Origin of the sequence: Brevundimonas sp. (assembly GCF_046299595.1) — a bacterium.
GTDB lineage: Bacteria > Pseudomonadota > Alphaproteobacteria > Caulobacterales > Caulobacteraceae > Brevundimonas.
Window position 1 is genome coordinate 1,645,480 of the sequence record NZ_JBKBHQ010000001.1, and the last position, 113,935, is coordinate 1,759,414.

General features: G+C 68.9%; 99 protein-coding genes, 1 tRNA gene, 2 pseudogenes and 1 riboswitch (2 of these 103 running past the window's edge). Of the genes and pseudogenes, 54 read left to right on the plus strand and 48 right to left on the minus strand.

Going from position 1 to position 113,935, the window contains the following annotated elements:
• The 4 genes and pseudogenes from ACK4E3_RS08140 to ACK4E3_RS08155 form a co-directional block, all read right to left on the minus strand.
• Positions 1-290, minus strand: the 5' portion of a protein-coding gene (locus tag ACK4E3_RS08140; protein WP_409698963.1) for an autotransporter domain-containing protein. 1,519 nt of this gene lie to the left of the window's left edge; 290 of the gene's 1,809 nt are visible here — the first part of the coding sequence; its start codon is at positions 288-290; the stop codon falls past the left edge of the window.
• A 99-nt stretch (positions 291-389) separates the two neighbouring features.
• A complete protein-coding gene (serA, locus tag ACK4E3_RS08145; protein ID WP_409701181.1) occupies positions 390-1,616 on the minus strand; it encodes a phosphoglycerate dehydrogenase in 1,227 nt (408 codons plus the stop codon).
• Between the two features lie 135 nt (positions 1,617-1,751).
• Positions 1,752-2,279 (minus strand): annotated as a pseudogene (locus ACK4E3_RS08150) (HAD-IB family phosphatase); the annotation flags it as partial.
• A 48-nt stretch (positions 2,280-2,327) separates the two neighbouring features.
• Positions 2,328-3,866 (minus strand): SDR family oxidoreductase, encoded by a 1,539-nt coding sequence (locus ACK4E3_RS08155; protein WP_409698966.1) that lies wholly within the window; start codon positions 3,864-3,866, stop codon positions 2,328-2,330.
• A gap of 314 nt (positions 3,867-4,180) precedes the next feature.
• Between ACK4E3_RS08155 and ACK4E3_RS08160 the strand changes: the two genes are divergently transcribed.
• A complete protein-coding gene (locus tag ACK4E3_RS08160; RefSeq protein ID WP_409698969.1) occupies positions 4,181-5,119 on the plus strand; it encodes an Hsp33 family molecular chaperone in 939 nt (312 codons plus the stop codon).
• Here the strand turns inward: ACK4E3_RS08160 and ACK4E3_RS08165 are convergent.
• The 3 genes from ACK4E3_RS08165 to ACK4E3_RS08175 form a co-directional block, all read right to left on the minus strand.
• Entirely contained in the window at positions 5,116-6,252 is a 1,137-nt protein-coding gene (locus tag ACK4E3_RS08165) for an ABC transporter substrate-binding protein (RefSeq protein ID WP_409698972.1), read from the minus strand. The genes ACK4E3_RS08160 and ACK4E3_RS08165 overlap by 4 nt on opposite strands.
• Before the next feature lie 117 nt (positions 6,253-6,369).
• Positions 6,370-7,731 carry a bifunctional glutamate N-acetyltransferase/amino-acid acetyltransferase ArgJ gene (gene argJ / locus ACK4E3_RS08170; RefSeq protein WP_409698975.1) on the minus strand — a complete coding sequence of 454 codons (1,362 nt, stop codon included), beginning with the start codon at positions 7,729-7,731 and terminating at the stop codon, positions 6,370-6,372.
• Positions 7,728-8,654, minus strand: coding sequence for a peptidyl-prolyl cis-trans isomerase (locus ACK4E3_RS08175; RefSeq protein WP_409701184.1), 927 nt, complete (start codon positions 8,652-8,654; stop codon positions 7,728-7,730). The genes argJ and ACK4E3_RS08175 overlap by 4 nt, the downstream gene beginning before the upstream one ends.
• A gap of 487 nt (positions 8,655-9,141) precedes the next feature.
• Between ACK4E3_RS08175 and secA the strand changes: the two genes are divergently transcribed.
• Together secA and ACK4E3_RS08185 are read left to right on the plus strand one after the other, a co-directional pair.
• Positions 9,142-12,063: a preprotein translocase subunit SecA gene (gene secA, locus ACK4E3_RS08180; protein ID WP_409698978.1), complete on the plus strand. Its 2,922-nt coding sequence runs from the start codon at positions 9,142-9,144 to the stop codon at positions 12,061-12,063.
• Between the two features lie 17 nt (positions 12,064-12,080).
• Positions 12,081-13,253, plus strand: coding sequence for a class V aminotransferase (locus ACK4E3_RS08185; RefSeq protein ID WP_409698981.1), 1,173 nt, complete (start codon positions 12,081-12,083; stop codon positions 13,251-13,253).
• Positions 13,254-13,262: 9 nt separating this feature from the next.
• Here the strand turns inward: ACK4E3_RS08185 and ACK4E3_RS08190 are convergent, their stop codons facing one another.
• The 3 genes from ACK4E3_RS08190 to ACK4E3_RS08200 all read right to left on the minus strand — a co-directional run bounded on the left by ACK4E3_RS08190 (position 13,263) and on the right by ACK4E3_RS08200 (position 18,044).
• Positions 13,263-14,162: a hypothetical protein gene (locus ACK4E3_RS08190; protein WP_409698984.1), complete on the minus strand. Its 900-nt coding sequence runs from the start codon at positions 14,160-14,162 to the stop codon at positions 13,263-13,265.
• 106 nt (positions 14,163-14,268) lie between these two features.
• Positions 14,269-15,771 carry a CoA-acylating methylmalonate-semialdehyde dehydrogenase gene (locus ACK4E3_RS08195; protein ID WP_409698987.1) on the minus strand — a complete coding sequence of 501 codons (1,503 nt, stop codon included), beginning with the start codon at positions 15,769-15,771 and terminating at the stop codon, positions 14,269-14,271.
• Positions 15,772-15,905: 134 nt separating this feature from the next.
• On the minus strand, positions 15,906-18,044 hold the full coding sequence (locus ACK4E3_RS08200) for a prolyl oligopeptidase family serine peptidase (RefSeq protein WP_409698989.1): 2,139 nt from the start codon (positions 18,042-18,044) through the stop codon (positions 15,906-15,908).
• A 160-nt stretch (positions 18,045-18,204) separates the two neighbouring features.
• On the opposite strand from ACK4E3_RS08200, the gene ACK4E3_RS08205 reads away from it, so the two are divergent.
• The 7 genes from ACK4E3_RS08205 (at position 18,205) to trxA (ending at position 28,556) form a co-directional block, all read left to right on the plus strand.
• A complete protein-coding gene (locus tag ACK4E3_RS08205) occupies positions 18,205-19,107 on the plus strand; it encodes a 1-acyl-sn-glycerol-3-phosphate acyltransferase (protein WP_409698992.1) in 903 nt (300 codons plus the stop codon).
• 13 nt (positions 19,108-19,120) lie between these two features.
• The gene (tsaE, locus tag ACK4E3_RS08210) at positions 19,121-19,600 is read left to right on the plus strand and encodes a tRNA (adenosine(37)-N6)-threonylcarbamoyltransferase complex ATPase subunit type 1 TsaE (protein WP_409698995.1); all 480 of its coding nucleotides are present in this window, start codon (positions 19,121-19,123) and stop codon (positions 19,598-19,600) included.
• Positions 19,597-20,754, plus strand: a complete 1,158-nt coding sequence (locus ACK4E3_RS08215) for an aminoglycoside phosphotransferase family protein (protein ID WP_409698998.1) — start codon at positions 19,597-19,599, stop codon at positions 20,752-20,754. Before tsaE ends, ACK4E3_RS08215 begins: the two co-directional genes overlap by 4 nt.
• On the plus strand, positions 20,751-21,494 hold the full coding sequence (gene murU / locus ACK4E3_RS08220) for an N-acetylmuramate alpha-1-phosphate uridylyltransferase MurU (protein ID WP_409699000.1): 744 nt from the start codon (positions 20,751-20,753) through the stop codon (positions 21,492-21,494). Before ACK4E3_RS08215 ends, murU begins: the two co-directional genes overlap by 4 nt.
• Complete coding sequence (gene addB, locus ACK4E3_RS08225) at positions 21,491-24,592, plus strand: double-strand break repair protein AddB (RefSeq protein WP_409699003.1); 3,102 nt, start codon at positions 21,491-21,493, stop codon at positions 24,590-24,592. The genes murU and addB overlap by 4 nt, the downstream gene beginning before the upstream one ends.
• Positions 24,589-28,146, plus strand: a complete 3,558-nt coding sequence (addA, locus tag ACK4E3_RS08230; protein ID WP_409699006.1) for a double-strand break repair helicase AddA — start codon at positions 24,589-24,591, stop codon at positions 28,144-28,146. Before addB ends, addA begins: the two co-directional genes overlap by 4 nt.
• 74 nt (positions 28,147-28,220) lie before the next feature.
• Complete coding sequence (gene trxA / locus ACK4E3_RS08235) at positions 28,221-28,556, plus strand: thioredoxin (RefSeq protein ID WP_409699009.1); 336 nt, start codon at positions 28,221-28,223, stop codon at positions 28,554-28,556.
• 90 nt (positions 28,557-28,646) lie between these two features.
• Here trxA and ACK4E3_RS08240 read toward each other — a convergent pair whose 3' ends face one another.
• The 4 genes from ACK4E3_RS08240 to ACK4E3_RS08255 all read right to left on the minus strand — a co-directional run bounded on the left by ACK4E3_RS08240 (position 28,647) and on the right by ACK4E3_RS08255 (position 36,025).
• Complete coding sequence (locus ACK4E3_RS08240) at positions 28,647-30,827, minus strand: 3-hydroxyacyl-CoA dehydrogenase NAD-binding domain-containing protein (protein WP_409699012.1); 2,181 nt, start codon at positions 30,825-30,827, stop codon at positions 28,647-28,649.
• 17 nt (positions 30,828-30,844) lie between these two features.
• Positions 30,845-32,050 (minus strand): acetyl-CoA C-acetyltransferase, encoded by a 1,206-nt coding sequence (locus ACK4E3_RS08245; protein ID WP_409699015.1) that lies wholly within the window; start codon positions 32,048-32,050, stop codon positions 30,845-30,847.
• Between the two features lie 185 nt (positions 32,051-32,235).
• The gene (locus ACK4E3_RS08250) at positions 32,236-33,978 is read right to left on the minus strand and encodes an amidohydrolase (RefSeq protein ID WP_409699018.1); all 1,743 of its coding nucleotides are present in this window, start codon (positions 33,976-33,978) and stop codon (positions 32,236-32,238) included.
• 94 nt (positions 33,979-34,072) lie between these two features.
• A complete protein-coding gene (locus ACK4E3_RS08255) occupies positions 34,073-36,025 on the minus strand; it encodes a M1 family metallopeptidase (RefSeq protein ID WP_409699021.1) in 1,953 nt (650 codons plus the stop codon).
• Between the two features lie 174 nt (positions 36,026-36,199).
• On the opposite strand from ACK4E3_RS08255, the gene ACK4E3_RS08260 reads away from it, so the two are divergent.
• Both ACK4E3_RS08260 and ACK4E3_RS08265 read left to right on the plus strand, forming a co-directional pair.
• The gene (locus ACK4E3_RS08260; RefSeq protein WP_409699024.1) at positions 36,200-37,021 is read left to right on the plus strand and encodes a DUF1295 domain-containing protein; all 822 of its coding nucleotides are present in this window, start codon (positions 36,200-36,202) and stop codon (positions 37,019-37,021) included.
• A gap of 34 nt (positions 37,022-37,055) precedes the next feature.
• Positions 37,056-37,244, plus strand: a riboswitch (cobalamin riboswitch).
• 94 nt (positions 37,245-37,338) lie between these two features.
• On the plus strand, positions 37,339-39,291 hold the full coding sequence (locus ACK4E3_RS08265) for a TonB-dependent receptor plug domain-containing protein (RefSeq protein ID WP_409699027.1): 1,953 nt from the start codon (positions 37,339-37,341) through the stop codon (positions 39,289-39,291).
• A gap of 84 nt (positions 39,292-39,375) precedes the next feature.
• On the opposite strand, the gene ACK4E3_RS08270 is transcribed toward ACK4E3_RS08265, so the two are convergent.
• Complete coding sequence (locus tag ACK4E3_RS08270) at positions 39,376-39,792, minus strand: DUF6491 family protein (protein ID WP_409699030.1); 417 nt, start codon at positions 39,790-39,792, stop codon at positions 39,376-39,378.
• A gap of 137 nt (positions 39,793-39,929) precedes the next feature.
• On the minus strand, positions 39,930-41,771 hold the full coding sequence (gene mnmD, locus ACK4E3_RS08275; protein WP_409699033.1) for a tRNA (5-methylaminomethyl-2-thiouridine)(34)-methyltransferase MnmD: 1,842 nt from the start codon (positions 41,769-41,771) through the stop codon (positions 39,930-39,932).
• A gap of 147 nt (positions 41,772-41,918) precedes the next feature.
• On the opposite strand from mnmD, the gene ACK4E3_RS08280 reads away from it, so the two are divergent.
• Complete coding sequence (locus ACK4E3_RS08280) at positions 41,919-42,230, plus strand: hypothetical protein (RefSeq protein ID WP_409699036.1); 312 nt, start codon at positions 41,919-41,921, stop codon at positions 42,228-42,230.
• A 144-nt stretch (positions 42,231-42,374) separates the two neighbouring features.
• Here the strand turns inward: ACK4E3_RS08280 and motA are convergent, their stop codons facing one another.
• The 4 genes from motA to ACK4E3_RS08300 all read right to left on the minus strand — a co-directional run bounded on the left by motA (position 42,375) and on the right by ACK4E3_RS08300 (position 47,680).
• Positions 42,375-43,244, minus strand: coding sequence for a flagellar motor stator protein MotA (motA, locus tag ACK4E3_RS08285; RefSeq protein WP_409699039.1), 870 nt, complete (start codon positions 43,242-43,244; stop codon positions 42,375-42,377).
• 84 nt (positions 43,245-43,328) lie between these two features.
• Positions 43,329-44,126, minus strand: a complete 798-nt coding sequence (gene xth, locus ACK4E3_RS08290) for an exodeoxyribonuclease III (RefSeq protein ID WP_409699042.1) — start codon at positions 44,124-44,126, stop codon at positions 43,329-43,331.
• 351 nt (positions 44,127-44,477) lie between these two features.
• On the minus strand, positions 44,478-45,131 hold the full coding sequence (locus ACK4E3_RS08295; protein WP_409699045.1) for a LolA family protein: 654 nt from the start codon (positions 45,129-45,131) through the stop codon (positions 44,478-44,480).
• Between the two features lie 164 nt (positions 45,132-45,295).
• Positions 45,296-47,680, minus strand: coding sequence for a DNA translocase FtsK 4TM domain-containing protein (locus tag ACK4E3_RS08300; RefSeq protein WP_409699048.1), 2,385 nt, complete (start codon positions 47,678-47,680; stop codon positions 45,296-45,298).
• A gap of 159 nt (positions 47,681-47,839) precedes the next feature.
• On the opposite strand from ACK4E3_RS08300, the gene ACK4E3_RS08305 reads away from it, so the two are divergent.
• On the plus strand, positions 47,840-49,099 hold the full coding sequence (locus tag ACK4E3_RS08305; protein ID WP_409699051.1) for a UbiH/UbiF/VisC/COQ6 family ubiquinone biosynthesis hydroxylase: 1,260 nt from the start codon (positions 47,840-47,842) through the stop codon (positions 49,097-49,099).
• A 31-nt stretch (positions 49,100-49,130) separates the two neighbouring features.
• Here the strand turns inward: ACK4E3_RS08305 and gap are convergent, their stop codons facing one another.
• Positions 49,131-50,138 (minus strand): type I glyceraldehyde-3-phosphate dehydrogenase, encoded by a 1,008-nt coding sequence (gap, locus tag ACK4E3_RS08310; RefSeq protein ID WP_409699054.1) that lies wholly within the window; start codon positions 50,136-50,138, stop codon positions 49,131-49,133.
• A gap of 180 nt (positions 50,139-50,318) precedes the next feature.
• Between gap and ACK4E3_RS08315 the strand changes: the two genes are divergently transcribed.
• Positions 50,319-51,599 (plus strand): S41 family peptidase, encoded by a 1,281-nt coding sequence (locus ACK4E3_RS08315; RefSeq protein ID WP_409699057.1) that lies wholly within the window; start codon positions 50,319-50,321, stop codon positions 51,597-51,599.
• 6 nt (positions 51,600-51,605) lie between these two features.
• Here ACK4E3_RS08315 and lysA read toward each other — a convergent pair whose 3' ends face one another.
• The 3 genes from lysA to argH are packed head-to-tail and all read right to left on the minus strand — an operon-like array spanning position 51,606 to position 54,585.
• Positions 51,606-52,889, minus strand: coding sequence for a diaminopimelate decarboxylase (gene lysA, locus ACK4E3_RS08320; RefSeq protein WP_409699060.1), 1,284 nt, complete (start codon positions 52,887-52,889; stop codon positions 51,606-51,608).
• A gap of 17 nt (positions 52,890-52,906) precedes the next feature.
• Positions 52,907-53,167, minus strand: a complete 261-nt coding sequence (locus ACK4E3_RS08325) for a hypothetical protein (protein ID WP_409699063.1) — start codon at positions 53,165-53,167, stop codon at positions 52,907-52,909.
• Positions 53,164-54,585, minus strand: a complete 1,422-nt coding sequence (gene argH, locus ACK4E3_RS08330; RefSeq protein ID WP_409699066.1) for an argininosuccinate lyase — start codon at positions 54,583-54,585, stop codon at positions 53,164-53,166. The genes ACK4E3_RS08325 and argH overlap by 4 nt, the downstream gene beginning before the upstream one ends.
• Here argH and ACK4E3_RS08335 point away from each other — a divergent pair.
• Positions 54,584-55,258 (plus strand): TlpA family protein disulfide reductase, encoded by a 675-nt coding sequence (locus ACK4E3_RS08335; protein WP_409699069.1) that lies wholly within the window; start codon positions 54,584-54,586, stop codon positions 55,256-55,258. The genes argH and ACK4E3_RS08335 overlap by 2 nt on opposite strands.
• 15 nt (positions 55,259-55,273) lie before the next feature.
• On the opposite strand, the gene ACK4E3_RS08340 is transcribed toward ACK4E3_RS08335, so the two are convergent.
• The 6 genes from ACK4E3_RS08340 to ACK4E3_RS08365 all read right to left on the minus strand — a co-directional run bounded on the left by ACK4E3_RS08340 (position 55,274) and on the right by ACK4E3_RS08365 (position 60,040).
• On the minus strand, positions 55,274-56,452 hold the full coding sequence (locus ACK4E3_RS08340) for an aspartyl/asparaginyl beta-hydroxylase domain-containing protein (protein ID WP_409699072.1): 1,179 nt from the start codon (positions 56,450-56,452) through the stop codon (positions 55,274-55,276).
• A gap of 55 nt (positions 56,453-56,507) precedes the next feature.
• The gene (locus tag ACK4E3_RS08345) at positions 56,508-56,783 is read right to left on the minus strand and encodes an HPr family phosphocarrier protein (RefSeq protein ID WP_409699075.1); all 276 of its coding nucleotides are present in this window, start codon (positions 56,781-56,783) and stop codon (positions 56,508-56,510) included.
• Positions 56,784-56,786: 3 nt separating this feature from the next.
• Positions 56,787-57,212: a PTS sugar transporter subunit IIA gene (locus tag ACK4E3_RS08350; protein WP_409699078.1), complete on the minus strand. Its 426-nt coding sequence runs from the start codon at positions 57,210-57,212 to the stop codon at positions 56,787-56,789.
• Between the two features lie 90 nt (positions 57,213-57,302).
• Entirely contained in the window at positions 57,303-57,749 is a 447-nt protein-coding gene (locus ACK4E3_RS08355) for an HPr kinase/phosphorylase (RefSeq protein ID WP_409699080.1), read from the minus strand.
• Positions 57,736-59,364, minus strand: a complete 1,629-nt coding sequence (locus ACK4E3_RS08360) for an ATP-binding protein (RefSeq protein WP_409699083.1) — start codon at positions 59,362-59,364, stop codon at positions 57,736-57,738. Before ACK4E3_RS08360 ends, ACK4E3_RS08355 begins: the two co-directional genes overlap by 14 nt.
• Entirely contained in the window at positions 59,333-60,040 is a 708-nt protein-coding gene (locus tag ACK4E3_RS08365) for a response regulator transcription factor (protein ID WP_409699087.1), read from the minus strand. The genes ACK4E3_RS08360 and ACK4E3_RS08365 overlap by 32 nt, the downstream gene beginning before the upstream one ends.
• A gap of 344 nt (positions 60,041-60,384) precedes the next feature.
• Between ACK4E3_RS08365 and ACK4E3_RS08370 the strand changes: the two genes are divergently transcribed.
• Positions 60,385-62,136 (plus strand): hypothetical protein, encoded by a 1,752-nt coding sequence (locus ACK4E3_RS08370; protein WP_409699090.1) that lies wholly within the window; start codon positions 60,385-60,387, stop codon positions 62,134-62,136.
• 23 nt (positions 62,137-62,159) lie between these two features.
• Here ACK4E3_RS08370 and dapE read toward each other — a convergent pair whose 3' ends face one another.
• Positions 62,160-63,311 (minus strand): succinyl-diaminopimelate desuccinylase, encoded by a 1,152-nt coding sequence (gene dapE / locus ACK4E3_RS08375; RefSeq protein WP_409699093.1) that lies wholly within the window; start codon positions 63,309-63,311, stop codon positions 62,160-62,162.
• A 42-nt stretch (positions 63,312-63,353) separates the two neighbouring features.
• Between dapE and ACK4E3_RS08380 the strand changes: the two genes are divergently transcribed.
• Complete coding sequence (locus tag ACK4E3_RS08380) at positions 63,354-63,830, plus strand: cupin domain-containing protein (RefSeq protein WP_409699096.1); 477 nt, start codon at positions 63,354-63,356, stop codon at positions 63,828-63,830.
• Between the two features lie 35 nt (positions 63,831-63,865).
• Entirely contained in the window at positions 63,866-65,116 is a 1,251-nt protein-coding gene (locus ACK4E3_RS08385; RefSeq protein WP_409701187.1) for an MFS transporter, read from the plus strand.
• Positions 65,117-65,146: 30 nt separating this feature from the next.
• On the opposite strand, the gene dapD is transcribed toward ACK4E3_RS08385, so the two are convergent.
• The 7 genes from dapD to rpmH form a co-directional block, all read right to left on the minus strand.
• On the minus strand, positions 65,147-65,995 hold the full coding sequence (gene dapD / locus ACK4E3_RS08390; RefSeq protein WP_409699098.1) for a 2,3,4,5-tetrahydropyridine-2,6-dicarboxylate N-succinyltransferase: 849 nt from the start codon (positions 65,993-65,995) through the stop codon (positions 65,147-65,149).
• Entirely contained in the window at positions 65,992-66,702 is a 711-nt protein-coding gene (locus ACK4E3_RS08395) for a pyrimidine 5'-nucleotidase (RefSeq protein ID WP_409699101.1), read from the minus strand. Before ACK4E3_RS08395 ends, dapD begins: the two co-directional genes overlap by 4 nt.
• Positions 66,699-67,622, minus strand: coding sequence for an acetylglutamate kinase (gene argB, locus ACK4E3_RS08400; protein ID WP_409699104.1), 924 nt, complete (start codon positions 67,620-67,622; stop codon positions 66,699-66,701). Before argB ends, ACK4E3_RS08395 begins: the two co-directional genes overlap by 4 nt.
• Before the next feature lie 58 nt (positions 67,623-67,680).
• The gene (gene yihA / locus ACK4E3_RS08405; RefSeq protein ID WP_409699108.1) at positions 67,681-68,379 is read right to left on the minus strand and encodes a ribosome biogenesis GTP-binding protein YihA/YsxC; all 699 of its coding nucleotides are present in this window, start codon (positions 68,377-68,379) and stop codon (positions 67,681-67,683) included.
• A gap of 2 nt (positions 68,380-68,381) precedes the next feature.
• The gene (gene yidC, locus ACK4E3_RS08410) at positions 68,382-70,196 is read right to left on the minus strand and encodes a membrane protein insertase YidC (RefSeq protein WP_409699111.1); all 1,815 of its coding nucleotides are present in this window, start codon (positions 70,194-70,196) and stop codon (positions 68,382-68,384) included.
• A gap of 58 nt (positions 70,197-70,254) precedes the next feature.
• A complete protein-coding gene (gene rnpA / locus ACK4E3_RS08415) occupies positions 70,255-70,728 on the minus strand; it encodes a ribonuclease P protein component (RefSeq protein WP_409699114.1) in 474 nt (157 codons plus the stop codon).
• 65 nt (positions 70,729-70,793) lie between these two features.
• On the minus strand, positions 70,794-70,928 hold the full coding sequence (rpmH, locus tag ACK4E3_RS08420) for a 50S ribosomal protein L34 (RefSeq protein WP_125255230.1): 135 nt from the start codon (positions 70,926-70,928) through the stop codon (positions 70,794-70,796).
• Positions 70,929-71,326: 398 nt separating this feature from the next.
• On the opposite strand from rpmH, the gene ACK4E3_RS08425 reads away from it, so the two are divergent.
• Complete coding sequence (locus ACK4E3_RS08425; protein ID WP_409699119.1) at positions 71,327-72,928, plus strand: sensor histidine kinase; 1,602 nt, start codon at positions 71,327-71,329, stop codon at positions 72,926-72,928.
• Here ACK4E3_RS08425 and ACK4E3_RS08430 read toward each other — a convergent pair.
• Complete coding sequence (locus ACK4E3_RS08430) at positions 72,919-74,670, minus strand: gamma-glutamyltransferase family protein (RefSeq protein WP_409701190.1); 1,752 nt, start codon at positions 74,668-74,670, stop codon at positions 72,919-72,921. The genes ACK4E3_RS08425 and ACK4E3_RS08430 overlap by 10 nt on opposite strands.
• Before the next feature lie 304 nt (positions 74,671-74,974).
• Between ACK4E3_RS08430 and ACK4E3_RS08435 the strand changes: the two genes are divergently transcribed.
• The 7 genes from ACK4E3_RS08435 to ACK4E3_RS08465 all read left to right on the plus strand — a co-directional run bounded on the left by ACK4E3_RS08435 (position 74,975) and on the right by ACK4E3_RS08465 (position 81,685).
• Positions 74,975-75,051 (plus strand) — tRNA-Arg (locus ACK4E3_RS08435).
• A gap of 176 nt (positions 75,052-75,227) precedes the next feature.
• Positions 75,228-75,899 (plus strand): hypothetical protein, encoded by a 672-nt coding sequence (locus ACK4E3_RS08440; RefSeq protein ID WP_409699122.1) that lies wholly within the window; start codon positions 75,228-75,230, stop codon positions 75,897-75,899.
• The gene (locus ACK4E3_RS08445) at positions 75,899-76,861 is read left to right on the plus strand and encodes a cation diffusion facilitator family transporter (RefSeq protein WP_409699125.1); all 963 of its coding nucleotides are present in this window, start codon (positions 75,899-75,901) and stop codon (positions 76,859-76,861) included. The genes ACK4E3_RS08440 and ACK4E3_RS08445 overlap by 1 nt, the downstream gene beginning before the upstream one ends.
• Positions 76,862-76,951: 90 nt before the next feature.
• The gene (locus tag ACK4E3_RS08450) at positions 76,952-78,034 is read left to right on the plus strand and encodes a CobW family GTP-binding protein (RefSeq protein ID WP_409699128.1); all 1,083 of its coding nucleotides are present in this window, start codon (positions 76,952-76,954) and stop codon (positions 78,032-78,034) included.
• A complete protein-coding gene (locus tag ACK4E3_RS08455) occupies positions 78,031-79,014 on the plus strand; it encodes a WD40 repeat domain-containing protein (protein ID WP_409699131.1) in 984 nt (327 codons plus the stop codon). The genes ACK4E3_RS08450 and ACK4E3_RS08455 overlap by 4 nt, the downstream gene beginning before the upstream one ends.
• A gap of 3 nt (positions 79,015-79,017) precedes the next feature.
• On the plus strand, positions 79,018-79,722 hold the full coding sequence (gene mtgA / locus ACK4E3_RS08460; RefSeq protein WP_409699134.1) for a monofunctional biosynthetic peptidoglycan transglycosylase: 705 nt from the start codon (positions 79,018-79,020) through the stop codon (positions 79,720-79,722).
• Positions 79,723-79,840: 118 nt separating this feature from the next.
• Entirely contained in the window at positions 79,841-81,685 is a 1,845-nt protein-coding gene (locus tag ACK4E3_RS08465) for a ubiquitin-activating E1 FCCH domain-containing protein (RefSeq protein WP_409699137.1), read from the plus strand.
• A gap of 169 nt (positions 81,686-81,854) precedes the next feature.
• Here the strand turns inward: ACK4E3_RS08465 and ACK4E3_RS08470 are convergent, their stop codons facing one another.
• Positions 81,855-83,291: a sigma-54-dependent transcriptional regulator gene (locus tag ACK4E3_RS08470; protein ID WP_409699140.1), complete on the minus strand. Its 1,437-nt coding sequence runs from the start codon at positions 83,289-83,291 to the stop codon at positions 81,855-81,857.
• A gap of 174 nt (positions 83,292-83,465) precedes the next feature.
• On the opposite strand from ACK4E3_RS08470, the gene ACK4E3_RS08475 reads away from it, so the two are divergent.
• From ACK4E3_RS08475 to ACK4E3_RS08510, 8 genes are all read left to right on the plus strand, one after another.
• Positions 83,466-85,259 carry a M3 family oligoendopeptidase gene (locus ACK4E3_RS08475; protein WP_409699143.1) on the plus strand — a complete coding sequence of 598 codons (1,794 nt, stop codon included), beginning with the start codon at positions 83,466-83,468 and terminating at the stop codon, positions 85,257-85,259.
• Positions 85,260-85,365: 106 nt separating this feature from the next.
• Positions 85,366-85,605, plus strand: a complete 240-nt coding sequence (locus ACK4E3_RS08480; RefSeq protein ID WP_409699145.1) for an aa3-type cytochrome c oxidase subunit IV — start codon at positions 85,366-85,368, stop codon at positions 85,603-85,605.
• Between the two features lie 136 nt (positions 85,606-85,741).
• On the plus strand, positions 85,742-86,878 hold the full coding sequence (locus tag ACK4E3_RS08485) for a Re/Si-specific NAD(P)(+) transhydrogenase subunit alpha (protein ID WP_409699148.1): 1,137 nt from the start codon (positions 85,742-85,744) through the stop codon (positions 86,876-86,878).
• On the plus strand, positions 86,878-87,249 hold the full coding sequence (locus tag ACK4E3_RS08490; RefSeq protein WP_409699151.1) for a hypothetical protein: 372 nt from the start codon (positions 86,878-86,880) through the stop codon (positions 87,247-87,249). Before ACK4E3_RS08485 ends, ACK4E3_RS08490 begins: the two co-directional genes overlap by 1 nt.
• An 18-nt stretch (positions 87,250-87,267) precedes the next feature.
• Positions 87,268-87,585, plus strand: a complete 318-nt coding sequence (locus ACK4E3_RS08495) for an NAD(P) transhydrogenase subunit alpha (RefSeq protein WP_409699154.1) — start codon at positions 87,268-87,270, stop codon at positions 87,583-87,585.
• Positions 87,586-87,643: 58 nt separating this feature from the next.
• Positions 87,644-87,946, plus strand: coding sequence for a hypothetical protein (locus tag ACK4E3_RS08500; protein ID WP_409699157.1), 303 nt, complete (start codon positions 87,644-87,646; stop codon positions 87,944-87,946).
• A gap of 39 nt (positions 87,947-87,985) precedes the next feature.
• Positions 87,986-88,393 carry a hypothetical protein gene (locus tag ACK4E3_RS08505; protein WP_409699159.1) on the plus strand — a complete coding sequence of 136 codons (408 nt, stop codon included), beginning with the start codon at positions 87,986-87,988 and terminating at the stop codon, positions 88,391-88,393.
• 62 nt (positions 88,394-88,455) lie between these two features.
• Positions 88,456-89,868, plus strand: a complete 1,413-nt coding sequence (locus tag ACK4E3_RS08510) for an NAD(P)(+) transhydrogenase (Re/Si-specific) subunit beta (protein ID WP_409699162.1) — start codon at positions 88,456-88,458, stop codon at positions 89,866-89,868.
• Positions 89,869-89,904: 36 nt separating this feature from the next.
• Here the strand turns inward: ACK4E3_RS08510 and ACK4E3_RS08515 are convergent, their stop codons facing one another.
• Positions 89,905-90,147 carry a hypothetical protein gene (locus tag ACK4E3_RS08515; RefSeq protein WP_409699165.1) on the minus strand — a complete coding sequence of 81 codons (243 nt, stop codon included), beginning with the start codon at positions 90,145-90,147 and terminating at the stop codon, positions 89,905-89,907.
• Between the two features lie 108 nt (positions 90,148-90,255).
• On the opposite strand from ACK4E3_RS08515, the gene ACK4E3_RS08520 reads away from it, so the two are divergent.
• Complete coding sequence (locus ACK4E3_RS08520; RefSeq protein ID WP_409699168.1) at positions 90,256-91,245, plus strand: helix-turn-helix transcriptional regulator; 990 nt, start codon at positions 90,256-90,258, stop codon at positions 91,243-91,245.
• On the opposite strand, the gene ACK4E3_RS08525 is transcribed toward ACK4E3_RS08520, so the two are convergent.
• Positions 91,230-91,907 carry a COQ9 family protein gene (locus ACK4E3_RS08525; protein WP_409699171.1) on the minus strand — a complete coding sequence of 226 codons (678 nt, stop codon included), beginning with the start codon at positions 91,905-91,907 and terminating at the stop codon, positions 91,230-91,232. The genes ACK4E3_RS08520 and ACK4E3_RS08525 overlap by 16 nt on opposite strands.
• Before the next feature lie 273 nt (positions 91,908-92,180).
• On the opposite strand from ACK4E3_RS08525, the gene rpsU reads away from it, so the two are divergent.
• The 5 genes from rpsU (at position 92,181) to ACK4E3_RS08550 (ending at position 97,854) form a co-directional block, all read left to right on the plus strand.
• On the plus strand, positions 92,181-92,411 hold the full coding sequence (gene rpsU, locus ACK4E3_RS08530; protein ID WP_409701193.1) for a 30S ribosomal protein S21: 231 nt from the start codon (positions 92,181-92,183) through the stop codon (positions 92,409-92,411).
• 210 nt (positions 92,412-92,621) lie between these two features.
• Positions 92,622-94,499: an alginate lyase family protein gene (locus ACK4E3_RS08535; protein ID WP_409699174.1), complete on the plus strand. Its 1,878-nt coding sequence runs from the start codon at positions 92,622-92,624 to the stop codon at positions 94,497-94,499.
• A 48-nt stretch (positions 94,500-94,547) separates the two neighbouring features.
• Positions 94,548-96,191 carry an aldo/keto reductase gene (locus ACK4E3_RS08540; protein ID WP_409699176.1) on the plus strand — a complete coding sequence of 548 codons (1,644 nt, stop codon included), beginning with the start codon at positions 94,548-94,550 and terminating at the stop codon, positions 96,189-96,191.
• Positions 96,192-96,221: 30 nt separating this feature from the next.
• Complete coding sequence (locus tag ACK4E3_RS08545) at positions 96,222-97,025, plus strand: SDR family NAD(P)-dependent oxidoreductase (RefSeq protein ID WP_409699179.1); 804 nt, start codon at positions 96,222-96,224, stop codon at positions 97,023-97,025.
• Positions 97,026-97,056: 31 nt separating this feature from the next.
• Complete coding sequence (locus ACK4E3_RS08550) at positions 97,057-97,854, plus strand: SDR family oxidoreductase (protein WP_409699182.1); 798 nt, start codon at positions 97,057-97,059, stop codon at positions 97,852-97,854.
• A 28-nt stretch (positions 97,855-97,882) separates the two neighbouring features.
• Here ACK4E3_RS08550 and ACK4E3_RS08555 read toward each other — a convergent pair whose 3' ends face one another.
• Positions 97,883-98,308, minus strand: coding sequence for a Tat pathway signal protein (locus ACK4E3_RS08555; RefSeq protein ID WP_409699185.1), 426 nt, complete (start codon positions 98,306-98,308; stop codon positions 97,883-97,885).
• A gap of 44 nt (positions 98,309-98,352) precedes the next feature.
• Positions 98,353-99,378, minus strand: coding sequence for a biotin synthase BioB (gene bioB, locus ACK4E3_RS08560; protein ID WP_409699188.1), 1,026 nt, complete (start codon positions 99,376-99,378; stop codon positions 98,353-98,355).
• Between the two features lie 208 nt (positions 99,379-99,586).
• Here bioB and ahcY point away from each other — a divergent pair, with 208 nt between their 5' ends.
• Entirely contained in the window at positions 99,587-100,978 is a 1,392-nt protein-coding gene (gene ahcY, locus ACK4E3_RS08565) for an adenosylhomocysteinase (protein ID WP_409699191.1), read from the plus strand.
• A gap of 22 nt (positions 100,979-101,000) precedes the next feature.
• Positions 101,001-102,143: a serine hydrolase domain-containing protein gene (locus ACK4E3_RS08570; RefSeq protein ID WP_409699193.1), complete on the plus strand. Its 1,143-nt coding sequence runs from the start codon at positions 101,001-101,003 to the stop codon at positions 102,141-102,143.
• Here the strand turns inward: ACK4E3_RS08570 and rarD are convergent.
• Positions 102,128-103,045, minus strand: a complete 918-nt coding sequence (gene rarD / locus ACK4E3_RS08575; RefSeq protein ID WP_409699196.1) for an EamA family transporter RarD — start codon at positions 103,043-103,045, stop codon at positions 102,128-102,130. The genes ACK4E3_RS08570 and rarD overlap by 16 nt on opposite strands.
• A gap of 5 nt (positions 103,046-103,050) precedes the next feature.
• Complete coding sequence (locus ACK4E3_RS08580) at positions 103,051-104,103, minus strand: aspartate-semialdehyde dehydrogenase (protein WP_409699199.1); 1,053 nt, start codon at positions 104,101-104,103, stop codon at positions 103,051-103,053.
• Positions 104,104-104,239: 136 nt separating this feature from the next.
• Between ACK4E3_RS08580 and zapE the strand changes: the two genes are divergently transcribed.
• The 3 genes and pseudogenes from zapE to ACK4E3_RS08595 all read left to right on the plus strand — a co-directional run bounded on the left by zapE (position 104,240) and on the right by ACK4E3_RS08595 (position 106,861).
• The gene (gene zapE / locus ACK4E3_RS08585) at positions 104,240-105,337 is read left to right on the plus strand and encodes a cell division protein ZapE (protein ID WP_409699202.1); all 1,098 of its coding nucleotides are present in this window, start codon (positions 104,240-104,242) and stop codon (positions 105,335-105,337) included.
• Between the two features lie 205 nt (positions 105,338-105,542).
• Positions 105,543-106,196: pseudogene (locus ACK4E3_RS08590) on the plus strand (outer membrane protein); the annotation flags it as partial.
• 161 nt (positions 106,197-106,357) lie between these two features.
• Positions 106,358-106,861, plus strand: coding sequence for a YbjN domain-containing protein (locus ACK4E3_RS08595; RefSeq protein WP_409699206.1), 504 nt, complete (start codon positions 106,358-106,360; stop codon positions 106,859-106,861).
• Positions 106,862-106,949: 88 nt separating this feature from the next.
• On the opposite strand, the gene mdh is transcribed toward ACK4E3_RS08595, so the two are convergent.
• Complete coding sequence (mdh, locus tag ACK4E3_RS08600; protein WP_409699209.1) at positions 106,950-107,912, minus strand: malate dehydrogenase; 963 nt, start codon at positions 107,910-107,912, stop codon at positions 106,950-106,952.
• A 182-nt stretch (positions 107,913-108,094) separates the two neighbouring features.
• Between mdh and ACK4E3_RS08605 the strand changes: the two genes are divergently transcribed.
• Both ACK4E3_RS08605 and ACK4E3_RS08610 read left to right on the plus strand, forming a co-directional pair.
• A complete protein-coding gene (locus ACK4E3_RS08605; protein WP_409699212.1) occupies positions 108,095-108,493 on the plus strand; it encodes a VOC family protein in 399 nt (132 codons plus the stop codon).
• Entirely contained in the window at positions 108,490-108,921 is a 432-nt protein-coding gene (locus tag ACK4E3_RS08610; RefSeq protein ID WP_409699215.1) for an HIT domain-containing protein, read from the plus strand. Before ACK4E3_RS08605 ends, ACK4E3_RS08610 begins: the two co-directional genes overlap by 4 nt.
• Before the next feature lie 21 nt (positions 108,922-108,942).
• Here ACK4E3_RS08610 and ACK4E3_RS08615 read toward each other — a convergent pair whose 3' ends face one another.
• On the minus strand, positions 108,943-109,602 hold the full coding sequence (locus ACK4E3_RS08615; protein WP_409699218.1) for a hypothetical protein: 660 nt from the start codon (positions 109,600-109,602) through the stop codon (positions 108,943-108,945).
• Positions 109,603-109,933: 331 nt separating this feature from the next.
• Here ACK4E3_RS08615 and sdhC point away from each other — a divergent pair, with 331 nt between their 5' ends.
• The 6 genes from sdhC to ACK4E3_RS08645 all read left to right on the plus strand — a co-directional run.
• A complete protein-coding gene (gene sdhC, locus ACK4E3_RS08620; protein ID WP_409699221.1) occupies positions 109,934-110,359 on the plus strand; it encodes a succinate dehydrogenase, cytochrome b556 subunit in 426 nt (141 codons plus the stop codon).
• Positions 110,356-110,742, plus strand: a complete 387-nt coding sequence (gene sdhD / locus ACK4E3_RS08625; protein WP_409699224.1) for a succinate dehydrogenase, hydrophobic membrane anchor protein — start codon at positions 110,356-110,358, stop codon at positions 110,740-110,742. Before sdhC ends, sdhD begins: the two co-directional genes overlap by 4 nt.
• A gap of 7 nt (positions 110,743-110,749) precedes the next feature.
• Positions 110,750-112,534: a succinate dehydrogenase flavoprotein subunit gene (sdhA, locus tag ACK4E3_RS08630; RefSeq protein WP_409699227.1), complete on the plus strand. Its 1,785-nt coding sequence runs from the start codon at positions 110,750-110,752 to the stop codon at positions 112,532-112,534.
• Between the two features lie 37 nt (positions 112,535-112,571).
• Positions 112,572-113,369: a succinate dehydrogenase iron-sulfur subunit gene (locus ACK4E3_RS08635; protein ID WP_409699230.1), complete on the plus strand. Its 798-nt coding sequence runs from the start codon at positions 112,572-112,574 to the stop codon at positions 113,367-113,369.
• A gap of 164 nt (positions 113,370-113,533) precedes the next feature.
• A complete protein-coding gene (locus ACK4E3_RS08640) occupies positions 113,534-113,854 on the plus strand; it encodes a 2Fe-2S iron-sulfur cluster-binding protein (protein ID WP_409699233.1) in 321 nt (106 codons plus the stop codon).
• Positions 113,851-113,935: the beginning of a kinase gene (locus ACK4E3_RS08645; protein WP_409699236.1), read on the plus strand. Its footprint extends 755 nt past the window's final position; the window shows 85 of its 840 coding nt (coding positions 1-85); its start codon is at positions 113,851-113,853; its stop codon lies beyond the right edge, outside the window. The genes ACK4E3_RS08640 and ACK4E3_RS08645 overlap by 4 nt, the downstream gene beginning before the upstream one ends.

A 113,935-nucleotide genomic window follows, 5' to 3' on the forward strand; every position in this document is an offset into this window, starting at 1 on the left:
GCGCCACCATAGGCATAGCCGATGCTGCCCGTCACCGGCCCGCCGACCTGGGCGAGATTGAAGCCCAGCAGCTCGGCCCAGACCGGCCCGCTGGAAAAGCGGCCCTGGAAGAAGGGCGGCGAGGGCGGCTGCAGGCCCCCGGTCGCATTGAACAGATTGCCGTTGTCGCTGAGGCTGTCGCCAAAGACCACGAGGCGGCCATAGGTCTGGGCATCGGCGCTGCCTGCGGATGCGGCCAGAGCGGCAGCGGCCATCATGGCGGCGGCCGCGACGGTGTTGAGCTTACGCATGAATAAAACCTCCCTGCGCCGTCTCGATTGCGGCGTTCACGGACAGCTTTGCCCGCAGAGCACGGGTCTCGCAAGATGCCGTAGGGGAAAGCCGGGTGCTCAGTAGAGCAGGCGAAAGCGCAAGGTGGCCGGATTGTCCTTCAGGCGGCGCATGTGGGCCGGGTCGTAATCGGCATCGACATCGGTGATGACATAGCCGACGTCATCGAGGGTCTTGAGATGCTGTCCGAGGATGTTCAGGCCCGCCTCGCTGAGCGCGCGGTTCAGGTCGGCCAGCACGCCGGGGCGGTTCTCGTGGATGTGCAGGATGCGGTGCGCGCCCGAGACCTCGGCCAGCTGAACATTGGGCAGGTTCACGCAGAAGGTGGTGTCGCCGCGCCCCAGATAGGCCAGCAGGCGCTCGGCGGCAAAGTCGGCGATGGCGGCCTGGGCTTCCTCGGTCGAGCCGCCGATGTGCGGGGTCAGTATGACATTGGCAAGGCCCGCAAGCGGGCACTCGAAGCCCGGTCCGTTGGCGGCGGGCTCATGGGGATAGACATCAAGGGCAAGGCCCGAGAGCTGGCCCGAGCGCAGGGCCTCGGCGGCCGCATCCAGATCAAGCACATGGCCGCGCGACAGATTGATGAGGGCGGCGCCGCGCTTCATGGCGGTGATCTCGCGCGCGCCGATCAGGTGGGCGTTCGAGGCGCGGCCATCGACGTGCAGGCTGACGACATCGGAGACGCGCAACACCTCGTCCAGCGTGCGTGCGCGCCATGCATTGCCGAGCGCGAGGCGCTCGACCAGATCGTGGAACACGACGCTCATGCCCAGGGTCTCGGCCAGCACCGAGAGCTGGGTGCCGATGGCGCCATAACCGACGATACCCAGGGTCTTGCCGCGCACCTCGTGCGCCCCGCTGGCGCTTTTCTGCCACAGGCCGGATTTCATGCGCCGGTCGTGGTCGATCACGCCGCGCGACAGGGCGATGATGTGACCGATGGCCAGCTCGACCACCGAGCGGGTGTTGGAATGGGGGGCGTTGAACACGGCGATGCCCCGGCGGCGGCAGGCCTCCAGATCGATCTGGTTGACCCCGATGCAGAAGGCCCCCACGGCCAGCAGGCGGTCGGCCGCCTCGATCACGCGGGCGCTAACCTCCGACTTGGAGCGCACGCCCAGCACGTGAACCCCGCGCACCGCCTCGATCAGGGCCGCCTCGTCCAGAGCGCCGTCCCTCACCTCGACGCTGTAGCCCTCGTCGGTGAGGCGCCGGACGGCGAGGGGGTGCACGCCTTCGAGCAGCAGCACGCGGATGCGGCTGCGCGGATAGGACCAGCGCCCCAGCAGGCCCTCGCGGTGCAGCACCTCGTCGAGCGTGCGCGCCTCGTGATCGGCACGCGCGACCACGCGCTCGCGGCGCACCACCTCGGTGAAGGCATGAAAGCGTGCGGCCACGCCCGCCTCGCGCACCTGCCAGTCGCTGTGCCCGTCGCCGATCATCACAAGGGTGCCGGGCAGGGCCAGGCCCGCGATGGCCTCGACCTTGCCCCCCTCGCGCGAGAGAGGCCGCGTGTCGTCGAGCCCCGCATAGAGGCCCGCGTCATCGAAGATCAGGCGATTGGCCAGCACCCGCTCGCGCGCAATGCCCAGGTGATCGGCGACGGGCCAGATCGCCTCATCAAAACCGCCCGAGACGATGTGGATCTGCCCGGCCAGGCGGCGCAGGGCATCGAGATTGCGCGCCACCGAAGGGGTCAGGCGCGCAGGCAGCAGGGCCGCCACTTCGTCCAGATGCGCGCGGCCAGGCCGGATCAGATCGAGGCGCGCGCGCAGGGCCTCGCCGAAATCGAGGCGACCTTCCATGGCCGCATCGGTGATGCGCGCCACCTCGCGGCGCACGGCCTCGGCATCCTTGCGCCCGTGCAGGGCCACCTCGGCAAGCAGGTCGAGGGTCTCGACACCAACGAGGGTCGAATCGAAATCGAGGATCAGATGGATGTCGCTCACGAAGGGCAGCTTGGCGCGCCTTCGCAGTTGCAGCAATAGCCAAACGCCCTAGGAAAAGCGCGACAGCCCCTTGCGGCGGTGCGGGCGGCCCATGTCGGGATCGGGCAGTTTCTGGCTGGCGGCGACGGCGAGAACGCCCAGCAGGGAGGCCAGCGCCACCAGGGTCGCGCCCTCGCTGGCGTGATCGCGGGCAAAGCGTCCGGCCTTGCGGGCCTGATCGCGCATCTGCTCCACCGGCATGGCCTCGCGGGTGCGCTCCAGCCAGCGGCGCGCGCCCGAGCGCCCGCCGGACAGGCCGGGCACGGCCCCCAGATCGGGCAGATGACGGCGCAGGCGCTGGCCGCGCGCTTTCAGATCCATGCCGGACAGGTCGATGTCAGGCAGGCTGAAGGCGGGCAGGCGGACGGGGGGCAGGTGCCAGCGGCGCGGGTCCATGCGCCGACCGATCCGCTCCAGCCGCGTCGGCCCGGAGCGCTGGCTGAGCATGATGATGAGCGCCAGCGCCAGCGCCACGCCCGCCCCCACCAGCGTGCCTGCCGTGATGCCGGGATGCATCCGCGCCTGCGCCAGCCAGCTGACCTGGCGCACATGGCCATAGTCCGAGCTTTCGAACAGGTCGTCCTCGGTGGGATCGAACAGGCCGTCGTCGGTGATGCGCTGGCTGTTGCGCCGGTCGCGGTGCAGGGCCGGGACGAGGCGCGCCATCAGGGGCTCGGCAATGCCCGGCGCAAGGGCGTGGAACGAGGCCAGCAGGCGCCCGCCTCCGCCCACGGTGATCTCGCGCACCGGATGGTCGGCACAGTGCAGTATGGCCTCGGCCACCACATTGACCGAATAGACCGGCGGCGGATTGCGCATGGGATCGCCGGTCAGGTTGCGCGCATGGTCCTTGTAGGGCGTATCGACCGCCGCAGGCTTGATGAGTGACACGCGCACCGGCGCGCGCTCGCGGATCAGCTCCATGCGCAGCGCGTTGGTAAAGCCCTTCACCGCGTGCTTGGAGGCCGAATAGACACCCTGAACGGGGATGGCGGCATCCGACAGGATCGAGCCGACATTGATGAGCGTGCCCCCGCCCGGCTGCTCGCGCATGCGCTCGACGGCCACGAGCGAGCCGTTGACCGTGCCCCAGTAGTTGGTCTCGAACAGGCGGCGCTGGTCTTCCAGGGTGGTGTCGCGGATGGGGCCGTAGATGGTCACGCCGGCATTGTTGATCCAGGTGTCGATGCCCCCGAACAGGCGCACGCAGCGCTCGGCGGCCGCTTCGAGCAGGGCGCGCTCGGACACGTCGGCCACGGCATAGGCCGCGCGGCAGCCCTCGGCCTGCAGGCTGTCGCACAGATTGCGCAGGGCTTCCTCGCTGCGGGCGATCAGGAACACCCGAGCGCCTGCGCGCGCGGCCCGCCGTGCGGTAGCAAGGCCGATGCCTGAGGTCGCACCCGTGATGACGATGCTCTGCTCGCCCAGCGGCTTCTGGCGCGGCAGGCGCTGTGCGCGGCGCGGGCGCAGGGCGGACCCTTCGCCGTCCAGCGACCAGGGATCGCCGTCACGGGCGGGCGCGGCATCGGGGATGAGGGTCTGGGTCATGGCTTGTCCTTCCCGGTGCCTTGGCGGCACTCGATGATGAGGCCGTTCAAGCGTGGCTGTTGTGGCCCCGGCCTTGATGGCGTGCGCAGCGTTGCGGTGCAAGGCCCGGCCTGCCCGGCAAACAGTCCTCCAAGCAAACGGGCCGCGCGCGCCTGCGGTTCCGGGGGCTGTCGCACCTATGCGCCCGGTCCCGCACCCTGCCGCGCACCCAGCCCCGCACTCCGGCCGCAGCAGGCATCAGGGCGCATGATCTGGCGCAACGGCCCGCAAGGCCCTATCTCGTGCGGCTGTTTCCCATTGCCCGGACCGGTCCCTTGTCTCTTGAGCCCCGCCCCCTCGACGACTTTGTCAGCGCCTTCCAGATCGAGGGAGAGCCCGTGCGCGGTCGCATCGTGCGCCTGGGCGACGGCATCGACGAAATCCTGTCCGCCCACGACTATCCCGCACCGGTGGCCCGGCTGCTGGGCGAGGCCTGCGCGCTGGCGGCGCTGGTGGGCTCGAGCCTGAAGTTTCGCGGGCGCCTGATCGTTCAGGCCCAGGGCGACGGGCCGGTCTCGTTCGTGGTGGCCGACTATGACACCACGGGCACCTTGCGCGGCTATTGCCGCCACGATGCCGAGGCGGTGGCGGCGCTGATGCAGGCCACGCCCCGGCCCGGCGCGGGTGCCCTGCTGGGCAGGGGGGTGTTCGTCATGACCCTGGACCAGGGCCCGGACATGGAGCGCCATCAGGGCGTGACGGCCATCGAGGGCGACACCCTGGCCAGCTCTGCCGAACAGTATTTCGCCCAGTCCGAACAGGTGCCCACGCGTGTGCGCCTGGCCGTGGGCGAGGTCGAGGACGACCAGCGCCGCCGCTGGCGCGCGGGCGGGGCCATGATCCAGATGATCGCCGCCGACGACAGCCGCGGCGACACGCGCGAGGTGTGGGAGCGGGCCGAGGCGCTGTTCGCCACGCTGGGCGACGACGAACTGATCGATCCGCAGCTTTCGGCCGACCGGCTGCTCTATCGCCTGTTCCACGAGGACGGCGTGCGCCTGCACGAGCCGCTGATGCTGAAGGCGCAGTGTCGCTGCTCGCCCGAGCGGGTCGAGGGGATGCTGCGCACCTTCGCGCCAGAAGACCTGTCGGGCATGATCGAGGACGATGGCCTGATCCATGTGACGTGCGAATACTGCGCGCGCCGCTACGAGATCGCCCCGCCCGGCGTCGGGGCCGGTCAGGCGGATGGCGATAAAGGTGGGAACGCCTAGAACATCTCGCTGTCGACGGGTCTCTCGGCCAGGCCCCGCGACCAGTCCAGCCCCTCGTCCGAGAGCTGCAGCGATACCGCCAGCGCGTGGCTGGCACCAAGGCGTGCGGGGGTGATGGGGCCGGGATCCTCGGCGCCCGCACGGGCCAGCTCGAAGCGGTTGATGAGGTGGCGGACCGGCACCAGACTCTCGCCGGTCAGATCGGGATTGGCCTCGATGAGAAGCGCATGGGCAGCCTCGGGCGCGCGCTCCAGATATTCGCGCCAGGCACCGAGGGTGGTCTCCAGAAACAGCGCCAGCACCTCGGGATTGTCGCGCGAGAATGCCTCGGGACAGACGATCAGGTTCTCGTGGATGTTGTAGCCGTCCGCCGCCGCCGTGCGCCGCACCACGCCCTCGCCAAAGGCCTCCTCGACGATGGTGAAGCTGCTGATCAGGTCGCCGAACCAGATCACCGGGCGCTCGCGGCCCGCATCCTCCAGCAAGGCGTCGGCGGGGGGCTCCGGGGACCGGTCTGCGGCGGGGCCAGGGGCGGGGCCAGAGGCGGGGCCTGAGGCGGGCTCGGCAGGCGGGGCGGAGGCCTCGTCGGGCATCAGCATTTCGGGCCGGGCGCCGGTCTCCAGCGCGACGTTCTCGACGCCCTCCAGCACCGAGACCAGCCAGCGCCCCGCCGGGCTGTCCTCGCTCTGGTCGGTGAGCACGCGAAAGCCGCTGAGGTCCGAGGGGCTTCGCAGGCGCGTGTTGCGGCGTGCGGCAAAGCCCATGGACGAGCGCCGGAACAGGGCGGCATGGGCGCGCACGGGCGCCTGTTCGGCGATCATGTCGAACAGGTCGAAATCGCCCGGCAGTATGCCGACCTCGGCCTGACCGGCGGCGAGCCTGCGGCGCACGTCCGCCGCGCTTTCTCCGATCAGGATCTGCACATTGAGGCCCGCCGTGCCATAGCGGCCATCGGCCATGGCCTCATAGAGAGCGGCGTGGCGAACATCGGGGCGCGACGGCAGGGCCACGCGCAGGCGCACGCGGCCTTCCGCATCCACGCTGTCCTGACGGCGGCCGCACGCCCCCGCGCCCAGCGCCAGAGTGAGCGCCGCAAGGCTCTGGTTCAGAAATCGGCGGCGCGTGCTGGGCAAGAGGAGAGGGTCCGGGCCTGCGGAAACTGGGCGGTAGTCGGAAGGATCGTCGGGACACCGTAGAGCCACTTGCGCACCGGGAAAAGCGCCCTTGGCCGCAAACGGCATAGCTTGCGACTAGCTGCGATAGTCCCCGTTGATCTCGATGTAGCCCTTGGTCAGATCGCAGGTCCACACCGTGGCCGAGGCCCGGCCCTCGCCAACGAACACCCCGATCTCGATCTCGTCGCGCTTCATGTAGTCGTCCAGCGCCGCCACATCGATCCCGGCCACGGGCGCGCCGTCGCGGGCCAGGGCGTGGGGGCCGAAGCTGACACCGATGCGCTCGCGGTCGATGGGCTCGTCGGTCTTGCCCACGGCCATGACGATGCGGCCCCAGTTGGCGTCCTCGCCCGCAAGCGCGGTCTTGACCAGCGGGCTCTCGGCGATGGCCTTGGCCAGCCTGCGCGCCGAGGCCGGCGAGCGGGCGCCATCGACGGTAACGCGCACGAACTTGCGCGCGCCCTCGCCGTCACGCACCAGCATGTGCGCCAGCTTGAGCATCACCTCGTCGAGCGCGCGGGCGAAATCCTTGAGCCTGCGGTCGCCCACGCGCGCGATGCGCGGTGCGCCGGACGCACCGGTGGCAAACAGCAGGGCGGTGTCATTGGTCGAGGTGTCTCCGTCCACCGTCACCGAGTTGAAGGTGGTGCGAACGTGCAGCGACAGCAGGGTGTGCAGCACGCCCGGCGCGATGTCCGCATCGGTCACGATGAAGGCCAGCATGGTGGCCATGTCGGGCGCGATCATGCCCGAGCCCTTGGCCACGCCCGCCACCCGAACCCTGACTCCGTCGATGCGGCACTCGGCCACGGCGGCCTTGGGGAAGGTGTCGGTGGTCATGATGGCGCGCGCCGCGTCCGGCCAGCCCTCGGGGCTGAGGCCCTGTTCGATCGCGGGCAGGCGGGCGATGATCTTCTTTTCGTCCAGCACCACGCCGATGACGCCGGTGGAGGCGAGCATGACATCGCGCTGGCGACAGCCGAAGCGCTTGGCGATCTCGGCGGCGGTGCGCCGTGCGGCATCCGCGCCGAGCCGTCCTGTAAAGGCATTGGCACAGCCCGCATTGACGACCAGCGCGCGCGCCTCGCCATGGCCATCGGTCAGGTGGCGGCGGCACCAGTCCACGGGCGCGGAGCCGACCTGATGGCGGGTGAACACGCCCGCGCAGGACGTGCCCTTGCGAAAGCGCATCACCACCAGGTCGTGGCGGTCATGGGCATAGAAACCGGCGCGCGCCGTGGCGATCTCGACCCCTCCGATCACGCCGATCTCGGGCAGGGGCACGGCGAGAGGCGAGACGGCGAGCCCCGGCTTGCCCGGTGCCTCGGGTGCGGGCTTCGCAGCCACGCCCGCCGTGCGCTTGACCACCGAGGCGATGGGCTCCAGCGCCTTTTCCAGGGTCTGCTCGAAGGGATTGGGCGAGGACTTGCGGCTCATGAACCGGCCCCGTTCGCGGAGGGCTGTGAGGGCGTCGTTGCCGGCGCAGGCGCGGCGCGCGGTGCCGAGGCGGGCTCGCGCGGGGCACCGGGCACGGCGAGGGGATCGCCCTCCAGCATGATGCTGACGCGCGCGCGGCCGCGAAGCTGCTCCAGAAGCTGGCGCACACCGTCATAGGTCAGATAGCGCACGATCTGGGGCCGGGCCTGCTCAAGTGTGGGCGGGGTCTCGCGGCGGCGGTCCTCGATGCGCAGTATGCCAAAGCCGCCCTCAGTCTCGAACGGGCCGACCGTATCGCCCGCGCGCGCCGAGCCGATGGCGCGGGCATAGGCCTCAGGCATCACGTCGGTGGTGAAATAGCCCAGATCGCCGCCCTGAAAGCGGGTGGCCTCGTCGATGGAGCGCTCCATGGCCAGGGCCTCGAAGCTGGCCCCGGCATTGAGCAGGCTGATGATGGCGTCGGCCTGCTCGCGCGTGGCGGTCAGGATCAGGCGCGCGCGGATTTCCTCGGACTCGCGCGCCAGACGAAGCTGTTCCTCGTAGAGGGTGCGCACCGCCTGTTCGGAGATGGTGCCATCCACCACCGTCTCGACCAGCATGTCGCCCAGTATGCGCTCGCGCGTGGCCTGAAGGCGGCGGCGCGCCAGCGGGCTTTCGTGCAGGCCGCGTCGCTCGGCCTCGCGCGCCAGCAGCTTCTGGTCGATGACCTCATCTAGCACGCGGCGGAACAGGTCGGAGGTGATGTCGAGCGGCTCGCCCTCGCCGATCAGGCCCTGGGCCACCGCCTCGCGCTTGACGTCAGACGCCCAGATCACCTGATCCTGCACCCGTGCCACGGCGCGGTCGCCCGGCTCGGGCGGGCTGTCGGAGCCATCGCCCCTGCCGCACGCCGCCAGCAGCAGCGCCAGTGCCAGCACCAGCATCACCACGAGCGAACGCGCGCCCATCGCCTCTTGCAGCGGTCGGGGCGGAACCTTGGGCGCAAGCGGGGGGGCGAAGGCGGTCATGGAAGCGATCCTGATCCTGTGCGGCAGAGGGCGATAGGGCACCGGAAGCGCCTGCGACAAAGCCATGAGAACACGGGCTTTCGTTGACAGGCACCCGTGCGATGCTTAAGTCTCGCGCGCGCCCAAGTCGAGGGGTTTTGCAGGGTCTGTCAGGGCCGCAGCGCCCCGGCCCTTCCGGCGTCAGGACACCAAGAGCCAGACCTGAAACACGCCTGAACCGGTCACGCCAGAACCCAAGTCTTCAGACCCAACTCGCCACACCCGACTCGCCACACCCAACTCGCCAGACCCGAAACGTCCGACCTCACCACAACGTCCCACCTCACAGTACAGTGCGCCGCCCGCTCCCCCGACCGTAACGCCCACTGCCCGTCACTCTCACCTATTGCTCCTCGGAAACCTCATGCTCGGCTTTGCCAAGAAACTGTTCGGCTCCTCCAACGACCGCCAGGTCAAGGACTTCATGGCGCGGGTCCAGAAGATCAACGCGCTCGAGCCCCGGTTCGCGGCCCTGTCGGACGACGAGCTGCGCATGATGACCCAGACGTTCAAGGATCGTCTGGAAGGCGGCGAGAAGCTGGACGGCATACTGAACGAAGCCTTCGCCACGGTGCGCGAGGCGGCCAAGCGCACCCTGGGCCAGCGCCACTACGACGTGCAGCTGGTCGGGGGCATGATCCTGCACAAGGGCGGCATCGCCGAGATGCGCACCGGCGAGGGCAAGACGCTGGTGGCGACCGCGCCGGTCTATCTCAATGCCCTGACCGGCAAGGGCGTGCACGTGGTCACGGTCAACGACTATCTGGCGCGTCGCGATGCCGAGTGGATGGGCCGTGTCTATCGCTTCCTGGGCCTCGAGGTCGGTGTGATCGTGCACGGGCTGAGCCAGGGCCAGCGCCAGGCGGCATACGGCGCAGACATCACCTATGGCACCAACAACGAGTTCGGCTTCGACTATCTGCGTGACAATCTGGTCTACAACCGCATGGAGATGGCCCAGCGCGGCCACCACTTCGCCATCGTCGACGAGGTTGACTCGATCCTGATCGACGAGGCGCGCACGCCCCTGATCATCTCCGGTCCCACCGAGGACCGCTCGGAGTTCTATCGCACCATCGACCTGCTGGTGAAGGAACTGGTCAAGGACCCCGAGACCTTCGACCTCGACGAGAAGCACCGCCAGGCGCTGCTGACCGAAAAGGGCTCGGAGAAGATCGAGGACATCCTTGCCGAGGCCGGGCATCTGGCCCCCGATTCCACCGGCCTCTATGACCCGGTGAACATCAGCCTTGTTCACCACGTCAATCAGGCCCTGCGCGCCAACACCCTCTACACGCGCGACAAGGACTACATCGTCAAGGGCGGCGAGGTGATCCTGATCGACGAGTTCACCGGCCGCATGATGCAGGGCCGGCGCCTGTCGGAAGGTCTGCACCAGGCCATCGAGGCCAAGGAAGGCGCGGACATCCAGCCCGAGAACCAGACCCTCGCCTCGGTGACGATCCAGAACTACTTCCGCCTCTACGACAAGCTGTCGGGCATGACCGGCACGGCCGCAACCGAGGCGCAGGAGTTCATGGACATCTACAAGATGGACGTGCTCGAGGTGCCCACCAACCGGCCCATCCAGCGCATCGACGACGACGACGAGATCTATCGCACCAGTGCCGAGAAGAGCGCCGCCATCGTGCGCCTGATTGCCGACCGGCACGTCGCGGGCCAGCCCATTCTGGTGGGCACGGTCTCGATCGAGAAGTCCGAACAGCTCTCGACCCTGCTGGGGGCCTACGAGTGGAACGTCGAGGTGCTGCGCCTCAAGCCCGAGTTCGCCGACCAGGCCCGCGACCTGCTGGGCGAGCGGCGCTTCAAGAGCGTGTGGACGCGCCTTGAGGTCGAGACCGATTCCGTGGCCAACAAGCTGTTCGAGAAGCTGGGCGAGGACGCCTTCAGCATCGAGCCGCGCTCGGGCAGGGGCGTGCCGCACAATGTGCTCAATGCGCGCCACCACGAGCAGGAAGCCTTCATCGTCGCCGATGCGGGCCTGCCCGGCGCCGTGACCATCGCCACCAACATGGCCGGCAGGGGCACCGACATCCAGCTGGGCGGCAATCTGGAGATGCGGCTGGACCGCTGGCGCCAGGAACAGCGCGGCATGGGCATCGAGATCACCCCGGACAGCGAGGCGGCCGAGACCGAGCGCCTGCAAGCCGAGATCAACGAGAAGAAGGAAGAGGCGCTGGCCGCCGGCGGCCTGTTCGTGCTGGGCACCGAGCGCCACGAGAGCCGCCGCATCGACAACCAGCTGCGCGGACGCACCGGCCGCCAGGGCGATCCGGGCCGCTCGAAATTCTATCTGTCGTGCGAGGACGACCTGCTGCGCATCTTTGCCGGCGAGCGCCTCGAGACGATCATGCGCACCTTCGGCGTCAAGGACGGCGAGGCCATCACCCACCGCTGGCTGAACGGCGCCATCGAGACCTCGCAGAAGCGCGTCGAGCAGCGCAACTACGAGATCCGCAAGAACCTGCTCAAATACGACGACGTCGTGAACGAGCAGCGCAAGGCGGTGTTCGAGCAGCGCCAGGAGTTCCTCGATTCCGAAAGCCTGACTGAACTGGTGGACGAGTTCCGCCGCGACACCATCTCGGACATGGTCGAGCGGCACATGCCGCCCAAGGCCTATCACGAGCAGTGGGACATCGACGGGCTGGAGGAGCGGGTGCGCACCGTGCTCGGCCTCGATGTGCCGGTGCGCGACTGGGCCAATGAGGAAGGCGTGTCGAACGAGGAGGTCGAGGAGCGCCTTCAGGCCGCCGCCGAGATGCGTGCGCTGGAGCGCCGCGAGATCCTCGGCCCGGAACAGAACCGCTCGATCGAAAAGCAGTTCATGCTCCAGACGCTCGACCTGCAATGGCGCGAGCACCTGATGCATCTCGATCACCTGCGCGGGGTGATCGGCCTGCGCGGCTATGGACAGCGCGACCCGCTCAACGAGTACAAGACCGAGGCCTTCGCCCTGTTCGAGAACCTGCTGGTCAACCTGCGCCAGCACGTCACGCGCTGGCTGATGACGGTCGAGTTCCGCTTCGAGCCGCCGCCCCCGCCAATGGGCGAGATTCAGGAAATCCACCTCAACCCGCTGACGGGTGAGAACGAGATGACCAATCCCGCCGCCCAGAACCCCGAAGGGGGCCTGTCGGGCGAGGAGCGCGCGCGCATCCCGCACTCCATGCTGCCACCGGGCTGGGAGCGCACCTCGCGCAATGCGCCCTGCCCGTGCGGATCGGGACGCAAGTTCAAGCACTGTCACGGCGCACTGATGTAGATGAGGGGGCGCGCGAGATGAGCTACAAGTCCCTGTTCTCGCGCGCTCTGGCGTCCGACCCGCAGCGCCTGCATTTTGCGGCCCACAGCCATCACCTGTGGCCCGATGCCAGCTTCGAGGGCCATGTTCAGGCCTGGGCCGAGGCCGCCCACTTTGCCGATCGCAAATGGGACGTGATCTTTGCCGATGTGATCCCCGAGGCGCAGGGCCACATCGCGCGCGAGCTGAACCTGCCTGATACCTCGGGCCTGGTGTTCGCGCCCAACACCCACGATTTTCTGGTGCGCATCTTCTCGTCGGTGGAGCGCCGCCCGATCCGGGTGCTGAGCACGGACGGCGAGTTCCACTCGTTCCGCCGTCAGGCCGAGCGCTGGGCCGAGACGGGGCACATCGTGCTGGAGCGCGTGCCGGTCGCCCCCGTGGCCAGCCTCGGCGAGCGTCTGGTGGAGCGCGCGTCATCGGGCGCGTTTGACGTGGTGCTGGTCAGCCAGGTGTTCTTCCGCTCAGGGCTGGTGCTGGACGGGCTGGAGGCGCTGGCGGCGCTGTCACAGCCCGAAGGCCCTATGGTCGTGATCGACGGCTATCACGGCTTCATGGCCAGCCCGACCGATCTGTCGGGCGTGGCGGATCGCGTGTTCTATATGTCGGGCGGATACAAATACGCCATGGCTGGCGAGGGCGCGGCCTTTCTGCATGCGCCCGCAGGCTTTGGCCCGTGCCCCGAGGTGACGGGCTGGTTCGCCGAGTTCGGAAACCTTCAGGGACCGCCCGGCGGCGTCGGGCACCTTGCCGATGGCGGGCGCTTCTGGGGGGCGACCTTTGATGCCACGGGGCTCTATCGCTTCAATGCGGTGCGACGGATGCTGGACGAGCAGGGGCTGGATACCGCCCGCATCAGTGCCCACGCCCACACCCTGATGGGCCAGTTTCAGAGCGCGGTGCGCGAGGGGCGGGCCGGGGCGCTGGACCGGGCCGAACTGATCAATCCTCTGGATGCAGGGCAAGGCAGCGTGCGCGCGCGCTTTCTGGCGTTCCGCCATGCCGATGCCCAGGGCTGGAAGGCCGCCCTGATGGACGCCAATGTCATCACCGATGTGCGTGATGACGTGATCCGCTTCGGCTTTGGCCTCTATCAGGACGAGGACGATGTGGCGCGCCTGATAGAGGCGTGCGCGCGCATCATCCGCTAGGGTGGCGTTCTAGAAGAACACCGTCTCATCGTCCTGGCGCGGCTGGGGCGCGGTGCGCGGCGTGCGCGGGGCGCTGGGCGCAGGCGTTGCCGGAGGCGCGGGCCGCGCGCTGCTCTCGCCGGGCGTGACCTCGGGCAGGGCGCCGTCCTCGAAGCGCTGTTCGGGCAGGGTGCGGGCCGGGGCCTCGCCCTGACCGGGAGGCAGATCGAACTCGGGCGCAGGCAGGGGCGCGCTGCCGCCCTCGACGCCGGCCTCGCGCACGCGGTCGGGCGCATCGAGATCGTCGCGGATGAACACCCACGAGCGCGCATCGGTGCAGGCGCAGGCCTTCAGAAAGCCCTCGCGGTCGCGCCAGATCACCAGCGGATAGCCCGTGGGCACGCCCGCCCCGCGCAGCAGCTGCTCGAGCCGGGTCACGAAGTCGCGGCTGGCGTCCACCACGGCGGCGCGCGCGATGGTGTTGTCGGCGGAAGGGATGCCCGTGGCGGTCCAGTTGCGCGCGGGCGTGGCCGTCCAGCGCTGATAGAGTGCCCAGTCGCGCGAGATCCACAGCTCGGCCACGGTGGCGCGCTCGGCGGCGGTGGACTGGGCCAGACCCTCGCGGTCACGCCGGGCAAACACGATCACGCGCGGCTCGACCCCGGCGGCGCGCAGCTTGGGAAACTCCTCCAGCTCAAAGCGCTGGCCCGAGGCGCTGTCGCGATAGGTGATCATGTAGAGCGGCTCGCCGCCCCCGCCCGCGCTCAGCCATGAGGCCTCGTCGAGCAGGCGCTGGATCTCGGCCTGATTGCGCGTGATGGTCACGGGCTGGAAACGCGCGTGGAAATGCCAGTAGGCCCAGTAGCCCCCGCCGGCGACGAGCACACCGATCAGCAGCGCGAGCGCGCTCCAGATGAAAAATCGACGCATGACGCGGCGGCACTCCGCACTGTGAACCTTTCGCTTACCATAGCGCCTGTTTGCGCCTTGCGAAGGGGGCACGCATCTGGCGCGAATTCCGCCGCCGCGCGCAGCGTCAGCGCATGGTCGGGATCACGAAGGAGCTGTCGGTGTGCTCAAGCTCGGAGTCGGGCCAGCGGGCCGTGACCGTCTTGGTCCTGGTCCAGAAGCGCACGCCTTCCATGCCGTGCTGGTTGATGTCGCCGAAGGCCGAGCGCTTCCAGCCCCCGAAGGTGTGATAGGCGACCGGCACGGGGATGGGCACATTGATGCCGACCATGCCCACCTGGACGCGGGCGGCAAAGTCGCGCGCGGCGCGCCCGTTCTGGGTGAAGATGGCCACGCCGTTGCCGTACTGGTGGCGCGAGGGCAGGGAAAGCGCCTCCTCGAAGCTTGTGGCGCGCACGATCTGCAGCACGGGGCCGAAGATCTCTTCCCTGTAGGAGGCCATCTCGGGGCGGACGTGATCGAACAGGCTGGGGCCGATGAAATAGCCGTTCTCATAGCCCTGCAGCGAGAAGTCGCGCCCGTCGATGACCAGCTCGGCCCCCTCCTCGACGCCCTTGTCGATCCAGCCGGTGACGCGCGCGCGGTGCTGGGCGGTGACGACGGGGCCGTAGTGGGCATCCGCGTCGGTGGAGATGCCGACCTTGAGGCTAGGGATTTCGGCCACGAGGCGCTCGCGCAGGGTGTCGGCGGTCTTTTCGCCCACGGGCACCACCACGGGCAGGGCCATGCAGCGCTCGCCCGCCGAGCCGAAGGCCGCGCCGGTCAGGTCGCGCACCACCTGATCCATGTCCGCATCGGGCAGGACGATGCCGTGGTTCTTGGCCCCGCCCATGGCCTGCACGCGTTTTCCGTGGGCCGCGCCGGTGTGATAGACATAGTGGGCGATGTCGGACGAGCCGACGAAGCTGATCGCATGGACATCGGGGTGGGTCAGGATCGCGTCCACCGCCACCTTGTCGCCGTGGATCACATTGAGCACGCCTGCAGGCGCGCCCGCCTCCATCATCAGCTCGGCCAGACGCACCGGCACAGAGGGGTCACGCTCGGAGGGCTTGAGCACGAAGGTGTTGCCCACCGCGATCGCCACGCCGAACATCCACATCGGGATCATGGCCGGGAAGTTGAAGGGCGTGATGCCCGCCACCACGCCCAGCGGCTGGCGCATGGAATAGACGTCGATGCCGGGGCCTGCGCCCCAGGTGTATTCGCCCTTGAGCGCGTGGGGGATGCCGCAGGCGAACTCGATCACCTCAAGGCCGCGCTGGATGTCGCCTTTCGAGTCCGCGATCACCTTGCCGTGCTCGGAAGACAGAAGCTCGGCCAGAGAGTCCATATTGGCCTCGACCAGACGCTTGAACTCGAACAGCACGCGCGCGCGCCGCTGGGGATTGGTCGAGGACCAGCCCTCGAAGGCGCCCTGTGCCGCCGCGATCGCGCGGGCGACCTCGGCCTCGCTGGCCAGCTGCACGCGCGCCTGCACCTCGCCGGTGTTGGGGTTGAACACGTCACCGAAGCGGCCCGAGGCGCCGGTGAACGCGCTGCCATTGATGAAGTGCTGAATGTCGCGCATGAGCCCTGCCCTGTTGTTTCCGGTGGGTGTGTCGTTGAGCGCGCCGCGCGCGCTGCTGGCGGTTTAGCGTGGGCATGGCGGCGGTTCCAGTGCGCGCGCCCGCGCACACCGGAAAAACCGCCGTCTCGGCAGGTTCAGGGCTGTTGCAGGTAGCGATCCAGCCAGCCCATCACCTCGCCGTGCCACTGCAGCGAGTTCTGCGGGCGCAGCACCCAGTGGTTCTCGTCGGGGAAGTAGAGGAAGCGGCTCTCGATGCCCCGGCGTTGCAGAGCCGTGAAGGCGCCGATGGACTGGTCGGTGGGCACGCGGAAGTCGAGCCCGCCCTGGATCACCAGCATGGGCGTGTTCCAGTTGCCGACGTGATTGACCGGGTTGAAGCGCTCATAGCCCTCGGGGTTCTCCCAGGGCGTGCCGCCGAACTCCCACTCGGTGAACCACAGCTCCTCGGTGGAATAGCCCATGAAGCGCGTGTCGAAGACGCCATCGTGATTGACGAGGCAGCGCCACGGCTCGCCCCAGTTGCCCGCGATCCAGTTGATCATGTAGCCGCCGTAGGACGCGCCCAGAGCGCAGGCGCGATCCCCGTCGAGGAAGTCATAGGTGGAAAGCGCGTGGGCCCAGCCGCGTTGCAGGTCTTCCAGCGGACGATCCGCCCAGTGGCCCGAGATGGCGTCGGTGAAGGCCTGACCATAGCCGGTGGAGCCGTGGAAATCGATCATCACCACCGCATAGCCGCGCCCGGCATAGGTCTGGGCGTTCCAGCGATAGTGGAAGAAGTTGCCGAACGAGCCCTGCGGCCCGCCATGGATCAGGAAGGCGACGGGATAGCGCTGTCCCTCCACATAGTCGGCGGGACGCACGACATAGCCGTGGACCGTGCCGCCGTTCCAGCCGCTGAAGGTGAACTGCTCGTACTCGCCGAAGGTGACGCCCGCCAGTTCGGCGGCGTTGTGGCTGGTGATCTGGCGCGGCATTTCGCGGCCGCGATAGGTCTTGACGAACAGGTCCGCAGGCCGGTCGAGCTGATCGTGGGCAAAGACGAAGCCTGAGGGCGTCAGGTCAAAGCCGCTGACCTGACCGGGGCCGGTGATCGGCACCACCTGGCCATTGCGCACATCGATGGAGAACAGGCGCGTCTGGCCCACATCCTGGGCCGTGACGAAAAGCTGGCGACCGTCGCGCGACCAGCGCAGCGTGCCCGCCGAGCGGTCCCAGTCGGCAGCGACCTCGCGCACCGCGCCGGTTCGCATGTCGCGCACCATGATGCGATAGCGGTCGGACTCGAAGCCCGGACGGCTCATGGCGCGATAGGCCAGATAGCGGCCATCGGGCGAGAAGGCGGGACCGGCGTCGCGGGCCGGATTGTCGGCGGTCAGGTTCTGGCGCTCGCCACCTGACAGCGGCTGGAGGAACAGGTCGAAATTGGTCGACCACGGCTCGGTGCGCCCGGCCTCGCGGCCCGAGAACACGATGCCCTGGCTGTCGGGCGTGAAGATGAAGTCCTCCTCGCCGCCGAAGGGCCGCGAGGGCACATCGCCGTCGAAGCCGCGCGTGGCCCACTGGGGCTCGCCGGTGGCGCGGCCGTCCGCACCGATGCTCTGGACGAAGACGTGATTGCGCTTGCCGTCCTTCCAAACGTCCCAGTGGCGCACGAACAGCTGGTCATAGACCTGGCCCGAGGTCGGGCGCGCGGCCTCGGCGGCATCGCGCTCAGTCGTGCAGGCGAGGGTGTAGCAGTCGGGGAACACGGCGAGGCCGACCGCGATACGGCGGCCATCGGGGCTGATGCGGAAGGTCTGGACGCCGATGGGCAGGTCGGTGACCTGGACCGGATCGGTGCCCGCGGCGCTGCTGCGCCACACCTGGGCGCGGCCCGAGCGCGAGGAGATGAAATAGAGGTGCCCGTCAGAACTCCAGCGGGCATGGCTGGCCCCGCCGTCCGAGATGGCCAGGCGGCGCGGCTCGGCACTGCCGCTCAGGTCTGCCAGCCAGATGCTGACCACACCGCGATTGTTGGCCAGATCGGTGGCGCGCACCGCATAGGCCACATGGCGCCCGTCAGGCGAGACCTGCGGGTCGGAGACGCGGTTGAGGCCGATCAGGTCTTCATAGGTGAAAGGGCGCGCCTCGGCCGCCGTGCCCATGGCGCCGAAGCCGAGGCCTGCGGCCACGACAGCGGCGAGGACGGCGCGAATCACCGGTCCTGCGGGCTTCCTGCGTGCGGGCGACGGCTGGCGGGCGGCAACGTCGAGGGGCTCTGAGCGGACAGTCATGGGCGTCTCCCGGGCATTTTCTGACCTTGAAGCCAGACGGTTAGCACAGGGCGTGCGCGCCGGTCACGCACCGTGGTCGTGCAAAAGTCGTGGAGCCCTGCAAGCGGTGCCCGCCGGGCACTTGCCAAAGGCCCTGCCGCCGTCGAAAGCTGGCAGGGTGATGGTGATCCTCGATGACATCCGCGAGCGGGCAGACCCGGCCTCCGGCGCTGATGCCGGTGCCGGCTCCGGGGGGCGTCGTCACATCGTGGACGTGCTCATCGCCGAGCGCGCGCCGCGCCTGACGCGCAATCCCCTGTGGCCGCTGATCCGCCCGGCGCTCTATGCCATGCTCGACTATGGCAAGGCGCGGCGCATGGCCGATGCCATCGCGCCCCTGTCGGGCGAGGCGGCGCTGCTCTACTGCTCGGAGCTGCTGCAGCTCGAGGTCATGGCCCTTCTGCTCGATCGCGTGCCCGCCACGGGGCGCTGTGTGGTGGTGTGCAACCATCCCACGGGCATCGCCGATGGCCTGGCGGTGTTCGACGCCCTGCGCCGGGTGCGCGGTGATGCCATCTTCTTTGCCAATGCCGATGCCCTGCGCGTCTGTCCGCGCCTGTCGGAAACCGTGATCCCGGTCGAGTGGGTCGAGGCCAAGCGCACGCGCGAAAAGACCCGCGCCACGCTCGATGCCGCGCGCCGCGCCTTCGAGGACGAGCGGGCCGTGGTGCTGTTTCCCGCCGGGCGGCTGGCACGGGTGGCGGGCGATGGCCAGCTGACCGATCCGCCGTGGGCCGCCACCGCCGTGACACTGGCGCGCAAGTACAAGGCCCCCATCGTGCCGATCCATGTCTCGGGGCCCTATTCCAGGCTGTTCCACCTGTTCGACAGGGTTTCGGAGGAACTGCGCGACGTGACGCTGTTTCACGAGCTGCTCAACAAGCGCGGCCAGCGCTTCCGCCTGACGGTCGGCCCGCCGGTGGAGGCCAGCCGCCTCGACCCGGATGCGGCGCGCGCGACCTATGCGCTCAAGGCCTATGTGGAGCGCGTCCTGCCCGGCCAGCCTGATGCGGTCTGTTCATGAGGGCGGTCTGTTCATGAGCCCTGTGCGCGTGCGTCTTTCGGGCGAGGGGGAGACCATCGCTCTGGGCCGGGCGCTGGCGCCCCTGATGGACAGGGGCGTGGCCCTGTGCCTGTTTGGCGAGCTGGGGGCGGGCAAGTCGACCCTGGCGCGCGCCCTGATCCGCGCCCTGACGCGGCCCGACGAGGACGTGCCCTCGCCGACCTTCACCCTGGTGCAGACCTATGAAGGCGCGCTGGCGCTGGCCCATTTCGATCTCTACCGGCTGGGCGATGCGTCCGAAGTTGACGAACTGGGGCTGCATGAGGCGCTGGAGGACGGGGCGGTTATCATCGAATGGCCCGAGCGGCTGGACGGCGACCTGCCGCCCGATCGCATCGAGGTGCACCTGTCCCATGCGGGCGAGGGGCGCGAGGCGAGGCTCGAAGGCCATGGGCGCGTGCGCGCAGGTCTCGGGGATGCCTTCCTTTCGGCAGGGCTGGACGAGGTGACATGAGCGGGACGCGAGGCGAAATCATCGAGGCATTTCTGGATGCGGCAGGCGTGGCCGATGCCGCGCGCGAGGCCCTGCCCGGCGATGCCTCCACGCGCCGCTACGTGCGCCTGACCTTGCCGGGTTCTCTGGCAGACTCTCTGGCAGATTCTCTGGCGGGGGCGCGCAGGCTGATGCTGATGGACCAGCCGCCCGGCGCGGAAGCGGTGATCTGTCAGCCGCACTTCAGCGAGGCCGAGCGGCTGGCGGCGGGCTGGAACGCCACGGCACGGCTGTCGGGCGGTTCGGTCGCGGCCTTTGTTGCGGTGGCCGATCACCTGCGCGCGCTGGGGCTGTCCGCGCCCGAGGTGATCGCGTTCGATGCGGGCGCGGGCCTCGCGCTGATCGAAGACTTCGGCGACGGGCTCTATGCGCGCGCGCTGGAAGGGGGCGCCAACGAGGAGAGCCTCTATCGCGCGGCGGTCGAGGTGCTGGCCCACCTGCACGAGACGGCGCCGCCGCAACAGCTGCTCGCCGGGGCGACACCGTGGCCGGTGCTTGAATACGATGGGCTGGCGCTGAAGGCGGGGGCGGACCTGTTCGTGCAGTGGTGGCCGCAGTATCGCGGCGCAGGCATCATCCCGGACGGCTGGCCCGACGGCTGGCCCGATGGCTGGGATGAGGTGACCGCGCCGCTGGTGCGCGAGGGCGAGGGCGAGGGCGAGGGCGGTGGGCGGGTGCTGGTGCACCGGGACTATCACGCCGAGAACCTTCTGTGGCTGGCCGGGCGCGAGGGCCTGGCGCGCACCGGGCTGATCGACTTTCAGGACGCGGTGGCCGGTCACCCAAGCTGGGACCTGCACAGCCTGTTGCAGGATGCGCGCCGCGATGTGGACCCGCAGCTTCAGGAGCGCATGATCGCCCATTATCTGTCGCTGCGCCCGCAGGTGGACGAGGCGGCGTTCCGGCGGGCCTATCGCGCGCTGGCGACACTCAATGCCCTGAGGATCCTTGGCATCTTCGCCCGGCTGGTCGTGCGCGACGGCAAGACCCGCTATGCCGGTTTCATGGGCCGGATGTGGGGCCATCTGGACCGCAATCTGGCCGCGCCCGAACTGGAGCCGCTGCGCGCCTGGCTTGAGGTGCGCGGTCTGGGGCCACAGGGGGCACTGCGATGAGCGGCGGGATCGATACGGCCATGGTGCTGGCGGCGGGGCTGGGCACGCGCATGAGGCCCCTGACCGATGACCGGCCCAAGGCGCTGGTCGAGGTGGGCGGCAGGGCCCTGATCGATCATGTGCTGGACCGGCTGATCGCGGCGGGGGTGCGGCGGGCGGTGGTCAATGTGCACTGGTTCGCGGACCGGCTGGAAGCGCATCTTGGCGCGCGCCGCGACATCGAGATCGTGATCTCGGACGAGCGCGAGGCCCTGCTGGAGACCGGCGGCGGGCTCAAGAAGGCGCGCGATCTGCTGGGCGAGGCACCGGTGTTCGTGGCCAATATAGACAGCGTCTGGATCGACCGGGGCGATGCGCTGACCGCGCTGAAGGCGGCATGGCGGCCCGAGGCCATGGACGCATGCCTGCTGCTGGCCCCGCGCGAGGGCGCCATCGGCTTTCCCGGGGCGGGCGACTTCTTTCTGGAGGATGATGGAAGGCTGCGCTTTCGCGGCGAATCCGCGCGTGCGCCCCATGCCTATATGGGCGTGCACATTACCCGGCCCGACATCACCGAAGGCGTGGCCGAGGCACGCTTCTCGCTGACGCCCCTGTGGCGAGAGGCGGCGGCGCGCGGGCGGCTGCACGGCGTGCTGATGGACGGCATCTGGATGCACGTCGGCGATCCGCAGGCACGCGACGAGGCCGAGCAGCGGCTGGCTGAGTGCGGGACGGGCGGGCATGGGGCGAAAGGCGCGTGAGCCGCTTCGACCCGTTCGCCAGGCCTGCGCCGCGCTGGTTCTCCATTGCCAGCGAGCGCAGCTTTCTCGACGATCTGGCCGCAGGCCTGCTGGAGTGGACCGACGCTTCCGGCCCCGAGGCGCTGGGCGAGGCGCTGATCCTGCTGCCCAATCGCCGCGCCGCGCGCCTGATGACCGATGCCTTTGCGCGCCGCGCCACCGATCGCCCGCGCCTGCTGCCCATGGTGCGTGCGCTCGGCGATCTGGAGGGCGACGAGCCGCCGTTCGCGCCCGGCGGCATCGGGGACGACCTGCCCCCGGCCATCGGCGCGCTGGCGCGGCGCTTCGAGCTGGCGGGTCTGGTGGCGCGCGAGCAGCACCGGCTGGGGCGCGGAGAACTGTCGGTCAGCCAGCAGCTCGACATGGCCGATGCCGTGGGCCGCCTGCTCGATTCCTGCCAGATCGAGGAAGTCGCCGGGCTTGATCGGCTGCACGATCTTGCCGGGACGGACATGGCGGCGCATCTGGCCGAGCACTGGCGCGGCGCGGCCGGTTTTCTCGCGGCGGTGGCGCAGGCGTGGAGCGAGCGGCTGGACGCGCTGGGCCTGATGGACGTGAGCGCGCGGCGTGTGCGCCTGCTCAATGCCCTGGCCCGCCAGTGGCAGGAGATGCCGCCCGCCCATCCGGTCATCGCGGCAGGCTCCACCGGCACCGTGCCTGCGGCCGCAAGGGTGCTGGGCACGGTCGCGGGGTTTGATCGCGGGGCGGTTGTGCTGCCGGGTCTTGATCTGAGCCTCGACGAGAGCGCGTGGCAGGCGCTGGAGCCCGCCCATCCGCAATATGCCATGAAGCGCCTGCTGGAGCGCCACGAAATGCTGCGCGAGCAGGTCCGCGCCTGGCCGGGCTCCGACGGGGCGCTGGACGCACGCTCCAGCCGCCGGGCCCTGATCTCTGAAAGCCTCAAGCCGCCCGAAGCTACCCACGACTGGTACGAGGCCATCCAGCGGATGAAGGGCGAGCGCGTGCTGGAGCGGGGCCTTGAGGGACTGAAGCTGGTCGAGGGCGAGCACGAGGAACACGCCGCGTTGCTGGCCGCCACCTTGATGCGCGAGGCGGTGGAGCAGGACGGCCTGACCTGTGCCCTGGTGGCCCCCGATCCGGTGTTCGCGCGCCGGGTGCAGGCGCGCCTGTCGCGCTGGGGCCTGCAAGCCGACAGCTCGGCGGGCACGCCCCTGGCCATGAGCGCCATCGGTGCCCTGATCGACCAGCTTGTCGCCCTGGCCTGCGAGCGCTTTTCCGCAGCCACGGTGCTGGCGGTGCTGCGCGCCCCGGCCACGCGACTGGGCCTCGAAGACGAGACGCGCGCACGCGGTGTGGAGGCGCTGGAGCGTCTTGCCCTGACCGGTCCCCGGCCCGCCTCGCCCGATGTTGTCCGTGCACGGATCATGGCAGTGGCAGCCCATGAGGGCGAGGAAGCGCGAAGGGCGGAGGTGCGCGCGGACGCTCTGGCTGTCTGGGACGCCCTGTGCGAGGCCCTGGCCCCGGTGCTGGCCCTGCGCGGCGCGGATGCGATCCCCCTGGCAGACGGGGCACGGGCCGTGGCCGCCAGCATCGAGGCGCTGGCACGCCTTTCCGGCGCAGAGGCCGAGAGCAGCGGTGACGGGGCCTTTCGAGGGGCCTCGGGCGAGGCGGCGGCGCGGCTGCTGAGCGAACTGATGGGTGAGGGCGCGCGCCTGGCGCCCCTGTCGCGCCACTGCCTGCAAAGGCTGATGCGCCAGCTTCTGATCGAGGAGGTGGTGCGCACCGGCGGGCCGGTTCATCCGCGCCTGCGAATTCTGGGCAGCATCGAGGCGCGGCTCTATCGCGCCGACCGCATGATCCTGAGCGGTCTGGAGGAGGGGGTGTGGCCCCCCGCCGCCCCCGTCGATCCCTTCCTCTCGCGGCCCATGCGCGCGGCCATCGGCCTGCCCAGCCCCGAGCGGCGCATCGGCCTGTCGGCCCACGACTTTGCCCAGTCGGCCCATGCGCGCGAGGTGGTGCTGCTGCACACGCGCCGGGCTGCGGACAAGCCCTCGGTGCGCTCGCGCTGGCTGTGGCGGCTGCAGACCCTGATCCGCGGCGCAGGCGAGAAGCTGAGCACGCCTGACGGTCTGCAGGCCATGGCCGCCGCCCTCGATGCGCCCGCGCGCACCGTGCCGTCCTCGCTGCTGCCCGCCGAGCGCCCCTGTCCGAAGCCGCCGGTCCCTGCCCGGCCCATGAGGCTGTCGGTGACGCGCGTGGAGGAGTGGCTGCGCGATCCCTATTCGGCCTATGCGCGGCACATACTGAAGCTGTTTGCACGCCCGCTGCCCGACGAAGTGGCCGATGTGCGCCTGCGCGGCACGGCCATCCACCAGGCCATGGAGGCGTTTGCGCGCGCGTGGAGCGAGGCGGACAGCGCGCAGGGGCGCGAGCGTTTCGCGGCGCTCTATCTGGATGCCCTGCGCGAGCACGGGCTGGACGAGAGCGCCCTTCACGCCGAGAGCGTGTTCGCTTCCCGTCTGGGGAACTGGATTGTGGACTTCGAGATGCAGCGGCGCGCTGTGGCCAGGCGCATCGTGCTGGAGGAAAAGGGCGAGACGCGCATCAGCACACGTGCGGGCGCGTTCACCCTCACGGCCAAGAGCGACCGCATGGAACTGTCGGACGCTGGCCTCGCCATCATCGACTACAAGACCGGCACGCCGCCCGATGCGCGCCAGGTTCGCGAGGGCTGGGCTCCGCAGCTGCCGCTGAGCGCCGTGGTGGCCGAGCGCGGGGGCTTTGGCTCCATCGGTGAGGCTGCGGTGCACGCGCTCGAATATGTGCAGGTCACCGGCCGCGCGCCGCCCGCGCGCATCGTGCCTGCGATCCGGCCTGCGCGCGGTGAGGACGAGCCGCCCTTTCGCGAGGTGATCCATGATGCGCTGGCGGGCCTGATCGCGCGGGTGGAGGCCTTTGCGGACGAGAGCGTGGGCTATCTGTCGCGGGTGCGTCCGAACCGGCACGGCTCGGACTACGATCACTTGGCGCGCTTTCACGAGTGGTCCACCCAGGGCGAGGACGCCGAGGGCGATGACGAGAGCGGGGGCCAGTCATGAGCGACGCGCTGCGCATGCAGGCCATGGCCGCCGATCCGGCGCTCAACGCCTTCGTCACGGCCAATGCGGGCTCGGGGAAGACGCGCACCCTGGTCGACCGGGTGGGCCGTCTGCTGCTGGCGGGGGCGGCACCCGGTGCCGTGCTGTGCCTGACCTTCACCAAGGCGGCGGCGTCCGAGATGCAGCAGCGCCTGTTCGAGCGCCTCGGGGCCTGGGCCGTGGCCAGCAACGATGATCTGCGCACCGCCCTCGCCGCCCTCGAGGGGTGCGAGCCCGCGAGTCTGGAAGCGCGCCACCTGCGCCGTGCCCGCCAGCTTTTCGCCCGCGCCCTGGAGACGCCCGGCGGACTGAAGATCCAGACCATTCATGCCTTCTGCGAACAGCTCCTGCGCCGCTTTCCGCTGGAGGCGGGTGTCTCGCCCTCGTTCACGGCCATCGACGAGGCGGAAGCCGCGGCCCTGCGTGCCGAGGCGCGCGATCTGGTGCTGGAGCTGGGGCGCAGCGGCGGGCATCGCGCCCTTGCCGAGGCTTTCGAGCGGCTGTCCGTGCGGCTGGGACAGCCGGGGCTGGAGGCCCTGTTCGGCGAGATCGAAGCGGCCCGCGATGCTCTGCACGCCCAGCTGGAGGCCGCCGCCGGATCGGGCGGGATCGAGGCCCAGCTCATGGCCGATTTCGAGATCGACACCCTGAGCGAGGAGGCGTGCCTCGGAGCTGTCTTTGCGCCCGAAGCCTTTGACGCCGGGCGCTGGCAGGCGCTGGCAGAGGCCCTGCATGCTTGCGAGAAAAGCACCGACAGGCAGCAGGGACAGCGGATGCTGGATGTGCTCGCGCACCTGCCCGATGAGCCCGCTGCGGCGCTGGAAGCGGCCCTGTCGGTGTTCTTCACCCAGAAGAGAGAGGCCCGCAACAGGCTGATCACCAAGGACGCCGCCACGAGCCTGCCCTACGCGCTCGATTATCTGGGCTCCGAGACCGAGCGGTTTGCAGGTGCGCGCGAGCGGATGGGGCGGATCAGGACGGCGGCGGTGACGCGCGACGTGCTGGTGCTGGCCCAGGCCTATCTGGCGATATTCCGTGAACTGAAGGATGCGCGCGGCCTGATCGATTTCGGTGACCAGATCGCCCGAGCCCGCGATCTTCTGACCCGGCACGGGGGGGCGGCCTGGGTGCTCTACAAGCTCGACGGCGGTATCGAGCATATTCTCGTGGACGAGGCGCAGGATACCTCTCCGGCGCAGTGGGACATCATCCGTGCCCTGAGCGGAGAGTTCTTCGCGGGCGAAGGCGTGCGCGAGGATGACCGGCGTACCCTGTTCGTGGTGGGCGACGAAAAGCAGTCGATCTTCTCGTTCCAGGGTGCCGCGCCCGAACGCCTGTTGCAGGAGGCGCAGCACTATCAGAAGACGGTCGAGGGCAGCGGGCGCGCGTTCAAGGTGGTGAGCCTGCTCAGCTCGTGGCGCTCCACGCCCGAAATTCTCGCCCTTGTCGACCGGGTGTTCGGCGAGCCCGAGCGCGCGCTCGCCCTGTCACCGGGCTTGGTGCCGGGCGGGGATATGGAGTTCAGGAACGCACCGACCCATCAGGCGCGGCGCGTGGATGCGGGCACCATCGACATCTGGCCGCTGGAGCGCGAACAGGCCCCGGAGGTGCGCGATGCCTGGGCCGTGCCCGATCCGGTCCATGCCCGCGACAGTGCGGTGCGCACCCTGGCGCGCAAGCTGGCCTGCGAAATCAGGGCCATGGTGACGCGCGGCGAGCGGGTGTTCGACCGCGAGAGCGGCGAGGCAAGGGCGGCCACTTACGGCGATGTGATGGTGCTGGTCTCCAAGCGCGGGGCCATGTTCGAGACCCTGCTGCGCGAGATGAAGCGCGAAGGCGTGCCCGTGGCCGGAAGCGACCGGCTCAAGCTGGCGGCACACCCCTGCTATCTCGACCTGATCGCGCTGGGCCGCGCGGCCCTGTCGCCAACGGACGACCTGACCCTGGCGGGCGTGCTGCGCTCGCCCTTGTGCGATGTCAGCGAGGACTCCCTGTTCCGGCTCGCCTTTGATCGCGGCAACATGAGCCTGTGGGCGCGCATGGCGGCGCTGGAGCCCGGTGCCCACGGCCTCGGCCCCGAGGATGTCGCGGCGCTGGGCGAGGCGCGCGAGCTGATCACATGGTTTCAGGGCGAGGCCCGGCGCTGCCCCGCCTTCGAGCTTTACGCCCGCCTGCTTTCGCGCCGCGACGCCTGCGGCCTGACCTGGCGCCAGCGGTTCGTGACGCGCATCGGCATCGAGGCCGAGGACGCGCTGAACGCCTTTCTCGATCTGGTGCGCGCGCGCGAGAACCGCGCCGTCACCGATCTGGAGCGCACCCTGGCCGAGCTGTCGCGCATCGAACCTGAGCTGAAGCGCGAGATGGAGGAGAGCCACGGCCGCGTGCGGGTCATGACCGCCCATGCTTCCAAGGGACTGGAAGCGCCCATCGTGATCCTGCCCGACATGCTGGCGACGGGCCGCTCGGGCAGGAAGCTGCTGTTCGACGCGAACGGCCATGCGCTCTGGAAGCTGGGCGGTGACGAGGGGCGATGTGAGCGGGTGGATGCGGCGAGGGCACGCGACACGCTGCGTGCCGAACAGGAGAGCCTGCGCCTTCTCTATGTGGGGCTGACCCGCGCGCGCGACCGGCTGATCCTGGCTGCGCGTGCCAGCGTGAGGGATGACGGGACGCGCGGATGGTGGGGCGCGGTGCAGGCGGCGGCGGCCGGCGCGCGCGAGGCCACCTCGGCCAGCGGCATCGCGATCCGGCGCATCGGGGCCGAGCCGGAGCCCGTCGCCGCGCGCGCGAAGGAGCGCGTTGAGCCTGCGGCCCTGCCGCGCTGGCTGGAGATGCCCGCAAGGGCGGAGCAGGCGCGCAGCTACAGTGCGCCCTCGCGCCTCGATGGGAATGACGACGACCTGCCCGTGCCCTCGCCCATGGCGCGCACCATGGGCCTTGACCGCTTTCGGCGTGGCATACTGATCCACCGGCTGCTGGAGCGTCTGGCCGATGTGCCGGCCCGTGAGCGTCAGCGGCTGGGCGAGCGGATGCTGGCACGCGAGCCGGGCGTGAGCGAGGCGGCGCGCGCGGAAATGCTCGCAGCGGCGCTGCAGGTGATGGAGGATGCCCGCTTTGCCCATGTCTTCGGGCCGGGCTCGCGCGCGGAGGTGCCGCTGGTGGGCCGCAGCGGGGCCCTGCCAGAGCCGATGCTGGTTTCGGCGCGCATCGACCGGCTGGTGATCACGCCGGACAGGGTGCTGGCGGTGGACTTCAAGACCCAGCGCCCCGCCCCCGACAGCGAAGTCGGCGTCGATCAGGCCGCCATCACCCAGATGGCCGTCTATGGCGCGGTGCTGGCCGAGCTTTTTCCCCGCAGGCAGATCGCGACGGCGCTTCTGTTCACCGACGGCCCGCGCCTGATCGAGATCAAGGCGTCCACGCGGGACGCAGCGCTGGAGCGCCTGCGCCAGACTGGGCGCCAGATCGGGCGCCAGACTGGGCGCCAGATCGGGCGCGAGAGCGGCGAGGGCTGACGGGCGACTTGACCTGACCGCCCCTACGCCCCAAGTCTGGGGCGACAGAGCACGGCTCCAGACGAGGATCAGACATGCCGACAGTGAAAGTGACCGACGACAGCTTCGAGGCGGAGGTGCTGCGCGCGTCCAAGCCGGTGCTGGTGGACTTCTGGGCCGAGTGGTGCGCGCCGTGCAAGCAGATCGGCCCGGCGCTGGAACAGATCGCCGACGAGATGGCGGGCGAGCTGATCGTGGCCAAGGTGGACATCGAGGACAGCCCCATGACGCCTTCCAAGCTGGGCGTGCGCGGCGTGCCGACCCTGATGGTGTTCCGCGACGGCGACATGGTGGCCGTGCGCGCGGGCGCCATGCAGAAGGGCAAGATCATCGAGTGGCTGGCCGAGAACGGCGTCAGCACCTCGGGCTGACCTGCCGCCGTCAGGCCCGTCGCCTCAAGACACGAAAAAGGCCGGAAGGGGCGATCCCTCCCGGCCTTTTTGCTGTGCATCGCCGCGCTGTCAGGCCGCCTTGCGGCCCGAGAAGCGGCCGTAGAAGGTCTCGCCCTTGTCTGCCATGTCGCGCAGAAGCTGGGGCACGCGGAAGCGCTCGCCATAGCGTTCGGCATAGACGTCGGCCTGTTCGACAAAGGCCTTGAGCCCCGTCTGGTCGATCAGGGTCAGCGGCCCTCCGGTCCAGGGCGCAAAGCCCCAGGCGAGGATGGCGCCCACGTCCGCCTCGCGCGGATCGTCGATCACCCCTTCTTCCCAGCAGCGCGCCACCTCGACGGCCTGACGATAGAGCAGGCGGCGCTTCTGGTCCTCGACCATCTCGGGCGTGGACTCGCTGATACGCACGGGCGCGAGGTCTGCGAGGCCGGGCCAGAGCGACTTCCTGCCGCCCTCGGGATAGTCGTAGAAGCCCTTGGCGTTCTTGCGCCCGAAGCGGCCCAGTTCCTCGACCATCTTCTCGACGATCTCCATGCCCGGCTGGGGCGTGAAGGCATCGCCCAGATCGGCGCGGGTCTGTCTGGTGATCTTGACGCTGAGGTCGAGCGCCACGTCGTCGTGCATCTCCAGCGGGCCGCGCGGCATGCCTGTGGCGCGCCCGATGTTGTCGATCAGGGCGGGGGCATAGCCCTCTTCCAGCATGGCCAGCCCTTCGGCCACATAGGTGGCGAAGCAGCGCGACGTATAGAAGCCGCGGCTGTCGTTGACCACGATCGGCGTCTTCCTGATCTTCATCACATAGTCGAGGGCCTTGGCCAGTGCGCTCTGGCCGGTCTTTTCGCCCATGATGATCTCGACCAGCATCATCTTGTCGACGGGCGAGAAGAAGTGGATGCCGATGAAGTCCTCGGGCCGCTCGCTGGCCTCGGCCAGACCGGTGATCGGCAGGGTCGAGGTGTTGGAGCCGAACACGGCTCCGGGCTCAAGCTGGGCCTCGGCGCGTTTTGTGACCTCGGCCTTCAGCTCGCGGTTCTCGAACACCGCCTCGATCACCAGGTCCGAACCCTTGATCAGGTCATAGTCGGTGGTGGCGGTGATCAGGGCGAGGGTGGCGTCGGCCTTTTCGCGCGTCATCTGGCCGCGCTGCACGCGCTTGTCGAGGATGGACTCGGCATAGGCCTTGCCCTTGTCCGCGCCTTCCTGGCTGACGTCGATCAGCACCGTCTCGATGCCGGCCATGGCCTGAACATAGGCGATGCCCGCGCCCATCATGCCTGCGCCAAGCACGGCGACCTTTTTCGGGTCGGACCTCGGCACATCGGCGGGGCGCACCGCGCCCTTGTCCAGCTCCTGCTTGGAGAGGAACAGAGAGCGGATCATGCCCTGGGCCTGGGGCGTCATCAGGGTCTTGATGAAATAGCGCGTCTCGACCCGCAGGGCCGCGTCCATGGGAAGCTGCACGCCCTCATAGACCGCCTTCATCATGTTGGTGACGGCCGGATAGTTGCCCCAGGACTGCTTGCGCAGCATGGCGTTGCCCATGATGAACACCTGCGAGCCCGCCGGATGGTAGGGACCGCCGCCGGGCAGCTTGAAGCCCTTCTCGTCCCACGGCTGGGCGACCTTGGTGCCGGACTTGGAGCGTACCCAGGCCTTGGCGGCCTCGACTTCCTTGCCGGGCTCGACGACCTCGTGGATCACACCGGCGGCCAGCGCGTCCTTGGGCCGCCAGCTCTTGCCCTCGGAAATCTGCATCAGGGCGTTCTGGACGCCGATCAGGCGCGGCAGGCGCTGGGTGCCGCCGCCGCCGGGGAACAGGCCCACCTTGATCTCGGGCAGGCCGAGCTGGATCTTCGGATTGTCGCCGACCACGCGGTAGTGACAGGCCAGGGTGAGTTCCAGCCCGCCGCCCAGCGCCAGGCCGTTGATGGCCGCGGCGACCGGCTTGCCGCAGGTCTCAAGCTGGCGCAGCGCGCCGTTCAGCCGCCAGCCCGCGTCATAAGCCGCCTTGAGGTCCGAGCCGCCCAGCATGCCTGCGGCCATGTCGCCGAGGTCCGCGCCCGCGCAGAAGCCGGACGCCTTGCCCGAGGTGAGGACCGCGCCCTTGATGGCGTCATCGGTGCGGATGCGCTCGGCCCACTCGGGAATCTCCTTCATGACGCCCGCAGTGAGGGTGTTCATGGAGCGGTTCGGCACGTCGAAGGTGATGAGCGCAATGCCGTCGGCGTCGATCTCGATACGGAAGTTTTCCATCAGTGCTTCTCCTTCGATCAGACGCGTTCGATGACGGTGGCGGTGCCCATGCCGCCGCCGATGCACAAGGTGGCCAGAGCCGTGCTCTTGTCGGTGCGCTCCAGCTCGTCCAGCACCGTGCCCAGAATCATGGCCCCGGTGGCCCCCAGCGGGTGGCCCATGGCGATGGCGCCGCCGCAGACGTTGATCCGGTCGTGGGGGATGTCGAGGGCCTGCATATAGCGCAGCACCACGGCGGCGAAGGCCTCGTTGAGTTCATAAAGGTCGATGTCGCCGACCTCCATGCCCAGGCGCGAGAGCAGCTTGCGCGTGACGGGCTCGGGCCCGGTCAGCATGATGGACGGCTCCGAGCCGATGGAAGCCATGCCGCGAATCCTGGCGCGCGGCTTGAGGCCCAGCGCCTGACCGGCCTCAAGGGTGCCGACCAGAACACCCGCCGAGCCATCGACGATGCCGGACGAATTGCCGGGGGTATGCACATGGTTGACGCGCTCGACTTCCGGGTAGCGCTGGTTGATGACGGCATCGAAGGCCATCTCGCCCATCATCTGGAACGAGGGGTTGAGCCCGCCCAGAGTCTGCATGTCGGTGGCCGGGCGGATGGTCTCGTCGCGATCGAGCAGGGTCAGGCCAAGCTGATCCTTGACCGGGACGACGGACTTGCTGAAGCGCCCTTCCTCCCACGAGCGGTGCGCGCGCTTGTGGCTCTCGACCGAATAGGCGTCCACGTCATCGCGCGAGAAGCCGTACTTTGACGCGATCATGTCCGCCGACACGCCCTGAGGCACGAAATAGGCCGGGATGGCGATGTTCGGATCGATGGGCCAGGCCCCGCCGTCAGAGCCCATGGGCACGCGGCTCATGGACTCGACCCCGCCGCCGACGGCCATGCGCGCCTCGCCCGACATGACCTTGGCCGCCGCCATGTTGACCGCCTCGAGGCCCGAGGCACAGAAGCGGTTGATCTGCACGCCAGCGGTCAGCTGGGACCACTGGGCGTTCAGCACTGCGGTGCGCGCGATGTCGGCACCCTGCTCGCCCACCGGGGCAACGCAGCCCAGGATCACGTCGTCCACCTGCGAGGTGTCCAGATCGTTGCGATCGCGCAGGGCCTCAAGCACCTGGGTGGCCAGGGAAAGGGCGGTGATCTCGTGAAGGGTGCCGTCCTTCTTGCCCTTGCCGCGCGGGGTGCGAACGGCGTCGAAGATATAGGCTTCAGGCATGGGGTCTCCTTTACCTGGCAGGATTTGTGGCGTGCCCGACAAGAACGCTACGTTGACGTAAACGTCAAGAGAAGAATGGCCGAAATCACCCGCTCCATGACGCAAAAGGCCCGCCCGCAGGCCAACTGCGGACGGGCCTCAATCGTTGCGGCAGGCGGCCTGGCAAGCCGGACCGGGATGCCCCCTCAGCGGTGATCCAGAGTGACCGGGCTGTCGTCGGCGGCATAGACGACCTCGCCGTCGATGAGGGTGAGAAGGGCGCGCCCCTCGGGAATGGCGGCCTCAGGCACGCTCATCAGGTCGATGTCGAACACGCTGAGGTCCGCGATGTAGCCCTCGCGGATCATGCCCAGCTCGCCCTCGCGGAACGAGGCATAGGCCGGGCCGGTGGTGAACAGCGCCAGCGCCTGATCGCGCGACAGGGCCTCGTGGCCGCGCCAGTCCTCGCCCTGATGACCCGCCAGGTCGCGCCGCGCCACGGCGGCATAGAACTCGATCAGCGGATCGCCGCGCTCGACCGGGGCGTCCGAGCCGCCCGCCAGCCGCACGCCCGCTGCCGCCAGGCTGGCCCAGGCATAGGCACCGTCAAGGCGCTGGTCGCCCAGGCGCGCCGGTGCGAAGTGCAGGTCGCCGATGGCGTGGCTGGGCTGCATGGAGGCGATCACGGGAATGGCGGCAAAGCGCGCGAAGTCGGCGGGGCGCAGCACCTGGGCGTGCTCGATGCGCCAGCGCGGATCGGCCGAGGCCCACTGATCGCGCGGCGTGGTGTCGAACACCTCGCCATACCAGTCCAGCACGCTGGCATTGCCCCGGTCGCCGATGGCATGGGTGGTGATCTGGATGCCCGAGCGCAGGGCGGCGCGGTAAAGGCCCATGGCCTGCTCGGGGGTCATCAGCATCAGGCCCGAGGTCTCGGGCGCATCGGCATAGGGCTCGAACAGGGCGGCCCCGCGCGAGCCCAGCGCCCCGTCGGCATAGACCTTGATGGCGCGGGTGATGACCCGGTTGTCGCCCGCCGAGCGCGGTCCGTGAATCATCAGGGGCTGTGCGCCGCCCGGATCGATGCTGTTGTAGACCCGCAAGGACGCCTCGCCGCGCTCGGCCATGGCCTCGATCAGGGGCACGTCCTCCCAGGGCACGCTCATGTTGTGAATGCCGGTCCAGCCCATGCGCGAATAGATCGAAAAGCCCGCGCGATAGGCCTCCATGCGCGCCGCCTCGCTTTCCTGCGGGCGTAGGCCCGACACCAGCGCCATGGCGGTATCGACCAGCAGGCCCGTGGGCTCGCCCGCGCTGTCCTTGAGAATGTCGCCGCCGAAGGGGATGGGGGTCTGCCCGTCCACGCCCGCCGCCCGCAGAGCCGCGCTGGAGGCGACAAGGGCATGGCCGTCGGCGCGGATCAGCACCACGACGCGTCCCGGTGCCGCCGCATCGAGATCGCCGCGCTCAAGGAATCGGCCCTCGGGCCAGTGGGTCTCGATCCAGCCGCGCCCCACGATGACGCCGTCAGGGTGCTCAAGCGCCCAGTCGGCGAGGCGCTGCATGGCCTCGGTGATGGAGGCCGCCCCTTCGAGGTTCAGCGTCATCTCGCGCTCGCCAATGCCGCGCAGGTGGGCATGGCCGTCGGTGAAGCCCGGATAGAGCGCCGCCCCGTTCAGGTCGATGCGGCGGGTGGCGGCGCTGGCGTGGGCCTCGACCTCGGCGATGGTGCCCACACGCACGATGCGGCCCTCGGCGATGGCCACGGCCTCGGCGGCGGGGCGCTCGGGATCAGCCGTATGGATGGGGCCGCCCGAGATGATCAGCTCGGCGGTGGCGGGCGAATGGGCCAGAGCAGGCGACTGGGAGAGCGCGGTCGAGGGCGCGAGCAGCAGCATCGCGCCCAGGGTGCAGAGCCCGCTACGGGCTAGGGGAGTGTTGATCGCCATAGGGGCCTCCGACGGTGAAACGGGCCACAGCCAGAGGCCCCTCGCGCGCCGTATTAGCGGGCGCGCGCGCGAAGGGCGAGGTGCAAATGCCGTCCTAGTTGCCCAGCACCACCGGATCGGCCGAGCCTGTGGTGATGGGATGATAGCCGGGGCGGGCCTCGGCATAGATGCGCCGCGCCAGGCTCTGGCCCCAGTCGCCCTCGGCCATCAGCGCCACATAGAGCGGCTGGGTGAACTTGCGGCGGCCCATGCCGGTCAGGAAACCCTCCAGCGCGGGCACGGCGGGCTCGTACTGGTGGCGCACCGCGATCATCAGCCAGGCGAACAGCACCTCGGAGTTGCCCGCCGCGCTGAGGCCGAAGGCGGCATCGAGATCGGCAAGCTGGGCCGGTGTCATGCGCGCGGGCAGCTCGGACAGGAAGCGCTGCCACTGCTGGGTGACCCAGCCGTCCACGACAAGCTGGCCAGCCGGCGTGCCCGAGACGAAGGCGTTGACCTGGGTATCGACGCGATCGAAGGCCGCCGAGCGCGGGGCCTCGAAATTGGCGGGCACGCCGGGGCGATAGACCCATTCGTCCATCATCAGGCGCGCTTCCAGCGCCGCATCGCCGCGCACCAGATGGGTGCGGATGTCATCGAGGAACATGGCCGTGGTCATGGGCCGGTAGGCGTTGCGCTCGAAATAGCCGCGCAGCCAGCCGTCGAAGCGCTCGCGCCCGACGATGCGCTCGATGGTGCGCAGGAAGAAGGCGCCCTTCTGATAGGCGATGGCGGTCAGGCCGTCGTCGGGGTCGCGCCCTTCCAGATTGTCGAGGTGCAGGCGCTGATCCTCGGTCGGCAGGGATCTCAGCGCCGCCTGAAGGTCGCGCCAGCCGAGCGCCTGGAGCATCTGGGCGCGCTCCTCGCCATAGATGGCCTCCATGATCCGGTTCTCGAAATAGACCGTGAAACCCTCGTTGAGCCAGAAGTCCGCCCAGGTGGCATTGGTCACGAGGTTGCCCGACCACGAGTGCGCCAGCTCGTGCGCCACCAGCGAGACCAGCGACTTGTCACCGGCGATGATGGTGGGCGTGGCAAAGGTCAGGCGCGGGTTCTCCATGCCGCCGAACGGGAAGGACGGGGGCAGGACCAGCAGGTCGTAGCGGCCCCACAGATAGGGGCCGTAGAGCGCCTCGGCGGCGACCACCATGGCCTCGACATCCTCGAACTCGGCGGCGGCGCGCTGAAGCAGGGCGGGCTCGGTATAGACGCCGGTGCGCGCGCCCAGCGGCGCAAACTCGAGATCACCGATGGCAATGGCGATCAGATAGGGCGGGACCGGATTGTCGAGGCGGAAGCGATAGGTGCGGTTTCCGCCGCCGGCAGGCTCGCCCTCGGGGGTCAGCATCTCGGCGCTCATCACCACCCGCAGGTCGGCAGGGGCGGTGATGCGGGCGCTGTAGCTCTGGCGGATGCCGGGGCTGTCCTGGGTCGGCACCCAGGTGCGCGTCAGGATCGCCTGGCCCTGGCTGAACATGAAGGGCAGGCGCCCGCCCGCGGTCTGCTCGGGGGTCAGCCATTGCAGGGCGGCGGCATCGGCGCGCGTCGCATAGTCGATGACGATCTGGCCGCGCGGCGCATCGATGCGGATCGTCAGGGGCTGGCCCATGATGGGATCATCGCTGCCCAGCGACCATTGCAGGTCGCGCCCGCCGCTGGTGATGGAGCGGATGTCGAGGTTGCGCGCATCCAGCACGATCTCGCCCACGCCCGGCTCGGCGGTGTAGTCGAGGGTGGCGCGGCCGCTGAAGGTCTGGCGGGTGAAGTCGGCGGCCAGATCAAGATCGACGTGGTGCACGCGCGCCTGCTCGGGGCGCGCATAGGAGTGCACGTCGCGTACATACTGGACATTCTCGGGCAGGCGGATCTGGGCGGTGCCCGGCGCAGGGCGGCTGTCGGTGGCAGGCATGGCCGCACAGGCCGAAAGGGTGAGCGCGGCAAGGGCGGCGCTGATGGCCACGGCGGAGGCGCTGGTGCGGGCACGGGGTCGGTCGGACAGGGGGAACATCTGCGGCATCTCCTCGGGCGTGAATGTGCTGATGCGATTAGGCCAAAAGCGTTGATTGTCCAAACTTGGCGGGCAGGCGGGTGCATATCGGGGCACCCGACGCGCGTAATGACGTTATCAGACAACGCAGGCCGCGCAGGGGCGTTGCCGTGAACCCTTCGGAGACGAAACGCCGTGATCGAGCCCTACAGCGTGATTGATGTCGTGCAGATCCTCGCGATCAACATGATCGTGCTGCTGGTGCTGATGGTGCTGGCCTGGGCCGTGACCCTGCCCCTGAAAGACCCGACCCTGATCGATGCCATGTGGGCCTTCGGGCACATCGCGGTGGCCATAGCGACCTTCTTGCAGGCGGATATGGGCGCGCAGAGCCGCCAGTATCTGCTGCTGGTGCTTGTCGGGCTGTGGGGCGTGCGCCTTGGCGGCTACATGCTGATGCGCTGGGCCGTGCACGGGGTGGACAAGCGCTATGAGGGACTGGTCGAGCGGGCGCGCGAGCGCCACGGCTGGGGCTATGGGCGCGCGGCGCTGGTCTATGTGTTCCTGCTTCAGGCGCCGATCCTGTGGCTGGCCTCGCTGTCGCTGCAACTGGGCCAGCTATCGCCCACGCCCGCGCAGCTGGGCCTGATGGCCTGGGCCGGTGCCGCCATCGCCCTGTTCGGGCTTGGCTACGAGACCATCGCCGACTGGCAGATGTCGCGCTTTCGGGCCGACCCGGACAATCGCGGCAGGACCATGCGCTATGGCCTGTGGCGATATTCGCGCCACCCCAACTATTTCGGCGAGGCGCTGGTGTGGTGGGGCATCTTCCTGATCGCCGCCGAGAGCGGCTCGCTGGGCTGGCTGGCGCTGCCCGGCGTGCTGTTCGTCACCTTCACCCTGGTCAAGTGGTCGGGGGCGGGCATTCTGGAAAAGCGCATGCACGATACCCGCCCGGACTATGCGGAATATGTCGCCTCGACCAACCGGATCATTCCCGGCCCGCCGCGCGGCTGAGCCCCCTGATTGACTAAACCTGCGCCCAGCCCTAGCCATGGCGGGCGCATCAGGTTCCCCGCAAGGGGATGAATAGGGAACTCGGGTCCAAGTCCCGGGCTGCCCCCGCAACTGTAGGCGGCGAGCCTTGATCCATCATGCCACTGGACCCCTGCGGTCCGGGAAGGCGGATCGGGCGTTCGAGCCGCAAGCCAGGAGACCTGCCCGATGCGGTCGTCCTTCGCCCCGGACGGGGTGTGCCGAGCGAACGGGCCTTGCCCCGCGTGACGACAAGTCCTGAGGTGCCGCGCGCGCATTGCGTGCGGGGCCTCGTCGTCATGAGCGAGGAGACCCGAGACGTGTCTTTGAAACAGTCCTGCTGCGTGGCCGCCCTGGCCGCGTTGATACCCCATGCCGATGTGAGCGCCGCGTCCGCCGAGGAACGGCCCGTCAGCGTGGTCGATGAGGTGGTGGTCACGGCCACCCGGTCGCCCCGGCCCGCCGCGCGCATCGCCTCGAGCGTCAGCGTGATCGAGAGCGAGACGCTGGAGCGGCGCCAGAGCCCGGTCCTGACCGATGTGCTGAGCTTCGAGAGCGGCGTTCAGGTCACGCGCAATGGCGGCCCCGGTCAGGTGGCGGCCCTGCGCCTGCGCGGTGCCGAAAGCGATCAGACCCTGGTGGTGGTGGACGGCATCCGCCTGAACGATCCGTCCTCGGTCGGAGCAGGCTACAACTTCGGCCATCTGCTGCTGGCCGATGCGGGCCGCATCGAGGTGCTGCGCGGGCCGCACTCGACGCTGTGGGGCAGCCACGCCATCGGCGGCGTCGTCCATATCGAGAGCCGCGAGCCGCGCACAGCCTTTGAGGGCAGCCTTGATCTGGAGACGGGCTCTTACAGCACCCATGCCGGGCGTGCACGGCTGGCCGGGCGCACCGGCGCGCTGAGCTGGCGCTTGGGGCTCGGCCACTACCAGAGCGATTCGGTGTCGGCCTTCGATCAGGGCGTGGAGCGCGACCCGTTCCGCCAGACCAGCTATGGCGCCGGGCTCAGCTATGAGGTGAGCGAGGCCCTCATCGTGGACCTGCGCGCCATCGGCCACAGCGCGCGCACCGCCTATGACGGCTTTCCCGCGCCCGCCTTCGTGTTCGATGACACGCGCGAATATGCCGAGCAGGACGAGCGGGGGCTCTACGGGGCCGTTCGCATGAACACCGGCCCGGTCAGCCATCGCCTCGCCATCAGCCACGCGCGCACCGAGCGCATCAGCTTCGATCCCGATCAGGCGGTGACCGACAGAACCTTCGAGTCGCGCGGCACCTCGCGGCGCTTCGAGTATCAGGGCGTGGCCGATCTGGGCGGCGACTGGCGCGGCGTGTTCGGCCTGGAGCGCGACGAAGGCCGGGCGGTGACGGCGAGCCCGTCAGCCTTCGATCCCAGTCCCGTGCCTGCGCGCAACGCGGTGCGGCTGGACAGTGCCTATGGCCTGATCAACGGGCCGCTGGCCGAGGGGCTCTATCTGACGCTGGGCGTGCGCCGCGACGAGCACGAGACCTTTGGCGGACAGACGCTCGTTCAGGGTGGGCTCAGCTATGCCCTGACGCCCGGCACCGTGATCCGGGCCAGCTATGGCGAGGGCTTCAAGACACCCAGCCTGTTCCAGCTCTACAGCGATTTCGGCAATCCGGTCCTTCAGCCCGAGGAGGCCACCAGCCTCGAGGCCGGCATCAGTCACAGCGCATGGTCCGGCCGGGTGCGGCTCGATGCGGTGCTGTGGCAGAGGCGCACGGACAATCTGATCGACTTCGTGTTCTGTCCCGCCGCCGGGCCGATCTGCCCCATCGGGGCCTTTGGGGTCTATGACAATGTGCAGCGCGCCCGCGCCGAGGGACTGGAGCTGGCCGGGCGGATCGGGCTGGACGACGGCTGGTCGCTGCGCCTGTCCTATGACTGGACGCGCGCGCGCAACGACACGCCCGCCAGCGCCAACCGCGGCAATCTGCTGGCGCGCAGGCCGCAGCATCAGGCGGCGCTGGAGATCGAGCACCTGTTTGCCAGCGGCGGGGATGTGGGCCTTGGGGTGCGCTTTGTCGGTGCCAGCTTTGACGATGCCGCCAATACGGTGCGCCTCGCCAGCCATACCCTTGTCGACCTGCGTGCAAGCTGGCCGCTGGGCGAGACGCTCAGCCTTACCGCGCGGGCCGAGAACCTGTTCGATGCCGACTACCGGCAGGTGGCGGGCTATGGCACGCCGGGGCGCAGCGTGCACGCGGGCCTGCGCCTGAGGTTCTGAGCGCGTGAGCCGGGCAGCGGGGAGGGCGCGCAAGGGCCTCCCCGCCTTCAGGCGTTAGCGATCAGGGGTGCCTCAGGGGCGCGATCAGGGGCGCGAGCGCGCGGGCAGGGCCGCGACTTCCTCGGCGCTGAGGCGGCGCTGGGCGATGACCGGGCAGCGGTCCGGCTGACCGCCGAAGGACGGGATCAGCAGCTCGGCATCGAAGCCGGTGCAGATGCTGCTGGCGCCGGTGCGCGTGCGGATGCCGATCTGGTTGGTCCAGTTGACGTCGCGGCACACGCCGGTGGTGCGCAGCTCATAGACGTCGTTTACGCCCGCACGCAGATAGACGGTCTGGTCGTTGGGGCCGGGGGCAAAGCCGCTGACGGTCTCCACGAAGAAGCAGTCGCCGCGGGCGAACGCCTCCTGCTGTTCGGGGCTCCACTGGGCCGCGCAGGCACCAAGCGTGGCGGCGCCCGCGAAGGCGGCCAGAAGGGTCAGATTGCGAGAGAGAAGAGACATTGCGGGATCCTGATACAAAATGAGTTCACAACTCTAGTCCACCCAGCCCTGTCAGATACCGACGCTACCCCACCTTTGCCGTGGGCGCCAGCGTGCAGGCGCGTTCAGTGGCAATATGTGATCGTGCCCCTTTGCCGTCAGAAGCGATCAGGTCGCAGCAGGTCTGCCTGATCCACCGGCAGGGGCGAGGGCTCGCCGCAGAGGGTCGCTATCAGATGCTCGGCCAGCAGCGGCGCCAGGGTGAAGCCGCGCGAGCCCAGCCCGGTCAGCACCGAAACCTGATCGCCCATTGGTCCGCACAGGGGCAGATGGTCGGGCGTGGTGGCGCGCACGGCTGCGCGCGATGACAGCGGCTGGGCCAGCATCCGCCCGGCCAGTTCCGGGGCCACGCCGGCGAGGGATGCAAGATTACGCATCCGGTCGTGTTCGCGCGGCTCGCAGGTCCACTCGTCCCGGTCATGGGTGGCACCGAACAGCACGCCATCCGCCCCCGGCGCGACATAGCCGCCGTAGCTGAAGGCCGGCGCATCGATCCCGCCCACCCACTCGGCCTGACCGCGCACAGGCCGGATGGCGCGCAGTGCGCCAAGCCTCGCGCTCGAGGCTCCCGCTGCGATGATCACATGATCGGCTTGGGCGATCACACCGCCGTCTTCGTCCCGCAGGATCGCGCTGTCATCTTCGCAGCTGATGGACGCCGCGCGCGCGCCCGTCACGGGTATGGCGTCTTTCAGGCCTTTGATCACGGCGGGCGCATCGATGGCGAGCGCCGCGCCGATCAGCATGGCCCCGCCCGAGGCGGCGGCCTCGCCTTCGCGCCCCAGCCGGGCACCGGTCTCGGCAGCATCGAGCAGGGCAAGGGACGGGGGCTCGGACGGCGTGTTCCAGGCGCAGAGCAAGCGCTGCGCACGCGTCTCGTCGAAGCCCCGGCCAAACAGGCGCAGCACGCCCTCGGCGGTGATCGCGCCGGGTATCGCGGCATAGAGGTCGCGGGCGAAGGCCAGTGCGCTTTGGTGCAGGGCGGCGATGTCGGGATGGCCGAGATCGAAACGCGGCGTGACGAGGGCGGCGCGAAAGCCCGAGCCCGCAGGCGTGTCGTCTTCGATCAGATGCACCTCGATGCCGCGCGCGCGTGCGCCATGGGCCAGGCAGGCCCCTGCGATCCCTGCGCCGATGATGGCGATGGAGGCGGGGGCGACGATGGAGGACGGGGCGCTGGTGCCGGGGACAGGGCCGGTCAGGCGCGCCTCCAGCCGCTCGCGCTTGCGCCCGAAGCCGGGCTTCTTCTCTACCTGCCAGCCCAGGGCGGCGAGGTCGCGGCGCACCTGTCCGGCAACGGTGAAGGTGGCCAGGCGCGCGCCCGGCCGCGAGCGCTGCGTGACGGCCCGCAAGGTCGATTCGCTCCACATGGCGGGGTTTCGCGCGGGCGAGAAGCCGTCGAGCATCCAGCCGTCAGCGCCACCTTGCCATTGTTCCAGCGCCCAGCCGACATCGCCGATGGCCACGTCCACCGTGGTGCCCCATTGCGGCAGGCCGATGCGATGAAAGCCGGGGCGCGCGAGCGGCCAGCGCTCCAGCATGGCCTCTGCCTCCTCGGCGATGTCGGGCCAGTGGGCGAGGGCGCGGCGGGCCTCGTCGCGGCTCATGGGATGGGCCTCGATGCTGAAGACGTGCAGACGCTGGCCCGGCCCGCGCGCCTGTCTGAAGGCCCGGATCAGGGCACAGACGTTCAGGCCCGTGCCAAGGCCCAGCTCGCCGATCACCGTGCAGGGCCGATCGCTCGCGAGGGCGGGAAAATCGAGGCCGCCGAGGAACACCGCCCGGCTTTCGGCCAGGCCGTCCTGCACCGAGAAATAGACATCGCCATAGCGGCGCGAGCGCGGCGCGCCGTCCTCGCCCCACTCCAGATCGGCGCGCGCGGGCACGCCGTGGGGCGCATCCCGCGGGTCGGTGGGGTCGGTCGGATCGCCGGGGCTCATGGCGTCCTCATGGGACCAAAAGCACGCGCCGCGCAACGGGTGCGGCACCCGGACGGGGGCACCGCAAAGTGGGCGCACGAAAAAAGGGGCCGCCGGAGCGACCCCTTTTCACGTCTGACGCTCTCTGAGAGGAGAGCGAGAAACTTATTGAGCCGGTTGAGCCGGGGCCGCTTCGGTCGTGGCGGCTTCGGTGGCAGCGGCTTGCGCTTCGCCAGCGGCTTCAGCAGCTTCGGTCGCGGCTTCGGCAGCGGTGTCAGCGGCGTCCTGAGCGGTTTCGGCAGCGGCTTCGGCTTCTTCGGCCGGAGCTTCGGTGGCCGGCTGCTGGCAGGCGGCGACGGAGAGAGCGGCGACGCCGGCGGCGGCCACGAGCAGTTGACGGATGGTCATTTTCCCAAGTCCTTCAGAAGGAAATCACACGGGGTCATGAATCCCCGCAGCGCCGTGATAACGCGTTTGTGAGCGGACCTCAAGCGGTATTCTCACAAAGCCGTGAACAGCGGAACCGATGACGCGCAAGGCTTTGGCGGGCGTGCTGCGCTGCACGCTCACGAGAATTGTGAACACGGGCAGCAACGATGATCCGGCCAGCGGCGAATCGGGGGGTCAGGCGGCTGCGGTCGCCTCGTTCAGCACTTCCTCCAGCTCGGCAAACGAGGGCTGGACGCTGGAGGGCACGTCTCCGCGCCCGATCTCGACGGAAATCTGGGCCGCATTGCCGTGCAGGTGCGCCACCAGAACCGACTGGATGATCTTGTAGAAGGCCGCATCGCCCTCGATCAGGTCTTTCAGTCTCGCGGCCAGCGGGCCGACCAGACCATAGGCGAGGAACACGCCGAGGAAGGTGCCCACCAGCGCCCCGCCGATCATGCCGCCCAGAATCTCGGGCGGCTCGGTGATCGAGCCCATGGTCTTGATGACCCCCAGCACGGCGGCCACGATGCCGAGCGCAGGCAGGGCGTCGGCGGTGGTCTGCAGCGCATTGGCGGGGGCCAGCGCCTCGTGATGGTGCTTTTCGAGCTGCTTTTCCATGACGTCCTCGATCTGGTGCGGGTCTTCGAGGTTCATGGTCATCATGCGCAGGGTGTCGCAGATGAAGTCGGTGGCGAAGTGATCCTTGAGGATCTTGGGATACTTCTGGAAGATGGGGCTCTCGGCGGGCTTTTCTATGTGGCTTTCCAGCGCGATGACGCCCTTGGACTTCATGGTCTTGGCCAGCTGGAACAGCAGGCTGAGCAGGTCGCGATAGTCCTTCTTCTTCCACTTGGGCCCGGCGAACACCTTGGCCAGGCCGCCGCCCACGCCCTTGAGGGTCGAGGTCGAGTTGGCGATCAGCAGGGCCGCGATGGCCGCGCCGCCGATCATCATCATCTCGTAGGGCAGCGACTTGAGGATGACGTACATCTTGCCGCCGGCGATGGTGTAGCCACCGAACACCATGGCGAACAGGAAGATGATGCCAATGATCTGGAACATGGTGCGGCGCACTTCCCGGGCAGGCTGAAAACGGCGTTCACCATGGCAATTAATGCTTAAGGCGAGGTTGCCGCAGGTGCCGCCCTAGAGGTTCAGCATCATGCTGACCGGCGCGTGATCGGACGGGCGCTCCCAGCCACGCACATCGTCATGGACCCGGCCTGAGCCCCTGACGCGGGCGCTCTCCAGGCCGGGGCTGATCCACAGGTGATCGAGTCGCAGGCCCCGGTTGGAGGCGCGAAAGTCTGCCGCGCGATAGCTCCACCAGGAAAAGAGCTTCTGTTCGGGCGGGGTGTCGGCACGGATGGCGTCGATGAAGCCCAGCGAGCGCGCCATGGCGTCCAGCGCCTCGATCTCCTGGGGCGTGTGGCTGACGATCTTCGACATGTAGCGGTGGTTCCACACGTCGTTCTCGCCCGGCGCGATATTGAGATCGCCCGCGACCACAAGCGGCCGGCGCGGATCGCGCTGCTGAAATCCGCGCGTCAGGCGCTCGACGAAATCGAGCTTGTGATCGAACTTGGGGTTCAGGGCGCGGTCGGGGATGTCGCCGCCCGCAGGAATGTAGAAATTCTGCACCTCCACGCCCGCCACCATGGCCGAGACACAGCGCGCATGGCCCTCGCGACAGGCGGCCATGTCGGGCGCATCCGACAGCGGCAGGCGCGAGGCGATGGCCACGCCGTGCCAGCCCTTCTGGCCGGAGATGCGGATGTGCGGCAGGCCCATTTCGGCGAACGCGGCGCCGGGGAACTGGTCAGGCTGGCACTTGATCTCCTGCAGGCACAGCACGTCCGGCTGCTGCTCGGCCACGAAGCGGGCCACCTGATCGGCGCGCAGGCGCACAGAGTTGACGTTCCAGGTCACGATCTTGAGGGGCATGGCGGTGGCCTAGCGCATGACCGGCTCTACGAACAGGCCAGATCAGCGAAAGGGTCCAGATCAGCGAAAGGGTGAAGGCGCGCCGGGTCATGAAACCTTGCAGTCAGCCAGGCAACCTTGCAGGCAAAAAGACGCCCGGTGCGGGGGGCGCGCCGGGCGTCACAAGGCTTCGTCTCTCACGCCGTCGCCGGGAGGGGATGAGTGATCCGGCACGGATGGATAGCCGCCGCCATCCATGTAACCCAAAAAACACAGCGGGCGCGAAAAGTCAACATCGCAGCGGCGGACATATTGGCTGTGTCGCGCGCGCTACAGCCACGCTGGAGAGCCGGAAGGCTGGCGGCCAGGCCCTCAGCGGCCCGGACGGCGGGTCGGATCGCGCAGCACGAACAGGCTGGCGTTCAGATTGCGCGCGGGCTGGAGGTTGTTGAGCTGGGTGCGGGTGCGCTGGCCCTGGGCGTCGGTGACGGTCCACTCCAGCAGGCGCAGGGGCGAGCCTGAGAACACCAGTGTGACCGAGCCCTCGTTGGGATTGCGCGCCGAGCGGGCCACCATGGAGAAGCCGCCATTGGCCATGCGCGTCACGCGCTCGACCCGCACGGTCTGATCGAGGCGCACGTCGCGCGCCAGGAAGGCCGACAGCGGCGTGGCCGACAGGGGCGCCTGACGAAACACGTTCAGGCGCGGATCATAGCGGTTGAGGTTCGAGCCGTCGGCCACCACCAGCAGGCCCTGGGGTTGGGTGTACTCAAAACGCATCCGGCCGGGGCGCTGTAGCCAGAAGCGGCCGCGGAACTGCTGTCCGCCGGGGCCGGTCTCGATGAAGTCGCCCTGGGCGGCGTTCATGGACTGGAAATAGCCGACGGCCTGATCGACGAGGGCGCGGTCGGCCGCCGACAGGCCCGATCCGCTTTGGGCCATGGCCGGCAGGGCAGAAGCCCCGACGAGACCCGAGGCACTGAGGGCAAAGGCGCTGAGGGCAAAGGCGCGGCGTGAAACGGTCATGTTCGGTCCCTTCCTGTGGGAACAGTTGTCTTTCAGGCCGTCATGACGCGCCGGCATGGCACGGTGATGACGTCCGCCGGACCATAATCCGGCGCCGCGATGAAGCCCGGCGGTCCGAAACGTTTAGCTTCGGTTCAGGTGCGGGGCGAGAGGCGAAACGGGCCTCAGGCCGCAGGGGGTGGCCCGGCGAGCACGTCACGCTTTCCGGCATGGTTGGCCGGGCTGACAACGCCCTCGTTTTCCATGCGTTCCATGAGCGAGGCCGCACGGTTGTAGCCGATCTGGAGGCGGCGCTGGATATAGCTGGTCGAGGCCTTGCGATCGCGCGTGACGATGGCGACGGCGCGGTCATAGAGATCATCGCCCGAGCCGCCCTCTCCGCCGCCGCCGAACGGGTCGCTGCCGCCGTCCTCGTCGTCGCCCGAGGTGACTTCGTCCAGATAGTCCGGCGCGCCCTGAAGGCGCAGGTGCTGGGCCACGGCCTCGACCTCGGCATCGGAGACGAACGGGCCGTGCAGGCGCGTGATGCGCCCGCCGCCGGCCATGTAGAGCATGTCGCCCTGGCCCAGAAGCTGCTCGCCGCCCTGCTCGCCCAGGATGGTGCGCGAGTCGATCTTGGAGGTGACCTGGAAGCTGATGCGCGTGGGGAAGTTGGCCTTGATGGTGCCGGTGATGACATCGACCGAGGGGCGCTGGGTGGCCATGATCAGGTGGATGCCCGCCGCGCGGGCCATCTGGGCCAGGCGCTGGACCGCGCCTTCCACGTCCTTGCCCGCCACCAGCATCAGGTCGGCCATCTCGTCCATGACCACGACCAGATAGGGCATGGGCTCGGGCCGGATCTTCTCGGATTCATAGACCGGGCGGCCCTGATCGTCGAAGCCGGTCTGGACGGTGCGCTCGAAGTGCTCGCCCTTCTCCAGCGCCTCGCGGGCCCTCTGGTTGTAGGAGGCGATGTTGCGCACGCCCAGCTTCGACATGCGCCGGTAGCGGTCCTCCATCTCGCGCACGGTCCACTTCAGCGCGACCACGGCCTTCTTGGGATCGGTCACGACGGGGCTGAGCAGGTGCGGGATGCCGTCATAGACCGACAGCTCCAGCATCTTGGGGTCGATCATGATGAAGCGGCACTCGGCCGGGGTCAGGCGATAGAGGATCGACAGGATCATGGCATTGACCCCCACCGACTTGCCCGAGCCGGTGGTGCCCGCGATCAAAAGGTGCGGCATGCGCGCCAGGTCCGCCACATAGGGCTCGCCGCCGATGGTCTCGCCCAGCGCCAGCGGCAGCAGGTGCGCGGGCTTGTCATATTCGGACGAGGCCAGCAGGTCGCGCAGGTAGACGGTCTCGCGGCGCGCGTTGGGCAGCTCGATGCCGATGGCGTTGCGTCCCTGAACCACCGAGACACGGCACGCACGCGCGCTCATGGAGCGGGCGATGTCGTCGCTGAGCGCCACCACGCGGGCATGCTTGACGCCGGGGGCGGGGGCCAGCTCGTAGAGGGTCACGACCGGGCCGGGGCGGATCTGGTCGATGACCCCGCGCACGCCGAACTCGGCCAGCACGCTCTCGAGCATGCGCGCGTTCTGTTTCAGGGCCTGCTCGTCCACGCTGGCGGAGCGCCCTTTTGGCCGGGCGAGGATGCCCAGCGCAGGCAGGGAAAAGCCGCCGCGGTCCTCGCGGGCGAACTCGAACACGCCCTGACCTTCGGTCTCGGCCCGGCGCGAGGGCTTGGCGGCGCGGCTCTCGCGCACGCGCGGCTCGCTGTCCGGCGCAGGCGAGGGCTCTCGCGCAAGGTCTCTGGTGGGCTCCGGCATGAGCGAGGGCGCGCCCTGGGCACGGGGAGCTGCGGGGGAGGCAGGCTCGGTTACGCGCGCCTGGCGCACGCGCACGCGGCTGCCCTTGCGCACGGGCGCGGCGGGGCGGCTGCGGGCCGAGGCCCTGCCGATGTGGCGCAGCGCGCGCACGTCATCGCCCTTCAGTCCCAGCGCATGAGCGAGGCCCGCCAGGGCGCCCGCCGCCAGCAGCAGGCCCGCAATGATGCCCGCGCCGGGGATGCGCGCAAAACCGATCAGTCCGGCGATGAGCGCGTGCAGCCCGTCGCCCCACAGGCCGCCGAGGCCTGCCGACAGCGGCCAGGCGGCAGGGTCGGCCAGAGACGACAGCGCCCCCGACAGGGCCAGAATGCCCCCCAGCGCGGTCCAGCCGCGCCAGCGCCCGAGCCTGAGCCAGCGGGGCTGGCCATGGTCGATGGCCGCCGCGATGCCGAATGCACTCACCAGCAGCAGGGCGGGCCAGGCCGCCAGCCCCAGCGACTGCATGAACAGGTCTGCGGCCACGGCGCCGGAGCCGCCCAGCCAGTTGGTCGCCGCATCGGCGCTGGCGGCATTCCAGCTGGGATCCAGCGGATTCCACGACAGCAGGGCCGCCAGTCCCATCACGCCCGCGATGGCGACGACGCAGCCGCGAAAGCGCGCCACCAGCGGCATGTTCCACAGGATGCGAACGCCCTCGAAGGTGCGCTGGCTGATGGCCATGGCAGCGGACATGACGGCCTCCGGGACAGTGATGCGCCCTATTTGCCGGGTGTGTGGTTAAGGGCTCATTTACTGACCTGTCGCCCGCAGCGATCAGCCGCAGGTTCAGGGTAAGGTTCGGGGGCTGCGGGGTGTGGACGCACAGGCGCGCTTGCGCCCATAACAGCAGCCATGAGCCAGAACAGCGAACCCGTCTTCGACCTGATCATCGCAGGGGGCGGCCTGACCGGTGCCACGCTCGCCCTGGCGGCGCAGGAAGCGGGCCTTGATGTGTGCGTGCTGGAGGCGCGCGTGCCGGACCCGCAGGTCGATGCGGCCTTCGACGGCCGCGCCACGGCCCTGGCCTTCACCAGCTTTCGCATGCTCAGGGCGCTGGGTCTCGGTGAGGCGCTGGAGCCGCACGCCAGCCCCATGCGCCGCATTCTGGTGACCGACGGGCGCAGGCCCGGCGCGGCGCGCGGTGCGGCCATGAGCAGCTTCCTGCGCTTCGAGGCCGACGAGATCGACGCGCAGGCCGATGGCGAGCCGCTGGGTTATCTGGTCGAGAACCGCATCCTGCGCGCCGCCCTCAACCGCGCCCTGATCGAGCGCGGGATCAAGGTGGTGGCTCCGGTGAAGGTGGCCGATGTCACTGTCCATGATGCCCACGCCAGCGTCATTGCCGAGGATGGGCGCCAGTTGCGCGCGCGCGTCATCGCAGGCGCCGAGGGCCGCGCCTCGAAGGTGCGGGACTGTGCGGGCATACGCACCATCGGCTGGACCTACGGCCAGGCGGGGGTGGTGGCCACCGTGGGGCTGTCGCGGCCCCATGACGACATCGCCCACGAATATTTCCTGCCCGACGGTCCTTTCGCCATCCTGCCCCTGACCGGCCAGCGCGCCAGCCTGGTCTGGACCGAATCCGCACGCCGGGCGCAGAGTCTGATGGCCACGGGCGAGGATGGCTTCATGGCGCATCTGAACCGGCGCTTCGGCGAGTTTCTGGGGCCGGTCAGCCTTCAGGGCCCGCGCTTTTCCTATCCTTTGTCGCTGAGCTATGCCGAGCACAGGACGGGTGCGCGCACGGCGCTGGTGGGCGATGCGGCCCAGGCGGTTCACCCGGTGGCGGGACAGGGGCTCAACATCGGCCTGCGCGACGTGGCCTCGCTGGTCGAGGTGCTGGCCGAAGCGAAGCGCCTGGGCGAGGACATCGGCAGCGCCGCGGTGCTGGAGCGTTATGCGCGCTGGCGCCGGTTCGACTCGGTGGTGCTCGCGGCCAGCTTCGATGGCTTCGTGCGCCTGTTCTCCAACGACAACCCGCTGCTGCGCGTGGCGCGTGGAGTGGGCATGAGCGCGGTGAACAGGGTTCCGGCCCTGCGACGCGCCTTCATGATGCAGGCGGGCGGCGCGCTGGGCGATCTGCCGCGGCTGCTGCGCGGTGAGCGGGTGTAGGGACGGGCGCAAGACCCGCCCCTGCTCCGCGTCAGATGAGCTTTGCCATGGCGATGGCCGTGTCGCTCATGCGCGTGGCAAAGCCCCATTCGTTGTCATACCACGACAGCACGCGCGCCAGCTTGCCCTCGATCACCTGGGTCTGGGGCAGGGCAGCGGTAGAGCTGGCCGCGATGTGGTTCATGTCCATGGACACGACCGGATCGGTGGTGGTCGCCAGAACGCCCTTCATGGGGCCGTCGGCGGCGGCTTTCAGGGCGGCATTGATCTCCTCGACCGAGGTGTCGCGCCCGGTCACGACCTTGAGGTCGACCACCGAGACATTGGGCGTGGGCACGCGGATCGACGAGCCGTCCAGCTTGCCCTTCAGCTCGGGCAGGACGAGGCCCACGGCCTTGGCCGCGCCCGTCGAGGTCGGGATCATGGACAGGGCCGCACCGCGCGCGCGGTAGAGATCCTTGTGCATGGTGTCGAGGGTCGGCTGATCGCCCGTATAGGCGTGGATGGTGGTCATGTAGCCGCGCTCGATGCCGACCAGATCGTGCAGCACCTTGGCGATGGGCGCGAGGCAGTTGGTGGTGCACGACGCATTGGAGACCACCATGTCGTCAGAGGTGAGGGTGTCGTGATTGACGCCGTACACGATGGTCTTGTCGGCATTGTCGGCCGGGGCCGAGACCAGCACGCGCCGGGCACCGGCATCGAGGTGGGCGCTGGCCTTGTCCTTTGCGGTGAAGATGCCGGTGCACTCGAACGCGATGTCCACCCCCAGGTCGCCATGGGGCAGTTTGGCCGGATCGCGCTCGCTCGTGACGCGGATCCTGCCGAGGCCCACGTCGATCCAGTCCTCGCCCGCCTCGACCGTGCCGGGGAAGCGGCCGTGCACGCTGTCATAGCGCAGCAGGTGGGCGTTGGTGGCCACGGGGCCGAGATCGTTGATGGCCACGACCTCGATGTCGCGGCGGCCATGCTCGACGATGGAACGCAGAACCAGACGGCCGATGCGGCCAAAGCCGTTGATGGCGACGCGGACGGTCATGGGCTTGTCTCCTGAGGCGATGGGTTTCGTTGACGCGCTTGTGAAACCTGGGCGGCAAAGTTTCAACCCTTTGCGGGGCCTTGTGCGGTCCGCCGCCCGTCACAGCGTGCGAGCAAATGTGACAGGAGCAGGGGAAGCGCGGCCTTGAGCGTGCCGAAATCCTGACCTAGCCATGGGGACATGACGCAGGCGAAACGGTTGCTGATCCGCACGCGCGCGATGCTGCTGGCACTCCTCGCGGGGGTGCTGGGCGCAGGCGCGGCGCTGCCTGCCCTGGCACAGGGCGCGATGACGAACCCGGCCATCGAGGTCGAGAGCGTCTCGCTTCATCCGCCCGCCCCGCCGCGCGAGCGGGCGCGCATGAACCAGAGGGTGTTCGACGCGGTCTGGAACACGGTCAACCGCGAATACTACGACACCGCTTTCAACGGGGCGGACTGGCGCGGCGCGCGCGCGCGCTTCCGCCCGCAGGCCATGGCGGCGCGCAGCGATGCCGAGCTTTATGCGGTGCTGGATCAGATGATGGCCCTGTTGCGCGACGACCATGCCAGCGTCTCGCCGCCCACCCGCCTGCTGGCCGAGGCCCGCTCGCGCCAGACCCGTGCGGTGATCGGTGTCAGCCTGAGGCGCGAGAACGGCGTCTATCGCATCGACGAGGTGCGCGAGGACTCTCCGGCGTGGGACGCCCGGTTGCAGGCGGGCTGGTATATCATCAGCGCCGACGGAGCCCCCTTCGAGCCGGCCACGCCGCTGAGCGACAATGTGCCCGTGAGCCTCGCCCTGCGCGACGAGGCCGGAGAGGTGTTCGCGCGCACCGTGACGCCGCGCGTGATGGCGCCGCGCCCGGTGTTCGAGGCGGTATGGGCCTCGCCCGAGGTCATGCGCCTGCGGATCGACGGCTTCGAGCCGGGACTGGGGGCATGGGTCGGGGCCACGGTGAGCGCTCTGCCGCCGGGCACGCCGCTGATCCTCGATTTTCGCGGCAATGCGGGCGGCAGGCTGAACGAGGCGCAGAATCTGATCTCGTGTTTCGTGCCCGCAGGCGAGGTCTGGCTGACCCGCTATCACCGGCGCGGGCGGCCCCAGCCGATGACACTGGTGGAGGGCTGTGGCCCGGTGCGCGCTGCCCTGACCAACCCGCTGGTGGTGCTGGTGGACCAGAACAGCCGCAGCGCCTCGGAGCTGGTGCCCGCCGCCATGCAGATGATGGACCGGGCGCTGGTGATCGGGGTGCAGACCCCCGGCGCGGTGCTGGCCTCGCAGGACACCCGCCTGCCCGATGGCGGCCGCCTTACCTTGAGCCGCGCGGACCTGCGCCTGGCCGATGGCACGCGGCTGGAAGGGCGCGGCGTCATCCCCGACCGGGTGGTGGAGATCACGCCAGAGGACCGCGCGGCCCGCCGCGATCCGGTGCTGTCCGCGGCGCTGGAGGCGCTGGTGCCTGAAGCTGGGGCACGCTGAGCGCTCTCAGGCACCCAGCCAGTCGGGGATGGCATCAAGCGACAGCATCGCCTCATAGTCGGGGCGCGGGCGCACGACGGCAAAGCGTCCGCCATCCACCAGCACCTCGGGCACGAGCAGGCGCGAGTTGTAGCTGTGGCTCATGACAGCGCCATAGGCACCTGCGCTCATGAAGGCGACGGCCTCTCCTGCTGAGAGTGGCGCCAGAGGCCGGGCGCGCGCAAAGGTGTCGCCGCTCTCGCACACCGGCCCGACCACATCAAAGGGCGTCATTTCCGCTGAAGGAGCGCTCTGGCGCAGGGGGCGAAGGTCGTGCCACGCATCATAGAGCGCCGGGCGCATCAGATCGTTCATGGCCGCGTCCAGAACCAGAATGCGCGTGCCCCACGGCCGCTCGGTCACCTGAATGACCCGCGAGACCAGCACCCCGGCATTGGCCGCGATCATGCGTCCGGGCTCAAGCACCAGCGAGACATCGAGGCCGTCCAGCGTCTCGGCGACCATGGCGGCATAGGCCTCGGGGCCGGGCGGGGGCGGCTGATCAAAATAGGGCACGCCCAGCCCGCCGCCCAGATCGAGGCGGCTGACGCTGTGGCCATCGGCCCGCAGCTGCGAGGTGAGCGCGCGCAGGCTCTCGAAAGCGGCACGCAGGGGGGCAAGATCACGGATCTGGCTGCCGATGTGGCACGCGAGGCCTACGGGGTTGAGCGATGGATCGGCATGGGCGCGGGCATAGAGCGCGAGGGCTTCCTCGGGTGGCACCCCGAACTTGTCGTCGCGCCCGCCGGTGGTGATCTTGGCGTGAGCGCCCGCGCCGACCTGGGGATTGACGCGCACGGCAATCTCGCAGGTGCGCCCCATGGCGCGCGCGCGCGCGGACAGGCGCTCCATCTCGGGCGCGGACTCGACATTGATCTGGTACACGCCCTGCGCCAGAGCGAGGTCCAGCTCCTCGTTGCTCTTGCCGACGCCTGAAAAGACGATGGTGCCCGGCGCCATGCCCGCTTTCAGCGCCCGGCGGATCTCTCCGCCTGAGACGGTGTCCGCCCCGAGGCCCTCGCGCGCCAGCACGCGCAGCACGGCGAGGTTGGAGTTGGCCTTGACGGCAAAGGCGATCAGGGGCGGCGCCCCGCGCCAGTGGGCGGCGAAGGCGTCCTTCAGCACCCTGGCGTGGTGGCGCAAGGTGGCGGTGGAATAGACATAGACCGGCGTGCCGACCTCACGGGCGATCAGGTCAAGGGGCACATCCTCGCAATGAAGATGGCCGTGCACATAGCCGAAGTGGTCCACGAGGCCCCGCGATCAGGTCAGCGGTCGGGACGGTTGCCGGCACCGCCGCGAGGATTGCTCGGCCCCCCGTCGATGGGAAGCTGGCGCGGCGGCTGGTTGACCGTGCCGGGCTCGACGACATCGGGGCCGGTGGACGAGCGCTGGGCCCGCTCGGTCTCGCGCGGGGGCTCCAGATCGGCATAGCGGCCGCACGCGGCGACAGCGGCCATCATCAGGGCGGCGAGCGCCAGCGTGGCAAGGCGAGTGGGGCGAATCTCTGGGCTGATCTCTGGTCTCACAGCATTTCCTTCCATTGGCGGATGCGCGCACGCACCTGATCGGGGGCCGTACCGCCATGGGACTGGCGGCTGTTGACCGAGGCCTTCACGGACAGAACCTCATAGATGCCCGAATGGATGCGCGGTTCAAGGCTCTGGAGCTGGTCCAGCGACAGATCGTCCAGCCCGACGCCCGCCGTCTCCGCCATCATGACCGCGCGCCCGGTGATGTGGTGGGCCTGGCGGAAGGGCAGGTTCAGCTCGCGCACCAGCCAGTCGGCCAGATCGGTGGCGGTCGAATAGCCCGATCCCGCCGCCGCCAGCATACGGCCTTCGTCCGGGCGCAGGGCGCGCACCATGGCCAGGGTCGCATTGAGCGCCAGCATCAGGGCATCCATGGCCTCGAACACCGGCGGCTTGTCCTCCTGCATGTCCTTGGAATAGGCCAGCGGCAGGCCCTTCATGACCGTGGACAGCGCCACGAAAGCGCCCGTCAGCCGCCCGGTCTTGGCGCGCACCAGCTCGGCGGCATCGGGATTGCGCTTCTGGGGCATGATCGACGAGCCGGTGGTCAGGTCATCGGGCAGGCGCACGAAGCCGAACTGGGGCGTCATCCACACCACGATCTCTTCAGACAGGCGCGAGAGGTGACCGCCGAGGATCGAGGCTGCCGCCAGCACCTCAAGGGCGAAGTCGCGCGCCGAAACGGCATCGAGGGAGTTGCGCATGGGCCGCTCGAAGCCGAGGACGGCTGCCGTGCGGTGCCGGTCGATGGGAAAGGGCGATCCGGCCAGGGCGGCAGCGCCCAGCGGACATTCGTTCAGACGCGCGCGCGCATCCTGAAAGCGCCCCCGGTCGCGCGCCAGCATCTCGACATAGGCCATCAGGTGATGGCCGAAGGTGACGGGCTGGGCCGGTTGCAGGTGGGTGAAGCCGGGCATGATGACCTCGGCATGGCGCTCGGCCTGATCGAGCAGGGCGCGCTGCACCTCGGTGATAAGGGCCATGACCTGATCGGCCTGCTCGCGCACCCACAGGCGAAAGTCGGTGGCGACCTGATCGTTGCGCGAGCGCGCGGTGTGCAGCCGCCCGGCCGCCTCGCCGATCAGCTCGGCCAGACGCGCCTCGATGTTCATGTGGATGTCCTCGAAGGCCTCGCGGAAGGGAAAGCGCCCCTCGCTGATCTCGGCCTCGATCTGGTCCAGCCCCGACAAGATGGCGTCCGCGTCCTCGCGCCCGATGATGCCGCTGGCCGCCAGCATCTCGCAGTGGGCGCGCGAGCCCTCGATGTCCTGACGCCACAGGCGCTGGTCGGTGCCGATGGACACATTGATCGCCTGCATGACATCTGCGGGCTTGGCTGAGAAGCGTCCACCCCATAGGCTCTGTCCGGTGGGCTGTCCGGGCGTTTCCGGCGGCGATATGGGAGGCGGGGCCATGGCAGAGACCTCAGGTTCGGGTGGCGGGCCGCAGACGGACGAGCCAAAGGCGCGCTCGCCGCTGGGCTGGCTGGTGGTGTTGCTGGTGGCCGCGGGGCTGCTCGCCGTCACGACGCTGGGCGTCCTATACGCCATGAGGCTGGGCCCTTTCCAACAGCAAGTTGAGGCCACAGCCGGGCAAAGCGCGCTGTCACGCTATGCCACTGGCTCGATCGCCAGCCTGAACACCCCTGCCGAGCCTGAGCCCATCATCGCCTACACCTTTCAGGACCGCGCGGGAGAGCCCGTCGATTTCAGCGCCTTTCAGGGCCAGATCACGGTGGTGAACCTGTGGGCCATGTGGTGCGCGCCGTGCCGCATCGAGATGCCCACACTGGCCGCCCTGCAACGCCACTACGACCCGGCGGTGCTGAAGGTGGTGGCGATCAATGTCGACACGGGCGAGGACGCCATCAGCAATGCGCGCAGCTTTCTCGACGTGAACGAGCCGCTGGAGTTCTATTCCGATCCGACCTTCCGCCTGCCCTTCGAACTGCCGGGCGGGCAGCTCATGCCCCAGACCTATGTGCTGGATCGCCAGGGGCGCATCGTGGCGTGGAAGGCCGGCGAGGCGGACTGGTCGAGTCCCGAGGCGCGCGCGCTGTTCGATGCCCTGATCGCCGACGGGAGCTGACGGGCCTCGGGGGCCTCATGCATCCCAGGGCCGCGCGCCACCACCGAAGTCGTTGATGGTCTCGAACAGGGCGGTCAGCTCGGCGCGCTCCTGCTGGCCGATCTCTGGCTTCCAGACATCGAAGATCAGGATCACGCGATCATGAGTGCTGTCGTTCCACGCCTCGTGCTCGATGGTGTCGTCAAAGCCCCAGGCCACGCCCTCGCGCCACGGCCGCGTCTCGTGACCGACGCGAAAGGCGCAGCCCTCGGGCACGATCAGGGGCAGGTGACAGATCAGGCGCGTGTTCATCAGGCCCGTGTGCGGCGGGATGCGCGCACCGCCCTTCAGCCTTGAGAACAGCACCGAGGGCGTTCGGTCCTCGATGCGGGTGAGCGGCATCTCTTCGAGTGCAGCCATGGTGGCCGGGCAGGTGCGCGCGGTCTGCTCGATCTCGTGGCCGTCGCGGACCAGATAAAGCGCGCTCCAGTCATCGTTGCCCGCCATGCCTGCCTGACCGGTGTTGGGGCGATCGGCGCGCGTCTCGACGTAGGGGGCGAACGCCGCCTCGGCGCGCATCAGGGCGGACAGCTCCTCGCGGATGGCCGGAAAGGCCGCCTCGATGGCATCGAGACAGGGCAGGGTCTCGCGCGGATAGAAACCGATGTCGGCAAGGCCCGGATAGTAGAAATAGCGCGGCTGCTGGCGATAGGCGCGCGTCTCGCCCAGCAAGGTGCCCAGCGCATGGGCGAAGCGCGCCGAGGTCTGGCCGGGGGTGACGCCGCGCGCGGCCAGACCCTCGTTCAGATGGGCGGCGAAGCGCGCGCTGATGTCGAGGCACGCCTGCTCCACGCGGCGCAGGTCCGCGATCAGGGCTGCGGGCAGGTTGCTCGCTCCGTCCGCCAGCTTGAGCGCGCTCTGATAGAAGCTGGCCCCTGCACGCAGGTCGCCAAGGGCCACGAAGCCGTCGCCGCGAAAGATCAGGGCGGGAATGTTGCGCGGCTCGCGGCGCAGCACCTCGTCGATGGCCGCAAGCGCGCCGGGCCAGTCGTCGAGCCCGCGCCGGGCATAGGCCAGGCCGAAGAAGGCGCGTGCATCGGCTCCGGGATGGGCGCAGACGCGCGCGAATCCGGCGGCGGCCTCATCGAAACGGCCCTGTTGCAGGGCGATACCGGCGCTGTTGGCCTCGCGGGCGGGGTCGTAGGCGGTGCTCATTGCCCCACGCTGGCGCGCAGGCCTGATGGCGTCAATGGCCGAGGCACGGGTCCGCTCAGTGCTCTTCCTCGAAGCGGCAGCCGACCAGATCGGCAAGGGCGTCCAGCGCGGCCTCGGCATCGGGCCCCTCGGCGCTGATCTCGATGGTGGAGCCGATGCCAGCGCCCAGCATCAGCAGGCCCATGATCGAGCGCGCGTCCACGGTGCTGCCCTCGCGGCTGACGCGGATGTCGGCCTCGAAGCCCGACGCCAGCTTGACGAACTTGGCCGAGGCGCGCGCGTGCAGCCCGCGGCTGTTGCAGATCTCGATCACGCGCGAGAGGGCCGCCACCGCTCAGCCCGCGGCGCGGTCGGGCTTGAGCAGCCACGAGGCCGCCGCGATGTATTTGCGCCCCGCCTCGACCGCCTGGGCCACGCAGGCCTCGAAGGGCTCGCGCCCGCGAATCCCGGCCAGCTTGATGAGCATGGGCAGGTTGATGCCGCACAGCACCTCGGCGCGCGTCTCCTCCATGGTCGAGATGGCCAGATTGGACGGGGTGCCACCGAACATGTCGGTCAGCAGGATCACGCCCGCGCCCTCGTCGACGGCCGAGGCCGCCGTGAGGATGTCGCGGCGCCGCCGCTCCATGTCGTCGTCCGCCTCGATGCAGACGGCGGCCACGTTGCGCTGTGGCCCGACGACGTGCTCCATGGCGGCGAGAAACTCGCGCGCCAGCCCGCCGTGGGTGACGATGACAAGACCGATGACGCGCTCACTCATGCTTTCGGCGGACTTCATCCACGCCCCTGCGGGGGCACCTCAGGCTCAAGCCATAGGACGAGACGGGCGTTCAGGGAAGACGCCTTCGCGTCACACCGGGCCAGCACGCAGGTGATCGAGGGCGGCGATCAGGCGCTCGGGCGTGGCGGGCTCGCGCAGGCGCAGGTCGAGTGCGGGCACGCTCACGCCCTCAAGGGTGCGGACTCCGGGTTCGGGCAGGCGCTCAGGCAGCGTCTCGCCGCAGTCCGTGACCGCAAGGGCGATGCGGGCCAGATCGAGGCCGGTGCAGGCGATGATGCCCACATGGCGCACCTCGATCAGGCCCTTCAGGCGCTCAGGGGCCGCCCCATAGAGCCGCCCGCTGCTCGGCCAGACGCAGACGCGGTCGTCCGCGACCAGACGAAAGCCGCGCGCGCACATCCTGAGGGCCAGATCGCTCTTGCCCGAACCGCTCGGCCCGAAGATCAGCACGCCCTGCCAGCCGAAGGGGCGATGGCGCGCGACCAGGCTGGCGTGCAGGGTGTCAGACCCGCGCATGGGGCAGTTCGACCACGAAACGCGCACCCGCCACCGTTCCGTCCGCGCTCATGCGGTTCTCGGCGTGGATCAGGCCGTCATTCGAGGTGACGATCTGGCGGGCGATGGACAGGCCAAGGCCGGAGTTGTTGCCAAAGGCCGTGCCGCGCGGGCGCGAGGTGTAGAAACGCTCGAAGACGGTTTCGAGGTTCTCGGGCGGAATGCCGGGGCCGTCATCCTCGATGATGATGCGGATAGGCCTGAGCGGGTCGTCGCCCTCGTCGAGGCAGACTCGCACCTCGCCGCCCGGCGGGCTGAACGAGCGGGCGTTGTCGATCAGGTTGCGGAACACCTGACCCAGCGGGCCTTCGCGGCTGACCACCTCGACCGGCTCGTCCGGGGCGGTGAGGCTCACGCTCACGTTCTCGGCACCCACGGCGGGATCATAGGTGGCGATGATGTCGCCCAGCAGGCGCGTCAGGTCGATGGGCCGGGGCGCATCGCGCGACAGTTCCGCATCGAGGCGCGAGGCATTGGAGATGTCGGTTATCAGGCGGTCGAGGCGGCGCACGTCCTGTTGCAGCACCGCGATCATGCGCGCCTTGGCGCTGTCGTCCTTCACCAGCTCCAGCGTCTCGATGGCCGAGCGGATCGAGGTGAGGGGGTTCTTGATCTCGTGGGCCACATCGGCGGCGAAGCGCTCGATGGCATCCATGCGGTTGGACAAGGTGGCGGTCATGGTCTCGAGCGAGCGGGCCAGATCGCCGATCTCGTCCTCACGCCGCTCCAGATCGGGAAGCGAGATGGCGCGCGCGCGCTCCAGGCGCACCTGATCGGCCGCGGACGCCAGGCGCAGAACGGGTCGGGCGATGAACAGATGCAGCAGGAACGAGGTCAGCAGGCTGACGCCGAAGGCGACGATGGCAAAGGGCGTCAGGGCGCGCCGCTGGGCCGAGAGAATCTCCTCCACGTCGCCTGCCTCGAGCGTCAGGACCCCCAGCACGCTCTGCACATGGCGGATGGGGATGGAGACCGACACCACCTGATCGCCGCTCTCGGACAGGCGCAGGCCCCGCTGGGTCTCGCCATCCAGCGCCGCGTCGACCTCGTTGCCCAGCGCGATGCGCGCGCGCTCAAGCCGCGCCTGTTCCTGTTCGGGGTTGATGCGGCTGCGCTCGGCCGAGCCCGATGGCCGGGCCGGGGGCAGGGGCTCTCCGGCAATGATCTCGGTGACGTTGTAGCTGTCGGCCACCAGAAGGCCGTCGATGTCGAACAGGCGCGCGCGCTGACCCTGGGGCACGAAGTTGTCGCGCAGCAGCAGGGCGGCACCCAGCGCATCAAAGGCGGGGAAGGGCTCGCCGCGCGTCACCTGTGTCTCGCCCAGCAGATTGGACAGAAGCTCGGCCTGGGCCTCCAGCGAATCGAGGCGCGCATCCACCAGCCCGCGCCGCCACTCGTTCAGCGCCAGGGCGCCAACGAACAGGATCATCAGGCTGAGCAGGTTCAGGAAAAGGATCAGCCCGCCGAGCCGCGAGCCGGGAAAGCGCCAGCGCGAGAGCGTGTGGCGGGCCCTCAGGCGGCGCCTTGACGGGAGGGTCGGGCCCTCAGCTTTCCCGGTAACGGTATCCGACGCCATAAAGGGTTTCTATCGCGTCGAACTCGGGATCGACCACCCGGAACTTCTTGCGCATCCGCTTGACGTGGCTGTCGATGGTGCGGTCGTCCACATAGACCTGATCGTCATAGGCGGCGTCCATCAGGCTGTCGCGGCTTTTCACGAAGCCGGGGCGCTGGGCCAGCGCCTGCAAGAGCAGGAACTCGGTCACGGTCAGCTTCACGGGCTTGCCGTCCCAGGTGCACTCGTGGCGCGCCGGGTCCATGGACAGCTTGCCCCGGCGGATGGCGCGGGTGTTGGCGGCCTCGGCATCGCCGGCCGCATCGCCCGTCTCGGTGCCCGCACGGCGCAGAACGGCCTTGACGCGCTCCAGCAGCAGGCGCTGGCTGAAGGGCTTGTGCATGTAGTCGTCGGCCCCGAGGTTGAAGCCGAGCACCTCGTCGATCTCGTCGTCCTTGGAGGTCAGGATGATGACCGGCAGGCTGGAGTTCTGGCGCAGGCGACGCAGCACCTCCATGCCGTCCATGCGCGGCATCTTCACGTCGAGAATGGCCAGATCGGGCGGATCGCTCTCCAGTGCGGCAAGGCCCGCCGCGCCGTCATGATAGGCCTTCACGGTGTGGCCGTGGCTCTCGAGTGCCACCGAGACCGAGGCGACGATGTTCTCGTCGTCGTCCACCAGGGTGATCTTGGCCATGGAGTTTCACCTCAATCCTAAATGGTCCGCACGGGCCGAAATGGTCCGCACGGGCCGAGATGGTCCGCACGGGATGTAGGAGCGGGCGCGCGATTGCGCCGTGGCCCTTAAACGCACGCCCCCGCCAAATGTTCGCTTTCGCCCGCTGCGCGGCGGGCGGGGCGGGCAGACCGCGTCGCGGGCCATCACGACCAGCTAGGCGGTATTCGCGGCGAGACTACGGCAAGGCTTGTCGTGCTGCAACGCTGGGTGGGTGCATGCCCTAACCCGTGCTTAAGCCCTGTGTGTCATGGTGCCCGCTCACCACCGGCAATGAGGGCGAACAGGCTCCGCACCGGGGGATCATGGCTTCAGAGGGCGAGTATCGCGTGATGGCGGGTCCGGTTCACTTCGAGGTCTATACGCGCAAGACCGTGCAGTCGCCCTGGGCGCTTCTGCAGGCGACGGAGGTGCGCGCTCAGGCCTTCGAGGTCGCCGAGGAGATGCTGGCGGACAAGCGCGCGGTTGCGGTGCGCGTGACCAAGGAAACCCTCGACATCGACACCATGGAGTTCCAGAGCGTCACCGTGCTGCAACGCGGTGCGCCCGAGCCGCCCAAGCCGCGCTCGGTCAGGAACGAGGGCCATCAGTCCAACTGCAACGCGCCTGCCGATCTCTATACGCCCCATGCCCGCGAGCTGATCGCCCGTGTTCTCGAGGACTGGCTGGGACGTCACGGCGTGACGGCCTTTGAGCTGATGCATCGGCCCGATCTGGTCGAGAAGCTGGAAGCCTCGGGCGTCGAGTATCAGCACGCCATCCAGAAGATCGCCGTGCCCGAGGCCCAGGATACCGGCCAGCCGGTGCACGAGCTGGTGCGCCACTATCAGCGGCTGGGCGATGGCGCCATGGAGCGGGTGATCCGCACGGGCAAGAAGGGTCGCTTTGCCGATCTGGGCACCGAGACCATTGCCCGCGTGGCGGTGCGGCTGGCCGAGGATCCCGAGCGCGCGTTCCTGATGGGCGGGACGGTGGCGCGGTATCTGGCGCCCGCGCGCAACTGGCGTGACCGGCTGACCCGGCTGGTGGACCTGGCCGATGCGGCACCCAAGGACGGACAGCCGCGTGCCCTGTGCCTGGTGGCCATAGAGCAGGTGCTGATCGAGATGGTGGGCTCGGGCGCGGCCATGGCCGAGATCATCGGCCCCTCGCTCGATCTGGGCGAGACCCTGGCGGTCATGGCGCGCATGGCCGCCCCGCGCGAGGTCGAGGCCCTGATCGCCAGCGATGCGCGCCTCGGCGAGCTGATCCCGCCCATCGAGGGGCCGACGGCGCGGCTGGCGGATCAGCTTTCGTCCGGCTTCTATCCGCTCTTGTCCAATGCCATGGCGCGCCGGGTGCTGCGCGAACTGATGAGCCCCAGGCGCCTGCGCCGGCGCGATGCGGTCGGAGAGATCGAGATCCTGCGCGCCCTGGCCATGGCCCTGACCGCTTCGGCGGGGCGGCTGCTGTCGCTTGACGATGTGCAGAACGCCTTTGTCGAGCGCTCCAAGGCGCTGGTGACGGCGGATTTCGTGGGTGCCTACATCGGTCAGGGCCTCAGCGCGCCGGAGGAGGCCGAGGCCCTGCTGAAGCTGTGCGAGAACGTCACCGGGCTGGCCAACAAGCGCGCCGCCGGGCGCTGGCTGTCGGCCACGGTCTGCTCGCTGCGGCTGGAGAAGGCCGTGCGCGAATGGAACCGGCCCGCAGGCGCGCGGCTGCACTGGCTGGCGAGCGTGCAGCGCGGGGTGCGCCTCGCAGGCCTGCCCGAGAAGGAAAACGACGAGATCACCGAGGCGCTCGGGCGGCTGGGCTGCCTTGTCGAGGCCGATGCACGCCTGATCAGTGGCCTTGCCCGCACCGGCGCGCCCGTGCTTCAGAAGGTGACGGCCCTGCTGCGCATGGCCACGGGCGAGAGCGCGCCGCTTGGCCCCGCCAGCGAGCGGGCCAGGGCCGAGGCGCTGAAGCTGCTGCGCCAGCCCGGCACCCGCGCTGCCCTCGCAGAGACGCCCGATGCGCTCGGCCCGATCCGCACCCTGATGGCGAGCGCCGGGCTGGGCTCGGGCATGGCTGCCTAGAGAGGCCGCCCAGAGAGGGCCGTCTAGAGCGGCTGCTCGAAGAAGCGCCGGATCAGCGCGGCATAGACATCGCGCAGGGCCGCGATTTCATCTACGTGCACGCGCTCGTCGATCTGATGGATGGTCTGGCCCACCAGACCCAGCTCCACCACCGGGCACAGGGCACGGATGAAGCGCGCATCGGACGTGCCCCCCGAGGTCGAGGCGACCGGGCGCGTGCCGGTCACGGCCTCGACCGTATCCTGCACCAGGGTGACGAAGGGGCCGGGCTCGGTCAGGAAGGCATCGCCCGACCACAGGGTCTCGACACGGACGGGAAGGGCGCGCAGCCCGGCGATGTGGTCGGCGCTCTCGCGCAGCCAGCGCGTCAGGCTCTCGCCCGAGTGGTTGGGGTTAAAGCGGATGTTCAGCCGCGCCGTCGCCTTTTCTGGAATGACATTGGTGGCGGGATTGCCCACGTCCAGCGTGGTGATCTCCAGATTGGAGGGCGGAAACTCGGGAAAGCCGTCATCGAGGCGATGGGCGCGCAGCACCTCCAGCAGGTCGAGCAGCACGGGGATGGGATTGGCGCCGCGCTCGGGATAGGCGACATGGCCCTGACGGCCCTCGACGGTGATCCAGGCGTTGAGCGAGCCGCGCCGCCCGATCTTGATGGTGTCGCCCAGCGCCAGCACCGAGGACGGCTCGCCCACCACGCAGGCGTCGATGACCTCGCCTTCGTCCCGCAACACCTCGACGACCGCCCGGGTGCCATGAATGGCGCGCCCCTCCTCGTCGCCGGTGATCAGCAGCGACAGCGACCCGCGCACCGCGCCTTCGGCCAGCACATCGTCCAGCGCCGCGATCCAGGCGGCGATGCAGCCCTTCATGTCGGCCGCGCCGCGCCCATACAGCACACCGTCCTCGATCTCGGCGGCAAAGGGCGGATGGCGCCATGCATCGAGCGGGCCTGGGGGCACCACGTCCGTATGACCCGCAAAGCACAGGTTCGGCCCCTCGCTGCCGCGCCGGGCATAGAGGTTCTCTATGCCCTCGAAGGCCATGCGGCGGCAGGCAAAGCCCAGCCGCTCCAGCTGGGCCTGCACCAGATCCATGGCCCCCTCGTCGGCGGGGGTGATGGAGGGAATGCGGATCAGGTCTTGCGTCAGGCGCACGGGATCGACAGATGCGTTCATGGCCCAGCTTTATGACGGGCCGCCGCCCGCGAGAAGGCCGTCATGCCGAAGATTGATCCTGAAACCGCCCCGACCGGCCACGGGACCAGCTATCCCGACGAGCACGCCGGGCCCTGTCTGGGCCGCAGGCGCTGGCGCCTTGGCGATGCGGCCGGTCTGAGCCAGTTCGGAGTCAACCTGCTGCAACTGTCGCCGGGCGACTGGTCCAGCCAGCGCCACTGGCACGAAGGCGAGGACGAGTTCGTGTGGGTGATCGAGGGGCAGGTGGTGCTGGTCGAGGAAGACGGCGAGACCATTCTGAACGCGGGCGACTGCGCGGGTTTCAAAGCTGGCGTGGCCAACGGCCACAAGATCGAGAACCGCTCTGGCGACGTGGCCGTCCTGCTTGAGGTCGGAACCCGCACACCGGGCGGCGACGCCTGCGACTATCCTGACATCGACATGGTCCTGCCAAAGGGGGCGGATCGCTATTTCCACCGCGACGGTACGCCCTATCCGAAGTATCAGCGGCGCACGTGAGCCTAGACGCCCCCGAAAATCCCGAACCGGGCCGCCTGCCCCGGCCCGAGGAAAGCCTTGGGCCGGAAAGTCCGTGGCGCATCCGCGACTTCCGCCTGCTTTGGCTGGGGCGTCTGGCGGCGGTGCTGGGCATCCAGACCCAGTCCTCGGCCCTCCTGTGGCAGGTCTATGAGATCGCGCGCCAGGACCATCCCATCGAGCAGGCGAGCCTTTATCTGGGACTGGTGGGCCTGGTGCAGTTCGTGCCCCTGCTGGCCCTGACCCTGCCTGCGGGCGAGATGGCCGACCGGCGCGACCGCAAGCGCACCGTGGCCGTATCCATCCTTGTCGAGGGGCTGTGCGCGGCCGCCTTTCTGGCCATGGCCCTGCACGGCGATCCGCCCCTGTGGGGCCTGCTGGCCGTGGCGGCGCTGTTCGGGGCTTGCCGGGCCTTTCTCGCGCCGGCCAGCCAGGCCTTCCTGCCCATGGTGGTGGGCCGCCGCGCCCTGCCCGCGGCCATCGCCGCCCAGTCCATCGCCTTTCAGGCCGGGGCCATCGCCGGACCGGCACTGGGCGGGGTGATCGTGGGCATCGCCCTGCCACTGGCCTATGCGGTGGCGGCGGGCCTGTTCATGCTGGCGCTGGCATCCTTCCTGCTGATCCGCACCTCGGGCAGGCCGCCGCGGGTGGCCACGGCCCTGTCGCGCATGGCCGCGGTGCGCGAGGGCCTCGCCTATGTGTGGCGCACCAAGATCGTGCTGGGGGCCATCTCGCTGGATCTGGTGGTGGTGCTGCTGGCGGGCGTGGCGCTGCTGACGCCGATCTTTGCGCGCGACATCCTCGACGTCGGCCCGGAAGGCTTCGGCTTTCTGCGCGCGTCCTTCGGGGTGGGAGCCCTGATGATGGCGCTTTACCTGTCGCGCTTTCCCATTCGCAGGCGCGGGGGACTGTGGATGTTCAGCGCCGTGGCCGTTTTCGGTGTCTGCACCCTGATATTCGGGCTGTCGCAGATCGTGTGGCTGTCGGGACTGGTGCTGCTGATCGGCGGGGCGGCAGACATGATCAGCGTCAATATCCGCCATACCCTGATCCAGCTCTCCACGCCCGATCACATGAGGGGGCGCGTCAGCTCGGTCTCCATGCTGTTCATCGGGGCCAGCAACGAGCTGGGCGAAGCCTATTCGGGCGTGATGGTGCGCCTGCTCGGCCCTGTGGGTGCGGCGGTGTTCGGAGGCTGCGGCGCGCTGGTGGCCACGGGGGCGTGGGCGCGCATGTTCCCGGCCCTGCGGCGGGCCGACAGGCTCTGACCTGCGGGCGGGCGCTGCTCGCGTGCCGCCCTAGTCGCGCAGAAGCTCGTTCACGCCGGTCTTGGCGCGGGTCCGGGCATCGACGCGCTTGACGATGACCGCGCAATAGAGCGACGGCCCGCCAGCGGGGTCGGGCAGGGCGCCGGGCACCACCACGGCATAGGGCGGAACCTCGCCGCGCGTGATCTCGCCGGTGGCGCGGTCCACGATCCTGGTCGAGGCGGACAGATAGACGCCCATGGCCAGCACCGCACCTTCGCGCACGATCACGCCCTCGGCCACCTCGGCGCGCGCGCCGATGAAGCAGTTGTCCTCGATGATGGTCGGGGTGGCCTGCAAGGGCTCCAGCACCCCGCCGATGCCCGCACCGCCCGAGATGTGAACATTGCGCCCGATCTGGGCACAGGAGCCGACCGTGGCCCATGCATCGACCATGGAGCCCTCGTCCACGAAGGCGCCGATGTTCACGAAGCTGGGCATCAGCACCACATTGCGCCCGATGTGCGCGCCGCGGCGCACGAGGGCACCGGGCACGGCGCGAAAGCCCGCGTCCTCGAAGTGGCTGGCCTTCCAGCCTGCGAACTTGTTGGGCACCTTGTCCCACCACGGCCCCACGCCGAGCGGTTCGTGACGGCCATTGTGCATGATGGTGTTGGGCTCGAGCCGGAACGAGAGCAGTACGGCTTTCTTCAGCCACTCGTGGGTGATCCAGGTGCCGTCGCCCTGACGCTCGGCGACGCGGAAGCGGCCCTCGTCCAGCAGGCCGATGGCCTCCTCGACCGCGCGGCGGGCCGGGCCCTTGCTCTGGGGGTTGAGCGAGGCGCGCTCGGCCCAGGCAGCTTCGATGTCGGCCTTGGTGGCGGCAAGATCGGCGGTCATGACGTGCGGTCGGTCCCTGGGGCTGGAGGAGAGGCTGGCGCGCCCGGCTGACCCGCATCGGCCAGCGGATGCAGGAAGGGCGCCAGGTGTTCGGTGCGGTGATGCACGAAAGGCGCGGTCGATGAAAGCCCGTGCGGTCCGACCAGCACCGTGGCCATGCCCATGTCGGCGGCAGGGGCGAGGTTCTTTTCCGTGTCCTCGAAGAAGGCGGCGCGGCGCGCCTCGACGCCGTGGCGGCGGGCCATGGTGTCGAAGGTCCACGGGTCGGGCTTGGGGCGCAGTTCGGCGGCCTCGATGTGGAACACGTCCTCGAACAGGTCGGCCAGCTCCAGCCGCTCCAGCACGCGCTCGGCATGGCGCGCGGAGCCGTTGGTGAACACCAGACGCCGCCCCGGCAGCCGCGCCAGCGCCGCCTTGAGCGAGGCGTCGGGCTCGAGGATGTCGAGCGAGACATCGTGGACGACATCAAGGAAATGGGCGGGGTCGATCCGGTGCTCGATCATCAGGCCCGCAAGGGTGGTGCCGTGCTCGAGAAGGTATTTGCGCTGCAAGGCCCGCGCCTCGTCGGCGGGCAGGCCCGTCACATGGCGCACATAGTCGCTGATGCGCGCCTCGATCAGACCCATGAACTCGGTCTCGCGCGGGTAGAGGGTGTTGTCGAGGTCGAACAGCCAGTGGCGAACCTCGCTCAGCGATGGTGGGCTCACGCCTTCACCATGGTTCCGGCACCATGCTCGGTGAACAGCTCGACCAGCATGGCATGGGGACGGCGCCCGTCCAGAATGACCACGGCCTCGACGCCCGCCTCGACGGCATTGATGGCGGTCTCAAGCTTGGGGATCATGCCGCCGGTAGCGACCTTGTCGGCGATCAGGGCGCGCGCATCGGCCACGCTCATCTGGCGGATGAGCTGGCCGTCGGCATCGAGCACGCCGGGCACATCGGTCAGCAGCAGCATGCGCTTGGCCCGCAGCGCGCCGGCCACGGCCCCGGCCACGGTGTCGGCATTGACGTTGTAGGTCTCGCCCGCCTCGGACACGCCGATGGGCGCGATCACGGGCACCCAGTCGGCATCCGAGCTGATCAGGCGCTCGATCAGCTTGGCGTCCACGCGCGTCGGCTCGCCCACGAAGCCAAGGTCCACCTGCTGCTCGATCATGCTGTCGGGATCGCGGCGGGTGCGGGTGGTGCGGGCCACCGTGAGCAGCCCCGCGTCCTTGCCCGACAGGCCGATGCCGCGCACGTCGGCCTGTTGACCGGCCATGGTGATCCAGTGGGCGATCTCCTTGTTGACGGCGCCCGACAGCACCATCTCGGCGATTTCCATGGTGTTCTGGTCGGTGACGCGCAGGCCGTCGACGAAGTTCGACTTCACGCCCGCCCGGTCCAGCATGGCAGAGATCTGCGGCCCGCCGCCGTGCACCACCACCGGGTGAACGCCCAGCAGCTTGAGCAGCACGATGTCGGCGGCGAACTGGCGCGCGACCGAACTCTCGCCCATGGCGTGACCGCCGTACTTGACCACCACCGTCTGGCGGTCATAGCGCTGGATGTAGGGCAGGGCCTCGGCCAGGGTCCGTGCCGTGGCCCAGCCGCGCTCCTCGGATTGACGAAGGCTTTCTTCCATGATGGCGGCGCGATAGCGCGATCATGTGACGCTGTCACGGCAAAGATGAGCGCAGGCCTCAGCCGGCGGCGGGGTCGACCGCCTTGCGCAGGGCGTCCTCGGGATCAAGCAGGCCGCACGCCAGAGCCGCCTCGGCGCGCAGCTCGGCCATGCCGATGCCCTTTTCGGACGAGGTGACGGCCACGCGCGGAAAGGCGGCCGGTCGCCGGGAGATGGCCCTGAGGGTCTCCTCGCGCACCTTTTCGCGCGCGGGTGGCTTGATCTTGTCGGCCTTGGTCAGGACGATCTGATAGCTGACGGCAGCCACGTCGAGGGCCTCAAGCGCCTCCTCGTCGACCTTTTTCAGGCCATGGCGGCTGTCGATCAGCAGATAGACCCGCTTCAAGGTGACGCGCCCGCGCAGGTAGTCGCGCCCCAGGTTCTGAAAGCGCTTCACCTCGCCCTTGGACGCCTTGGCCCAGCCATAGCCGGGCAGGTCGACCAGACGCAGCCGCCCGTCCAGATCGAAGAAGTTCACCTCGCGCGTGCGCCCCGGCTCGTTGGAGGCGCGCGCCAGCTTGTTCATGCCCACCAGCGCGTTGATCAGGCTGGACTTGCCCACGTTCGAGCGCCCGGCAAAGGCGATCTCGGGCAGGTCGGGCGCGGGCAGCTGCTCGATCTTGGCGCAGCCCATGACGAAGGTGGCCGGGCGCGCGAACAGCACCCGCGCGCTCTCCAGCGCCTCGTCCGTGAACAGGCTTGGCGCCGCTTCGCTCACCCTCACGCCTTCCTGAAGCGGGCGAGGAAGGTGTCGATGGGGTTCTCGGCCTTGAAGCGGCGCATGATCACATACTGCTGCAGGATCGAGAGCACGTTGTTCCATGCCCAGTAGATCAGCAGGCCCGCCGCGAACGGCGCCATGATGAAGGTGAACACGAACGGCAGGAAGGCGAAGATCTGGCGCTGGACCGGATCGGGCGGCGGCGGATTCATGGCCTGCTGCAGCCACATGGTCAGACCATAGAAGATCGGCAGGATGCCGATGTGCAGCGGCCCGTTGAACATGCTGCCGATGAAGCCCGGCAGCAGGGCCGGATCGAAGGGCAGCAGGCCGAACACGTTCCACACCGTGGTCGGGTCGCGCGCGGACAGGTCGCGGATCCAGCCGAAGAAGGGCGCGTGGCGCATCTCGATGGTGACGAACAGCACCTTGTAGAGGGCATAGAAGACCGGAATCTGCACCAGGATCGGCAGACAGCCCGCCAGCGGATTGATCTTCTCGCGCTGATAGAGCGCCATCAGCTCCTGCTGCTGCTTCTGGGGATCGCTGCCGTGCTTCTTCTTGATCTCCTCCATCTTGGGCGCGAGGTTGCGCATCTTGGAGAGGCTCTCGTAGGCCTTGTTGGCCAGCGGGAACAGGATCAGCTTGACCACCACGGTCAGCAGCAGGATGGCCACGCCGAAATTGCCCACCAGCCCGTAGAACCACTCCACGATCAGGAAGATCGGGCGGGTCAGGAACCAGAACATCCCCCAGTCGATGGCCTGGTCGAAGTTGGGCACGTTCAGGGTGCTTTCGTAGCCGCGCAGGATCTCGGCGCGCTTGGCCCCGGCGAACAGGTGCTGGGTCTCGCTGATCTGGCGGCCCGGATTGATGATGCGCGCCTGGCCCAGCATGTTGGTCTGATAGACCTCGGTGCCGCCGACCTGGGTGACACGGAACTCCATCTCGACATTGCGCTGCTGGTTGGGGATCAGGGCGGCCAGCCAGTATTTGTCGGTGATGCCGATCCAGCCCCCGTCCGAGCGGCGGCGCTCGGGGCGGTTCTTGGCCCAGTCGCCGTACTTGGACTGCTGCGAGACGAAGCGGCCGTTCTCGCCGAACACGCCGATGGCCCCTTCGTGCAGGATGAACCAGTTGCCCAGCCCCTCGGGCAGGCCCTGGCGGCGCACGGTGCCGAAGGGGGCCAGCGTCACCGGCTGGGTGCCCAGGTTGGCGACGGTGTCGGTGACGGTGAACATATAGTTCTCGTCGATCTCGATGCGCCGGGTGAAGCGCAGGCCCGCTCCGTTGTCATAGGTAAGGGTGATGGGGCGGCCCACGGCCAGGGTGTCGCCCTCGGTCAGTCGCCACTCGGTGCTGTCGTCGGGCAGGCCGGGGATGTTCTGACCCAGCCAGCCGAACTGGGCAAAGTATGAGAACTCGGCCCCGCGCGGGCGGAACAGTTCGACGGGCTGTTCGGAATCGAGGGTCTCGTTGTAGCGGCGCAGGAACAGGTCGTCGAAGCGCGCGCCGGTGAGCGACAGCGAGCCTTGCAGGGCCTCGGTCTCGATCTGGACGCGCGAGCCGGTCGAGAGCGCCTCGCGCCGGTCGACATAGATGGCGCTGTCCGGGCGTCCGACGGTGGCGGGGGCATCCAGGGCGGCCTCGGCCTCGCTGACGCCGATCTGGCCCTCGGTGCGTTCGCTGGCCGCAGGCTGGGCCGCCTCGCGCTGGCGCGTGACCGGGTCGAGCACGAAAATCTGATACAGGATCAGGATCGCGACGGTGCACACGACGAAAAGGATCGTGTTGCGCGCGTTGTCAGACTTCATGGAAGGTTCCTGTCGGCGTTCCGGGGTGCGCGCCTTTCGGGCGGGCGCCGGATCGTGCTCATGAATGCGTGTCGGGCTCCGGCGCGCTTGCGGCGGAAGAAGACTTGGCGGCGAGCCTTATCAGCGCGCTTTTCACATCGTCAAGCAAGCGTTCCCACGGGCGCGCCGGTGTTCCGGGCCGGGCGATGAACACATAGTCGCTGCCGGGCACGCCGTGAACGGGCACAAGCGCGCGCACCGCTTCGCGCAGGCGGCGCTTGGCCCGGTTGCGAAGCACCGCCCCGCCAACCCTTTTCGATGCCGTAAAGCCCACGCGGATCACCGCGCTGTCGTCGCCGCGCGCGCGCATCTGGACCACCACGGCCCCGCGCGGTTGGCTCGCCGCGCCTGCGGCCAGCAGGAAGTCGGCGCGCCGCGTCAGGCGATGGATCACGGGGGTGGGAGGGCTTTCGGATACGACAAAAGCCCCTTGCGGGGCTTTCGAGGTCTTGCAGGGGCCGGTATCTGACTTGCCGGGGTCTGGCTCGCTCATGGAAAAGACCTGAGAGAGAACCGGCCGTGATCGCGGGGCTGAAGCGCGAGGCTCCGGCCGGGTGATCAGGCGGTCAGGCGCTTGCGGCCCTTGGCGCGGCGACGGGCGACGATCTTCTGACCGTTCTTGGTGGCCATGCGCGCGCGGAAGCCGTGACGGCGCTTGCGCACAAGTCGGGACGGCTGATAGGTCCGCTTCACGAGACTGGCTCCGGGTAAGAGTGAACAAGGTGGCAGTAGGCAGAAAACCGCGCGACCGGGGCCACCTGGGGCCTCGCCGCAGCGGAAGGCGGGCGTATAGGACGGAACACGCGCGCCTGTCAACGCCTCTGCGCCTCTCAGCCTCGCTGAATGCCAATGAAATTGACAGTATCGTTTTCGCTGACGAAGCCGGTGCGGTCAGGGCCGGGCCGGATTGGGGTGGCCGGATTGGGGTGGCCGGATTGGGGTGGCCGGATTGGGGTGGCATGAGCCGTGCAGCTCTCCGGCTTAACTGCTAGGATGGGTGCGACCTTGAGGCGGATCTGTCAGTTGGCATGACAACAGCATGAGCCAAAGCGCTTTCCAGCAATCCTGAACCCGAGACTTCACGGCTTTTCATGTCCTCTGCGCCCCCATCCCTTTCGGCCCGGACAAGGGCCCGCCCCGCGGGCGGGCGCGAGGGCGAGGTGCGCGTCATGACGCGGCTGGCGGGCGCGCTGGGCGCCAGCCGGGTGGGCACCAGCGTGCTGCGCTCGAGCCTCTCGATCCGGCTTCTGGCGCTGACCAGCGCCTTTGCCGTGGCCGTGGCGGCGATCACGCTGGTGCAGTCGGCCACAGCCTTTCATGAGCGCTGGCTTCTGGATCGCATCCGCGCAGCCGAGATGGCCTCGGTCGGCGTCGAGGCCCTGCCCTACAACCTCGTCGAGGAAGACACCGCCCAGCAGCTGCTGGAGATCGGCGGGGTTTCGGCGGTGGTGGTCGGCGAGGAGGGGGTGCGGCGCCTGCTGCTGCGCGCGCCCGCCATGGCTCAGGCGCCGGACCTGATCGACTTTCAGACCACGGGCCTGGCCTCGCGGATGATCGACCCGTGGCGCACCCTGCTGGGCCCCGAGGGCCGGGTCTTGCGCGTCAAGGCCAGCCCGACCTATCGCTCTGGCGACTACATCGAGATTCTGGTGCCGGCCGCGCCGCTACGCGAGGATCTGGGCGCGCATCTGACCCGGATGCTGCTGATCTCGGCCCTGATCGCGCTGGGGGCCGGTGGCCTGCTCTATTTCGCCCTCAGCATCATGGTGCTGCGCCCGGTGCGCCGCCTCACCCAGTCCATCGCCCGCTTCCGCGCCGATCCCGAGGCAGAGCCCCATGCGGGCGAGGACGATGCCGTCAGGCTGCGCGAGGACGAAATCGGCCAGGTCGAGCGCGAGCTGTCGCGCATGCAGGCCGAGGTGCGCCGCGCCCTGCGCTCGCGCGCGCGTCTGGCGGCGCTGGGCGAGGCGGTGGCCAAGATCAATCACGACCTGCGCAACATGCTGACCTCGGCCCAGATGGCGTCAGAGCGCCTCGCCATGTCGGGCGATCCCGAGGTGATGCGGGCCCTGCCGCGTCTGGAGCGCGCGCTGGACCGGGCGCTGTCGCTGGCGCGCAACGTGCTCGAATACGGCAAGGCGGCAGAGCCGGAACCGGCCAAGCGCAAGCTCAGCCTCAACCACGCGGTCACGGCCGCCGCAGAGGACGCCGGGCTGATGGAGGGGGGCGTGCGCCTGATCCGCAAGATCGCGCCGCGCTATCGCGTCCATGCCGATCCCGAACAGCTGCACCGCATGCTGGTCAACCTGATGCGCAACGCCCGCGAGGCCATCGAGGCCGACGAGGCGCGCGAGGGGCGCGGCATCATCCGGCTGGAGGCGACCTGCATCAATGGTCAGGATCTGATCCGGGTGGCCGATGACGGGCCGGGCGTGCCCGAGCGCCTGCGCGAGCGCCTGTTCCAGCCCTTTTCCAGCACGCGGCGCGGAGGCACGGGGCTGGGGCTGGCCATTTCCTCGGAGCTGGCCAGCAATCATGGCGGCGAGCTGAGCCTGGTCGATACCGGCCCGCTGGGCACCATCTTCGAGCTGCGCCTGCCCAGCATTCCCCCCAGTCTTCCGGCCAGTCTTCCGACCAGTCTTCCCGAGAGCCCCGCACCGAAGGCGCCGCAGCCCGGCTCCGATCAGCGATAGAGCGCCACGCCCTCGCGCCTGCGGTCGGCCCCGCCGTCCCAGCGACCGTCGCGCCAGAGCCCCCCGTGCAGCCCCGAGTTCTCGGCCGTGTTGTCCCGCAGCGCCATGCCCGCCTGCGCCAGTGCCGCCCGCCGTGCAGGGGGAAACTGGCCGGTGTCCGCACCGACGCTGGCGCCGCGCACCACCAGATTGGGCAGGTCGATGGCCTCCTGCATGGACAGCCCCCACATCAAGGTGCCGATCAGGGCCTTGGCGTTGTAGGCGAGTATGGCATTGCCGCCGGGCGAGCCCATCAGGCCCACGAGACGGCCCTCGGCATCCAGCACGATCACGGGGCTCATGGACGATCGCGGACGTTTGCCCGGCGCAGGCGCATTGGCCAGCGGGCGGCCTTGCGCATCCGTGGGCGTGAAGGCGAAATCGGTGAGCTGGTTGTTCAGGAAGAACCCGCCCGCCATGCGGCCCGAGCCGAAGATGCTCTCGACCGTGGTGGTCATGCTGACCGCATTGCCCGCCGCATCGACCACGACGAAATGCGAGGTGCCGCGCGCCTCCACGGTGGTGTCGCGGCCCCGGCTGGCATGGGCCTCGCTGTGATGATCGGGGGGCGGATCGCCCGCTTCGGGCAGGGCGGCGTCGCGCCACAGGAGGCTGCGTTCCCGCACATAGTCGCGCGACAGAAGGCCCGTGACCGGCACGCGCACAAAGGCCGGATCGCCCACGAAGGCGTCACGGTCGGCATACATCAGGCGCTGCAAACGCCCGAACGCGATCCACGCCATATCGGAGTCGGGGCCATCGCGCAGTGCCTCGACCTGCTCGGCCATCAGCAGCAGCTGCAGCAGGGCCACGCCGCTGGAAGGCGGCGGCGGCACGCACACCACATAGACCCTCCAGGGGCGGCACACCGCCTCGCCCACGCGCGGCTCATAGGCGGCCAGATCGGCCATGGTGAGGGCGCCGGGGCGCGGCGCGCGTGCGGCACTGGCCACGATCGCTTCGGCCAGCGGTCCACGCAGCAGGCCGTCCGCCCCATGGCGGGCGATCAGGCGCAGGCTGTGGGCATAGGCTTCGTTGCGCAGCAGGTCTCCGGCCTGAAGGCGCGCGCCGTCGGCCCGCGAGAAATAGGCGCGCGCATCGTCTGTTCCGGCCTGGGGAGCCTGTCCGTTGATCATCCCGGCAAGGCGCGGGCTGACGATGAATCCTTCCGTGGCCAGACGCTCTGCATCCCCGAACAGGCTGGCCCACTCAAGGGTGCCGTGATCGTCATGGGCGCGTGCCAGCATGGCCACGGCACCGGGCACGCCCGTGGAGCGCCCGCTGAGCACCGCCTCGCGAAAGCCCAGCGGCTGGCCGTTCTCGATGAAGATGTCGGGGCGGGTGGCCGCAGGCGCGCTCTCTCGCCCGTCATAGGCCCGCACCAGCCGCGTGCGCGCATCATAATGCAGCAGAAAGGCTCCGCCGCCGAGGCCCGAGCTTTGCGGCTCCACCAGGCCCAGCACCGCCTGGATGGCCACCGCCGCATCCACCGCCGAGCCGCCCCGGCGCAGCACCGCCATGCCCGCCTCGGCCGCCAGCGGATTGGCGGCAGACACGAAGGGACCGGCGCGCCGGTCCTGCCTGGCAGGCACTGCGGCGCCGGGCTGAACAATGTCGGGCTGGGCAATGGCGATGTCCTGCGCGGGCCGTGGCTGGCACGCGGCGATGGCCAGACCCGCAACCACGGCAGCGGCCAGGGGCATGACCGGCCACGAGACCGGCCACGAGACCCGGGGCGCGATCGCGGCGCTCCTGACGGCTCTGGCAGCGCGGGCGAGGGCAGCGAGTGTCAGGGGGGTGGGCTTGGGCTTGGGCTTGGGGTCGGGCATGGCGGCGCGGGCTCGTGTGGCGGCGTGAGGCTCCCAGCCATTAGGGTGTCACAGGCCCCGGCGCAAAGGGGCACCCGCCCTGCGGTCACGAAAAGGGGGCAGGGTGCGAAAAACTGGGCTTGCATCGCGGCGCGTCCGGGGCTAGGTGTCCGGCCCTTCGCGGATCAAGACCGCGTGCGCGCCCGTAGCTCAGCTGGATAGAGCACCAGACTACGAATCTGGGGGTCAGAGGTTCGAATCCTTTCGGGCGCGCCATTTTCTTCCCCGATTATCTCCATGACATCCCGTGCGGCACGCCGTGGCCTATCCATGCCTGCCCATGCGTGCCTGCCCATGCTTGCCTGCTCGTGTGCGCTTGCGCTGAGCCATTTGCGCGGTGCGGGGCACACAATCTGATCGACGCGGGCGGGCGCGCCCGCTAAGGGCTCGCCATGGCGGGCATCGAGGCCTCGACACTGTTGATGGGCGGAGGCCTCGCAGGCGCATTTGCGGCTGCGCTGCTGCACGCGGGCCTGCCGACGCACTGGCTGCCCTTCGTGCTGGTCGGGCGCGGGCAGGGCTGGAGCGCGGCGCGCATTCTGGGCGTCACCGCCGTGGCCGCCACGGCCCATATCGCCTCCACAGCACTGATCGGCAGCCTGATCGCCCTGATCGGCGTGGCGCTCGATCACCTGATTGATGGTCTGCTGCCGATGCTGACCGCCGCCCTGCTGGCCGGTTTCGGGCTGGTCTATCTGTGGCGGGGCCTTGGCGCGCGCCGCAAGAGGCGGGTCGAGGCAGACGCGGGCGCAGGAGACAGGCCGGGGCCACGGCGCGTTTCGGATCTGGCCGCCATGGCCGGGCTGATCGGCATGATGGTGCTGTCGCCGGGCGAGGTGCTGCTGCCGCTCTATCTTCAGGCCGGGGCCGCCGGGGCGCAGGCCATCGTGCTGCTTACTGTGGCCCTGTGGCTGGGCACGCTGGCGGGCATGGTGGCTTTCACGGCCCTGGCACTGGGCGGGGTGTCGGCGCTGAGGCTGGAGCGGCTGGCTCGCCACGAAGCCCTGGTGCTGGGCGTGGCCCTGATTGCGCTGGCGGCATTTGTGCTGCTTCATCATCCGTGATGCACGCGCACTCCCACCATCATGGACACGGTCATGGGCATGGTCATGGACACCACGGGCATCACCATCATGGTGCGGGCGAGGTCGAGGGCTGGCGCTACGGCCTCGCGCTGATCGTCAATCTGGCCTTTGTGGCGATCGAGTTCACCTTCGGCTTCCTGACCGGATCGGCGGCGCTGCTGGCCGATGCGGGGCACAATCTGGCCGATGTGATGGGCCTAGCGCTGGCGGGTGGCGCGGCCTGGATGGCGCGCCTGTCGTCGAGCACGACCCGCACCTACGGCTTTGGCAAGGCGACCATTCTGGCGGCCCTGGCCAACGGCGTGCTGCTGGTGTTCGCCTGCGGCCTGATCGCCTCGGAGGCCGTGCACAGGCTGATGGAGCCGGTCCAGCCCGCCTCCGTCACCATCATGGTGGTCGCCGGCATCGGCTTCTTCATCAATCTGGGAACGGCGCTGCTGTTCCTCAAAGGCCGCCATGCGGACCTGAATGCGCGCGGTGCCTATCTGCACATGCTGGCCGACGCGGCCGTCTCGCTGGGCGTGGTGGTGGTGGGCGCGCTGATGCTGGTGACGGACTGGCGCTTCATCGACCCGGCGGTGGCGCTGGTGATCGTGGCGATCATTCTTGCGGGCACGTGGGGGCTGCTCAGGGACTCGTTCAATCTGGCGCTGGACGGAGTGCCTGCGGGGGTGGACGTGGTCCGGCTGCGCGCTGCGCTGAAGGCCGAGCGGGGCGTCAGCGAAGTGCACGACCTGCACGTCTGGGCGCTGTCCACGACACGCAACGCCATGAGCGTGCACATCCGAACGCATCCCGACAACCCGGAGGCCGATCAGGGCGCGGACCTGCTGGCACGGCTTCGATCGGTGGCGCAGTCGGGCTTTGGCATCCACCACGTCACCATCCAGATCGAGCCGGACGGGGCGCCGGGCGCACACGACTGCGCCCAGGACTGCTGAAGGCCACAACTGCTGAGGGCTTCGCCTTGCTCTTGCCGCCGATCGGGACCATCTAGCCAGCCCGACCCCTCACGGCCCGCCGAGACACCCATGACCTCCTCCGACACCCGCATCCCCGTCACCGTGCTGACCGGCTATCTGGGCGCAGGCAAGACGACCTTGCTCAATCGCATCCTCACCGGCGATCACGGCATGCGCTATGCGGTGATCGTCAACGAATTCGGCGAGATCGGCATCGACAACGACCTGGTCGTCGGCGCGGACGAGGACCTGTTCGAGATGAACAACGGCTGTGTCTGCTGCACGGTGCGCGGCGACCTGATCCGGGTGGTGGGTGGCCTGATGCGCAGGCAGAAGCTCGGCGAGCGCGCCTTTGACGGCATCATCGTCGAGACCACGGGCCTGGCCGATCCCGGCCCCGTCGCCCAGACCTTTCTGGTGGACGAGGAGGTGCGCGCCAAGACACGCCTCGATGGCGTGACCACCCTGGTCGATGCGCGTCATGTCATGGCGCGGCTGGATGATTCCGAACAGGCCCGCGCCCAGGTGGCCTTTGGCGATCTGCTGGTGGTCAACAAGACCGATCTGGTCAGCGAGGCCGAGCTTGAGGCGGTGGAGGCGCGCCTGCGTGGCCTCAACCCGCTGGCGCCGCTGATCCGCGCCGAGCGCGCGCAGGTGCCTCTGGATCAGGTGCTGGGGCGCGGGGGCTTTGATCTGACGCGCATGGGCGAGAGCGGCGACCGGCTGGCCAATCCGCCCCACGGTCATGCGGGCCATGTGCACGACGCGCTCTGTGAGCACGAGCACGGGCACGGGCATCATGAGCACGGGCATGAGCATGGCCATGGGACGGGTCCGCGCGGCCACGACCACGGCGATGACATCGCGGGCGTATCGGTGCAATCGGATCGCCCGCTGGACGGCACGCGCCTGACGCGCTGGCTCGATGCGCTGCTGGCCGAGCACGGGGCGGACATCCTGCGCGCCAAGGGCATCATCGACGTGGCGGGCGAAGAGCGCAGGCTGGTGTTTCAGGCCGTGCACATGATCCTGGAGGGCGACCTTCAGCGCCCGTGGCGTGACGGCGAGCCGCGCTACAGCCGCGCGGTCTTCATCGGGCGCAACCTCGACGAGGCCATGCTGCGCGACGGCTTTGCGGCCTGCGTCGCATGAGGCGTCATCATTTCCATTCCCCGGTGGTCGAGGCGATCTACGACAGCAAGGGTGCGATCTTCGCGCTGGGCTCGGGCGAGGTGGTGTTCGACAGCGGCGAGCGGGTTCTGGCCCACGGCGGCGCGGTGCTGTGCGCCTGTGCACACCCGTCGGGCGAGGGCATCGTCACGGGCGGGGATGACGGCGAGGTGATCTGGTCGCGCCGCGACGGGGCGCACAGCCTGCTGAGCCAGAGCGGGGCATGGTTCGATCAGATCGCCGCCGGTACCTCGGGGCTGATCGCGGTGGCGAGCGGGCGCAAGGTGAGCGTGCTCGATGCGCGCGATCCGCATTTCCGGCGCATTCTGGACCACGAGCGGCCCGTGCTGGCCCTGGCCTTCGATGCGTCCGGGCGCAGGCTGTTCACCGCTGCCAGCGGAGGGGTCAGCATCTGGTTCGCGCGCATCGAGAGCCAGACGCCGAAGCGTCTCGTTCATGCGGGCGCGCACCGCAGCATCAGCGTCTCGCCCGATGATCGCTTCGTCTTCACCGCCATGCACGACCAGCAGCTTCACGGCTGGCGATTGCAGGATGGGCGCGAGATGCGCATGGGCGGCTATCCGGGGCGCACGCGTACCATGAGCTATATGGAGCGGGGCCGCCGGCTGGCCACCTCGGGCGCGCGCGGGGTGGTGATCTGGCCGCTGGACGGCAAGAACGGGCCGATGGGCCGCGAGGCCAGCGAGATCGGCCACGAGATCGGCGAGCAGTCCGGTGCGCTGGTCGCCCTGGTGGACAGCGCCACCGATCACGGGCGCATCGTGGCGGGCCTGTCGAACGGTCTGGTGTGGTGGTCCGAGCCGCTGGCGGGCAAGATGGCCTTTGTCAGCGACGAGATGGATGCGGGCGTCACGGCCCTGGCCATGCGCGCGGACGGCTGCGAGGTCGCCGTGGGGCGCGAGGACGGTGTGGCCATGATCGAAGACATCGGGCAGGACTGAGCCATGGACACCCCCGCGTCAGGACCGGCCTCGCGCAGGCGGCTGCGCGCGGCCCTGATCGCAGCCGCCGTGCTGATGATGCTGCCCGTGGGCGGGGTGCTGGCGCACGGCGTCTTTCCGGTGCCGGTGACCTTGCTGATGGTGCAGAGAAGCTTGGAGGGCGAGGGCCTGGACTATCGCTGGCGCCCGCTGCGCGAGATCTCTCCGCGGCTGATCGAGGCGGTGATCGCCGCCGAGGACGCCAACTTCTGTGCGCACATGGGCTTCGACTTCGAGGCCATCGAGCAGGCCATGGCCGCCAATGCGCGCGGGCGCAGGCTGCGCGGGGCCTCCACCCTGAGCCAGCAGACGGCCAAGAACGTCTATCTGTGGCCGGGGCGCGGCTGGCTGCGCAAGGGGCTGGAGGCGGGCTACACAGGCCTGATCGAGGCGGTCTGGACCAAGGGGCGCGTCATGGAAGTCTATCTGAACGTCGCTGAATGGGGGCCGGGCGTCTATGGCGCCGAGGCGGCCGCGCGCCACTGGTTCGGCAAGTCGGCGAGCGACTTGAGCGCCAGCGAGGCCGCAAGGCTGGCGGCGATCCTGCCCAGCCCGCGCCGCTATCAGGCCGCATCGCCGGGGCCTTATGTCAGGCGCCGCGCCGCCCAGATTCAGGGCGCCATGGCCACGGTGCGCGAGCAGGGAATGAGCGCCTGCATCCGCCGCTGAGCGCTTTATTTCCGCATTAACCGCGCGCGCTGGCAGATCATTTACCGCGATCTGCCACGCTTCCTCACGCAGAGGTGGGCCGTGCGCCCGCCCGGACGATTTGCGCTGGGGATGAAGCATGAGGATCATTGAGCGTCTGGAGGCCGTGGCCGCAGGCTTGCGCCGGTTTGCCGGTGCCTTCCGCCTGTCGCGGGACGGCGGCGTGGCCATGATGTTCGCCATTGCCCTGCCGCCCCTGACCCTGATGGCCGTGGCGGGCGTGGACATCCACCGTGCCACAACGGTGCGCATGAACCTTCAGGATGCGCTCGATGCCGCCACCCTGGCGGCGGCGCGCTCGGGCGCGACCACCGATGACGAGATCGCGCGCATCGGCATGGCCACCTTGCGCGCCAACATGCAGGCCTTTCAGGGCGCAAGCCTGCTGGAGGGCCAGACCCAGTTCCGCCTGCTCGACGACGGCGTGGTCGTGGCGTCGAGCAAGGCGCGCGTGGACACGCTGGTGTCCAACATGTTCCTCGGCGATCTCATCAATGTGGGCGTGAACTCCGAGGTCATCCGCTCGTCCAAGAACCTCGAGGTGGCGCTGGTGCTCGACATCACCGGTTCCATGGCGGGCCAGCCCATCATCGACCTGCGCAACGCCGCCAGCGAGCTGGTGGACCTGGTCGTGCAGGACGTGCAGACGCCCTATTATTCGCGCATGTCCGTGGTGCCCTATTCCATGGGCGTCAATGTCGGAAACCTCGCCAACACGGCCCGCGGCACGCCCCCGCCCGCGCGCGGCATCACCAATGCCGTCTGGCACACCGGCAATGCGCGCAACATCAGCGCCATCACCCGCGCCTCGACCGTGACCATCACATCGAACGGTCACGGCTTCCAGAACGGCAACGTCGTGCACATCAGCGGCGTCAGCGGCATGACCCAGATCAACGGCCGCTATGGCGTGGTGACCAACCGCACCAACAACACCTTCCAGATTCAGGGCCTGAGCAGCTCGTCGTTCAGCAATTATTCCTCGGGCGGCACCATCCGCCAGTGCCTGCGCAGCGACTGCGCGGTCACCGTCACCTCGAACAGCCACGGCTTCCAGAACGGCAGCCCGGTGCACATCACCGCCCTGGCGGGGATGCCGGCGATCAACAACCAGACCTTCACCGTGCGCGAGCGGGCGGCCAACACCTTCGTGCTCGAAGGCTCCGATCCGGGCAATGGCGCGCTTTACAGCTCGGGCGGTCAGGCGTGGTGCGCGTCCTATGGCTGTCAGTATTTCGCCTTCACCACGGGCACGGGCAATCCCATGACCCTGCAGATCAGCTCGTGCGTGGCCGAGCGCACGGGTACCCATGCCTATCGCGACAGCCATCCGTCCACGGCTCTGGTCAGCGCCAACTATCCGACTTCGCCCAACCCATGTCCCACCCAGCAGCTCATGCCGCTGACCAGCAACCGCACCCAGCTTCGCAATCTGGTCACCAGCCTTCAGGCGGGCGGCTCGACCGCCGGTCAGATCGGTCTGGCGTGGGGCTGGTACACCGTCTCGCCGGTGTTCGGCACGATATTCTCGGGCGAGGGGCGTCCCGCCCCGCACGATCCGCTGGAGACCATGAAGGTGGTCATCCTGATGACCGACGGGGAGTTCAACACCGCCTATTGCAACGGCGTGGTCTCGCGCAGCTCGACCACCGGCAGCGGTGCTCTGGCGAACCAGATCAACTGCAATGCCACCAACGGCGGGGCCTTCACCCAGGCGAGAGCCCTTTGCAACGCCATGAAGCAGGACGGCATCATCCTCTACACCGTGGGCTTCAATGTGCTCGATATGCCGGAGGTGGGCGAGCTGATGCGCGACTGCGCCTCTTCGCCGGGCAACGTCTATATGCCCGAAGGTGGCACCAGCCTGCGCGAGGCCTTCCGCGCCATCGGCCGCGACATCTCCTCGCTGCGCATCGCGCGCTGAACCCTTTCTCCCGCGTGGCTGATCCCTGATCTCGGGCACGCACCTTGAGGCGTCGGTGTCGCAGCCGACGCCCTTTCTTTTGGCGGCCCCTTATCTTTTTACAGCCATGCGAAAACGGCCCGGAGGCGGGTCCGGGCCGTCTGGTTACAGTGCGTGGTGTCGGCGGCTTTTAGCCCGCTTCGCGCAGCGATCCCTCAAGGCCCTGCTCGCGCACCTTGCGATAGAGCGTCGAGCGGCCGATGCCGAGCCTGCGGGCGATCTCGGACATGTGCCCGGCATAGACCTCGATGGCGTGCTGGATCAGGTCGCGCTCGATGTCCTCAAGGGTGCGCAGGTGCCCGCGCGCGTCGAGAATCTGGACCGGAGCGGCGGGCATCTCGATGGCCGGTGCCGATGCGGGCGCGGGCAGGGCCTCTGCCGGCACCGGCATGGCCACGCCCGATATGGCCGGGAAGTCGTGCAGTTGCAGATAGGGCCCGTCGCTGAGCACGATGGCGCGATAGATGGCGTTCTCCAGCTGGCGCACATTGCCCGGCCAGTCGTGGGCCACCAGCATCTCCATGGTCTCCGGGGCCGCTCCGGCGACGCGCTTGCCTTCCTCGACGTTGAAGCGGCTGATGAAGTGCTGGACCAGGGCCGGAATGTCCTCGCGCCGCTCTCGAAGGGGCGGGGCCTCCAGCGGAAAGACGTTGAGGCGATAGAACAGATCCTCGCGGAAGCTGCCGTCCTTCACCCCCAGCGCCAGATCGCGGTTGGTGGCCGACACGATGCGCACGTCGATCTTCACGCTGCGGCGCGCACCCACGGGGTCGATCTCGCCTTCCTGAAGCACGCGCAGCAGCTTGACCTGCATCTCAAGGGGCAGCTCGCCCACCTCGTCGAGGAACAAGGTGCCCCCGTCCGCCTCGCGGAACTTGCCGGGGTGCTTGTCGGTGGCGCCGGTAAAGCTGCCCTTCTCGTGGCCGAACAGGATCGATTCCACCAGATTGGCGGGCAGGGCGCCGCAGTTGACGGCCACGAACGGCTTGCCGCGCCGGTCCGATGCGCCATGCAGGGCGCGCGCGATGACTTCCTTGCCCACGCCGCTCTCGCCCGTGATCAGCACCGGAATGTTCGATCCCGCCGCGCGCGTGCCCAAGGCCTTGAGCTGCATCATGGCGGGCGATGCGCCGACCAGATCATCGAAGCTGGTGCGCCCCGAGACGTGCTTTTTCAGGCGGTCGACCTCGCCGGCCAGATCGCCCATCTCGAGGGCGTTGCGGATCGAGACCAGAATGCGCTCGGCGCTGGCGGGCTTGATGAAGAAGTCGCGTGCCCCGGCCTGCATGGCCCGCACCACGGTGTCGATGCCGCCGGTCGCCGTCAGCACGATCACGGGCGTGCGCAGGCCGCGCGCGCGCATCTGGCCAAGGGTTTCCATGCCCGACAGGCCGGGCATGTTGAGATCGAGCAGCACCACGTCGATGGCCGCACCGCCCGAAAGCTGGTCGAGCGCGCTCTGGCCGTTTTCGGCATGGATGACGCCGAAGCCCTCGCGCTCGAGCACGGACTGCACCAGTCGGTGGATCGTGGGGTCGTCGTCGACCACCAGCACGTTTCTGGCCATGAAAGCCGGTCTCCATCACCATCTGGCCGGCCTCGCCGCCGGGCAGGGACCGGGTGCGGGCAGGCTCGTTTCGGCACAAACCTAGCCGCAAGGGCGTGAAGATCGGGTTTAAGGGGTGCACCGATCAGATGCGCAACTTGCGCCGCGCGCCATCCGACCCCACACCTTGAGACCATGAACGCACCCTTTCGCACCAAAGCCGCCCTGCCGCAGTGGGATCTTTCCGAGCTTTATGCCTCACTGGACGATCCGCGCATCGAGGCGGATCTGGCCCGCGCGGGCGAGCAGGCGCAGGCCTTTTCGGCCAGGGCGGGCACCCTGGTGCCACTGGCGGGCGAGCCGGCAAGGCTTGGCGAGACGCTCGATGCCCTGATCGGGGACTATGAGGCCCTGACCGACGCGCTGGGGCGCGTGGCGGCCTATGCGGGACTGATGGCGGCTGCGAACCGGCTGGATGGGCGCCGCGTCGCCTTCGAGGCCGATGTGCGCGCACGCATCGGCCAGATGGCGGCCCTGACGGTCTGGCTGGGGCCAGAGATCAACCGCCTCAGCGACGGGGCGCTGGAGGCGGCGGCGCGGGCTCACGCACCGCTCTTGCGCTGGCGGCCCTGGCTCGATCAGGTGCGCGCTCGCCGCGCTCACGAGCTGTCGGACGAGATGGAGCGCTTCCTTGCCGAGCGCAGCGCCATTGCCGCCCAGTGGCCGCGACTGTTCGACGAGACGCTCGCCGCCCTCAAGGTCGGCCCCGAAGGCCGCTCGCTCAGCGAGGCGCTGAACGACCTGAGCGATCTGCGCAGCTCGGTGCGCAAGGCCAGTGCGGGACATCTGTCGAAGGTGCTGGCGGACAAGGCACCCGTGCTGGCGCTGTGTCTGAACACGGTCATTCAGGAAAAGGCGCTGGAGGATCGCTGGCGCGGCTTTTCCGATCCGGCCGCCTCGCGCCATCTGGACAACCGGGTCGATCCCGAAGCGGTCGAGGCCATGGTCGAGGCCGTGCGCGCGTCCGCCCCGGCGATCTCGCACCGCTATTACCGGCTCAAGGCGCGCGCCATGGGCCGCAGCCAGCTCGATCACTGGGACCGCAACGCGCCTCTGACGGCCAAGGCCCCGCGCAGCTATGACTGGGACGAGGGCCGCGAGATCGTGCTGCACAGCTTCGCGCGCCTCGGCCAGCCCTTCGAGGCCATCGCGCGCAGCTTCTTCGAGAACGGCTGGATCGATGCCGCGCCCAGACCCGGCAAGCAGGCCGGGGCCTTTGCGCACCCCGTGGTGGCCAGCAGCCATCCCTATATCTTCATGAACTGGATGGGCGAGCGGCGCGACGTGCTGACCCTGGCGCACGAGCTGGGCCACGGCGTGCATCAGGAACTGGCGCGCAGCCAGGGCACCTTGCTGTCCCAGACGCCGCTCACCCTGGCCGAGACGGCCTCGATCTTTGCCGAGGGCCTGACGTTCGAGCACCTGCTGGAGCACGCGCCCGCTGCCGAACAGCGGGGCCTGCTGGCCTCGCGCATCGAGGACGGCCTCAACACCGTGGTGCGCCAGATCGCCTTTCACAGCTTCGAGGCGCGCGTGCACGCGCAGCGGGCCGAAGGTGAGGTGAGCGCGGACGCCCTGGGGCGCATCTGGTGCGAGGTGATGGGCGAGAGCCTTGGCCCGGCCGTGCGGCTGAACCCCGGCTACGAGGTTTACTGGGCCTATGTGCCCCATTTCGTGCACACGCCTTTCTATGTTTATGCCTATGCGTTCGGCGACCTGCTGGTGGCCAGCCTGATGGAGCGGCGTGCGGCCGATCCCGAGGGCTTTGCACCGCTGTATCGCGATCTGCTGGGCGCGGGCGGGGCGAAGGGCTATGTCGAGGCGCTGGCGCCCTTCGGCCTTGACCCGCGCGAGCCGTCCTTCTGGGCCACGGGGCTGAAGCGGCTGGAGCGGCTGGTGGACGCCTTCGAGGCGCAGGTGGGTGGCTGAGCCCTGCGACAGTGAGGACGTGAGCACAGATCAGCGGTGACTTGAGCGGCGCGCGCGGATCGCTATAGTCCGCGCGCAATTGCACCGGATGAACGGAGATCGGCCCATGGCTGGCGGAACCCCCAACGACTATGAGCGCGGCAGCATGGAGATCGGCGAGCAGTCCTCGACCTGGTCGCTGTTCATGCTCATGACCAAGTGGGGCTCGCTGGCGGTCGCGGTGGGCGTGCTGTTCCTCGTGCTGTGGTTCATGCCGCAGGGCAGCTTCCTGACGGCGCTGGTGGTATCGGTGGTGGCGCTGGCGCTGGGGATCTTCTTCCTGCGCGAGAAGCCTGCCGCGCACTGAGGCACCGCCTCGGACAGCTGCGTTGTGACCGGCTGCGAGGCGTGTCGCGCACTCTTGTTGTCCACCGGTGTCATCAGAGCCTTTGACGACTCTTTGCGAAACATCCTAACGTCCTCGCTCAAGGCCCTGAGGGAGGATGCGCGTGTCTGTCGTGATCGCCGTAAGCCGTGAGCGCCGCGACGGCGAGACCCGCGTGGCGGCAACGCCGGCCTCGGTCAAGATTTTGAAAGGTCTGGGCGCGCGGGTGCTGGTCGAGACCGGGGCGGGGCTGTCGTCCTCCATTCCCGATGCGGACTATGAGGCCGCCGGTGCCGAGATCGCTGCCGATACCGCGCGCGCGCTCGGCCCTGCGGACATACTGCTCAAGGTGCGCGGGCCGGCGGCGCAGGAGATCAGCGCGCTGAAGCCTGGCACCGTGGTCATCGGCCTGCTCGATGCCTGGCGCGAGAAGGACACGCTGAAGTCCCTCGCCAGTGCAGGGCTCAGCGCCATCGCCATGGAGTTCGTGCCGCGCATCACCCGCGCGCAGGCGATGGATGCGCTGTCCTCCCAGGCCAATCTGGCCGGATATCGCGCCGTGATCGAGGCCGCGCACCTTTATGGCCGGGGCTTTCCCATGATGATGACGGCGGCGGGCACGGTGGCGGCGGCCAAGGTGTTCGTCATGGGCGCAGGCGTGGCGGGGCTTCAGGCCATCGCCACGGCGAGGCGTCTGGGCGCGGTGGTCACGGCCACGGACGTGCGCCCGGCCGCCAAGGAGCAGGTCGAGAGCCTCGGGGCCAAGTTCATCGCGGTCGAGGACGAGGAGTTCAGGGCCGCAGAGACGGCGGCGGGCTATGCCAGGCCCATGTCGGCGGAATATCAGGCCAGGCAGGCCGAGCTGACCGCCAGCCACATCACCAAGCAGGACGTGGTCATCACCACGGCGCTGATCCCCGGCCGCCCCGCGCCGCGACTGGTCAGCGCCGCCCACATCGGCACCATGAAGCCCGGCGCCGTGCTGATTGATCTGGCGGTCGAGAGCGGCGGCAATGTGGAGGGCTCGCGCCCCGATCAGGTCGTGACCACGCCCGGCGGGGTGATGATCGCGGGCTTTTCCAACCTGCCGGGCCGGATCGCGGCGGACGCCTCGGCGCTCTATGCGCGCAATCTGGCGGCGCTGGCGGGCCTGCTGGTGCGCGATGGGGCAGTGCAGCTTGATCGCGAGGACGAGATCATCGGGGCCAGCCTGATCACCCACGGCGGGCAGATCGTGCACGAGGGGCTCAAGTGATGGTTCTCTGGATGATCGCCCATGCATTTTTTGCGATGGGACCAAAAGAAACGTTGAACTGTCTTGGGCCGGGCGACCTGATCTCAGGGGAGTACCGCTTTGTTGAGTCTTCTCATCCTAACGGAACTTACATTCGCAGCGGATTTCTTCGGACGCTGCGCCCGTTTTGTGTAGAGGGCTCGTCCCCAGAAACCGGTGAGATTTTTCAGGTCGAAGGGCGCTGGATTCAGGTGAGTTGGGCCGACGATGAAACTGACCGTCCTTATGCGGGCGATATGGTCGAGATCGAAGCGGATTGCTTTGAGCCGATTTCGGCATGGCACTTGGGCGACATCGTCTGCATTGACGCGCGTCTGATTTCGATCAGGTAGTGATGAGGGTTCACTGAAATGGAAGCCGTCGATCCCACGATCTTTCGCCTGGCCATCTTCGTGCTGGCCATCTTTGTCGGCTACTACGTCGTCTGGTCGGTGACACCGGCGCTGCACACGCCGCTGATGAGCGTCACCAACGCCATTTCCTCGGTCATCATCGTGGGCGGCCTGATCGCGGCGGCAGCGGCAGCGGGTGCGGCCGAAGGGCCGAACGCCTGGATCGCCAAGGCCGCCGGCGTGGCCGCCGTGACCATGGCCAGCGTCAACATCTTCGGGGGCTTTCTGGTGACGCGGCGGATGCTGGCCATGTATCGCCGCAAACCCAAGGCATGATCCGATCCCGCCCGCCCGCACCGGCCCTGCCGCCTTTCAACCCTCATGAGCTTCGCGTTTGACCTCGATTGCCGCCCTTGCCGAGCCCGTTTCCTGGATCGCCACCGGTCTGGGCGTGGGCCTGTGGCTGTGGGCCTGGTTCGGCGAGAAGAACCCCATTGGGCGCATGCGTTTTCAGGACGCGGGCATGGTGCTGGTGTTCGGGGCCATCTTGCTGCGCATCACCTTGCAGGACCGCAGCATGAACGTGTTCGACTGGGTGCTGGTGGTGCTTGGCCCCATCTTCATCGCCGCCGCCCTGTTCCGCCTGTCGCGCACCAGTGCGGGCAGGCCGCCTTCCGATCCAACCCAGACACGCTGAAATCCCAGACACGCTGAAATCCCAGACACGCTTAAATCCATGACCGACAAAGCCGCCGTTTCCCATCTGTATCGCCGTCTCGTCCCTGTTGCCCTTGCCGCTACGGCCCTGGCTGCCTCCGCCCTGCCTGCGACGGGGCAGGCCAGCCGCGAGATCTCGGCGCGGGCCTATGAGGGGATGTTCTTCCATGTGGCTGCGCCTCAGGGCGCAAGCTGGTCGCTGGACTGCCGCTTCCGGCCCGTGACCGTGCGCGGGGCGACCTACAACACCTTTCAGCTCAGCGGGCAGGGCGGTCAGGGCGGGCGCCTGCCGTCCAACGATGCGCGCTGTGCCCTGACCAAGACCGGCGGCAGTGGTCCTATCGGTCTGGCCATCGTGCGCGACGGCCAGCCCCATGCGGCGGGCACCAACAGCACCACCGAGCCCGCGCGCGTGAATCTGTTCTGACGGGCCGTTGTCAAGTCCGGCGCCGCTGCGGCCGCGCCGATCCGAATGAGGGGGAGTGAAGCATGAATGCCTCGATCGCGGCGCTGGCCTATCTGGCCTCGGGCGTGCTGTTCATCCTCTCGCTGAGAGGCCTGTCGAGCCCCGAGACCAGCCGCCGGGGCAATCTGATGGGCATGATCGGCATGGCCCTGGCCGTGGCCGTCACCCTGGCGACCCTGGGCGCATCGGGCGTGCTCGATCCGGTGACGCTCGGCCTGATCGGCGGCGGGGTCGTGGTGGGCGGCGGCATCGGCGCGCTGATCGCGGGGCGGGTGCGCATGGAGTCCATGCCCCAGCTGGTGGCCGCCTTTCACTCGCTGGTGGGTCTGGCGGCGTGCTGCGTGGCCATCGGAGCGGTCTATGCGCCTGAAGCGTTCGGCATCGGCAACGGGCTGGGGGGCATCAAGACCCTCTCCATCGTCGAGCTGGCGCTGGGTGTGGCCATCGGTGCCATTACCTTCACCGGATCGGTGATCGCGTTTGCCAAGCTGGACGGGCGCATGTCGGGCGCGCCCATCCTGCTGCCCGCGCGCCACGCCATCAACATCGCCATCGCCCTTGGCATCGTGCTGATGATCGGGGTGATGATCGGATCGGAAGGCACGGCGACCTGGGCCTTCTGGGGCGTGTTCATCCTGGCGCTGGTGCTGGGCGCGACCCTGATCATTCCCATCGGCGGGGCGGACATGCCCGTGGTGGTGTCCATGCTGAACAGCTATTCGGGCTGGGCGGCGGCGGCGCTGGGCTTCACTCTGGAGAACATCGCCCTGATCATCACCGGCGCCCTGGTGGGCAGCTCGGGCGCGATCCTCAGCTACATCATGTGCAAGGGCATGAACCGCAGCTTCATCAGCGTCATCCTCGGCGGCTTTGGCGGCGAGGTGGCCGCAGGCGGGGGCACCGCAGAGACGCGCCCCGTCAAGCAGGGCTCGGCCGAAGATGCCGCCTTCATCCTGAAGAACGCCTCCAAGGTCATCATCGTGCCCGGCTATGGCATGGCGGTCGCCCAGGCCCAGCACGCCCTGCGCGAGATGGCCGACACCCTTAAGAAGGAGGGCGTCGAGGTGAAATACGCCATTCACCCCGTGGCCGGGCGGATGCCGGGGCACATGAACGTGCTGCTGGCCGAGGCCAATGTGCCCTATGACGAGGTGTTCGAGCTGGAGGACATCAACGCCGAGTTCTCGAGCTGTGACGTGGCCTTCGTGATCGGGGCCAATGACGTGACCAACCCCTCGGCCAAGACCGACCCGCAGTCGCCCATCTATGGCATGCCGGTGCTGGACGTGGAAAAGGCCGGCACGGTGCTGTTCGTCAAGCGCTCCATGGGCTCGGGCTATGCGGGCGTGGAGAACGAGCTGTTCTTCCGCGACAACACCATGATGCTGTTCGCGGACGCCAAGAAGATGGTCGAGGGCATCGTAAAGGGGCTTTAGGGGCCTCGGCGAGGTTGCTGTTTTCCGGTGCAGGCCTCACGCCGCCTGGGCGAGGCGGCCCGGCGACCAGTGATCAGGGCCGGGGCGCGGGGCGTGGAACTCGTCCCACAGCGCGTCCTCCTCGTCATAGCGACGGCTGCTGGCGTCTATCACGTCCACGACCTGTTCCTCCAGCCGGTCCCAGATGACCGCCAGATCCTCGCAGCCCGCCGCCTCGCACGGCACGATCAGATAGCGGCTGCGGGCGATGCTCTGGTGGGGGGAAAAGGCGCTGGCCATGTCGGGCTCCGTTCGGATCATTCCTTGCTGGCAAGCCGGGCGCTTGCCGATGATGCGAACCTATGACACCATTGCGTCAGAAACGGTCGCATACCGCGAGACCCCCTCATGCGCCATGACAAGGCAGGACAGGTCATCGAACTGGCGCGGCATCTGGCCAGCAGCGCCGAGGGCCTGACGCTCGACGAGATGGCCGAGGCCATGGGGGTGGGCAGGCGCACCGCCGAGCGGATGCGCGATGCGGTCGACCGCCTGTTTCCCACGCTGGAAGAAGTGCGCGATCCGCCCACCAAGCGCTGGCGCATCCGCGGCGGGCTGTCGGGCTTCGAGCAGACCCCCACCGCTGTCGAGATGATCGAGCTGTCCAAGGCGGCCACGGCCCTGCGCCGCGCCGGAGAGCCCCAGCGCGCGGCGGCCCTGGAGGCGCTGGAGCGCAAGATCAAGTCGGCCATGCGATCAAGCGCGCTGAACCGCCTGGCGCCCGATCTGGAGGCCTTGGTGCGGGCCGAGACCATCGCCGTGCAGGCCGGACCGCGTCCCAGTGCCGACGAGGCCATGCTGGCGACCATCCGCAGCGCCATCCTCTCGGGCGTGACCTTGCGTTTCGTCTATGCGCGGCCCGGTGCCGAGGCGCGCGGGCGCGAGCTGATTCCCTGTGGCCTGATGTTCGGGCGCGCCAACTATCTGGTGGCTGCCAATCCCGACAGCGGCCGCATCCAGACCTTCCGCCTGGACCGCATGAGCAAGGTCGAGTGCGGGGACACGCCAGCCCAGCCGCCGGAGGATTTTGATCTCAACGCCTTCGCCAACCGCTCGTTCGGCATCTATCAGGACGAGGTGCACGATGTGGCCCTGCACGTCCTGCCCGAGGGCGCGGCCGAGGCGCGCGGCTGGCGCTGGCATCCGACCCAGACGCTGGAGGACCGGCCCGACGGCTCGGTCATCGTGCGCTTTTCGGCCAGCGGCATGAAGGAGCTGGCCTGGCACCTGTTCACCTGGGGGCGGCAGGTCCGCATTCTCCAGCCCGAGGTGCTGAGGCAGGTGATGGCCGAGGAACTGGACGCGGCGCGCGCGGCGCTGGATCAGGCTTCCGGCTGAGCCTTGCCGGACCCGAAGCGCAGGGCGGCCAGCGCATTGGTAAGACGGCGCACCGGCGCATCGAAGTCGCGCCCCGCCTTCCACTTCTCGAACGCCATGACATTCTCGATACGCGCATCCACAAAGGCCTCGGCGGCCTCGCGCCCGTCGAACCAGCGCAAGGTGAGGGCCGGGATCAGAATGCCCGACAGTATGGAGCGCTTGGAGTAGTGGTTCTCGTCGGTGGCGCGGTCGCCCGCCCAGCGCCAGATCAGATCGGCGCTCTCCCACGCCAGACGCAGGCCAAGCGCGTGCTGGCCCGGCAGGGAGAGAAAACCGGCACAGCGGCGCGTGGCCTCGATGTGGGCCGCACCCGCCTCCATGCGCGCGCAGACGCCGGCCCTGATGCGCTGGCGGATCTTGAGGGTGTCGGCGGGTGTGGCCTTCAAGGCCTCCATGGCCATGGCATCGTGACGGCGCGACAGAAGCGCGGCCAGATCTCGCGCCCCGCCGGGCACCAGCAGCTCCAGATCGCCGCGTGTCAGGCCGATGGCCGCTCCGGCCCGCGCGACAAGGCGCGCGTTCCAGCCGATGGCCGGCGCCATTTCGATGGCCTGATCGAGCAGGGCCTGCTCGCGCGCATCGACCCAGTCGGGGCCGGGGGTATCGGTCTGGGCGGACATGGGCGCATCCTAGGCGCAAACGCGGGCGCTTTCGAGGGGGTGCGACAGCGATGCCGAAGCGCGGCTTCCCTGCCCCCGGCCCCGGCGGGACAAGGGGAGATTCCGGGGGAAATCGCGTGCGCGCGTATCTGGACAGAGGCCATGGCTTCGTGTATCCGCACGCCTTCCGAACGGAGGCCGCACGCTTCCGGGCGCTGAATTTCTTGTTCGCCCGTCTTCCCCGCCTTGTGCAGCAAGGCCAGGACGCGGCGGGCGATCATAGGAGAGAGACCCCTGGTTCAGATTTTTGTCCGCGACAACAACGTCGATCAGGCGCTGAAGGCCCTGAAGAAGAAGATGCAGCGCGAAGGCTCGTTCCGCGAAATGAAGCGGCACGTGCACTATGAAAAGCCCTCGGAAAAGCGCGCCCGCCAGAAGGCGGAAGCCGTGCGCCGCGCCCGCAAGCTGGCCCGCAAGCGTGCCCAGCGCGAAGGCGTGGTGATGCCGAGCAAGGGCCGTCGCTGAGACCCGGCGCATCCGCGTCCGCACAGGCTGCGAAGGCCGCTCCGCCCGGGGCGGCCTTTTTGCATTGAGGGGCCTTTTGGGGGCCATTCGGGGGGCTTTTTGCAGGCTGTGGCCTCAAAGGGTGTGATTTGAGCGGCCCGATCTGCTAGCGCAGGGCACGATCACCGATCGCGGGGGCACCGGCATGACCATGGGGAGTTCAGCGCGGGCATGAGCCTGATCCTCAAGCTGACAACCCTCATGCGTCTTGGCCCGCACAATCTGGCGCGGGTGGGCCTTTACCGCGCGGGCCTCAGGAGCGGCCTGCATCCGGTGCTGAAGGCGAAGGGCGAGCCGGTTTCCGGGGCGCACTTCGGCCCTGCGGCCGCCGAACCGCCGATGCCGCTGCCCGGGCCGAACCGGCGCTGGGACGATGCGCTGTGGTACTTCGGCCATCACGCCATAGCCCATGACTGCGAGGCCCCGGACTGGTTCGCCAATCCGTTCGGCAGCGCCATGCACGATCATGCCGACCTGCCGTGGTGGCAGATCGACGACTTCGCCGCCGGAGACATCAAGGGCGTGTGGGAGCTGTCGCGCCTCGACTGGCTGGTGGCCCTGGCCACGCGCGCGGCCCACGGCGACGAGGCTTCGCTGGAGCGGCTGAACGCCTGGCTGTCGGACTGGAGCGCGCGCAATCCGCCCTATCTGGGCCCTAACTGGAAATGCGGGCAGGAGGCCTCGGTGCGGGTCATGCATCTGGTGCTGGCGGCCATGGTGCTGCGCCAGGACCATGTGCCCACGCCCGCCCTGCGCACCCAGATCGCCAATCATCTGGCGCGCATCGCTCCCACCATCTCCTATGCCATCGGCCAGCAGAACAACCACGGCACCTCGGAGGCAGCGGCCCTGTTCATGGGCGGCAGCTTCCTGATCGGTCACGACGCGCGTGCGAACGGCTGGATGGACACAGGCCGGCGCTGGCTGGAGGAGCGTGCGCGCACCCTGATCGCAGGCGACGGCAGCTTCAGCCAGTATTCCATGAACTATCACCGGGTGATGCTCGACAGCTATGCCCTGGCCGAAAGCTGGCGGCGACGGCGCGATCTTCAGCCCTTCAGCGACACCCTGAATGCGCGCCTGTGCGCGGCGACGCGCTGGCTGCACGCCATGACCAGTGCCGAAAGCGGCGATGCGCCCAACACCGGGGCCAATGACGGCGCGCGCCTGATGCCCCTGATCGAAGGCGACTATCGCGATCATCGCGCCTCGGTGCAGCTGGCCGCGGCCCTGTTCTGCGGTGCGCGCGCCTATGGGCCCGGCCCGTGGGATGACTTGCTGGCCTGGCTGGGCGTGGCCGCGCGGCAGGAGCCCCTGAGCGAGCCGGGCGAGGGCCTGGCGCTGTCGGGGCGCAGCTTCGATGACGGCGGCTATCACCTGATGAAGGCGGGCGCGGCGGTGGCGGTGATGCGCTATCCGCGCTTCCGCTTTCGCCCCAGTCAGGCCGACGCCCTGCACCTCGACCTGATGGTTGGCGGGCGCAATGTGCTGCGCGATTCGGGCACCTGGACCTACAACAGCCAGGGCACCCACAACACCGAGGACGCCAGCTGGTTCGGCAGCACGCCCGCGCACAACACCATCACCTTCGATGGCCGCAGCCAGATGCCCCAGCTCAGCCGCTTTCTCTATGGGGCATGGCTGAAGGCGCGAGACGTCCAGACGGTCGGCGAAACGGGCGAGGGGGGCTTGAGTGCCGCGGCGGGCTATACCGACCACAAGGGCGCGCGCCACCATCGCCATCTGGTCATGAGCCGCGGGCTTCTGGTCTGCACCGACACCATCGGCGGGCGCTTCGAGCAGGCGTGCCTGCGCTGGCGCCTCGCGCCCGGTCCGTGGCGGCTGGAGGGAAAGCGCCTGATCGGCGAGACCATGCAGATCGAGATCGAGTGCGCGCCGGGCGAGGCAGAGCTTCGCCTGACCAGTGCGCCGGAGTCGCGCTATTATCAGAAGCGCAGCGAGGTTCCGGTGCTGGAGGTGCGCCTGGACCGCCCGGGGCGCATCGTCTCGACCATCCACTTTGACGACCCGGCCCCCGCAACCCCATAAGAGGCTCCATGCGTTCCAACGCCGACGTTTCGGTATCATTGTGAGTGCATGACCGCGCCGCTCGTGATCCTTCAGGCCCGCACCAGTTCCCGCCGCCTGCCCGGCAAGGTGCTGATGGACTTTCACGGCTTGCCGCTGGCGGTGCTGGCGGCGCGGCGTGCCGCCAGTCGTGGTGCAAGGGTCGTGCTCGCGACCTCGCTGGAGGCTTCGGATGATGCGCTGGCCGAGACGGCGCACGCTCACGGTCTGCCGGTCGTGCGAGGCCCGCTCGATGACGTTCTGGGTCGCTTCATCCTTGCGCTGGGCGATGCGCCCGATGCCGCGCCCGTGGTGCGACTCACCGCCGACAACGTGCTGCCCGACGGGGCCTTGATCGCCGAGGTGGTGGCCGAGCTGGACGCGCGCCAGTCGCAATATCTGACCACGACTGCAGATGGCTCCGGGCTGCCCTATGGCTGTTCGGTGGAGGTGACGCGGGCCGGGCATTTGCGCGCTGCCCATGCCGCCGCCAGCACGGCACATGAGCGCGAGCACGTCACGCCGTGGGTGCGCGAGCGGTTCGGCGTGCAGGTGTTCGACCGATACGCGGGGCTGGGCATGGAGGATGTGCGCGCCACCATCGACACCCCCGAAGACTTCGCGCTCATGCACGCCAGCGTGCCGGACGGCGCGGATCTGAAAACGCTGGGCTGGCTCGAATGGGCAAGGCACCTTTCGCGCTGCGTGCCCGGCTCAATGACCGGCGGGGTCAGGCAGCTCGTCGTGGGCACGGCCCAGATGGGCATGGCCTATGGCATCGCCCGCGCATCCTCGCCCGGCGAGGACGCGGCGGTGGCCATGCTGGAGCGGGCGGTGAGCGCAGGGGTGGCGTGGCTCGATACCGCCCGCGCCTATGGCCGCAGCGAGGCGGTGGTGGGCCGCTTCCTGAGCGGGGCGACGGCGCAGCGCGTGCGCGTCGTGACCAAGCTCTCGCCCCTGTCCGAACTGGCCGCGGATGCCGGTGCCGATCAGGCCGCCGCCGCCGCCCGTGACAGCCTGATGCGCTCGGCCGGGGCGCTGAGTCAGGAGAGCATGGGGCAGGAGCGGCTGGACGCGGTGCTGCTGCACCGCTGCGCCCATCTCACCAGCCATGACGGTGCGATCTGGCGGTGTCTGGTCGAATGGCGCGACGAGGGGCGCATCGGAGCACTGGGGGTCTCGGTGCAGTCGCCGCAGGAACTGGCGATGGCGCTTGGGTTCGCCGACGTGACCCACATCCAGATGCCCTGGAACGTGCTCGATCACCGCTGGGAGCGCGTGCTGCCCGATCTGGAGGCGGCGCGCCTTGAGCGGGGCGTGATCGTCCATGTGCGAAGTGCTCTGCTGCAAGGGCTGCTGACCTCGCGTGACCGGGCCTTGTGGGCGCGCGCCCATGTGGCCGATCCTGCCCCGGTGCTGGCCTGGCTGGAGCAGGGGCGGGCGCTGTCGGGTGCGCCGGACGTGGCGGCCTTCTGCCTCGACGTGGCACGCGCGCAGCCCTGGGTCGACGGGGTGGTGGTGGGCATGGACGACATGGCCCAGCTTGAGGCCAATCTTGCGCTTTTCGCCCGCCCGGCCCAGCGTGCGTCGTGGCACGCCGAACTGATGGCACAGCGCCCGGTGCTCGATCCTGCGAGCCTCGATCCCGCGCGCTGGCGCACAAGCCTTGAGTGAACCGGAACCGATGAAGCGGAGGATGCGGCCTTGAGCACGAGCAATGCGGGCAGGCTGGCCGGGCGCACAGCCCTGATAACGGGGGCCACGGGCTATCTGGGCACCTTCATGAGCCGCGCCCTGGCGCGCGAGGGGGCTCATGTGCGGGTCAATGCGCGCCGCCTCGATGCCGCGCAGGCTCTGGTGGCCGAGATCGAGGCCGAGGGCGGAAAGGCCTCCCCCGCCGTCTTCGACGTGCGCGACGCGCGCGCCGTTGAGGCTTTCGCAGGCGAGCTGGAGGCGCGCGGCGAGGCCCTGCACATCCTCATCAACAATGCGGCGGCGGGGCGCGGCGGCACGCTTGAGACGGCCAGCGATCAGGACTATGCCGACGCCTATGACATCGCCGTGGTGGCCGCCCAGCGCCTGATGCGCGTCCTGCTGCCCGCCCTGCGCCGGGGCCGCGCCGAGCTGGGGGACGCGGCCATCCTCAATGTCAGCTCCATGTATGGCCTGGTGAGCCCGGACCTTCGCAGCTATGACGCGCCCGAGGCCAGCAACCCGCCCTTCTATGGCGCGGCCAAGGCGGCGCTGGTGCAGCTGACGCGCTATGGGGCCTGCCAGCTTGGCCCCGAAGGAATACGCTGCAATGCCATTGCGCCCGGCGCCTTTCCTTCGCCGGCCACCCAGCAGAGCGCACCCGACATGGTCGAGCGCCTGCGCGCCCGCGTGCCGCTGGGGCGCATCGGCGAGGGCGGGGAGATCGCCGGGCCGGTGGTGTTCCTGTGCTCGCCCGAGGCGTCCTACATCACCGGCGCGGTGCTTTGCGTCGATGGCGGCTGGACCGCGTGGTAAGGCCCGCACAGCAGACAGGATGGACACGGACATGACGCAGCAGAGCCGAGGCGCGCGACTGGCGGGCAAGAAGGCCCTGATCACCGGGGCGGCGGGGGGCCTGGGCCGGGCCATGGCCCATCGCATGGCCGAGCAGGGCGCGACGCTGGCCCTGACCGACATCAACGAGGCGGGCGCTGCCGAGCTGGCCGCAGAGATCAATGCGCGCTTTGACGGGTCGGCCTTTGCCTATGGCCACGATGTGACGCGCGAGGACGACTGGCAGAAGGTGATCGCCGCGGCCGTCGCCGATCTGGGCGGGTTGTCGGTGCTGGTCAACAATGCCGGAATCGGCGGCGAGCTCACCTTCGTCGAGGCGCAGTCCATGGAGGACTGGCACAGGGTGCAGGCGGTGAACGTGGACTCGGTGGTGCTGGGCTGCAAGCACGCCATGGCCCATCTGGCCGCGGCGGGCGAGGCGTCGATCGTGAACATCTCGTCCATCGCGGGGCTGGCGGCTGCGCCGGGCATGGGCGCCTACAATGCCTCGAAGGCGGCGGTGTGGCTTTACACCAAGACCATTGCGCTGGAGTGCGCCAAGGCGGGAAAAGGCGTGCGCTGCAACTCGGTGCACCCGGTGTTCATTAAGACGCCGATCCTCGATCCCTTCGTGGCCATGGCCGGAGGCGACGAGGCCAAGGCGCACGAGCGCCTGACGCGCGGCATCCCGCTGAAGCGCATCGGCGAGCCGGACGACGTGGCCTGGTGCGTGGTCTATCTGGCCTCGGACGAGAGCCGCTTCATCACCGGGGCCGAGATCAGGATCGACGGGGGCATGACCGCGCAGTAGCCGGCGTCGGCCCGATCCGGTGCGGCCTTCAGTTGACCATCACCGTGCCCAGCAGGATGCGCGCGCCGCGCTGGCCCAGCAGGGCATCGGTCGCCTGTTGCAGATCGCGCACCAGCCGCTCCAGATCGGGCGGCTCGGCAGGCAGCAGGCCCTCGGCCATGCGCGAGATCAGAGGGGTGTAGGCGGCCCGCAGGCGCGGCAGGGACTGCTCGGTCAGGGTGCGAAGCGCGCCATCGGGCACATCGAGACCGGCCTCGACCGTCATGACTCCCCGGCGCCCGTCGCGCCTCATCACCGTGGCGGTGAGCGTGGGCATGCGCACATAGCTGTTGGCCGAGGCGCTGCCGCTGCCCGACGGGCCTGCGCCGGCCGTGGTGGCGGCGCTGGCACCCAGAGCGGCAATCAGCGGCACCAGCAGGGCCGTGCGGCGCGAGGGGGCGGAAGGATCGCTCATGAGCGCCATGGTGCGCCCATGGTTTTAAGCGAGGGTTTATGGGCTCAGGCGCCCCCGTGCGGCCTCTCGTGCAGCCCCTCGTGCATCATGGGTTGCAGGTCCAGTCTGGCGAACAGGACCGCATCCGCGTCCTGCTCGGGATTGGGCGTGGTCAGAAGCCGCGAGCCGACGAAGATCGAGTTGGCTCCGGCCAGGAAGCACAGCGCCTGCACCGGCTCGCTCATGCCCTCGCGCCCGGCGGACAGGCGCACGATGGAACGCGGGCACACCAGCCGCGCCACCGCGATGGTGCGCACGAACTCGATGGGATCGATCTGGCCCTCTGCGCGCACCTGATCGCCCAGCGGCGTGCCCGCCACGGGCACCAGGGCGTTGACCGGCAGGCTGTCGGGATGCTCGGGCAAGGTGGCGAGCGCATGCAGCAGGCCCGCGCGGTCCGCCCGGCTCTCGCCCATGCCCACGATGCCCCCGCAGCAGGTGCTCATGCCCGCCTCGCGCACGGCCTTGAGCGTATCGAGGCGCTCGTCATAGGTGCGGGTGGTCACCACGGAGGCGTAGTACTCGGGCGAGGTGTCGAGGTTGTGATTGTAATAGTCGAGCCCGGCCTCCTTCAGTGCGCGCGCCTGCTCGGGCGTCAGCATGCCGAGCGTGGCGCAGGTCTGAAGCCCCAGCGCCTTCACGCCCGAGATCATGGCCGCCAGCTTTGGCAGGTCACGATCCTTCAGCTCGCGCCAGGCCGCGCCCATGCAGAAGCGGTCCGCACCGCCGGCCCTGGCGGCCATGGCTTCGGCGAGCACGCTGGAGGTGTCCATCAGCTTCTCGGCCTTGAGGCCGGTATCGAAGTGGGCCGACTGGCTGCAATAGCCGCAGTTCTCGGCGCAGCCTCCGGTCTTGACCGACAGAAGCTGGCTTTTCTGGACCGCGCTGGGATCGAAGTGCTGGCGGTGCACGCTGGCGGCCAGGAACACCAGCTCCATGAAGGGCATGGCGAACAGGGCCTCGACCTCTGCGCGCGTCCAGTCGTGGCGCGGAATGGCGAGCCGCTCCGGCGTGTGTGCAGATGCGCTCACGGAGACTTTCGCGGACGGGCGGGCGGGGGTCAGATCATCGGCCATGGGCGCAGCATTAGGCGGCGGCCCCCGGCCCCGCAAGCCATAAGGGACGTGCGCCAGGGCCCGGCAGGAGCGGCCATATAAGGATATCCTTATGTCAGGTTGTGCGCGGCGGTGGCTGCGTCTATAGGGTCGGCACCCCATTTCCCCCAAGGAGCGCCCGTTCATGAGCGACTACATCATCCGCGACATCGGTCTGGCCGATTTCGGGCGCAAGGAAATCGCCATCGCCGAGACCGAGATGCCCGGCCTGATGGCCCTGCGCGCGGAATACGGCTCGAAGAAACCGCTCAAGGGCGCGCGCATCGCCGGCTCGCTGCACATGACCATCCAGACGGCGGTGCTGATCCAGACGCTGGAGGCGCTGGGTGCCGAGGTGCGCTGGGCATCGTGCAACATCTTCTCGACCCAGGACCACGCCGCCGCCGCCATCGCCGATGCGGGCACGCCGGTGTTCGCGCTGAAGGGCGAGACGCTGCACGAGTACTGGGAGTATGCGCACAAGATCTTCGAGTGGGCCGATGGCGGCTATCCCAACCTGATCCTCGATGACGGCGGCGATGCCACCTTGCTGTGCGTGCTTGGCCCCAAGGCCGAACAGGACGCCACGGTGCTCGACAATCCCGCCAACGAGGAGGAGGAAGCCCTGTTCGCGGTCATGAAGCGCTATCTGGCCGAGAAGCCGGGCTTCTACTCCGCCATCCGCGACGCCATTCAGGGGGTGTCGGAGGAAACCACCACGGGCGTGCACCGCCTCTATCAGATGGCCGAGCGCGGCGAGCTGCCCTTCCCGGCCATCAATGTGAACGACAGCGTCACCAAGTCGAAGTTCGACAATCTCTATGGCTGTCGCGAGAGCCTGGTGGATGCCATCCGCCGCGGGACCGACGTGATGCTGGCGGGCAAGGTCGCGCTGGTCATGGGCTATGGCGACGTGGGCAAGGGCTCGGCCGCCAGCCTCAGGAACGGCGGCGCGCGCGTGCTGGTCACCGAGGTGGACCCGATCTGCGCCCTGCAGGCGGCCATGGAGGGCTATGAGGTCGTCCACGTCGAGGACGCGGCCCCTTACGCCGATATCTTCGTCACCGCCACGGGCAACAAGGACGTGCTCACCGTCGATCACATGCGGGCGATGAAGAACAACGCCATCGTGTGCAACATCGGCCACTTCGATTCCGAGATTCAGGTGGCCGGGCTCAAGAACTTCAAGTGGGACAAGATCAAGGATCAGGTCCACCATGTCGAGTTTCCCGACGGCAAGAAGATCATCCTGCTGTCCGAGGGGCGGCTGGTGAATCTGGGCAATGCCACGGGCCACCCGAGCTTTGTCATGAGCGCGTCCTTCACCAACCAGACGCTGGCCCAGATCGAGCTGTGGACCAATGCGGCGGCCTATGAGAACCGGGTCTATACCCTGCCCAAGCATCTCGACGAGAAGGTCGCCATGCTTCACCTCGAAAAGCTGGGTGCCAAGCTGACCAAGCTGTCGGCTGATCAGGCGGCCTATATCGGCGTCACGCCCGAAGGCCCCTTCAAGCCCGATCACTACCGTTATTGATGCCGTCCGCCCGGCCCGTCCGATGAGCGCGCCCGACATCCACGGCCCGTGCCCGCCGCAGTTCGAGGCCGTGCGCGAGGCCTTTGCGCGCAACTTTCTCGATGCGCCCGGCACCGTCAGCGAGCGCGGCGCGCGCTTCAGCGTGCAGATCGGGGGCTGCCTCGTCATCGATCTGTGGGGCGGCCATGCCGATGCCGCAGGCGAGCAGCCGTTCGGGCCGGAGACCCTGACCCCGGTGTTCTCGACCGGCAAGGCGGTCATGGCCCTGATGATGGCGCGGCTGGTGGATCAGGGCCTGATCGGCTTCGATACCCCGCTGGCCGAGGTCTGGCCCGCATTCGGCGAGGCCGGAAAGGCCGACATCACCCTCGGTGATGTTCTGAGCCATCAGGCGGGCATGGTGGGCTTTGCCCCGCCACGCCCGCCCGAAATCTGGTTCGAGCGCGAGCAGGTGCTCGATGCCGTGGCCGCGCAGGCGCCCTTGTTTCCCCCGCGCTCGGCCTCGGGCTACAGCCCGATCATGGTGGGCTACATCTGTGGCGAGGTGTTCCGCCGCCTCGACGGGCGCTCCATGGGCACGGCCCTGCGCGAAGATCTGGCCGAGCCCTTCGATCTTGACCTGTGGTGGGGCCTGCCTGCCGCCCAGCACGGGCGCGTGGCCCAGATGCGAAAGCCCTCGCGTGCGCCTGATCTGGGCTCCATCGATGCGGTGCGTCAGGCCGCCTTTCTCGACAAGGGCTCGGCGCCTGCCGGGCGCGGCTCGGCCGAGTGGCGACAGATCGAGATTCCTTCCGCCAACATGCACGCGCGCGCAGACTCTCTGGCGCGTCTGATGGGCGTGGTGGCCTCGGGCGGGATGCTGGAGGGCGAGCGCGTGCTGTCCGCCGGCACCCTCGCGGTCATGAGCGCCGAGCGCATATCCGGGCCGGACCGGGTGCTGCCCTTCACCCTGTCGTGGGCGGCGGGCCTGATGCGCAACGAGGGGCTCGGCATCTTCGGCCCTGATCCCGGTACGCTCGGCCACTGCGGCTGGGGCGGCAGCTGCGCCTTCGCCGATCCGGCCGCAGGGATTTCGGGGGCCTATGTCATGAGCGCCCAGTCCCATCACCTGATCGGCGATCCGCGCGCGCGTGCGCTGGTCGAGGCGCTCTACGCCAGTCTCTGAGCGCGTGCGGCCCGGCTTCTTTGCAGCGCCGCCAGCACGAACACCATGGCCCCCGCCCAGATGAAGCCGAACGACAGGGCGCGCAGCCAGCCGAAGGGCTCGCCCTGGGCCACGCCGATCACGAAGCTGATGGTGGGGGCGAGAAATTGCAGAAAGCCCATGGTCGACAGGGGCATCCGTCGCGCTGCCCACGAGAACAGCATCAGCGGCACCACCGTGACAGGCCCCGCCAGCATCAGCAGCAGCGCCGTGCCCGTGCTGTCGGTGAAATGGCCCAGCCCCTGACTCTCCAGCCACAGTATGTAGGCAATGCCCGGCAGGGTGATGAGGGCGCACTCGATGAACAGGCCAGTCTGGGCGTCGGCGTCGATGCGCTTGCGGATCACGCCATAGGCCGCAAAGGTCAGCCCCAGCGTCAGCGACACCCATGGCAGGCCGCCCACTGCCACGGCCTGAAGCGCCACGCCGACGACGGCCAGGGCGATGGCGGCCAGGCCCAGCCCGCTGATGCGCTCGCGGAAAATCCACGCGCCTGCCGCCATGTTGAGCAGCGGGTTGAGATAATAGCCGAGGCTGGTTTCCAGCGTATGGCCGTTGTTGACCGCCCAGACGAACACGGCCCAGTTCACCGCGATCAGGCTGGTGGAGACCAGCAGCAGCGCAAGGGTGCGCGGCGAGCGCAGCACCCGCTTCACATCGCCTGACTGGCGCGCCAGCAGCACCAGAAGCCCCGCCCACAGCACCGACCAGATGGCGCGGTGGCCCATGATCTCGAAGGCATCCGCGCCCGCCCGGCCCATGGGCTGATAGATCAGCGGCGAGAGCCCCCACACCACATAGCAGCCCACGCCTGCGATCAGGGCGTTGCGGAAGTCGGGCGCGGAGCCGCCGGAAGCGTTCAAGGCCGTCAGCCGCCCACCGTGATCGAACGATAGCCGGATTTGGGCGTGATGACGCCCTGCTCGTCGAGCAGCTGGGCAATCTGGACCGCGTTGAGGGCCGCGCCCTTGCGCAGGTTGTCGGACACGACCCACAGCGACAGGCCGTTCTCGACCGTGGTGTCCTCGCGGATGCGCGAGACATAGACGCCGAACTCGCCCACCGCCTCGATGGGGGTGACATAGCCGTGCTCGGCCGGATTATCGACCACCACCACGCCGGGTGCCTCGCGCAGGACGTCGCGCGCGCTGTCGGCATCGAGCGGGGTTTCGAACTCCAGAGTCACGCTCTCGCTGTGGCCCACGAACACGGGCACCCGCACGCAGGTGACGGTGAGGCGGATCGAGGGATCGAGGATCTTGTGGGTCTCGTTCCACATCTTGGCTTCTTCGTCGGTGTAGCCGTCCTCGCGCAGGGAGCCGATGAAGGGCAGGACGTTGAAGGCGATCTGCTTGGCGAACGTCCTGGGCGTGGCATCGCCGAGGCCGTAGAGCGCCTTGGTCTGGTCCCACAGCTCGTCCATGGCTTCCTTGCCCGCGCCCGACACCGACTGATAGGTCGAGACCACTGCCCGGCGGATGTGCGCGGCATCGTGAAGGGGCTTCAGCGCCACGACCAGCTGCAGGGTCGAGCAGTTGGGATTGGCGATGATGTGCTTCTTGCGCGCGCCATGGACCGCCTCGGGGTTCACCTCGGGCACGATCAGGGGCACGTCCGGGTCCATGCGGAACGCCGAGGAGTTGTCGATGACCATGACACCCATGGCCCCGATCTTCTCGGACCAGGCGCGGCTGACGTCGCCGCCCGCGCTCATCAGCACGATGTCGCACTTCGAGAAGTCGAACTGCTCGATGTCGTGACACTTCAAGGTGCGCTCGCCAAAGGCCACCTCAAGCCCCCTGGACTTGCGCGAGGCGACGGCGAAGACCTCCTCGAGGGGGAACTGAAGCTCGTCCAGCAAGGTCAGCATTTCGCGACCGACATTGCCTGTGGCGCCTACGACGGCGACGCGATAACCCATGGGTGGCTCCTGACGGGGTGGTTCCGGGCGGGCGCGGGGAGGTTGGTGCGATGAGCAGGCCTTGCCTGCCTCAGTCCGCCATTTAGAACGAACGGCCCGCAAAGCAATCGCTTTTGCCCTTCTGTGTGTTCATCTGATGACTTCAGCCCTGCGCCAAGCCTATCTCGATCGCCTGCGTGACGGAGCCTTGCAGGCCGATGAGGCGCAGCAGCAGGCGATCGAGGCGCTGGAGCGACTGGAGCATGATCTTGGCCGCCGCACCCTGACGGGGCGCAGGAGGTCCGTGCAGGGGGTCTATCTGTGGGGGCCGCCGGGGCGCGGCAAGTCCATGCTGATGGACCTGTTCTACGCCCACAGCGCCGAGAAGCGCCGCCTGCGTGCGCACTTTCATGCCTTCATGGCGCAGGTACACGAGGATGTGCGGCTGTGGCGCGAGGGCACGGGCGCGCAGAAGCTGGCGCGCTTCGGCACGGTGCGCGGCAGCGATCCGGTCGGGCCGATCGCGGATCGTCTGGCGCGTCAGGTGCGGCTCCTGTGCTTTGACGAGCTGCAGGTGACGGACATCGCCGATGCCATGATCCTGGGCCGCCTGTTCGAGGCCCTTTTTGCACGCAAGGTGGTGCTGGCCGCCACATCGAACCGCAGGCCCGACCAGCTCTATGCCAACGGCATCAACCGCCAGCTTTTCCTGCCTTTCATCGCGCGCATCGAGGCGCAGTGCGATGTCGTGGAGGTGGCCGGGGCAAGGGACTGGCGCGCACAGCGCATGGCCAGCTCGCGGGTCTGGTATTCGGGCCTCGACACAGGGCGCAAGATGGCGTTCGAGCACCTGTGGGAAGACCTGCGCGGCGCAGAGCCCGAGGAGCCCACGCGCCTGACGCTCAAGGGCCGCGAACTGGTGCTGGAGCGCACCGTGGGGGCCATGGCGCGCGCCACCTTCGATGAGCTGTGCGCCAGGGCTCTGGGTCCGCAGGACTATCTGGCCATTGCCGCGCGCTTCCACACCCTGTTCATCGAGGCCGTGCCGGTGCTGGGGCCAGAGCGGCGCTTCGAGGCCCGCCGTCTCGTCACCCTGATCGACGCACTCTATGAGGCGAAGGTGCGCATCGTCGTGCTGGCCGAGGCCGAGCCGCAAGCCCTCTACCCACAAGGGGAAGGCGCGTTCGAGTTCGAGCGCACCGTCTCGCGCCTGCGCGAGATGAGCGCTGTGGCGTGGCTGCAACAGGAACGGTGACAATAGCGGCAGCGCGCGGAACACGGGGCCGGGTTGTGCGGTCTGCATACCGAGGGCGCGGGATTTCGTATCTCGCGAGGTGGGGGCACTGCCTTTTCAACTGCTCAGGATTGTCTCCATGCGTTCCAGGATCATTGCTTTCTCAGTGGCCTCCGCGCTCGCGCTGGCCGCTTCCGCCGCTGTCGCCTAGGACCAGCCGTTCTCGGGCGGTTATGTCGGCGTCACGCTCAACCAGACCCAGGGTGACTTCGATCTGACCGATGCCCCGCTCCAGACCGCTGCGGGCAGCGCCTTCTGGGGTCCGTTCGGTGGTACGGCGGCCAACTCCCAGCCCAGCTTCTCGGTCAATGGCACTGAGCTTGGCCTGATGGCGGGCTACAACTTCCAGGCCGGCAGCTTCGTGTTCGGCGTGGAAGGCGATGTGGCCTATTCGGACGCCGGTGGCAGCCGCACCATCGCCGACCGCCCGGCAGCCGGCACCAACCAGTTCACCACGCGTCTTCGCACCGATGTCGAATATACCGCGACGCTTCGTGCCCGCGCGGGCGTGGCCATGGGCAATGTGCTGGTCTATGGCACCGCAGGCGGCGCCATGAGCGAGGTCACGTTCGACCGCAACTACGTCAACGCCAGCTTTGCCGAGCTGAACAGCCGCGACAAGCAGCGTCATACGGGCTGGACCTATGGCGCGGGCGTCGAGTGGGCCTTCAGCGACCGCCTGAGCGCGCGCGCCGAGTATCTGCGCCTCGACTTCGATTCCCAGAGCTACGACTGGACCTATTCGGATGGCACCACGGCCCAGGCCGATGTGGACTTCCGCCGCGACGCCCTGCGCTTCGGGCTCGCCTACCGCTTCTGATCGCCTCCGCGATCACGCCAGAGAGGCCCGGGTGGTGACGCCCGGGCCTTTTTGCTGCCCGAAGTCGAGGCCAGCATGACCGCTTGAAGCGCCCCCTCAGGCGTGCCAGCCTTGGCCCGCCTCACCAGTGGCGTGCATCATCGAAACGGAAAGCCCTGCCCATGCGTATCACGACAACCCTGGCGGCCGGTGCCGCACTGGCCCTGATGTTCGGGACAGGTGCCGCGGCCCAGAGCGGTGCCATCGATCCCGGCGGGATCAGCCCGCGTGAGGCGGTGAGCTGGCTGTCGGCCCAGCCGGGTCTGGCCCCCGAGTTTGCCCAGGAAGGCGATACCCCGGCGATCCGCGTGGTCGATGGCGACGTGACCTGGGGGATGTTTTTCTACAACTGCGAACAGAGCCGCTGTCGCGCCGTGCAGTTTCACATCAGCTTCCAGAACCCGGCCGTGACCGAGGCGCTTGCCGCCGACTGGAACCGCAGCCGCCGCTTCGTCACCGCCCGCGCCGAGATGAACCCTTCGCCCGAGCTGATCGGCGAGTATGATCTCTATCTCCCGGCGGGCTACACCTGGGCCCAGCTTTCCGAGAACCTGGAGCTGTGGCGGGCCATCGTGCCGCTGATCGGCCTTCAGGCGGGCTACTATGTGCTGGAGGATGCGCAGTAGCGGCCACAGTTGCCCCACGCCGGGCCTGCACGAAAAAGGGCGGAGCCGCGCGGCTCCGCCCTTTTTTTGCTGTCCGTTTCGCCGTGCCTCACGCGAGGGACGAATCGATGCCCTTGCACGCCTCGATCAGGCCCTTCACCGAGTTGACCGAGGTTTCCAGCATGGCCTTTTCCTCGTCATTGGTGTCGAACTCGATGACGCGCTCGACGCCGCCCGCGCCGATCAGGGCCGGAACGCCGACATAGAGGTCCGACAGGCCATATTCGCCCGACAGCCACGCTGCCGAAGGCAGGACGCGCTTCTGGTCCTTGAGATAGGACATGGCCATGGCGATGGCGCTTTCGGCCGGGGCGTAATAGGCCGAGCCGGTCTTGAGCAGGGCGACGATCTCGCCGCCGCCCTTGCGGGTGCGCTCGACGATGGCGTCCAGATCGCCTTGGCTGAGGAAACCGTGGCGCACCGCGTCGGGCAGGGGCAGGCCGCCCACGGTGGAGTGGCGCACCATGGGCACCATGTCATCGCCGTGCCCGCCCAGGGTCCAGGCGTGGATGTCCTTGATCGAGATGCCGGTCTTTTCAGCCAGGAAATATGCGAAGCGCGCCGAGTCCAGCACCCCGGCCATGCCGACCACGCGGTTGTGGGGCAGGCCCGAGAACTTCTGCAGCGCCCAGACCATGGCATCGAGCGGATTGGTGATGCAGATCACGAAGCTGTCGGGCGCATGGGCCTTGATGCCCTCGCCCACGGCCTTCATGACCTTGAGGTTGATGCCCAGCAGGTCGTCGCGGCTCATGCCCGGCTTGCGCGGCACACCGGCGGTGACGATGCACACGTCCGCACCCGCGATCTCGGCATAGTCGTTTGCGCCTTTCAGCGCCACGTCCGAACCGAACACCGAGGTGGCCTCGGCGATGTCCAGCGCCTTGCCCTGGGGCGTGCCCTCGGCGATGTCGAACAGGACCACATCGCCCAGTTCCTCGCGCGCGGCGATGTGGGCCAGGGTTCCGCCGATCATACCGGCACCGATGAGGGCGATCTTGGCGCGAGCCATGGGCAAGTCTCCGTAAGGTCAGCTCGAAGCGGCACGAGGGGTCGCGCCGCGAAGGGAGGAATGTCGCTGGCGCGGGGTCTAGACCCGGCGGCCTGTTCCTGCAAGGGCGGGGCGTGATCGCGGCGGCTTGTGCAGGGGCCGCCGCAATGAGATGGTCCGGCAAGGACAGGCGGAGAGACACCATGATCGGCTATGTGACCCTGGGCACCAACGATCTGGAGCGCGCGGCCAGATTCTATGACGCCATTGCGGCCAGGATGGGCACGCGGCGCATGATGGAGTGGCCCGGCGCCATCGCCTGGGGCGAGCCGGGCGGCGGCGCGGGCATCGGCCTGACCGCGCCCTTCGACGGCAAGCCCGCCAGTGTCGGCAACGGCGTGATGGTGGCGCTGGGCGCGCGCGATCCGGCCCATGTCGACGAGATCTATGCCTGCGCCATCGAGAACGGAGCCACCTGCGAGGGCAAGCCCGGCCCGCGCGGCACGGGCTTTTATGCGGCCTATTTCCGCGACCCGGATGGCAACAAGCTCAATGCCTTCTGCATGGGCGCTGCCGCCGAGGCGGCTTCCGCGGCGAAGTGAGCCCGTTTCGGCGCGATCCGGCCTTCGAGTCCGGCTCGGTGCGGCTCGGCGATCTGCCCCTGTGCGAGGTTCGTCTTCAGGACGATGCGCGCTTCGGCTGGCTGATCCTCATTCCGCGACGCGCCGGGCTGGTCGAGGTGGCGGACCTGTCCGGGCGCGAGCGTGCCCTGCTGCTGGACGAGGCGGTAGCCGCAGGCGAGGCGCTGCGCGGTGCCTTTGCGGCCGACGGACGGCCCGTGGACAAGATCAACATCGCCAGCATCGGCAATGTCACCGCCCAGCTTCATGTGCACGTGGTGGCGCGCTGGCGGGACGATCCCTTCTGGCCCGATCCGGTCTGGGGCCGCCCCGGCCGGCAGCGGCGCACGGGCGAGGCCCATCAGGCGCTGTCGCGCGCCCTTGTCGCGGCCCTCGGGCTCGAGGTCTGAGAGGGGTGGCTTGCGCGCGCTTCAGCGGGCGCGGCGCAGGGTCATGTTCACACCGATGGGCTCGGCACCGGGCGCCTCGGAATAGGCGCCGCGCCAGAACCCGCCCTCCTGCCACAGCTCGAGCACGCGCTGTCTCCCGTCGCCGCGCAGGGTCAGGCTGAGGCGGCCATTGGCCAGGCGCGAGGTCTCGATATGGCCGATGCGCTGGTGCGGGTGATTGGGGTTCAGCTCGCGAAACGCGCCTTCCAGCAAGCTGGCGCCATCGTCGGTGATGAGCAGTTCCAGCAGGGGCTGACCATTGAGATCGGCGAGCTGCCAGTGGCCGTCGAGCGGGCCCATGGTGGCATCATAGCGCGCCTCGGCATCGCGCACGGCCTCGTGATAGCGCCGGTCGGCCTCGGCCAGCGGGCGCTCGAGCTGTCCGCGGTAGGCGTCCACCGACAGGCCCGGCTCGACCACGATGCGCACCGGCTCGGCGTCGAGATCGCCCTCGGGCTGGACCGGGGCGGGCCTGCCGAAGTTGGAGGGCGGCTCGTGGGGGCGTACACGCGGCGCGGCATAGGGCAGGGCGCTGCTGGGATGGGGAGCCGCCAGCGCTTCGGTCTCGGGCGCAGGCGCGCCAGAGGACGTTGGGTCATCGAGGGGCGCAAGCACCCCCATGGCCAGAAACAGCCCAAGCATATGGTCGGCTCGTCTCGATGGGGCGTCGGACCCTGTGTCCCGATCGCCCGGATGCGGTGTCGTCGATGTGGTGTCGTGTTATTGTTGAGGTCAGGCTAAGGGCGAAGCGCGTGCCTAGGCAAGGCTTGGCCCGCTCACATCGGCGTCAGATCATTTCAGCGCGTAAGCCACAGCTCCTGCGCCAGCACGTCGCAGGCGGGTGGATCATCCGCCCCCGCGCCGGGTTCGTATGCAATATGGTGCAGGTGCGTTGACTTTGGGGTGCCTTGCTCCCTATGCCAGTCCCGCGTGGCGGACACGCTTGATTTGCAAAGACTTGAGAACGGTTCGCATGTCTCATTCCGGCCCCAGGCCCGATAGCCGACCGGCCCACAGGCCGCTTTCCCCCCACCTGCAGATATGGCGTTGGCATGTCACCATGCTGGCCTCGATCCTGCACCGGATGAGCGGCGCGGCCCTCTATGGCGGGCTGGTGCTGGTGGTGGTCTGGCTGGCGTGCCTGGCGGCGGGACCGGAAGCCTATGGCGTGTTCGCGGCCGTGTCGGGCTCGGTCTTCGGCCTGATCGTGTGGTTCCTGCTGACCCTGGCGCTCAGCTATCACCTGATGTCGGGCATCCGGCACCTGATCTGGGACACGGGCCGGGGGCTGGAGCCACGGACCGCCTCGCTGCTGAGTACCGTCTCGATCCTCGCGGGGCTCGCCCTGGCCGTGGCCTTCTTTGCCGTGCTGATCGCCGAGGGGAGGGTGTCGCTGTGAGCAACAGGGCGTCTCTGGTGAAACAGGCCGAGGGCCATGGTGCCGCCGAATGGCTGAGGGAGCGGGTCTCCTCGCTGGTTCTGGTGGTCTTTACCGCCTGGGCGCTGTGGGCCGCCTACTCGGTGGCGGGCCAGCCGTTCGATGCGGTGGTAGCGTGGCTGTCCTCGCCGCTCAATGCGGGCGTGCTGCTGGCGGCCCTGATCATCAGCCTGTGGCATATGCACATGGGCATGGTGGTGATCATCGAGGACTATCTGCAAGGCGCGGCGCGCAAGGCCTGCATCCGCCTCAGCCTCGCCTTCTGCCTCGCGCTCGGCGCGGCGGCCCTGATCTGCACATTCATGCTGGCCACGGGCGCAGGCCCGGCCACCCCGGGAGCGTAATCGCGAGATGGCAGCCTATTCCTTTGTCGATCATGCCTATGACGTGGTGGTGGTGGGAGCCGGAGGCTCGGGCCTGCGCGCCGCGCTCGGCTGCGCCCAGGCGGGGCTCAAGACCGCCTGCGTGACCAAGGTGTTCCCGACCCGCTCGCACACGGTGGCGGCTCAGGGCGGCATCTCGGCGGCGCTGGGCAACATGGGCGAGGACGACTGGCGCTGGCACATGTTCGATACCGTGAAGGGCTCGGACTGGCTGGGCGATCAGGACGCCATCGAGTATCTGTGCCGCAACGCGCCCAAGGCCGTCTATGAGCTGGAGCACTGGGGCGTGCCCTTCTCGCGCACCGAGGAAGGCAAGATCTATCAGCGGGCCTTCGGCGGGATGACGCGCAACTTCGGCGAGGCACCCGTGCAGCGCACCTGTGCCGCCGCCGACCGCACCGGCCATGCGATCCTGCACACCCTCTATGGCCAGTCGGTGCGACGCGAGGTCGAGTTCTTCATCGAGTATTTCGCCCTCGACCTGATCATGGACGAGGGCGTGTGCAAGGGCATCACCGCCTGGAAGCTGGACGACGGCACCTTGCACCGCTTCCGCGCCAAGCAGGTGATCCTGGCTACCGGCGGCTATGGCCGGGCCTATTTCTCGGCCACCTCGGCGCACACCTGCACGGGCGATGGCAATGCCATGGTGCTGCGCGCGGGCCTGCCGCTTCAGGACATGGAGTTCGTCCAGTTCCACCCCACGGGCATCTATGGCGCAGGCTGCCTGATCACCGAGGGCGTGCGCGGGGAGGGTGGCTATCTGACCAACTCCGAGGGCGAGCGCTTCATGGAGCGCTATGCGCCCACCGTGAAGGACCTGGCGCCGCGCGACATGGTCAGCCGCTCCATGACCATCGAGATCCGCGAGGGTCGCGGCGTGGGCCCGAACAAGGACCACATCTTCCTGCACCTCGATCACCTCGATCCCAAGGTGATCCACCAGCGCCTGCCCGGCATCTCGGAGAGCGCGCGCATCTTTGCGGGCGTGGACGTGACCCGCGAGCCCATCCCCGTGATCCCGACCGTGCACTACAACATGGGCGGCATCCCCACGAACTACCACGGCGAGGTGCTGACCAAGGTGGGCGACGACGCCAATGCCGTGGTGCCGGGCCTGATGGCCGTGGGCGAGGCCGCCTGCGTCAGCGTGCACGGTGCCAATCGCCTCGGTTCCAACTCGCTGATCGACCTGGTGGTGTTCGGCCGTGCGGCGGGCCTGAGGGCAGGCGAGACGGTGGAGCGCGGTGCGGTGCCGGACGTCTCGGTCGCCATGACCGAGAGCCATCTGGCGCGCCTCGACCGCTTCCGCCACGCCAATGGCTCGACCCCGACCGCGCGCCTGCGCCTCGACATGCAGAAGGCCATGCAGGAGGACGCCGCCGTGTTCCGCACCGGCGAGACCCTTCAGAACGGCGTGCGCCGCATCCGCGAGATCCATGCGCGCGGTGCCGACATCCGCACCACCGACCGGGGCATGATCTGGAACACCGATCTGGTCGAGACGCTGGAATATGACAATCTGATCGGTCAGGCCATCGTGACCATCGAAGGGGCGCTCAACCGTACGGAAAGCCGCGGCGCCCACGCCCGCGAGGACTATCCCGAGCGCGACGACACCCACTGGATGAAGCACACCCTCGCCTGGCTCGACGAGAGCCGGGGCGAGGCGAAGATCGATTACCGCCCCGTGCACGACTACACGCTCAGCCAGGACGTCGATCCGATACCGCCGCGCAAGAGAACCTACTGATCATGGTCGAAATGCCCAGCTTTCAGGACAATCGCTGATGGTGCAGCTTACGCTTCCCAAGGGCTCCAAGCCTGCCAAGGGCAAGGTCCACAAGGCCCCCGCCGGAGCCCAGAACGTCAAGACCTACCGGATCTATCGCTATGATCCCGAGGTGGACGACAGCCCGCGCTGGGACGAATACGAGGTCTCGAGCGACGACCACGGCCCGATGCTGCTGGACGCCCTGATCCACATCAAGAACGAGATCGACCCCTCGCTCGCTTTCAGGCGCTCGTGCCGCGAGGGCATCTGCGGCTCGTGCTCGATGAACATCGACGGGCGCAACACGCTTGCCTGCACCAAGGGCTGGGACGAGTGCTCGGGCAGCACCATTTCCGTCGCCCCCCTGCCGCATCAGCCGGTGGTCAAGGATCTCGTCACCGACCTGACGCTGTTCTACGCCCAGTACGACTCGATCCAGCCCTATCTTCAGTCCGACGAGCCCGATCCCGAGACCGAGCGGCTGCAGAGCCCCGAGGACCGCGAGAAGCTGGACGGCCTCTATGAATGCATCCTGTGCGCCTGCTGCTCGACCTCGTGTCCGAGCTACTGGTGGAACCAGAAGGAATATCTGGGCCCGGCAGCCCTGCTTCAGGCCTATCGCTGGCTGGCCGACAGCCGCGACGACGCCACCGATGCGCGGCTCGACGATCTGGAAGACCCGTTCAAGCTCTATCGCTGCCACACCATCATGAACTGCGCCCAGGTGTGCCCCAAGGGCCTGAACCCCGCCAAGGCCATCGCCGAGACCAAGAAGATGATGGTCTCACCCAGCCGCAAGCATCGCGCCACCTGACTTCAAGTTGCCCTACCGCTTCGCTATTTGAGGGCTGTTGATCCTCAAGTCGCCCTATCGCTTCGCTATTTGAGGGCTGATGGTTCTTGAGTCGCCCTACCGCTTCGCCACCTGAGGGCTGATGGTTCTTGAGTCGCCCTATCGCTTCGCTATTTGAGGGCTCAATGGCCAAGATCACCTATGTCGAGCACGACGGACGCGAGCACGTCGTCGAGGTCAGGAACGGCCTTTCCGTGATGGAAGGGGCGATCCGCAACAATGTGCCGGGCATCGATGCCGACTGCGGCGGCGCGTGCGCCTGCGCCACCTGCCATGTCTATGTGGACGAGGCCTGGATCGGCGAGACCGGCAGCGCCTCGCCCATGGAAGAGTCCATGCTCGACTTCGCCGAAGGGGTGCAGCCCAACTCGCGCCTGTCATGCCAGATCAGGGTTTCCGACGCGCTCGATGGCCTGGTGGTGCGCCTGCCCGAAAGCCAGCATTGAGCCCGGCGGGCGGTCCTTCCGGTGCCTTGATCGCCCTGGTGGGCGAGCTGATCGAGCGAGCGGAAGCCGCAGCGCCCGGCA

Bases quoted from the DNA above. Each gene is read 5' to 3' on its own strand.
- sdhA (WP_409699227.1), top strand. From the start codon at position 110,750: ATGGCAGCCTATTCCTTTGTCGATCATGCCTATGACGTGGTGGTGGTG.
- ACK4E3_RS08335 (WP_409699069.1), top strand. From the start codon at position 54,584: ATGGCAGAGACCTCAGGTTCGGGTGGCGGGCCGCAGACGGACGAGCCA.
- ACK4E3_RS08355 (WP_409699080.1), bottom strand. From the start codon at position 57,749: ATGCGCGGGTCTGACACCCTGCACGCCAGCCTGGTCGCGCGCCATCGC.
- ahcY (WP_409699191.1), top strand. From the start codon at position 99,587: ATGAGCGACTACATCATCCGCGACATCGGTCTGGCCGATTTCGGGCGC.
- ACK4E3_RS08580 (WP_409699199.1), bottom strand. From the start codon at position 104,103: ATGGGTTATCGCGTCGCCGTCGTAGGCGCCACAGGCAATGTCGGTCGC.
- ACK4E3_RS08380 (WP_409699096.1), top strand. From the start codon at position 63,354: ATGCCGAAGATTGATCCTGAAACCGCCCCGACCGGCCACGGGACCAGC.
- ACK4E3_RS08175 (WP_409701184.1), bottom strand. From the start codon at position 8,654: ATGCTGGTGCTGGCACTGGCGCTGCTGCTGGCGGCGTGCGGCAGGGGC.
- trxA (WP_409699009.1), top strand. From the start codon at position 28,221: ATGCCGACAGTGAAAGTGACCGACGACAGCTTCGAGGCGGAGGTGCTG.
- ACK4E3_RS08555 (WP_409699185.1), bottom strand. From the start codon at position 98,308: ATGAGCGATCCTTCCGCCCCCTCGCGCCGCACGGCCCTGCTGGTGCCG.
- ACK4E3_RS08370 (WP_409699090.1), top strand. From the start codon at position 60,385: ATGGCTTCAGAGGGCGAGTATCGCGTGATGGCGGGTCCGGTTCACTTC.
- ACK4E3_RS08595 (WP_409699206.1), top strand. From the start codon at position 106,358: ATGCGTATCACGACAACCCTGGCGGCCGGTGCCGCACTGGCCCTGATG.
- ACK4E3_RS08315 (WP_409699057.1), top strand. From the start codon at position 50,319: ATGACGCAGGCGAAACGGTTGCTGATCCGCACGCGCGCGATGCTGCTG.
- ACK4E3_RS08155 (WP_409698966.1), bottom strand. From the start codon at position 3,866: ATGACCCAGACCCTCATCCCCGATGCCGCGCCCGCCCGTGACGGCGAT.
- ACK4E3_RS08360 (WP_409699083.1), bottom strand. From the start codon at position 59,364: ATGGCGTCGGATACCGTTACCGGGAAAGCTGAGGGCCCGACCCTCCCG.
- argJ (WP_409698975.1), bottom strand. From the start codon at position 7,731: ATGAGCCGCAAGTCCTCGCCCAATCCCTTCGAGCAGACCCTGGAAAAG.
- ACK4E3_RS08470 (WP_409699140.1), bottom strand. From the start codon at position 83,291: ATGGCCAGAAACGTGCTGGTGGTCGACGACGACCCCACGATCCACCGA.
- ACK4E3_RS08430 (WP_409701190.1), bottom strand. From the start codon at position 74,670: ATGCCCCTGGCCGCTGCCGTGGTTGCGGGTCTGGCCATCGCCGCGTGC.
- ACK4E3_RS08195 (WP_409698987.1), bottom strand. From the start codon at position 15,771: ATGCGCGACATTCAGCACTTCATCAATGGCAGCGCGTTCACCGGCGCC.
- ACK4E3_RS08450 (WP_409699128.1), top strand. From the start codon at position 76,952: ATGACCTCCTCCGACACCCGCATCCCCGTCACCGTGCTGACCGGCTAT.
- motA (WP_409699039.1), bottom strand. From the start codon at position 43,244: ATGTTCCAGATCATTGGCATCATCTTCCTGTTCGCCATGGTGTTCGGT.
- ACK4E3_RS08525 (WP_409699171.1), bottom strand. From the start codon at position 91,907: ATGTCCGCCCAGACCGATACCCCCGGCCCCGACTGGGTCGATGCGCGC.
- zapE (WP_409699202.1), top strand. From the start codon at position 104,240: ATGACTTCAGCCCTGCGCCAAGCCTATCTCGATCGCCTGCGTGACGGA.
- rnpA (WP_409699114.1), bottom strand. From the start codon at position 70,728: ATGAGCGAGCCAGACCCCGGCAAGTCAGATACCGGCCCCTGCAAGACC.
- ACK4E3_RS08205 (WP_409698992.1), top strand. From the start codon at position 18,205: ATGGTGATCCTCGATGACATCCGCGAGCGGGCAGACCCGGCCTCCGGC.
- ACK4E3_RS08305 (WP_409699051.1), top strand. From the start codon at position 47,840: ATGAGCCAGAACAGCGAACCCGTCTTCGACCTGATCATCGCAGGGGGC.
- xth (WP_409699042.1), bottom strand. From the start codon at position 44,126: ATGCCCCTCAAGATCGTGACCTGGAACGTCAACTCTGTGCGCCTGCGC.
- ACK4E3_RS08255 (WP_409699021.1), bottom strand. From the start codon at position 36,025: ATGTTCCCCCTGTCCGACCGACCCCGTGCCCGCACCAGCGCCTCCGCC.
- ACK4E3_RS08475 (WP_409699143.1), top strand. From the start codon at position 83,466: ATGAACGCACCCTTTCGCACCAAAGCCGCCCTGCCGCAGTGGGATCTT.
- ACK4E3_RS08340 (WP_409699072.1), bottom strand. From the start codon at position 56,452: ATGAGCACCGCCTACGACCCCGCCCGCGAGGCCAACAGCGCCGGTATC.
- ACK4E3_RS08200 (WP_409698989.1), bottom strand. From the start codon at position 18,044: ATGACTGTCCGCTCAGAGCCCCTCGACGTTGCCGCCCGCCAGCCGTCG.
- ACK4E3_RS08570 (WP_409699193.1), top strand. From the start codon at position 101,001: ATGAGCGCGCCCGACATCCACGGCCCGTGCCCGCCGCAGTTCGAGGCC.
- ACK4E3_RS08510 (WP_409699162.1), top strand. From the start codon at position 88,456: ATGAATGCCTCGATCGCGGCGCTGGCCTATCTGGCCTCGGGCGTGCTG.
- ACK4E3_RS08540 (WP_409699176.1), top strand. From the start codon at position 94,548: ATGACCGCGCCGCTCGTGATCCTTCAGGCCCGCACCAGTTCCCGCCGC.
- ACK4E3_RS08300 (WP_409699048.1), bottom strand. From the start codon at position 47,680: ATGTCCGCTGCCATGGCCATCAGCCAGCGCACCTTCGAGGGCGTTCGC.
- murU (WP_409699000.1), top strand. From the start codon at position 20,751: ATGAGCGGCGGGATCGATACGGCCATGGTGCTGGCGGCGGGGCTGGGC.
- ACK4E3_RS08490 (WP_409699151.1), top strand. From the start codon at position 86,878: ATGGTTCTCTGGATGATCGCCCATGCATTTTTTGCGATGGGACCAAAA.
- ACK4E3_RS08265 (WP_409699027.1), top strand. From the start codon at position 37,339: ATGAGCGAGGAGACCCGAGACGTGTCTTTGAAACAGTCCTGCTGCGTG.
- ACK4E3_RS08550 (WP_409699182.1), top strand. From the start codon at position 97,057: ATGACGCAGCAGAGCCGAGGCGCGCGACTGGCGGGCAAGAAGGCCCTG.
- mnmD (WP_409699033.1), bottom strand. From the start codon at position 41,771: ATGAGCCCCGGCGATCCGACCGACCCCACCGACCCGCGGGATGCGCCC.
- secA (WP_409698978.1), top strand. From the start codon at position 9,142: ATGCTCGGCTTTGCCAAGAAACTGTTCGGCTCCTCCAACGACCGCCAG.
- gap (WP_409699054.1), bottom strand. From the start codon at position 50,138: ATGACCGTCCGCGTCGCCATCAACGGCTTTGGCCGCATCGGCCGTCTG.
- ACK4E3_RS08185 (WP_409698981.1), top strand. From the start codon at position 12,081: ATGAGCTACAAGTCCCTGTTCTCGCGCGCTCTGGCGTCCGACCCGCAG.
- ACK4E3_RS08485 (WP_409699148.1), top strand. From the start codon at position 85,742: ATGCGCGTGTCTGTCGTGATCGCCGTAAGCCGTGAGCGCCGCGACGGC.
- dapE (WP_409699093.1), bottom strand. From the start codon at position 63,311: ATGAACGCATCTGTCGATCCCGTGCGCCTGACGCAAGACCTGATCCGC.
- ACK4E3_RS08480 (WP_409699145.1), top strand. From the start codon at position 85,366: ATGGCTGGCGGAACCCCCAACGACTATGAGCGCGGCAGCATGGAGATC.
- ACK4E3_RS08635 (WP_409699230.1), top strand. From the start codon at position 112,572: ATGGTGCAGCTTACGCTTCCCAAGGGCTCCAAGCCTGCCAAGGGCAAG.
- ACK4E3_RS08245 (WP_409699015.1), bottom strand. From the start codon at position 32,050: ATGCCTGAAGCCTATATCTTCGACGCCGTTCGCACCCCGCGCGGCAAG.
- ACK4E3_RS08240 (WP_409699012.1), bottom strand. From the start codon at position 30,827: ATGGAAAACTTCCGTATCGAGATCGACGCCGACGGCATTGCGCTCATC.
- ACK4E3_RS08535 (WP_409699174.1), top strand. From the start codon at position 92,622: ATGAGCCTGATCCTCAAGCTGACAACCCTCATGCGTCTTGGCCCGCAC.
- ACK4E3_RS08615 (WP_409699218.1), bottom strand. From the start codon at position 109,602: ATGCTTGGGCTGTTTCTGGCCATGGGGGTGCTTGCGCCCCTCGATGAC.
- ACK4E3_RS08440 (WP_409699122.1), top strand. From the start codon at position 75,228: ATGGCGGGCATCGAGGCCTCGACACTGTTGATGGGCGGAGGCCTCGCA.
- tsaE (WP_409698995.1), top strand. From the start codon at position 19,121: ATGAGCCCTGTGCGCGTGCGTCTTTCGGGCGAGGGGGAGACCATCGCT.
- argH (WP_409699066.1), bottom strand. From the start codon at position 54,585: ATGGCCCCGCCTCCCATATCGCCGCCGGAAACGCCCGGACAGCCCACC.
- ACK4E3_RS08350 (WP_409699078.1), bottom strand. From the start codon at position 57,212: ATGAGTGAGCGCGTCATCGGTCTTGTCATCGTCACCCACGGCGGGCTG.
- ACK4E3_RS08445 (WP_409699125.1), top strand. From the start codon at position 75,899: ATGCACGCGCACTCCCACCATCATGGACACGGTCATGGGCATGGTCAT.
- ACK4E3_RS08640 (WP_409699233.1), top strand. From the start codon at position 113,534: ATGGCCAAGATCACCTATGTCGAGCACGACGGACGCGAGCACGTCGTC.
- ACK4E3_RS08250 (WP_409699018.1), bottom strand. From the start codon at position 33,978: ATGGCGATCAACACTCCCCTAGCCCGTAGCGGGCTCTGCACCCTGGGC.
- dapD (WP_409699098.1), bottom strand. From the start codon at position 65,995: ATGACCGCCGATCTTGCCGCCACCAAGGCCGACATCGAAGCTGCCTGG.
- ACK4E3_RS08425 (WP_409699119.1), top strand. From the start codon at position 71,327: ATGTCCTCTGCGCCCCCATCCCTTTCGGCCCGGACAAGGGCCCGCCCC.
- ACK4E3_RS08295 (WP_409699045.1), bottom strand. From the start codon at position 45,131: ATGACCGTTTCACGCCGCGCCTTTGCCCTCAGCGCCTTTGCCCTCAGT.
- ACK4E3_RS08505 (WP_409699159.1), top strand. From the start codon at position 87,986: ATGACCGACAAAGCCGCCGTTTCCCATCTGTATCGCCGTCTCGTCCCT.
- yidC (WP_409699111.1), bottom strand. From the start codon at position 70,196: ATGAAGTCTGACAACGCGCGCAACACGATCCTTTTCGTCGTGTGCACC.
- argB (WP_409699104.1), bottom strand. From the start codon at position 67,622: ATGGAAGAAAGCCTTCGTCAATCCGAGGAGCGCGGCTGGGCCACGGCA.
- ACK4E3_RS08270 (WP_409699030.1), bottom strand. From the start codon at position 39,792: ATGTCTCTTCTCTCTCGCAATCTGACCCTTCTGGCCGCCTTCGCGGGC.
- addA (WP_409699006.1), top strand. From the start codon at position 24,589: ATGAGCGACGCGCTGCGCATGCAGGCCATGGCCGCCGATCCGGCGCTC.
- ACK4E3_RS08520 (WP_409699168.1), top strand. From the start codon at position 90,256: ATGCGCCATGACAAGGCAGGACAGGTCATCGAACTGGCGCGGCATCTG.
- sdhC (WP_409699221.1), top strand. From the start codon at position 109,934: ATGTCTCATTCCGGCCCCAGGCCCGATAGCCGACCGGCCCACAGGCCG.
- ACK4E3_RS08215 (WP_409698998.1), top strand. From the start codon at position 19,597: ATGAGCGGGACGCGAGGCGAAATCATCGAGGCATTTCTGGATGCGGCA.
- ACK4E3_RS08190 (WP_409698984.1), bottom strand. From the start codon at position 14,162: ATGCGTCGATTTTTCATCTGGAGCGCGCTCGCGCTGCTGATCGGTGTG.
- ACK4E3_RS08365 (WP_409699087.1), bottom strand. From the start codon at position 60,040: ATGGCCAAGATCACCCTGGTGGACGACGACGAGAACATCGTCGCCTCG.
- mtgA (WP_409699134.1), top strand. From the start codon at position 79,018: ATGGACACCCCCGCGTCAGGACCGGCCTCGCGCAGGCGGCTGCGCGCG.
- ACK4E3_RS08455 (WP_409699131.1), top strand. From the start codon at position 78,031: ATGAGGCGTCATCATTTCCATTCCCCGGTGGTCGAGGCGATCTACGAC.
- ACK4E3_RS08605 (WP_409699212.1), top strand. From the start codon at position 108,095: ATGATCGGCTATGTGACCCTGGGCACCAACGATCTGGAGCGCGCGGCC.
- ACK4E3_RS08515 (WP_409699165.1), bottom strand. From the start codon at position 90,147: ATGGCCAGCGCCTTTTCCCCCCACCAGAGCATCGCCCGCAGCCGCTAT.
- ACK4E3_RS08495 (WP_409699154.1), top strand. From the start codon at position 87,268: ATGGAAGCCGTCGATCCCACGATCTTTCGCCTGGCCATCTTCGTGCTG.
- ACK4E3_RS08465 (WP_409699137.1), top strand. From the start codon at position 79,841: ATGAGGATCATTGAGCGTCTGGAGGCCGTGGCCGCAGGCTTGCGCCGG.
- mdh (WP_409699209.1), bottom strand. From the start codon at position 107,912: ATGGCTCGCGCCAAGATCGCCCTCATCGGTGCCGGTATGATCGGCGGA.